Origin of the sequence: Paenibacillus sp. FSL R7-0272 (genome assembly GCF_037969905.1) — a bacterium.
Lineage (GTDB): Bacteria > Bacillota > Bacilli > Paenibacillales > Paenibacillaceae > Paenibacillus > Paenibacillus polysaccharolyticus.
The window spans coordinates 5,015,174-5,130,516 of record NZ_CP150221.1; the positions used below are offsets into that span (position 1 = coordinate 5,015,174).

At 44.7% G+C, this 115,343-nt stretch carries 81 protein-coding genes, 2 tRNA genes, 1 pseudogene and 1 other annotated feature (2 of these 85 running past the window's edge); of the genes and pseudogenes, 16 read left to right on the forward strand and 68 right to left on the reverse strand.

Going from position 1 to position 115,343, the window contains the following annotated elements:
* The 18 genes from MKY23_RS22205 to MKY23_RS22290 all read right to left on the reverse strand — a co-directional run.
* Positions 1–1,102 carry the 5' end (the start) of a valine--tRNA ligase gene (locus MKY23_RS22205; protein WP_339832263.1) on the reverse strand. Its footprint begins 1,562 nt before the window's first position, so the window shows 1,102 of its 2,664 coding nt (coding positions 1–1,102); its start codon is at positions 1,100–1,102; its stop codon lies beyond the left edge, outside the window.
* Between the two features lie 59 nt (positions 1,103–1,161).
* Positions 1,162–1,446, reverse strand: a binding site (T-box leader).
* Positions 1,447–1,612: 166 nt separating this feature from the next.
* Complete coding sequence (locus MKY23_RS22210; RefSeq protein ID WP_339832266.1) at positions 1,613–3,175, reverse strand: LysM peptidoglycan-binding domain-containing protein; 1,563 nt, start codon at positions 3,173–3,175, stop codon at positions 1,613–1,615.
* 377 nt (positions 3,176–3,552) lie between these two features.
* On the reverse strand, positions 3,553–4,473 hold the full coding sequence (locus MKY23_RS22215) for an RluA family pseudouridine synthase (protein ID WP_339832269.1): 921 nt from the start codon (positions 4,471–4,473) through the stop codon (positions 3,553–3,555).
* Complete coding sequence (hemL, locus tag MKY23_RS22220; RefSeq protein WP_339832272.1) at positions 4,470–5,774, reverse strand: glutamate-1-semialdehyde 2,1-aminomutase; 1,305 nt, start codon at positions 5,772–5,774, stop codon at positions 4,470–4,472. The genes MKY23_RS22215 and hemL overlap by 4 nt, the downstream gene beginning before the upstream one ends.
* Before the next feature lie 147 nt (positions 5,775–5,921).
* On the reverse strand, positions 5,922–6,923 hold the full coding sequence (gene hemB, locus MKY23_RS22225; protein WP_090919123.1) for a porphobilinogen synthase: 1,002 nt from the start codon (positions 6,921–6,923) through the stop codon (positions 5,922–5,924).
* 100 nt (positions 6,924–7,023) lie between these two features.
* Complete coding sequence (cobA, locus tag MKY23_RS22230; RefSeq protein WP_090919126.1) at positions 7,024–8,583, reverse strand: uroporphyrinogen-III C-methyltransferase; 1,560 nt, start codon at positions 8,581–8,583, stop codon at positions 7,024–7,026.
* Between the two features lie 4 nt (positions 8,584–8,587).
* Complete coding sequence (hemC, locus tag MKY23_RS22235) at positions 8,588–9,538, reverse strand: hydroxymethylbilane synthase (protein WP_154960637.1); 951 nt, start codon at positions 9,536–9,538, stop codon at positions 8,588–8,590.
* Positions 9,539–9,540: 2 nt separating this feature from the next.
* Positions 9,541–10,191: a bifunctional precorrin-2 dehydrogenase/sirohydrochlorin ferrochelatase gene (locus MKY23_RS22240; RefSeq protein ID WP_154890972.1), complete on the reverse strand. Its 651-nt coding sequence runs from the start codon at positions 10,189–10,191 to the stop codon at positions 9,541–9,543.
* 5 nt (positions 10,192–10,196) lie between these two features.
* Complete coding sequence (gene ccsA, locus MKY23_RS22245) at positions 10,197–10,985, reverse strand: cytochrome c biogenesis protein CcsA (protein WP_090919742.1); 789 nt, start codon at positions 10,983–10,985, stop codon at positions 10,197–10,199.
* A 53-nt stretch (positions 10,986–11,038) separates the two neighbouring features.
* Positions 11,039–12,424, reverse strand: a complete 1,386-nt coding sequence (gene hemA, locus MKY23_RS22250) for a glutamyl-tRNA reductase (protein ID WP_090919132.1) — start codon at positions 12,422–12,424, stop codon at positions 11,039–11,041.
* Positions 12,425–12,765: 341 nt separating this feature from the next.
* Positions 12,766–13,431: a ribosome biogenesis GTP-binding protein YihA/YsxC gene (gene yihA, locus MKY23_RS22255; RefSeq protein WP_222591867.1), complete on the reverse strand. Its 666-nt coding sequence runs from the start codon at positions 13,429–13,431 to the stop codon at positions 12,766–12,768.
* Positions 13,432–13,665: 234 nt separating this feature from the next.
* Positions 13,666–16,005, reverse strand: a complete 2,340-nt coding sequence (gene lon, locus MKY23_RS22260; protein WP_154985514.1) for an endopeptidase La — start codon at positions 16,003–16,005, stop codon at positions 13,666–13,668.
* A gap of 86 nt (positions 16,006–16,091) precedes the next feature.
* Positions 16,092–17,849, reverse strand: a complete 1,758-nt coding sequence (gene lonB / locus MKY23_RS22265) for an ATP-dependent protease LonB (protein ID WP_090919138.1) — start codon at positions 17,847–17,849, stop codon at positions 16,092–16,094.
* Positions 17,850–18,087: 238 nt separating this feature from the next.
* A complete protein-coding gene (gene ispG / locus MKY23_RS22270; protein ID WP_090919140.1) occupies positions 18,088–19,185 on the reverse strand; it encodes a flavodoxin-dependent (E)-4-hydroxy-3-methylbut-2-enyl-diphosphate synthase in 1,098 nt (365 codons plus the stop codon).
* A gap of 120 nt (positions 19,186–19,305) precedes the next feature.
* Positions 19,306–20,559 carry an ATP-dependent protease ATP-binding subunit ClpX gene (gene clpX, locus MKY23_RS22275; protein ID WP_090919142.1) on the reverse strand — a complete coding sequence of 418 codons (1,254 nt, stop codon included), beginning with the start codon at positions 20,557–20,559 and terminating at the stop codon, positions 19,306–19,308.
* 12 nt (positions 20,560–20,571) lie between these two features.
* Positions 20,572–21,162 carry an ATP-dependent Clp endopeptidase proteolytic subunit ClpP gene (gene clpP / locus MKY23_RS22280; RefSeq protein ID WP_090919143.1) on the reverse strand — a complete coding sequence of 197 codons (591 nt, stop codon included), beginning with the start codon at positions 21,160–21,162 and terminating at the stop codon, positions 20,572–20,574.
* A gap of 385 nt (positions 21,163–21,547) precedes the next feature.
* Positions 21,548–22,888 (reverse strand): trigger factor, encoded by a 1,341-nt coding sequence (gene tig, locus MKY23_RS22285; RefSeq protein WP_090919145.1) that lies wholly within the window; start codon positions 22,886–22,888, stop codon positions 21,548–21,550.
* 135 nt (positions 22,889–23,023) lie between these two features.
* Positions 23,024–23,866 carry a hypothetical protein gene (locus tag MKY23_RS22290; RefSeq protein ID WP_244159300.1) on the reverse strand — a complete coding sequence of 281 codons (843 nt, stop codon included), beginning with the start codon at positions 23,864–23,866 and terminating at the stop codon, positions 23,024–23,026.
* Between the two features lie 325 nt (positions 23,867–24,191).
* Between MKY23_RS22290 and MKY23_RS22295 the strand changes: the two genes are divergently transcribed.
* Both MKY23_RS22295 and MKY23_RS22300 read left to right on the forward strand, forming a co-directional pair.
* Positions 24,192–24,265, forward strand: a tRNA-Arg gene (locus MKY23_RS22295).
* Positions 24,266–25,227: 962 nt separating this feature from the next.
* The gene (locus MKY23_RS22300) at positions 25,228–26,463 is read left to right on the forward strand and encodes an MFS transporter (RefSeq protein ID WP_154985513.1); all 1,236 of its coding nucleotides are present in this window, start codon (positions 25,228–25,230) and stop codon (positions 26,461–26,463) included.
* 237 nt (positions 26,464–26,700) lie between these two features.
* Here MKY23_RS22300 and MKY23_RS22305 read toward each other — a convergent pair whose 3' ends face one another.
* From MKY23_RS22305 to MKY23_RS22315, 3 genes are all read right to left on the reverse strand, one after another.
* The gene (locus MKY23_RS22305; RefSeq protein WP_339832291.1) at positions 26,701–30,561 is read right to left on the reverse strand and encodes a S8 family serine peptidase; all 3,861 of its coding nucleotides are present in this window, start codon (positions 30,559–30,561) and stop codon (positions 26,701–26,703) included.
* A 440-nt stretch (positions 30,562–31,001) separates the two neighbouring features.
* Positions 31,002–31,796, reverse strand: a complete 795-nt coding sequence (locus MKY23_RS22310; protein WP_318283481.1) for a methyltransferase domain-containing protein — start codon at positions 31,794–31,796, stop codon at positions 31,002–31,004.
* A 234-nt stretch (positions 31,797–32,030) separates the two neighbouring features.
* Positions 32,031–32,104 (reverse strand) — tRNA-Arg (locus MKY23_RS22315).
* 286 nt (positions 32,105–32,390) lie between these two features.
* On the opposite strand from MKY23_RS22315, the gene MKY23_RS22320 reads away from it, so the two are divergent.
* On the forward strand, positions 32,391–32,684 hold the full coding sequence (locus MKY23_RS22320) for a DUF4870 domain-containing protein (RefSeq protein ID WP_339832294.1): 294 nt from the start codon (positions 32,391–32,393) through the stop codon (positions 32,682–32,684).
* A 219-nt stretch (positions 32,685–32,903) separates the two neighbouring features.
* Here the strand turns inward: MKY23_RS22320 and MKY23_RS22325 are convergent, their stop codons facing one another.
* On the reverse strand, positions 32,904–33,260 hold the full coding sequence (locus tag MKY23_RS22325) for a hypothetical protein (RefSeq protein WP_090919153.1): 357 nt from the start codon (positions 33,258–33,260) through the stop codon (positions 32,904–32,906).
* Between the two features lie 75 nt (positions 33,261–33,335).
* Positions 33,336–33,635, reverse strand: a complete 300-nt coding sequence (locus MKY23_RS22330) for a hypothetical protein (protein WP_090919156.1) — start codon at positions 33,633–33,635, stop codon at positions 33,336–33,338.
* 193 nt (positions 33,636–33,828) lie between these two features.
* Here MKY23_RS22330 and asnB point away from each other — a divergent pair, with 193 nt between their 5' ends.
* Positions 33,829–35,673 carry an asparagine synthase (glutamine-hydrolyzing) gene (gene asnB, locus MKY23_RS22335; protein WP_251509259.1) on the forward strand — a complete coding sequence of 615 codons (1,845 nt, stop codon included), beginning with the start codon at positions 33,829–33,831 and terminating at the stop codon, positions 35,671–35,673.
* A gap of 154 nt (positions 35,674–35,827) precedes the next feature.
* On the opposite strand, the gene MKY23_RS22340 is transcribed toward asnB, so the two are convergent.
* From MKY23_RS22340 to MKY23_RS22380, 9 genes are all read right to left on the reverse strand, one after another.
* Entirely contained in the window at positions 35,828–37,525 is a 1,698-nt protein-coding gene (locus MKY23_RS22340) for a methyl-accepting chemotaxis protein (RefSeq protein WP_339832296.1), read from the reverse strand.
* Between the two features lie 339 nt (positions 37,526–37,864).
* Positions 37,865–38,728, reverse strand: a complete 864-nt coding sequence (locus MKY23_RS22345; RefSeq protein WP_339832298.1) for an STM4011 family radical SAM protein — start codon at positions 38,726–38,728, stop codon at positions 37,865–37,867.
* Entirely contained in the window at positions 38,725–40,110 is a 1,386-nt protein-coding gene (locus MKY23_RS22350) for an STM4012 family radical SAM protein (RefSeq protein WP_154985509.1), read from the reverse strand. Before MKY23_RS22350 ends, MKY23_RS22345 begins: the two co-directional genes overlap by 4 nt.
* Before the next feature lie 13 nt (positions 40,111–40,123).
* Positions 40,124–40,909 carry an STM4013/SEN3800 family hydrolase gene (locus tag MKY23_RS22355; RefSeq protein ID WP_154985508.1) on the reverse strand — a complete coding sequence of 262 codons (786 nt, stop codon included), beginning with the start codon at positions 40,907–40,909 and terminating at the stop codon, positions 40,124–40,126.
* Entirely contained in the window at positions 40,902–42,188 is a 1,287-nt protein-coding gene (locus MKY23_RS22360) for an STM4014 family protein (RefSeq protein ID WP_339832302.1), read from the reverse strand. The genes MKY23_RS22355 and MKY23_RS22360 overlap by 8 nt, the downstream gene beginning before the upstream one ends.
* Complete coding sequence (locus MKY23_RS22365) at positions 42,189–43,031, reverse strand: STM4015 family protein (protein WP_090919173.1); 843 nt, start codon at positions 43,029–43,031, stop codon at positions 42,189–42,191.
* 393 nt (positions 43,032–43,424) lie between these two features.
* Positions 43,425–44,048, reverse strand: a complete 624-nt coding sequence (locus tag MKY23_RS22370; protein ID WP_339832306.1) for an XTP/dITP diphosphatase — start codon at positions 44,046–44,048, stop codon at positions 43,425–43,427.
* 1 nt (position 44,049) lies between these two features.
* The gene (rph, locus tag MKY23_RS22375) at positions 44,050–44,805 is read right to left on the reverse strand and encodes a ribonuclease PH (protein WP_090919178.1); all 756 of its coding nucleotides are present in this window, start codon (positions 44,803–44,805) and stop codon (positions 44,050–44,052) included.
* A 118-nt stretch (positions 44,806–44,923) separates the two neighbouring features.
* Positions 44,924–45,979, reverse strand: a complete 1,056-nt coding sequence (locus MKY23_RS22380; protein ID WP_339832308.1) for a GerMN domain-containing protein — start codon at positions 45,977–45,979, stop codon at positions 44,924–44,926.
* Between the two features lie 395 nt (positions 45,980–46,374).
* Between MKY23_RS22380 and MKY23_RS22385 the strand changes: the two genes are divergently transcribed.
* Complete coding sequence (locus tag MKY23_RS22385; RefSeq protein ID WP_090919184.1) at positions 46,375–46,941, forward strand: phosphatidylglycerophosphatase A; 567 nt, start codon at positions 46,375–46,377, stop codon at positions 46,939–46,941.
* A gap of 90 nt (positions 46,942–47,031) precedes the next feature.
* Here the strand turns inward: MKY23_RS22385 and MKY23_RS22390 are convergent, their stop codons facing one another.
* From MKY23_RS22390 to MKY23_RS22410, 5 genes are all read right to left on the reverse strand, one after another.
* The gene (locus tag MKY23_RS22390) at positions 47,032–47,685 is read right to left on the reverse strand and encodes a ferric reductase (protein ID WP_339832310.1); all 654 of its coding nucleotides are present in this window, start codon (positions 47,683–47,685) and stop codon (positions 47,032–47,034) included.
* A 37-nt stretch (positions 47,686–47,722) separates the two neighbouring features.
* Entirely contained in the window at positions 47,723–48,769 is a 1,047-nt protein-coding gene (locus MKY23_RS22395) for an FAD:protein FMN transferase (RefSeq protein ID WP_339832313.1), read from the reverse strand.
* On the reverse strand, positions 48,766–49,098 hold the full coding sequence (locus MKY23_RS22400; RefSeq protein ID WP_339832315.1) for a hypothetical protein: 333 nt from the start codon (positions 49,096–49,098) through the stop codon (positions 48,766–48,768). Before MKY23_RS22400 ends, MKY23_RS22395 begins: the two co-directional genes overlap by 4 nt.
* Positions 49,099–49,318: 220 nt before the next feature.
* Positions 49,319–50,317, reverse strand: coding sequence for an MBL fold metallo-hydrolase (locus MKY23_RS22405; RefSeq protein WP_221791491.1), 999 nt, complete (start codon positions 50,315–50,317; stop codon positions 49,319–49,321).
* Between the two features lie 24 nt (positions 50,318–50,341).
* Positions 50,342–51,085 carry a methyltransferase domain-containing protein gene (locus MKY23_RS22410; protein WP_339832319.1) on the reverse strand — a complete coding sequence of 248 codons (744 nt, stop codon included), beginning with the start codon at positions 51,083–51,085 and terminating at the stop codon, positions 50,342–50,344.
* Positions 51,086–51,509: 424 nt separating this feature from the next.
* Here MKY23_RS22410 and MKY23_RS22415 point away from each other — a divergent pair, with 424 nt between their 5' ends.
* Positions 51,510–52,385: a DUF72 domain-containing protein gene (locus tag MKY23_RS22415; protein WP_339832322.1), complete on the forward strand. Its 876-nt coding sequence runs from the start codon at positions 51,510–51,512 to the stop codon at positions 52,383–52,385.
* 210 nt (positions 52,386–52,595) lie between these two features.
* On the opposite strand, the gene MKY23_RS22420 is transcribed toward MKY23_RS22415, so the two are convergent.
* On the reverse strand, positions 52,596–54,221 hold the full coding sequence (locus MKY23_RS22420) for a WG repeat-containing protein (RefSeq protein ID WP_339832324.1): 1,626 nt from the start codon (positions 54,219–54,221) through the stop codon (positions 52,596–52,598).
* A gap of 172 nt (positions 54,222–54,393) precedes the next feature.
* Between MKY23_RS22420 and MKY23_RS22425 the strand changes: the two genes are divergently transcribed.
* The 3 genes from MKY23_RS22425 (at position 54,394) to MKY23_RS22435 (ending at position 58,975) form a co-directional block, all read left to right on the forward strand.
* Complete coding sequence (locus MKY23_RS22425) at positions 54,394–55,749, forward strand: dipeptidase (protein ID WP_339832326.1); 1,356 nt, start codon at positions 54,394–54,396, stop codon at positions 55,747–55,749.
* An 818-nt stretch (positions 55,750–56,567) separates the two neighbouring features.
* The gene (locus MKY23_RS22430) at positions 56,568–57,140 is read left to right on the forward strand and encodes a TetR-like C-terminal domain-containing protein (protein ID WP_339832328.1); all 573 of its coding nucleotides are present in this window, start codon (positions 56,568–56,570) and stop codon (positions 57,138–57,140) included.
* 254 nt (positions 57,141–57,394) lie between these two features.
* Complete coding sequence (locus MKY23_RS22435; protein ID WP_339832330.1) at positions 57,395–58,975, forward strand: oleate hydratase; 1,581 nt, start codon at positions 57,395–57,397, stop codon at positions 58,973–58,975.
* Positions 58,976–59,110: 135 nt separating this feature from the next.
* Here the strand turns inward: MKY23_RS22435 and MKY23_RS22440 are convergent, their stop codons facing one another.
* From MKY23_RS22440 to MKY23_RS22505, 14 genes and pseudogenes are all read right to left on the reverse strand, one after another.
* Positions 59,111–59,485, reverse strand: a complete 375-nt coding sequence (locus MKY23_RS22440; RefSeq protein ID WP_154960705.1) for a hypothetical protein — start codon at positions 59,483–59,485, stop codon at positions 59,111–59,113.
* 22 nt (positions 59,486–59,507) lie between these two features.
* Positions 59,508–66,488, reverse strand: a complete 6,981-nt coding sequence (locus tag MKY23_RS22445) for an amino acid adenylation domain-containing protein (RefSeq protein WP_339832332.1) — start codon at positions 66,486–66,488, stop codon at positions 59,508–59,510.
* Positions 66,489–66,550: 62 nt separating this feature from the next.
* Positions 66,551–67,813: an MFS transporter gene (locus MKY23_RS22450; protein ID WP_154960821.1), complete on the reverse strand. Its 1,263-nt coding sequence runs from the start codon at positions 67,811–67,813 to the stop codon at positions 66,551–66,553.
* A 46-nt stretch (positions 67,814–67,859) separates the two neighbouring features.
* Positions 67,860–68,777 (reverse strand): kinase, encoded by a 918-nt coding sequence (locus MKY23_RS22455; protein WP_261764725.1) that lies wholly within the window; start codon positions 68,775–68,777, stop codon positions 67,860–67,862.
* Complete coding sequence (locus MKY23_RS22460) at positions 68,755–75,906, reverse strand: amino acid adenylation domain-containing protein (RefSeq protein WP_339832338.1); 7,152 nt, start codon at positions 75,904–75,906, stop codon at positions 68,755–68,757. Before MKY23_RS22460 ends, MKY23_RS22455 begins: the two co-directional genes overlap by 23 nt.
* Positions 75,907–75,936: 30 nt before the next feature.
* Positions 75,937–84,936 carry an aminotransferase class III-fold pyridoxal phosphate-dependent enzyme gene (locus MKY23_RS22465; protein ID WP_339832340.1) on the reverse strand — a complete coding sequence of 3,000 codons (9,000 nt, stop codon included), beginning with the start codon at positions 84,934–84,936 and terminating at the stop codon, positions 75,937–75,939.
* A gap of 27 nt (positions 84,937–84,963) precedes the next feature.
* On the reverse strand, positions 84,964–86,172 hold the full coding sequence (locus MKY23_RS22470; protein ID WP_339832342.1) for an ACP S-malonyltransferase: 1,209 nt from the start codon (positions 86,170–86,172) through the stop codon (positions 84,964–84,966).
* 38 nt (positions 86,173–86,210) lie between these two features.
* Positions 86,211–87,248, reverse strand: a complete 1,038-nt coding sequence (locus tag MKY23_RS22475; protein WP_154959627.1) for a GntG family PLP-dependent aldolase — start codon at positions 87,246–87,248, stop codon at positions 86,211–86,213.
* Positions 87,249–87,258: 10 nt separating this feature from the next.
* Positions 87,259–88,473, reverse strand: a complete 1,215-nt coding sequence (locus tag MKY23_RS22480) for an ATP-grasp domain-containing protein (protein ID WP_222592236.1) — start codon at positions 88,471–88,473, stop codon at positions 87,259–87,261.
* Positions 88,474–88,536: 63 nt separating this feature from the next.
* Positions 88,537–89,541: pseudogene (locus MKY23_RS22485) on the reverse strand (cysteine synthase family protein); the annotation flags it as partial.
* 37 nt (positions 89,542–89,578) lie between these two features.
* The gene (locus tag MKY23_RS22490) at positions 89,579–91,066 is read right to left on the reverse strand and encodes a lyase family protein (RefSeq protein WP_339832348.1); all 1,488 of its coding nucleotides are present in this window, start codon (positions 91,064–91,066) and stop codon (positions 89,579–89,581) included.
* Positions 91,067–91,634: 568 nt separating this feature from the next.
* Positions 91,635–92,858 carry an N-acetylglucosamine-6-phosphate deacetylase gene (nagA, locus tag MKY23_RS22495; protein ID WP_339832350.1) on the reverse strand — a complete coding sequence of 408 codons (1,224 nt, stop codon included), beginning with the start codon at positions 92,856–92,858 and terminating at the stop codon, positions 91,635–91,637.
* Entirely contained in the window at positions 92,855–93,583 is a 729-nt protein-coding gene (gene nagB, locus MKY23_RS22500) for a glucosamine-6-phosphate deaminase (RefSeq protein WP_221790761.1), read from the reverse strand. The genes nagA and nagB overlap by 4 nt, the downstream gene beginning before the upstream one ends.
* Before the next feature lie 3 nt (positions 93,584–93,586).
* On the reverse strand, positions 93,587–94,450 hold the full coding sequence (locus MKY23_RS22505; RefSeq protein ID WP_221790764.1) for a MurR/RpiR family transcriptional regulator: 864 nt from the start codon (positions 94,448–94,450) through the stop codon (positions 93,587–93,589).
* Positions 94,451–94,736: 286 nt separating this feature from the next.
* On the opposite strand from MKY23_RS22505, the gene MKY23_RS22510 reads away from it, so the two are divergent.
* Genes MKY23_RS22510 through MKY23_RS22520 form a run of 3 tightly spaced genes read left to right on the forward strand, consistent with a single transcriptional unit; the run spans position 94,737 to position 95,774 of the window.
* Complete coding sequence (locus MKY23_RS22510) at positions 94,737–95,090, forward strand: hypothetical protein (RefSeq protein WP_221790766.1); 354 nt, start codon at positions 94,737–94,739, stop codon at positions 95,088–95,090.
* Positions 95,091–95,142: 52 nt separating this feature from the next.
* Entirely contained in the window at positions 95,143–95,445 is a 303-nt protein-coding gene (locus tag MKY23_RS22515) for a hypothetical protein (protein WP_260511110.1), read from the forward strand.
* Positions 95,442–95,774 (forward strand): hypothetical protein, encoded by a 333-nt coding sequence (locus tag MKY23_RS22520; RefSeq protein ID WP_339832357.1) that lies wholly within the window; start codon positions 95,442–95,444, stop codon positions 95,772–95,774. Before MKY23_RS22515 ends, MKY23_RS22520 begins: the two co-directional genes overlap by 4 nt.
* 104 nt (positions 95,775–95,878) lie before the next feature.
* Here MKY23_RS22520 and MKY23_RS22525 read toward each other — a convergent pair whose 3' ends face one another.
* Positions 95,879–96,106: a helix-turn-helix transcriptional regulator gene (locus MKY23_RS22525; RefSeq protein WP_090919235.1), complete on the reverse strand. Its 228-nt coding sequence runs from the start codon at positions 96,104–96,106 to the stop codon at positions 95,879–95,881.
* 330 nt (positions 96,107–96,436) lie between these two features.
* Between MKY23_RS22525 and MKY23_RS22530 the strand changes: the two genes are divergently transcribed.
* Complete coding sequence (locus MKY23_RS22530; RefSeq protein ID WP_336121964.1) at positions 96,437–97,276, forward strand: methyl-accepting chemotaxis protein; 840 nt, start codon at positions 96,437–96,439, stop codon at positions 97,274–97,276.
* Between the two features lie 106 nt (positions 97,277–97,382).
* Here the strand turns inward: MKY23_RS22530 and MKY23_RS22535 are convergent, their stop codons facing one another.
* The 5 genes from MKY23_RS22535 to MKY23_RS22555 form a co-directional block, all read right to left on the reverse strand.
* On the reverse strand, positions 97,383–98,399 hold the full coding sequence (locus MKY23_RS22535) for a YhcN/YlaJ family sporulation lipoprotein (protein WP_339832359.1): 1,017 nt from the start codon (positions 98,397–98,399) through the stop codon (positions 97,383–97,385).
* Positions 98,400–98,608: 209 nt separating this feature from the next.
* Complete coding sequence (locus tag MKY23_RS22540; RefSeq protein WP_186811752.1) at positions 98,609–99,616, reverse strand: DUF4340 domain-containing protein; 1,008 nt, start codon at positions 99,614–99,616, stop codon at positions 98,609–98,611.
* On the reverse strand, positions 99,613–101,007 hold the full coding sequence (locus MKY23_RS22545) for a GldG family protein (protein ID WP_154959637.1): 1,395 nt from the start codon (positions 101,005–101,007) through the stop codon (positions 99,613–99,615). Before MKY23_RS22545 ends, MKY23_RS22540 begins: the two co-directional genes overlap by 4 nt.
* A 4-nt stretch (positions 101,008–101,011) precedes the next feature.
* Positions 101,012–101,728 (reverse strand): ABC transporter permease subunit, encoded by a 717-nt coding sequence (locus tag MKY23_RS22550; RefSeq protein WP_154959638.1) that lies wholly within the window; start codon positions 101,726–101,728, stop codon positions 101,012–101,014.
* A complete protein-coding gene (locus MKY23_RS22555; RefSeq protein WP_339832364.1) occupies positions 101,725–102,873 on the reverse strand; it encodes an ABC transporter ATP-binding protein in 1,149 nt (382 codons plus the stop codon). The genes MKY23_RS22550 and MKY23_RS22555 overlap by 4 nt, the downstream gene beginning before the upstream one ends.
* Positions 102,874–103,111: 238 nt before the next feature.
* Between MKY23_RS22555 and MKY23_RS22560 the strand changes: the two genes are divergently transcribed.
* On the forward strand, positions 103,112–104,185 hold the full coding sequence (locus MKY23_RS22560) for a glycosyltransferase family 4 protein (protein WP_186809768.1): 1,074 nt from the start codon (positions 103,112–103,114) through the stop codon (positions 104,183–104,185).
* Positions 104,186–104,278: 93 nt separating this feature from the next.
* Here MKY23_RS22560 and MKY23_RS22565 read toward each other — a convergent pair whose 3' ends face one another.
* Together MKY23_RS22565 and MKY23_RS22570 are read right to left on the reverse strand one after the other, a co-directional pair.
* Positions 104,279–105,769, reverse strand: coding sequence for a DHA2 family efflux MFS transporter permease subunit (locus tag MKY23_RS22565; RefSeq protein WP_336121960.1), 1,491 nt, complete (start codon positions 105,767–105,769; stop codon positions 104,279–104,281).
* Between the two features lie 241 nt (positions 105,770–106,010).
* Positions 106,011–106,370 (reverse strand): hypothetical protein, encoded by a 360-nt coding sequence (locus tag MKY23_RS22570; RefSeq protein ID WP_221790779.1) that lies wholly within the window; start codon positions 106,368–106,370, stop codon positions 106,011–106,013.
* Positions 106,371–106,563: 193 nt separating this feature from the next.
* On the opposite strand from MKY23_RS22570, the gene MKY23_RS22575 reads away from it, so the two are divergent.
* Together MKY23_RS22575 and MKY23_RS22580 are read left to right on the forward strand one after the other, a co-directional pair.
* A complete protein-coding gene (locus tag MKY23_RS22575; RefSeq protein WP_339832368.1) occupies positions 106,564–107,802 on the forward strand; it encodes a glycosyltransferase family 4 protein in 1,239 nt (412 codons plus the stop codon).
* Positions 107,799–107,969 (forward strand): hypothetical protein, encoded by a 171-nt coding sequence (locus tag MKY23_RS22580; RefSeq protein ID WP_167375712.1) that lies wholly within the window; start codon positions 107,799–107,801, stop codon positions 107,967–107,969. Before MKY23_RS22575 ends, MKY23_RS22580 begins: the two co-directional genes overlap by 4 nt.
* A gap of 121 nt (positions 107,970–108,090) precedes the next feature.
* On the opposite strand, the gene MKY23_RS22585 is transcribed toward MKY23_RS22580, so the two are convergent.
* The 8 genes from MKY23_RS22585 to MKY23_RS22620 all read right to left on the reverse strand — a co-directional run.
* Positions 108,091–108,645 carry a GNAT family N-acetyltransferase gene (locus tag MKY23_RS22585; RefSeq protein WP_221790783.1) on the reverse strand — a complete coding sequence of 185 codons (555 nt, stop codon included), beginning with the start codon at positions 108,643–108,645 and terminating at the stop codon, positions 108,091–108,093.
* A gap of 260 nt (positions 108,646–108,905) precedes the next feature.
* The gene (locus MKY23_RS22590) at positions 108,906–109,622 is read right to left on the reverse strand and encodes a glycosyltransferase (protein ID WP_339832371.1); all 717 of its coding nucleotides are present in this window, start codon (positions 109,620–109,622) and stop codon (positions 108,906–108,908) included.
* A 273-nt stretch (positions 109,623–109,895) separates the two neighbouring features.
* A complete protein-coding gene (locus MKY23_RS22595; protein WP_154959644.1) occupies positions 109,896–110,612 on the reverse strand; it encodes a glycosyltransferase in 717 nt (238 codons plus the stop codon).
* Positions 110,609–111,550, reverse strand: coding sequence for an NAD-dependent epimerase/dehydratase family protein (locus MKY23_RS22600; RefSeq protein WP_154985021.1), 942 nt, complete (start codon positions 111,548–111,550; stop codon positions 110,609–110,611). The genes MKY23_RS22595 and MKY23_RS22600 overlap by 4 nt, the downstream gene beginning before the upstream one ends.
* Positions 111,532–112,359, reverse strand: a complete 828-nt coding sequence (locus tag MKY23_RS22605) for an SDR family oxidoreductase (RefSeq protein WP_339832377.1) — start codon at positions 112,357–112,359, stop codon at positions 111,532–111,534. The genes MKY23_RS22600 and MKY23_RS22605 overlap by 19 nt, the downstream gene beginning before the upstream one ends.
* Positions 112,356–113,342 (reverse strand): polysaccharide biosynthesis protein, encoded by a 987-nt coding sequence (locus MKY23_RS22610; RefSeq protein ID WP_090919276.1) that lies wholly within the window; start codon positions 113,340–113,342, stop codon positions 112,356–112,358. Before MKY23_RS22610 ends, MKY23_RS22605 begins: the two co-directional genes overlap by 4 nt.
* Positions 113,335–114,426: a UDP-N-acetylglucosamine 2-epimerase (non-hydrolyzing) gene (gene wecB, locus MKY23_RS22615; protein ID WP_339832381.1), complete on the reverse strand. Its 1,092-nt coding sequence runs from the start codon at positions 114,424–114,426 to the stop codon at positions 113,335–113,337. The genes MKY23_RS22610 and wecB overlap by 8 nt, the downstream gene beginning before the upstream one ends.
* Before the next feature lie 88 nt (positions 114,427–114,514).
* On the reverse strand, positions 114,515–115,343 hold the 3' portion of the coding sequence (locus tag MKY23_RS22620; RefSeq protein ID WP_339832383.1) for a glycosyltransferase family 4 protein. The gene runs 797 nt beyond the window's last position; 829 of the gene's 1,626 nt are visible here — the last part of the coding sequence; its start codon lies beyond the right edge, outside the window; it ends in the stop codon at positions 114,515–114,517.

The following is a 115,343-nucleotide window of genomic DNA, read 5'->3' on the forward strand; positions in this document are numbered from 1 at the left end:
ACCATTGTGTGGACAAGTAAGGCTCCACTACTGCTCCGGTGCGCTCACTGTGTCCAACCTGGTGCATATGATCTTCAATATTAATCAGGACACCTTGTTCTTTTAGATCAGCCACGATCTGTTTGCGGCATTCGCTACGATCCAGCCCCTGATATTTGCCAGCTTCCGCATTCATTGTTCCACTTTCATCCATAACGGTAATTTGAGGCAAGTCATGACGTAAACCTACTTCAAAGTCATTCGGATCATGCGCAGGTGTGATTTTCACTGCACCGCTACCGAACTCTTTGTCTACGTAGTCATCCGCAATAACTGGAATCTCACGACCGATGATTGGCAATACGAGTGTTTTACCGATCATGTCTGCATAACGTTCATCTTTAGGATGAACGGCAACAGCAGAATCACCCAGCATCGTTTCTGGACGTGTCGTTGCCACAGTAATGTGACCACTCCCGTCTTTGAGCGGATAACGCAGATGATAGAGATGACCCTGAACTTCCTTATATTCAACCTCAATATCCGAGAGCGCCGTACGATTCACCGGATCCCAGTTAATGATACGTTTACCGCGATAAATAAGTCCTTTCTCATATAACTGCACAAATACTTTACGCACCGCTTTGGATAGACCTTCATCCAGCGTAAAACGTTCACGGGAGTAGTCGAGAGACAGACCCATTTTGCCCCATTGCTGACGAATGGTTGTAGCGTACTGGTCTTTCCAATCCCAGACTTTCTCCAGAAACTTCTCACGTCCCAGATCATAACGCGTCAATCCATCTTCACGCAGCTTCTGTTCCACTTTCGTCTGGGTCGCAATCCCTGCGTGGTCGGAACCTGGCAACCAAAGTGCGTCATAACCCTGCATCCGTTTTGTACGAATGAGGATATCCTGCAGGGTAAAGTCAAGTGCATGACCAATGTGAAGCATACCTGTTACGTTCGGTGGTGGAATTACAATGGTATATGGCTCGGCATCCTTGCGTTTACCCGCTTGGAAATACCCGCGCTCCGTCCAGGTGGAGTACCATTTATCTTCTGCCGCCTTCGGATCGTAAGTCGTCGGCATTTCAGTTGTTGCTTTTTTTTGTTCAGACATGTTTCATTCCTCCGTTACGTCATCTTCATCGCTAAAAAAACAAAAAAACCTTTCATCCATCAAAGGACGAAAGGTTAGCTTTCGCGGTACCACCTTTGTTTCACGCTGATAACAGAGATCATGGTTCATGCTCTCAATCGGACGGCGTGACACTTCAAGCAGATAACGGCTGCGACCGGCCTATCCTACCTCCGAGGTTAATGAATGTATTACATCCACCTCCAGTACTCAAACAGGCAACTCCCGGGCGACTTCGATCAGTTGGTTCCTGCGGAATCTCACAGCGCATCGATCCCACTCTCTGAAAGGTCATACTGTCTACTACTCCCGATCCACGTCATTATTCAAAAAATCCTAAACACATCATACCTTGCTCGTGCGTGATAGTCAACCTGACAACAGCGGAACGAGGTTATTAGACAACCAAAATGTTCAAAAACAGGTACAACCCGCAATTCCTATGAGGAATTACGGGCTGTTTTATAGGATACGGTATCCTGAACCTAGTGACTAAGGAATATATAGAATCTGTCCTTCTTCAACAACCTGTTCAGTTAATCGATTATATAACTGAAGCTCCCTGGTGCTAAGCTGATATCTGTCTGCAATGGCATCGAGTGTTTCTTCGCGCTGTACGATGCACAGTTTGACTTTGCGGAATGGCGTCTGATCCACAATCGTACCCAGGAACAGATTTTTCCATTCTACATCTTCTGCCTGACGATCCTCTTCCGAAACAACTCCATCTGAAACCTCCTCACTGCGTTCACCCTCAACTTCACGGACGGCCCGGCCGGATGATAACAAGGAAGAAATGCCCACGCCTTCTTCTTCTCTTCGTGACGATTCTTTCTTGCTACCAAAAGCAACCTTAAGCTCTGGCTTGTCTTCCGCCTCAGCTATTGCCTCAGGGAGGAATTCCTCATTCTGTAACAGCGAGGCTTCCTCTGCCACTTCCAGTGAAGGCCGATCTTCTTCGGGCTGAGCCGGTTCAGATCCAGCAAATACATCTTGCCAGTTCTCGGTCTGCGGCTGTGCCACAGCATTCGAAATGAACTGCTCTCCTTGCGAACCACCTGACCGCGCTTCTTCAAAGTGCCATACCTCAGGCGTAGTTTCTTCAAGAGGTTTCCATGCTGCTTCAGAACGCGCCTGCTCAGAAGCCTCTGAACTCCATAATCCTGAATTTTCGGATACACTATTTACCGAAGGTTCAGACCATGCTGAGGCTTCATCTTCTATCGGAAGCAATGACTCCGCTTCAGGATAAGAAGCTAGTCTGTCAGCCGTTTCAGCCATGAATGACGAGATTGGAGAAGGGACTTCATGCATTTCATGTGATGCCTGTGATGGTACAATCCCCTCATCTGAATCAGGCAATCTATTTTCATCCGATTCATCCGTTGAAGCAACATCAGATGGTAGTGGCTCGACAGATGACTGGTTCCAGTAGGCTTGCGATAGTTCTTCATACCCTGATTGCTGTTCACTTCTTGGTGACAAATCAGCAGATTCCGGAGAACCATATGCAACAAGCTCAGCTGCATTCGCCAGCTCTTGCTCTTCGTTACGCAACCCGGCTTGTTCCGACAGCTCCAACAGCTCGGACTGCTCTGTCTGACTCAATTCGTTCTCTCTGCTGTCAGGCTGAGCCTCGGGTGAATGAACAACCGTGAATTCATCTGCCGACCACACTTGTGGCTCCTCGACCGGGAAACCTTCAATCCCTCGCAGGGACAGTACACCTGTAATGTTCAGACTTCGACTGGATAACAGGTCTACATCAAAATTTTCAATCTCGATTGAAATATCATCAATGGATCTAACCCGGTTCAATGGCACGGTAATTTCGACTGGAATAAAATGCTTTAACTCCTCCGAATCCTCGCTCTCCCCCCGGTATGTTCCTGTAAGTAGCAGATGCCCCCTCAAGGTGGCATGGTCGTCCTGTCCAATCACCTGAATACGCGGATAGAGTTCAATTTCCTCCAATTCCTCAATGGCAGGCACTCCCTCAGACAAATGAACGCGCTCATAAATATCGAACCGCAAACCGTATGGTTGATTCAACAAAGGTGGCGTCCTCCTTTCGGCATATGTTCACCATGATCCTTCTCATGGGACTGATCCATGGTCCAATCCTTCGTTACCCATCTATATGCCTGAACTAGGGTGGGCATGCCACCTTTGTTAAAAAAGCCCGTTCTGTATATGTTGAACTAAGAGTTTACACAGTCCACTCCGATGACAGAAGAACCTTCCAATCGCTGTTATCTCCAATTTTTTGAATTCCTTTTCCAAAGGGAAAAATCCGGCGATAAAGGCGAGCGCTTCGCTTTTCCAGGTTTTTTCTGTCCTCTCCGTTAAAGTGTAAAAATAGCTATCTTATATAGTCACAACACTTTTTAAACACCTTAGAAAGCCAAAAACAAAAAAACAGACCCATTAGATCAGGTCTGTCCTTCTACGCTATGACTCTCCCTCGCTGCCAATTGTTCAAAATCCGCTGGCCAGGGGTCTTGTACTTCAATTAAGGCTCCGGTTAAAGGATGGTTAAAGCTCAGCACTTCGCCATGCAATGCCTGCCTGCCTATGATGTCTGAACGCCCCTCATACAGTTTGTCACCGACAAGAGGGTAGCCAGCATAGCTGAGATGCACGCGAATCTGGTGTGTACGCCCTGTTTCCAGCTTCAGACGTACCAGCGTTGCCCTCTCCCATACATGCACGATGTCCACATGAGTAATTGCATCCTGGCCTCCTTCGGAGACACGTCTGCGTTGCTTGTGGTGCCTGTCCTTACCAATTGGCGCATCAATCTTGCGGAGATCACAGGGTACTTGTCCGCCTGTGATAGCAACATACTGACGATCGATTGCTTTGAGACGCATCGCTTCATCCAGTTTCGCGAGCGCAAAAGCATTTTTGGCATATAAAACAGGACCGGTCGTATCTTCATCCAGACGATGAACATGACGCACACTGGTCTCCATCCCATTGATCTCATAATACGAAGCTACCGCATGATCCAGCGTAACGACCTTTTCTTCACGACCTCCATCCGGATGAAGCTTCATGCCAGCCGGTTTGTGCACGACGAGACAGAAATCATCCTCATACAATACATCCAGATCAGCCCAGCGTGGCTCCACACCCAGCGGTTGCACAGCAAAAAGGGCCAGCCGAAGCCGGTCCCCTGCTAGCTGTACTCCCTGGGTTGCCTTGAGCTGACGCAGAAGCTTCTCCGGGAACATGAGTTCAGACAGGAGCCACTGTTCAGCAGCAGCTTGTCTGTCCTCTTTTCCAGTCACCGCCTTGCCTGGCATCAGCTCAAGCCATTGACCGCGACGTTTCCAGCTTTTTATACTCATAGCGACTGCAAAGCCTTACGGTTGGCCTCAATGGTATCCTCGATATCCTGCTCCGTATGCACACCAGACACGAACATCCCTTCATACTGGGACGGCGCCACGCTAACACCTTGATCAATCATCGCTGCAAAATAACGGCGGAACTGATCCAGGTTGCTTTCTTTGGCAATATCATAATTCGTTACCGGTACAGCACTGAAGAATGGGCACACCATTGAACCGACACGGTTAATTGTTACCGCCACACCTGCTTCTGCTGCATTTTTCTCGAATCCAGCCTGCAAACGTGCAGACAACATCTCCAAACGATCATAAACTTCCGGTGTCAAAAGTTTTAGCGTCGTATAACCTGCAGCCATAGCCAGCGGATTACCACTTAGTGTACCCGCCTGATAGATTGGGCCTGTCGGCGCAATCTGTTCCATCAGATCCCGGCGACCGCCATATGCTCCTACAGGAAGACCGCCGCCGATAACTTTACCCAGACACGTTAAATCCGGTGTAACGCCAAAACGACCTTGTGCACAGTGAAGTCCTACACGGAAACCCGTCATCACCTCATCAAAGATGAGCAGGCTTCCATACTCCGTAGTCACACTACGCAATCCTTCCAGAAAACCGGCAGCTGGAGGTACGACACCCATATTGCCAGCAACTGGCTCCACGATTACACCCGCAATTTCTTCTCCGTATCGTTCAAAGGCAAGACGCACGGACTGCAGATCATTGTAAGGAACCGTGATTGTATTCACTGCCACACCTTCGGGCACTCCAGGACTGTCCGGCAATCCCAGTGTGGCTACCCCTGATCCAGCTTTGATCAGCAAACTGTCGGCATGGCCATGGTAGGAACCTTCAAATTTCAAAATTTTACTACGTCCCGTTGACCCGCGCGCCAATCGAATGGCACTCATCGTTGCTTCCGTACCGGAATTCACCATGCGCACGATATCGATGGAAGGCACACGCTCGCACACCAGCTTTGCCATCTCTGTCTCAAGCAGGGTTGGTGCACCGAAACTTGTGCCCTTAAGAGCTGTCTCCCGGAGTGCTTCCACAACTTCAGGATGAGCATGTCCCATAATCAGCGGGCCCCATGAACCTACGTAATCAATGAACGCATTGCCATCAATATCGTAAATTTTGGAGCCCTCACCGCGTTCGGCATAGATCGGTGTGAGTCCGACAGATTTGAATGCCCGAACCGGACTATTCACTCCTCCAGGTATGTACTGCTTGGCTTCCTCAAATGCGCTGCGTGAGCGCTCATCATTGCGACGATTGCCTTGTTGTGCAGTCAATGAACATCCTCCTTATTGTAAAGGCCTCGCTTGCAGAGGAAAATATGATTTGTTGCCTCTCCCTCTTAAAAAAAGCAAGGCCTATGGGTTTTATTTGTATATTTGTATATAAACTCGGTCTATGGTTGCTTGGTGGTAGTCATTGGTTTACTTTTCAGCCAGCCATCTTGATGCATCTTTGGCGTAATACGTAATAATCATATCTGCCCCGGCACGTTTCATGCTGAGCAAGATTTCCATGGCCACCTTTTTCTCATCAATCCATCCTTGAATTGCGGCCGCCTTCACCATCGCATACTCCCCGCTTACATTATAAGCAACGAGCGGAAGATCAAACTGATCCTTGATGGTACGCATAATATCGAGATAGGAAAGTGATGGTTTCACCATCAGCATGTCCGCTCCCTCCAGCACATCCGTTTCCGCTTCGCGCAACGCTTCTCGAGCATTCGCCGGGTCCATCTGATAGGATTTCCGGTCTCCGAATTGCGGTGTGGAATCTGCTGCTTCACGGAATGGGCCATAAAATGCTGAAGCGTATTTGACGGAATAAGACATAATCGGAATATGATTAAATCCATTCTCATCCAGCCCTGCACGAATAGCCTGTACAAATCCATCCATCATATTTGACGGTGCGATAATATCTGCGCCTGCCTTCGCTTGCGATACGGCCGTTTTCACCAGCAGTTCCAAGGACTCGTCATTCAGAACATCGCCGCAGATATGTCCATCAATCTCCGTAGTGTGCACCATTCCGCAGTGACCATGATCGGTGAATTCACATAGACAAGTGTCTGCAATCACCAGCAATTCGGGGTACCAGGATTTGATCAATCTCGTTGCTTCCTGCACGATGCCATCCTCTGCAAAACCGGATGAACCTACACTGTCTTTTGTTTCCGGAATCCCGAACAGCAGTACAGCCGGAATGCCAAGCTCTGCAATTTCTGTGACTTCTTCCTGCAGACGATCCAGCGAGAAACGGAATACACCCGGCATCGATTTAATCTCAGACTTTACATTTTCACCATATGTGACATAGATCGGTTGAATAAAATCATCCACAGTCAAGTGTGTCTCTCTTACCATGTTGCGAATACCTGCCGATTGACGTAAACGGCGATGACGTACGATTGGAAAACCCATCTATCTTTTACCTCCTAAAATTTCATTTTGTAAAAAGGGAAGCGCGCTGGTTCTTCTCGAATTCAGCACGCTTCATATGTTCAGCCGAAGCTAGTCCAACTTAATTGTTGACAATACCGACACTGCCAGCACGTTTCCACTCACACAAAACATCGATCAAGCTAGTCATTGTCGCTTCTTTCGCCATAAGAGTAACCTCCAGTCCAGCAGCCTCCGCAGTCTTCGCGGTAACCGGACCAATACAAGCAACCTCTACTCCCTTCAGCAACGGCAACGGATCTTCCACACCCATTCGTTTCAGCATCTTCATGAAGTTTTTCACGGTGGATGAGCTTGTAAAGGTCACTGCATGAATACCGCCCTCTTCAAGAAGCTTAAGTAATTCGTCATCATCCTCACCTGCAAGAATGGTGTCATAGATGATCGCCTCGGTAACGTGCAGTCCGCGTGCTGACAATTGCTCCGGCAACCACGACCGTGCGAGATCACCGTGTGGAATCAGCACGTTCTGGCCTGCCTTCAACTCACTTTCAAATGCTTCGAGCATGCCTTCTGCCTGAAAAGGCCCTTTGACAACTTCGGGTGCAATACCGTGCTTGCGCAGTGCTTCTGCCGTAGATGGTCCTACTGCTGCAATTCTCGCCTGATGAAGCGAGCGAATGTCCTTACCTTCGTTTTCCAGATGACGGAAGAAAAACTCCACGCCATTGACACTTGTGAAAAAGACCCAATCAAACGTATTTAACGCATGCAGCGCATCTTTGACACTTTGTTTGGAGGATTCACTAGACGGCATAACCGTCTCAATGACTGGGAACTCATAGGGTTCACCACCGAGTTCTTCAATGCGATTCACCAGTTCACTCGCCTGACTGCGAGCACGGGTAACCAGAATTCGTTTGCCAAACAGCGGCAGCACCTCTGCCCATTTCAATTGCTCCCGCTGGTTGACCACATCTCCAACAACGATGACAGCTGGTGGCTGAAAATTCGCCGCAATGACTTTGGCTTCGATATCTTCCAGCGTACCCGTGATGGTATCCTGTTCTGCCCGAGTTCCCCAACGTACAAGCGCCACAGGTGTGCTGGCCGGACGGCCATGACGAATGAGCTGTTCGCTAATATAGCCGATCTTGGCAACCCCCATCATAAACACCAGTGTGCCCGTAGCGTTGGTTACTTTATCCCATTGAATGCTACGATCCAGCTTGTCCGGGCTTTCATGTCCGGTAATGATCGAGATGGAGGAAGCATAATCCCGGTGCGTCACCGGAATACCCGCATATGCAGGTACGCTGATTGCTGCGGTTACTCCAGGAACGATCTCAAACGGAATGCCGTTTTTGTGCAGCAACTCTGCCTCTTCCCCAACCCGTCCGAATATGGTCGGATCTCCGCCTTTCAAACGCACAACCACTTTGCCTTCAAGCGCCAAATCCACAAGTAGCTGGTTAATCTCTTCCTGTTTCATCGTATGTCGATCCGGTCGTTTCCCCACATAAATTTTGACCGCACCGGGTTTCATCAGTTTCAACAATCGCGGACTCGCGAGTCGATCATAAACCACGGCGTCAGCCTTGCCTATGCTTTCCCAACCTTTTACCGTAATCAGCCTTGCATCCCCAGGACCCGCACCTACCAAAAAGACTTTCCCCGCCATGCCTTCATCCCCTAACTTCTGCCAGTATCTGTTCAGCCCCGCGATCAATTAACTTCCAAGCCACTTCTTCTCCCAGGCGAACCGGATCTTTGCCGCTCAATGTTTCTTTCAAAATCAGCCTGCCATCCGGCATCCCAACCATTCCCGTTAATTGTAACTTGTTTTCACTGTTCAGGGAATCATCTCCTGGCATCCACACCGCATGTGCGCCGATCGGCACCTGACACCCTCCGTTTAACACACTCAGGAAACGACGCTCTGCCATGACCGGCGCAGCTGTTGCTGGATCGTTATAGAGGGTGAGCAAATGTAGTAGCTCCTCGTCATCCTCACGGCACTCAATGCCAAGAGCGCCTTGGCCTACAGCAGGAAGGCAGGCTTCCTCAGACAAATATTCGGTAATTCGATCCTCCCAGCCCATCCGATACAAGCCTGCTGCTGCCAAAATAATGGCGTCCAGGCCTTCGGTTTCGAGCTTCCGCAGACGTGAGTCGATATTGCCACGAATCGATTCCAGCTGAAGATCAGGTCGGTACGCCTTCAACTGACTTGATCTCCGCAGACTGCTTGTTCCAACCCGGGCACCCTCTGGCAGTTGATCCAGCGTAAGCCCGCCGCGAGAGACTAACGCATCCCGAGGATCAGCTCGACGGGGAACGGCACCGTTAACAAGCCCTTCAGGAAGCTCGGAAGGCATGTCCTTCATACTGTGCACGGCCATATCGATGGTGTGATCAAGCATCGCCTGTTCAATCTCTTTAACAAACAAACCTTTACCACCCACTTTGGACAAAGTCACATCCAGAATGAGATCTCCCTTTGTCACGATCTTATGTACCTCAAAGTCAAAAGCTAAACCTTCCCGCTCACAAATATTGCGTAAGTCCTGAATCACATAGCCGGTCTGGGTTAGTGCCAGAGCGCTTTGTCTGCTGCCCACTTTAATTGTCCGCATATCTACATTTCCTCCTGATTACGGGATATCCAGTTCCCGATTTTTTCTTCGCTCCACCACTCAAACTGACCCGTTCGTATCGTATCCAAAATGTCCATTTCCGTTAGACGGCGCAGTAGCGTACTTCTTACAGTTGGAGGCAGCCCGCGAGATTTAATCTCCATTCTCATCTGATGTAAAAAATCAAGATACGTCTCGTATTCATCTCCAAACTGTTGTTCAAGCAAAGCACGAATCTCGGCCGCCGCGGCAGGTCCTGCACCGGCAGTCGAGATGGCAATGCTTAACCGCCCTCGTCTAACCACACTCGGCGTAATAAAACTGCTATTACCGGAAGACATCGCATCGTTCACCAGTATTGCCCCAGCTTCAGCTTCTTGAACTACTGCTTGATTAACATGCGGATCGTCCGTTGCTGCATATACGAGAAAGGCCCCCCGCAAATCTCCATTGCGGTAGGACCGGGCTATCCATTCGATTCGGGATTCCTGATGCAATTGTTCGAGAGTGGGCGTAAGCAGAGGGCTGACGACCGTAATTCGGGCCTCAGTCTGCAACAATCCTCTTACTTTACGCTCAGCAACACGTCCTCCACCGATCACGAGAACAGATTTGTCTGAAGTATTTACATAAATCGGCGTGTAGTGTTCCATATCCTTCACTCTCCCGTCCAGCGATGAAACGCCGAATACGCATTGGATAAAAAGCTCATGATGACAAGCGCATATCCAATCAATGTCCATCTGGACATGATCATCATCGAAAATTGCTTTCTTCTCTTGACCACGAAATAACCAACATAGATGGCAATCGCGAGACCCGTCGCAATCACCTTCAGATCAAGCAACAGATGCCACCGTCGTTCCGCAACGATGGACAATACAGCCAGTACAACGGATACTCCCAGAAGCGGAGTACCAATCAATGTGGCACCATCCATATATTTTCCAATGACCTCCAAGCTGGGTAAACGCCGTACCGTATCATTCCATTTTTTGTTTTTCAACTTATGGTGCAAGAACAGGTACAACAACGCAAAGACCGAAGCAACCGTTAAAGCTGCAAAGCCCAGATTAGCCAGTGTAATGTGCATAATTAACAAACCGTGAACCGTCTGCCAGTTGTGCAACGAGATTTCGCCCGCTGTAAACCACAACCGGTTCAAAACCGTTACCGAGAATCCAACGATATTGAGTAGCAGGATAACAAACTCTGAGCGTTGAACCCGGGTCATAATCAATGACATCAGCACAATGCTGAACGAAAAAATAAACAAAAAATCAAATGTAGTATAGATCGGGAAGTGACCTTCAGCCCACATTCGCATGATAACATGGGTCACTTGCAGTCCCCAAACAACAACAAGAAACCCTGTGCCTGTCCGCTTCGCCCCCGCATTGCGTCGAATGCAGTCCGAGAAATAGAACAGTAGGCTCAGGGCATACATATAAATTAAAGCTTCATAGACTTGTTCAGCAAGGGTCAAGTTGCCCACCTGCCTTATACGCCTGCCGGGACATAAGCCGGCACGGGGTCTTGCCGGTTTTCGTTCAGGTGAATCGCTGGTTTGCCCAGAGCTGTTGCATCACTCTGATTCACTTTTTCTGCAGCCACTTCCACTGCATCCTCCAGCGCGAAAATCTGCGTAAACATGCGCAGTGCTTCATCACCTTGCTTCGTACCTGCCATTTCCTTGATCCGATTAATCGGATCGGTTGTCATTTGGTTGACAATGCTTTTGGTCAAACGACGAATGACTTTACGCTGATGCTCATCCAGCTCCGGAAGCTTGTTGAACAGACTATCCATTGTTTCTTCATGAATGGATACGCCTTTCTCTTGCAAGGCCCGAATAACTGGGCGAACGCCGAGTGTTCTGAGCCACTGGTAATAATCTTCCATCTCCAGTTCAATCATTCTCTCAATCTTCGCAGCTTCGACCTTACGCATCTCCAGATTGCTCTCCACAATGCCTTCCAGATCATCAATATCGTAGAGAAATACGTTAGAGATTTCGCCAATTGCCGGATCAATATCACGTGGTACGGCAATATCAATCAGGAACAGCGGACGTGCTTGCCGGCGCTTCATGCTCTCCCGGACAATACCTGCATCGAGAATATAACGTTCTGCTCCTGTAGAGCTGATGACGATGTCTACTTCACCCAGTCTCGTGAGTGCCTGCTCCATCGTACACGGCGTTCCCCGGAATTTGCTGGCAAGTTCCTCGGCTCTGGCGAGCGTCCGGTTGGCCACGATAACTTCGGATGCACCGTTGGCATACAGATGTTTTACGGTAAGTTCACTCATTTTGCCGGCACCCAAAATAAGTACCTTTTTGTCTGTAAACATACCAAAAATCCGCTTGCCCAGTTCAACCGCAGCATAGCTGACAGAAACGGCGCTCTCCCCGATGGAAGTTTCCGAATGTGCCCGCTTGCCCAAGGTAACCGCCTGTTTAAACAATTGGTTAAACCAAGTTCCGGTAGCTTTCTCTTCCTGTGCTTTGAAAAAAGCCTGTTTCACTTGGCCGAGAATCTGAGTCTCTCCAATGACCATCGAATCCAGTCCGCAAATGACCCGGAACAGATGGCGCATGGCTTGATCATCCTCATATATATATAAGTGTTGCGTAAATTCTTCCCGCGGAACGTTAAACCATTGCTCCATGAATGTTCGAATAAAATAACCGCACATGTGAAGACGGTCGACCACAACGTACAATTCCGTACGATTACAAGTGGCTACGATTACACCTTCCAATACACTCTTGGTCAGCTTGAGCTGCTGCAGCGCTTCAGACAAGTCCTTTTCTGCAAATGTGAATCGTTCTCTGACCTCTACAGGCGCCGTGCGATAATTCAAACCAACAACAACGATGTGCATTGCAAGTTCACCTGCCTAATAAATTTCCAATCAAAGTGCTTACTGTATATCTCTATCCAGTTCAGATTGACATAGTTAATTATATCACACATCAAGTCCATCACTCGCTCATTTTTATGAAATGTTTATGAAATCAACATGATGATTATCATATGCATTGTGATATATTGTAGTGTCTCACGAATGTACACCCTTATTCGTTATATGGAACGAATAGTGAATATTTGAGAAAACGGAGATTTCTGCAAACCTGTTCAAGACTGCTTATAACAAATAGTCATGGAATCATTCCATGACTATCTAGGTGCGGGATACATGATGTGTTTTTCAAATATTATAGGTTAGTAATTGTCATCCCCAGCTGTTTGAACAGTTTCTCCAGCCTCGTGATCCGCCTCTTCTTCAACTGGTGCGTACTTGTCTACGCGGGCGTGGCGGGTAATAATATCCCACAGTTCTTCCTTGCCCAGACCTTCCTCGGATGAAAAAGGGACAAACAAGTCGCCTGATCGAAGACCCAGTGCTTCCTTGATGACTTTAATGTGCTTGGCTCTGCGTGTCTTGGGAATCTTGTCCATTTTCGTAGCCACAACGACCAGCGGCAGACCATGATGGCGTAGCCATTCATTCATCATTTTGTCATCCTTGGATGGCTCATGTCTCATGTCCACCATCTGCATCACAAGCTTCAATTCATCCCGTTGTAGCAAGTACTTTTCCATCATTTTACCCCAGGCAAAACGTTGCTCTTTGGATACTTTGGCGTACCCGTAACCCGGAAAATCGACAAAATACAGATCATGATTGATCTTATAATAGTTCAGTTGCTGGGTTTTACCCGGAGTTGAACTTGTACGCGCCAGATTTTTACGATTGATCAAACGGTTGATCAGGGATGACTTGCCCACATTGGAGCGCCCCGCCAGGGCAATCTCCGGAAGACCGTCATCTGGATATTGTTCAGGCCGAACGGCACTAATTATAAATTCAGATTGATTGACTTTCAAATTGCATCTTTCCTCTCTTGAACTCCTGTCTTGCAAGCATAACATTTCCACATTTTCATCCCGTATTATGCCATCATTCCTTCTATCATATCAAAAAAAACCTCTCCTGTACCCAAAAAAACAACTTTTGTACTCGAAAAACATCAGATTATCACGAAAAAAACCGTTCAAGCGGACGCCGAAGCCCCCGCCGAACGGTCTACTCTCCATTTAATCTTTGCGGATAAGTGTCGGTTACAGATGAATGCCTGCCTGTTCCACAAGAGCATGCTGCAACACCTGATCCATATGAGCTACGGGCACAAATTCCACATCTTCCTTGATGCTATCCGGAATGTCGCGCAGATCTCTTTCGTTATCCTTAGGTAGCAATATTTTTTTGTAACCCGCACGGTGGGCTGCAAGTGACTTTTCTTTCAAGCCGCCAATCGGCAACACCCGTCCGCGTAATGTAATTTCACCTGTCATAGCAATGTCTTTCGACACATGTTTATTCGTCAGAGCTGAGATCAAGGCTGTTGCCATCGTAATACCGGCTGATGGGCCGTCTTTAGGGATGGCACCTTCCGGTACGTGGATGTGAATGTCGTTCTTCTCATGGAAATCAGACGCAATGCCTAGTTGTGCTGCTTTCGAACGTGTATAACTGAAAGCTGCCTGAGCAGATTCTTTCATAACGTCTCCCAACTTACCCGTAAGCGTCAGCTTGCCTGTTCCCGGCACCACGGTTACTTCGATCACAAGCGTGTCTCCGCCCACCTCAGTCCATGCAAGCCCGGTCACCGTACCAATCTGATCTTCCAGCTCAGCCATGCCATAGCGGAATTTGCCCGGACCGAGATAGTCCTTAACATCATCCGGCAAGATCACGATCTGACCCTCTACACCGGATACGATATTTTTAGCCGCCTTCCGGCAAAGTGATGCCATTTGCTGTTCCAGATTTCTCACACCCGATTCACGCGTATACTCACGAATGACTTTTAGCAAGCTATCCTCTGGCACTGCCAGTTGGTCTTCTTCGAGACCGTGATCCTTCTTCTGTTTGGGAAGCAAATAGTTTTTGGATATTTGCAACTTCTCCAGCTCGGTGTAACCCGGAATATTCAGCATTTCCATACGATCCAATAATGGACGCGGAATGTTGTGCACCGTGTTCGCAGTAGTTATGAACATAACGTTAGATAAGTCAAAAGGCAACTCCACAAAGTGATCACTAAACGTATTGTTCTGCTCCGGATCCAACACCTCCAGCAATGCAGACGAAGGGTCTCCACGGAAGTCTGAAGCCATTTTGTCGATCTCATCCAGCAAAAATACAGGGTTAAGTGATCCTGCTGTTTTCATCCCCTGAATAATACGTCCAGGCATCGCACCTACGTAGGTACGGCGGTGTCCACGAATCTCTGCTTCATCCCGCACGCCACCGAGGGAGATACGCACAAATTCCCGACCGAGTGATCTTGCGATTGAACGGGCCAGAGAAGTTTTACCTACCCCTGGAGGGCCAACTAGGCAAAGGATCGGACCTTTGAGTTTTTTGACAAGTTTCTGCACGGCCAGATACTCCAATACACGTTCCTTGGGTTTCTCCAGACCGTAATGGTCGGCGTTTAGCACATCTTCGGCCTTCTGGATATCCAGATCATCATCCGTCACCTGGCTCCAAGGTAACGCAAGTAGCCAATCCACATAGTTGCGGATGACACCACCCTCGGCAGAACTTGCAGGCATTTTCTCCAGTCGATCAATTTCCTTCTCGACCTTCTCCTTCACCTTGTCCGGCAGGCCCAGACTTTCCATCTGATTACGAAGTTCTTCCACTTCGCCCGCACGGCCCTCTTTTTCACCGAGTTCCTTCTGAATCGCCTTCATCTGCTCACGCAAATAGTATTCTTTCTGGGTTTTCTCCATCTGTTTCTTCACACGTTGGCTGATCTTGCGTTCAAGCTCCAGCACTTCACGCTCATTATTCAGGATGTCCAGCAGTTTCTCCAGACGTTCCCGAACGTCGATGGTCTCCAGAATTTCCTGTTTGTCCTTGATTTTCAGAGACAAATGGCTTGTAATAACGTCCGCAAGACGCCCCGGTTCTTCAATGTCTGATACGGCAGCGAGTGTCTCGGGGGTTACTTTTTTGGACAGATTGATATAATTCTCGAACTGGTTCAGAACGGTACGCATGAGGGCATCTGTCTCGGGATGAGCGTTCTCTTCCTCAGGCAGTTCTAGCGCCAGCACCTCGTAGTATTCTTCGTTGTCCGTATATTCAATAATTTCAGCCCGTTCCAAGCCTTCCACAAGTACTCGGATCGTTCCGTTGGGTAGCTTTAACATCTGTCTTACCTTAGCTACGGTTCCAATGCGGAAAATATCCTCTCGTGTAGGTTCCTCAATATTTACCTCGGCTTGGGAACATAGGAGAATCAAATGTTCTTCTACCATCGCTTTTTCTAAAGCCTTGACCGATTTCTCCCGGCCCACATCGAGATGCAGCACCATACTCGGGTAGACGAGAAGTCCTCTTAAAGGCAGTAAAGGAAAACGACGACCTTTCGATTTGCTCGGTCCCATCGCTTTCGCACCTCCAATGGCTCTCAGGTTGTAGTCATTCATTATTCTATCAAATGTTCACATAAAAAACCAATGAAGGGAAGCGCTTAGCAGCTTCCCGAATCTGTAACTCGCCCTGGACGAGGTGACTCTGCCCTTAAAAAGGAGGCGGATGCCGGAGGAAAGATCTCCGGTTTAGGTAATGCCGTCTCTTCTGCAACTACCTGCTGTTCCACTTGTTGCGCTCCCGGTTCCCAACCAAAGACTTCACGGAATACATCCTGAACCGTATCTACTGGGATCACCCGCAAGCCATCCAGATTGTCAAAAATGGACTGCCAATTCTCCGCCGGTATAATGACCGTCTTCGCCCCAGCCTGGAAAGCCGCCTCCACCTTCGCCAGTACACCGCCAATCGGTTTAACGCGGCCATGGATACTAATCTCGCCTGTCATAGCAATCTCGTGGTCTACAGGGCGTCCTTGAATGGCTGAAGCGATTGCTGTAGCCATGGCAATTCCGGCCGATGGACCATCAATCGGCGTACCTCCCGGGAAATTCACATGTAAATCATAATCACTCGTGCGGATGCCCATCGCTTTCAAGACGGTTAACACATTTTCAACCGAACCTTTAGCCATACTTTTCCGCCGAAGTGTACGGGAACCGCCTCCAATCTCTTCCTCATCCACGACGCCTGTGATATTGATGCGGCCCTGGTCTTTCGGTGCAGGAACCGCTGACACCTCAATCTCCAAGATGGTACCCATATTCGGTCCGTAAACAGCGAGCCCATTGACAAACCCGACCTGCGGCTGTGAAGGCACCTTACGATCCGGCCTTGGCTGGATCTGACTGCTCCCGGCAACCCACTCGACATCAGAAGCCTGAAGTGTCTCACGCTTTTCAGTGAGTGCAAGTCCAGCGGCTAGCTGAATGATATTGACCGCTTCACGCCCATTGGTCGCATATCGCTTGACCACATCTACGGCATCCGGACAAGGACTGAACCCGATTTTCTGTACAGCATCTTCCGCAATCCTTCCAATCTCCTCTGGTAACAATGGACGGAAATAGACCTCCATACACCGTGATCGTAAGGCAGGAGGGAGCTCATGCGGGGAACGTGTCGTCGCTCCAACCAGACGAAAATCAGCAGGCAACCCATTCTGAAAAATATCATGGATATAAGCAGGAGTATGCGTGTCTTCGGAGTTATAGTACGCACTTTCCAAAAAGACCTTACGGTCTTCCAGCACTTTGAGCAGTTTATTCATCTGAATGGAATGTAATTCTCCAATTTCATCAATAAAAAGCATACCACCATGTGCCTTGGTCACAGCACCCGGCTTCGGTTGAGGGATTCCCGCCACGCCCATAGCTCCTGCTCCCTGATAGATCGGATCATGAACGGAACCAATGAGTGGGTCCGCAATACCTCGCTCATCAAAACGAGCCGTTGTGGCATCCAGCTCCGTAAATTTAGCATCGGCTTTGAAGGGAGAAGTCGGGTTTTTTTTCGCTTCTTCCAGCACTACCCTTGCGGCTGCCGTTTTCCCTACTCCCGGCGGGCCATATATAATCACATGTTGCGGATTGGCACTACATAAAGCGGCCTTGAGTGCACGTAGTCCGTCTTTTTGCCCAACAATATCGTTAATGGTGGCTGGACGTGTCTTCTCCGCCAGTGGCTTCGTCAGTGATATCGAACGTAGCTTGCGCAGCTTCTCCAGTTCTTTTCGCGATTCACGCTCAACAGCAGTTCGATTCGTTTTCTGGCCTCGTAGCAAGTTCCAGAAGTATAATCCGATCACCACGCCAAAAAATAACTGTATCAACATGAATACCATGCCAAACTCACCCATATCTCAACATCCTCCTGTTCTGTCCTTCTTCTCATCTGTAATCATGCTAATACTTGGTAGTATAGCCTTTTCGACGAGACGTAAACGGAACAAGACGAATTTGTGCTTGATAATTTGTTCATGAGCAAGCAAAAAGCCCGCCACGTATGGCAGGCTTTCACATTACAACTATTTAAACGTATCACTATCGCTTGGATGATAGGAGCCATTTCTTTTTGGGAACACTTGTACAAAAAAATTAGTGCGAACGCCCAGGGATAACCCCTGTTTCTTCATAAGCTTCAACAATTTTGTCGATTTCTTTTTTCAATTCCTCTACCATGATCTCTTCCGGCACTTTACGGATCATTTGTCCATGACGGAATAAAAGACCTTCTCCACGGGCACCGGCAATGCCAATATCCGCTTCTTTGGCTTCTCCTGGGCCGTTTACCGCACAGCCCAGTACAGATACTTTGATCGGCACTTTAAGCTTGGAGATATACTCTTCCACTTCGTTGGCGATGGAGAAGAGATCAATATCCAAACGCCCGCAAGTTGGGCAAGAGATCAGTGTAGCCGCATTGGAGATGAGTCCAAAAGTTTTGAGCAGATCGCGCGCAACTTTAATCTCTTCTACTGGATCGGCACTAAGCGAAATACGCATCGTTGAACCAATTCCCATAGAGAGCAGTGCGCCCATACCCGCGGAACTTTTGATCGTGCCTGAAAACAGAGTTCCTGCCTCGGTAATGCCGAGGTGCAACGGATAAGGAATAATCTGAGCTGCCTTTGTATAAGCTTCAATAGCCATCGGTACATCCGACGCTTTAAGTGAAACGATGATATCGTGGAAATCCAGTTCTTCCAAAATACCAATGTGGAACAGCGCACTTTCGACCATAGCATCCGCAGTAGGATAGCCATACTTTTCAAGCAGATGATTCTCTAGTGAACCCGCGTTTACCCCGATTCGAATCGGAATCCCCTTTTCCTTACACGCCTTGACGACCTCTTCGACTTTAGCACGTTTACCGATGTTACCTGGATTGATCCGAACTTTATCAATGCCATTCTCGATAGCAAGCAAGGCAAGCTTGTAGTTAAAATGAATGTCTGCCACGAGCGGGATGTGAATCCGCTTCTTGATTTCCTTAATCGCTGCCGCAGCTTCCTCATTATTCACCGTTACACGTACCACTTGGCATCCAGCTTCTTCCAATCGCAAAATCTCTGCAACTGTCGCTTCAACGTCTGCTGTTTTGGTCGTACACATACTTTGAATAATAACTTCGTTACTGCCACCAATGGTCAAGTTCCCTACTTTTACGGGACGGGTGTCCTGTCTTAAATACATGAGTGATTTCTCTCCCCACAACGTCAAAGCTCCACTCTGACAAAAGACCATATATACGCCTTCTGCCCAAGTGGAGAACTGACAAGTCTATATTTCAAAGCTCAGCTGAAAGAATGCCAATTAAGCACTCTCTTCCTGCTTATCGTCCTTTGATTGGCCAAGTTCAGGCACAACTTTTTTCTCAACAACTTCTTCAGTAATGACACAGCTGGTCACGTCTTCACGTGAAGGTACTTCATACATGATTTCCAGCATGATGCCTTCAATGATTGCACGCAAACCACGTGCACCCGTGTTACGCTTGATTGCTTCTTTGGCAATCGCCAGCAATGCACCCGGTTCAAACACCAGATTCACATTGTCCAGCTCAAGCAGTTTTTGGTACTGCTTCGTCAGCGCATTTTTCGGTTCGGACAGAATCCGTACCAATGTATCCTCATCCAGCGGCTCCAAAGTAGAGATTACTGGCAGACGACCTACGAATTCCGGAATCAAACCGAATTTCAGCAAATCTTCTGGCAATACCATACCGAGGTATTCACCCGGTTTCAGATCTTTTTGCTCCGTAGCGGCGTTAAAGCCGATGACTTTTTTACCGATCCGGCGTTTGATCATTTGCTCCAGACCATCAAAGGCACCACCGCAGATGAACAAGATGTTGGTTGTATCAATCTGAATGAACTCTTGATGTGGATGCTTGCGACCACCTTGTGGCGGAACCGAAGCAACTGTACCTTCAAGAATTTTCAGCAAAGCTTGCTGAACACCTTCACCGGACACGTCACGAGTAATGGACGGGTTCTCCGATTTACGTGCTACTTTATCAATCTCATCAATATAGATAATGCCGCGTTCTGCTTTTTCTACATCATAGTCAGCCGCTTGGATCAGCTTAAGCAGAATGTTCTCGACATCCTCACCCACGTATCCCGCTTCTGTCAATGAAGTTGCATCCGCAATAGCAAAAGGAACGTTCAGAATTTTCGCCATCGTTTGTGCAAGCAACGTTTTACCGGAACCCGTAGGTCCTAACAGCAAAATGTTACTCTTCGACAGCTCTACATCTTCAATCTTGCTTTGAGTATTAATCCGTTTGTAGTGGTTGTACACAGCTACGGACAAAGATTTTTTTGCTTGTTCCTGACCGATAACATATTGATCAAGAATATCACGGATTTCTTTTGGTTTCGGAATATCTTTCAGGTCCACTTCTTCATCGTGACCGAGTTCTTCCTCTACGATTTCGGTGCAAAGTTCAATACATTCATCACAGATGTATACGCCTGGTCCAGCGACCAGCTTGCGAACTTGCTCCTGAGATTTACCGCAAAAAGAGCATTTCAGCTGCCCTTTCTCATCGTTAAATTTAAACATGAAACCACCCCTTTAGGAATTGATCGGTCTGCTGAGCACCTGGTCAATAATGCCGTACGTTTTTGCTTCTTCCGCACTCATGAAAAAGTCACGGTCTGTATCCCGCTCAATTTTATCAAGGGGCTGACCTGTACGATCAACATATATTTGATTCAGTTTCTGACGAGTTTTAATGATCCATTCTGCGTGAATTTTAATGTCCGCAGCCTGTCCTTGAACGCCGCCAAGCGGCTGGTGAATCATGACTTCACTGTTCGTAAGCGCATATCTTTTGCCTGGAGCGCCTGCGGTCAGCAATAAAGAGCCCATGCTTGCTGCCATGCCTACGCAAATGGTCGATACATCCGGCTTGATAAATTGCATCGTATCGTATATACCCATCCCTGCCGTAACAGAACCACCAGGTGAATTAATATACAAGCTGATATCCTTCTCAGGATCGTCGGCTGCCAAAAACAAAAGCTGAGCTATGACAAGATTGGCTACATCGTCATCAATCGCACTGGTCAGAAAAATAATGCGATCCTTCAGCAAACGTGAATATATATCGTAAGAACGCTCGCCTCGATTGGTTTGTTCAACAACCATTGGCACCAGACTCATGAGACCAACCTCTTTTCTACATGTAATTAGACATAGGCTGACTGTAAAGCAAACCCAAAATCATTTTAACATGTTCCTGTGACAATGTCATTTTTCAGAAAACACGTTATCTTAGGGATATTTACGATTTAGCCTGATCATATTTAACCATGTTTTCTATGTATGTGCAAATTACATCCATCCTATGCCGTCTTGATGTTTTTTTATTTCCGTCCAAGAACAAAGGTTTGAAATCAACGGAAAATGGGCACCTTGCAATAAAATGAATGAGAATCCATATCAACACTCATTTTTCTATAAAATGGATGTCGCAATTTAAAAATAAGGCACGCAATGACTCACGTGCCTTATCGTTTATATAGCTGTCAAAATCACACAGCTTGTCTTATTTTTCGTCAGCTTCTGCAGCAGCTTCTTCGGCTGGAGCTTCAACTGGCTCAACAACTTTGCTGTTCTCAACGAGAACTTCGATTGTTTTGCGCAATTTAACTTCATCACGAAGGCTGTCCAGGGAACCGTTACCTTCGAGGATGCCACGGATCTCTTCAGCAGGACGCTTGTAAGATTCAGCCATTTTCTCGAGTTCTTGGTTCACTTCTTCATCAGAAACTTCGATATTTTCCGCTTTTCCTACTGCTTCAAGCACCAGGTTGTTGCGAACACGTTTCGAAGCATCGTCTTGCATTTGTGCTCTCAAGTCAGCTTGAGTCTGACCAGAGAAGCTCATGAACATTTCAAGGTTCATGCCTTGGCTGCGAAGACGGTTGTCGAAATCGCGCATCATGTTCTGTACTTCGCTGTCAACCATTGCAGCAGGGATGTCCACTTCAGCGTTTTCAGCTACTTTTTCTACAACTGCATTTTCCTGTGCAGCTTTGAACTCATCTGCTTTACGGGAATCCAGTTGTGTTTTGAGGTCAGCTTTGTACTCTTCCAGAGTATCAAATTCACTAACATCTTTAGCAAACTCATCATCCAGTTCTGGAAGTTGTTTGCGTTTGATTTCATGAACTTTCACTTTGAATACTGCTTGTTTGCCAGCCAGCTCTGTTGCATGGTAGCTCTCTGGGAAAGTCACTTCAACGTCTTTGAAGTCACCAGTGGACAGACCCACTACTTGCTCTTCAAATCCTGGAATGAATGTGTTGGAACCCAGTTCCAAGGAATAACGCTCAGCTTGTCCACCTTCGAAAGGTACACCATCAACAGAACCGTCGAAGTCGATTACAGCAACATCGCCGTTCGCTGCAGCACCTTCGTCAACTACAACCAGTTCAGCATGACGCTGTTGCAAACGCTCCAGCTCTTCTGCAACTTCTGCATCCGTTACTTCACCTTTAGCTACAGCAACTTCGATACCTTTGTAGTCACCCAGGGTAACTTCTGGTTTCACAGTTACTTTCGCTTTAAATTTGAAGGATTGTCCTTTACCGAATTGCTCGATGTCCACATCAGGACGATCTACCGGGAAGATATCCGTTTGATCAATCGCTTCTGTGTAAGCTTCTGGAAGCAAGATGTCGATTGCTTCTTGATAAAGGCTTTCCACTCCGAAACGAGCTTCGAAGATTGGACGTGGCACTTTACCTTTACGGAATCCAGGCACGTTTGCTTGTTTTACTACTTTATTAAAAGCTTTGTCGAGTGCTTCTGTTACACGCTCTGCACCGATTTCAACCTCAAGAACCCCAAGGTTCTTCTCTATCTTTTCCCAAGTTGCTTTCATTGTATACTTTCCCCTCCAAAATTCACATGTTCACGTAGGCGATCACGTACAAAATAACCATTTTAGTATAAACAAGTTTACATTCTTTTTCAAGGGGAATCCCTTGATACGGTTTAAGGTAAACGTTTCCGTCTCTTAATGACCGTCCAAACCGGCGGAAACAAACTGTTTCATAGAGCGATATGCCTGCTCTAGTCGAAACCTCATTGCACCTGTCACAGCGTACATCGAGCGCGTATTTTCCTCATCATGCGAGCCACCCAGGCTGTCTGCAACCGTCATATGTAGCGCGGCCGCCCAAATGTCCGCCATATCATCATTTTGCTCGAGCATGGACTGGTAATCCCGGGTTCCATAAACCGCCATAACATATTGTATCCACAGTTCCTGGGCAAAATAAAAGAGCGTAGGTTCATGAACCTCCGTCTGGTCTGCTACTCGTTCCAGAATCTGCACAATCTGAAGTGGGAATTCTTCCGGTTTGAGTGGAACGTTAGCGATATCAACCTCTACTTCTTCGTCACCTCTAGTGAAATGAATGATGTCTTGTACCCCTCGACGACGCAGGGTTTGCATGACTCTGAACTGTAATAGTGGATGAAGCACCTTCGTTTGCAGCCACCTAATCAGTTCTTCATCCACTTTCGGAACGTCCAAAAATGCCAGTTGTTCGAGAGCCAGCATCGTCTGTTCAGATAGCGGGCCTTCCATAACTGTCCCGAGCAACTTATCTGCGTAACCATCGTCCTGAGCAAGTTTCGACTTGGCGTGTTGCCTTGCCATCTCTTCTTCGCTGATGTCTTCTTCCTCTTCTTCTCGAATGGTCTGCATTTCTGATTCTTCATATTGAGGGAAAGCAGCCTGCAACCACTCCAGCAACGCTCTCCACTCGTCATAGTGACGTTCTTCCTGTCCTTGGCATTGCAACAAAAAGCGGAGCAAGTCCATTGCTTCACCGTAACGTTCATTTTCAAGCATAACTGTCAGCTGTATCTGGTAATAGTCCAGCGTTTTTGGAAACAGCACAATTTTGTTGTTTTGCTCGGTTTCCGGGGTTGTGGATTCCTTGATAGGAGCACCTCCTCTTTTCCTGAATCTCCAGCCCATATCGACCGTGAATAGATATATATCAAGGAAATACGGATCTATTTTCTGAGTTCTTCTGATATTCTAACATAACCTTAATTAGAAAGAAAAAAACGTTGCGGCCGCCAAATATCATATATGAAAACAAGCTTAAAATAAAACGTTTGATATATTTTTTTACTTATGATATAATCATTTTTGCTTGAAAAATTTCCATGTCTCAGTAGCTCAGCAGGATAGAGCAACGGCCTTCTAAGCCGTCGGTCGGGGGTTCGAATCCCTCCTGGGACGTCAGAAAAAAAGCTTCCTTCGGGAAGCTTTTTTTGCGTTCTGGGGGTGATAAGCCCGGGCGGTTCGTCAGAGCTTCAACATCGCTAGGCATGCTTGCAATGTATTGGCTTCGCATTCTCTGGCCTCATGACTTTGATTACAGGGAGCAAGCCAACCCTGAAAGCTGATAAGCCGTTTCACAATAAATGGGCACCTCGCCCTCGTGCTAAAAAATTCTAACGATCACCACGAAGCTTATTCGCCCCATTTTCACCGTTTTAATTTTCTAACGATCACCAGAAAGCTTATTCCCTCAATTTCGTTCTTATTCGGTGCTGTTTCCCGTTAAATTGTCTAAATAGCGTTCCTGAGGATCGTTAGATTTCAAAAAGGCTCTTTTTCCTTTAAATAAGGTTTCTCGTGATCGTTAGAATGAAGACTAGGGAGAGCGTATATGAATCTGAGTTCGCAAAAGGTATTTTTGTAAGGAAAATTGAATCTTGGCCATACCATTATTTTTCTATTTTTCAAGTGAATCACGGGATTCTCGAATTGGCTCAATTATAGATACAGTACATCCTCTCCCACATTTCCCCAATACAACTCCCTTTATTTACCTTTCGATGCTTCATTAGAATCGTATCGCATTTTCTTGCTCAACCCTTACGACTTCATTCCAACGCCACCATAATTACTCTAGTCCTGTTAGGGGGCAATTCGCGCAAAGCACTTCACAACAAAGCAATTTACAAAATACTAAAAGTTATCTGCTCCCCACTTAATCCAACCAGTAACATTAATTTAAAGCTATCAGGACAAGAAGGTATCTGTTAAGTTTTGCTTTCCATTGCTCCATATGACACAGAATGTTATGCTTGCTTAATGAATTGTGCCAATTCATACATATCAACTTCCTATAGAAGCTGTACTTCGTCGGTTTAGTAACTGGCTTTAAATATTTATATAGAAACAGGAGATTAATGATGTCCTCACCTACACAACAACAGCATTCCGTCCCTGCCGGGGGAGAACAACAGTCTCAACAACCCCCTCAAAAATTCGGGTTGTTACTCGCTGGAATTATTGTTATTGCCGCTACGATGCGGTCCCCCATCACAGCCACCGGTCCTGTCGTGGAATTAATCCGTTCAGACACCGGTATCGGACATACGATGGCTGGATTACTAACGTCACTGCCTTTGATCGCTTTTGCAGCTGTCTCACCTTTTGCTCCGCGTCTTGCCAAACGTTTTGGGCTGGAGACTGCACTCCTGCTTGCTGTCATTATTGTTACCAGCGGAATCACCTTGCGGCTACTCCCTTCTGTTTTGTCTCTTTATGCGGGAACAGCGCTTCTAGGATGCGGTATCGCCCTTAGCAATGTACTTCTGCCAAGTCTGATCAAACGTGATTTCCCGTTACGGGTCGGCATTGTCACGGGACTGTATTCCGTTTCGATGAATATGTTCGCCTCAATCTCTTCAGGTATTAGTGTACCCGTGGCAGAAGCCTCCTCGCTTGGTTGGCGGGCTTCATTAGGGGTATGGGCCATTCTATCCCTAATGGCTGTCTTTCTATGGCTTCCGCAGGCACAGAGAGGGCGCAAACAGATGCTCTATATCACTTCCCAGAGCGAGAAGGCACCCACACGTCTACGCACTTCTTCTCTTGCTTGGTTCGTGACGTTGTTCATGGGCATTCAGTCGTTAATCTTCTATACAACGATAACTTGGCTTCCCGAGATCCTCGCGGATCAAGGTTTTAGTGCTGCCTCAGCTGGCTGGATGTTGTCTTTGATGCAAATGGTTAGTGTACCTGCTACCTTCATCGTGCCGATTCTGGCTGGAAAAACACGAGATCAACGGCTACTCACCACCTTAACGTGTTTATGTCTCATCGTCGGATATGCGTTACTATTCAGCACTGCACCTGTTCTCGTCACCATCGGGGTTGCGCTAGCCGGGATTGGTGCCGGGGCCTCCTTTGGTCTGGTCACGATGTTCTTTGTCCTTCGCACACGTCATGCTCGAGAGGCAGCAAGTCTTTCGGGAATGGCTCAATCCATTGGATACATGCTTGCTGCAGGAGGCCCTTTACTGTTTGGCTTAATGCATGACTGGACCCATGGATGGTCTCTCCCTCTGCTCGTACAGGTTCTTCTTGCGATCGGACTGCTTATGACAGGACTCCAAGCGAGTAAAGACCGAACTGTTTCTTAGTTTTATAAAAAAAGTTCACCAGGAAATCGGATAGCTATCCTTCCCTGGAAACAACAACAAAAAACGGCCTCCCCCTGTACGCTTAACAGGGAGAGGCCGTTTCTGATCCTATGTCCCGATTACCGGCTTTACGCTGGTCAGAGGGAGGCACTACTTTTCCCAAACTATCTGCTTGAAGTAAAAGCTTTAGCTCACAACCAATACTTCTAGCTCATTACCCATAAATGCGTGCTGCCCTTACTTCACCTTCACCGTAATGGTATTGGTGGTTGTCACCCCTGCAGCGTTAACCAGCTCGGCACGGTACGTATACGTACCAGATGCTTTGCCTTTCACCGCGGTTATAGCAAATTGAGGCAGAGGTGTTGTCGCTTTGAGTGACTGTGTATCGATCAACTCATCATTCTCGTAAAGACGATACTCGGTTGCGTTGGTTCCCCACCACAAGTTCATCATCACTTTGTAATTGCCGTCTACATCCCAGTTATCATGGGAGAGTACTGCTTTACCAGGCAATGCATCGGTTACTCGTACAGTCAGCGTCTGACTGCGCGTCACGCCTTTGTCATTGGCCAGCTCGGCAACATACGTGTAGGTACCATTGGTTTTACCTTTAATTTTCGTTTGAGCGAACTGAGCCCAAGGTGCATTGTAAGTCAATTTTTGCGAATCAACCAACACGCCATCCTCATACAGTTTGTAGCTTGTCGCATTCTCACCCCACCACATGTTCATGGACACCGTGTAGTCGCCCCCTAACAGACCATTCACAAAGCCGTTATTGTGGGACAAACTAGGTGTTCCAGGCGCTTTCGTAGCCGGAGTTTCAGGTTCAGTCTGTGCAGATTCCACTTTAATGGTAGTGCTAGCCGTACCAACAAGACCTTGCTCATCTTTTACCGTTGTTTCCACGGTGTACGTTCCGCCTTCAACACCTTCCAATGGGTATTGGAAGCTACCGTCCGCCTGAACATTAAACGTGCCTTCTTTCAACGTTGAGCCATCTTCTTTTTTCACCACAAAGGATGCTTTAAGTGCTGTCGTCGGATCAAATGTAATGCTCCACCCTTTAGCCAGTGCAGGCGCAACGCGGAAATACAAATCATCCACCGTACCGCCAATAACAATAGCATCCTCCGCTTTGAAGTCCAATGATTGCGGAGCAGTTACTGCTGGAGCTGTCTTTTTAACCAAAAACGGAGGTGTATCTTCTTTGTAGGTCTTGCCATCCGTGCCGATGGTCGTGATATCTACGGTATACAAGCCATCTGCAAGTTCGGTTACTTCTTCCGTTGTGTAATCCGAATACTGACCATCCCAAGCCAGCGTGTATCTGGCATTTGCGTTGAAGTTATAGTAATTACCAAAGATCGAGCCAATGTATCCATCTTGATAATGACCACCTTCAGGATCAAGGCCGTTATAAATTTCAATGAGTGCAAACGTCATTGGATTATGGAATTCCATTGCAACGTTCAACGTATCCAGCGAACCGTCTGCTTTCAACGGATAATAGAACGGATTTTTCGTAGTTCCTTTTACCGTTTCAATATATTTCACACCGCTTGAAGTCACATTAAAGTGAGCCACATATGGCACTGTAAACGTGTTGGTTCCATTCATAATTTCAATGTAGCCCTGTGCCTCGGTTAGTGCAGTGACACCACGAGGAACCGTAACCGTTACAGCGAGTTCTTCTTCTCCATTCAAAGTGAATGAAGTTTTATCAACGGCAACAGATACCCCTGGCACGGTACGAGTCGGATTCACATTCACCGTGTACTCGCCACCGCTTCCGTTCAAGGCCTGAACCTTGATCGTTTTGGTTACTGTTTTTGCATCCGTACTTAAGAAGTTACCGTAGTTAATGCTTCCTGTGATGTTTTCTTTCTCAACAACCGATCCACTCTCGGTATACTGAGTCACATCCATGACTTTGACAAAAGCGGCTGGATCAATGGATTTCACCGCTTGAATGCGGCCTGCACCTTGATCAAACACATCATATTTAGCTGTGTCCATGACTTTAGCGTTATTCATCAAAGCAACTTTGACATCAAAAGGTGTCCAGTCCGGGTGCTTTTCAAGCAACAGCGCAGCTAGACCCGCTACATGCGGTGCAGCCATACTTGTTCCACTTTTGCGATCGTACGATTGAGCATAATCGGCACCCGGCTCATCTTTACCATAAGCAGGGACGGTGGATAGAATGTTGGAGCCCGGTGCAACAACATCCGGTTTGATATCCAACGTTACTTTGGCAGGCCCGCGGGAACTGGAAGAACTCATCTCATCCCCAGGTGTTTGACTTCGCTCAAAATCACTGAAACTTACTTCAACAGGTTGCCCCGCGTCTAGTTGAGCTTTAATGACTTCACCATCTTCCTTCGACATGCTCAGTGTCGGAATCAGGTCGAAGTTATCACCAAGACTTACGCCAATCGGACCAGGAATATTGTTATACACAATAACTGCCACGGCTCCTGCCGCTTTGGCATTGGCAATTTTCTCGACAAAAGCAAGTTCTCCGCGTTGAATCAACGCGACTTTGCCTGTAAAATCTTTACCTTCAAAGTCAGCTGGTTTACCCAAAGCTGCAAATTTAACATCATATCGACCTGTCAAAACCGCTTCAGGATCAGCCGCAAGACTCCATCCCATCACATCCAGACGATATACAGATTCGGTAACAGATAAGGATGTCACTTCGTCCGCTGTTTCATTGTCAGCATTGGCTACTGGAGCTTCAGCCTGATCAGATTCAGGCTGTGCTGATGCAGCATCTTCTACTCCGTTTTCCGATGTAGTCGCTTCCGCTCCACCTTCTGGCGCGATTACTGGTGTAACGGCAGGTCCCTGCGTTTCAGGTGCATTCCCCAATTCCGGAGTTTCCTCACCTTCTTCACCGATCCAGAAATGTGTATTCGCCGTAATGACCTGACTAGGTCCTGTAGAGTTACCTACCGTAATTGCCATAGCCGAAGCCCCCGGTGAACCCAAGGTATAACGATTAGGCCCGCTGTTACCACTGGATACAACCGCAGTTACACCAGACAGCATCGCGTTGTTCAATGCAACCGAAGTGACATAGCTCGGATCATTACCTTCAGCACCAAGCGACAGGTTGATGACATCCATTCCGTCCGCTACTGAGCGGTCAATTCCGCCGAGTACCCAAGACGTCTGTCCACTGCCATAAGGTCCTAAAACGCGGTAAGCATAAATATCCGCTTCAGGAGCAATCCCGATGACCCCATAGTCTCCTGCTTCACGAGCAGCGACCGTACCTGAAACGTGTGTACCATGAGAAGTATAATAAGAGCTTCCTCTTTCATTAAGCTCAGGCTGGCCTGATGCTTTCCATTCCTGATAGGTCGCTTCATATGGATCATCATCGTTATCTACAAAATCCCATCCACCTTTATAAGCATCGCGCAGATTCGGGTGATTGTAGTCAATACCGGTATCAATAACGCCAACTTTCACACCTTTTCCTTTGTACCCCAGATCCCATACTTCAGGAGCTCCGATAAAAGGGGCTGTATCTTTCATGTGCGGATTCACTTCGCCTGTGTCAGGCGCAAGCGTCACTTCATAGTCAGGATATACACTGACTACACCTGGTATTTGAAGCAATTGTCCCAATTGGTTCCCTTTTATTTCAAGGGCTACACCATTAAGAGCATATGCATAATTGTCCAGCACTTCGTGTTTGATTTTTTTCTGAGTGAGGCTATGTACAAATGACTGTTGTTGGTTTTCAACTTGAGTCACAGCCTTTGTTTCCATAGAGGAGGTAAATGATCTTCCTGAGAGGGTTGATTCGCCTTGAGCTACAGCAACAGGTTTGTTAGAAAGCTCAACAATGACTCGTGTGTTCTCTCCGCCGAGACCATTCAGGCTTTTATCCAAAACTGGATCGGCAGCAATTCGAGCTTCCCTATTGGCAAGCACTTCTCTCATTTGCTTTGCTTTGGTGCTGTTTAATGTGTTATCCAGTTGAATTGCGGAGTCCGCAGAAGCAGCTCCAGCTGCAGGCAGGATAAGGGAAAAAACCATAAGGACACTCATTAACATAGATATCAATCGTTTATTCAAGGCTATGCCCTCCTTCTTCGTGTAGATGCCTCACCAATGGGATCTTGCTGCCAGAAGCACTGCAATACTTTCGACCAAGTTCACCGCCAATCTGCAAGATGTTTGACCCCTGGTAAATTATTCTACCAAAATATCACAAATTCCTTCTAATTACTTACATTTTGATATAGAAATTACTTATATGGGTCTTTAGTAGGGTGAATATTCGCATTTGTATATTTTTGTCGTTTGGATATTTAAATTTTAAATTTCCAATATGAAAACAGGAAAAAACCACGCTTTTCTGAACGAAAGAAAGGCATGGTTTTCTATGATTTCCATTGCGGATTTTCAGTTTTGATTGGTTTTATACGATTTTCACCGATGTAAGGAATGGGAGAGAAACGTTGCCAGTTGAGCGATATAAATTCATATAACATTAACTTTAAGTGATTCAATATTTAAACTCCGGGTTTGAATGCCTCAATACGAATACGTTTGTAATCGGCATAAATCGCGTCGTTTTTCCACAGCTTAGGAATCACGATCTCGCTAATCTCCTGACACCATTCCTTCACCTGCTCAGAGCTGAAACCCTCAAAATAGTCATCTCCAAAATGAGCCAACCAGCCTATGATTCCTTCTTTCCCATCTGCTAGTTTGGTAGGACGGTCATAGTGATAGGCCTGACGAACCACAAAGCCTCTGTCTTCCAAAAGAGTGCTATATTGTGCAATCGTCGGAAAATACCATGGATTACGTTCGGAAGCCTTGATCCCTGTATGCCGTTCCAGCACTTCCTCCAGTGCATTAACGATGATCTGCACATTCCCTTTACCGCCAAATTCGGCCACAAATCGTCCTCCAGGCTTCAGTGCATGCCACACACCGTCTACGACATTTCGAGGCTTTCGCATCCAGTGCAACGCAGCGTTAGAAAAGACCGCATCGTACTGTCGCTCTGTTTCAAACTCATGACCATCCGCTTCCCAGAACTCCAATTCCGGAAACTTTTTTTTCGCTTGAGCAATCATGTCTGAGGAAGCATCTATGCCAGTCACTGCTACCCCGTATTGGGAAATCTCATGCGTTAAATCACCGGTTCCACAGCCAAGGTCAAGAATAGATTCTCCTTCTGTCGGACGAAGCCAGGGAATGAGACTTTTTCCATACTCCGATACAAAAGCCAGTTGATTGTCATACTCTTGCGCCTGCCACTGATTAATTGATTTCATCTGCTCCACCGTCGCTTTCACTGTTGATATCCTCATTGTGGCACAGATTTTCTTATTGATAAAATATATATATTCTATTTCACTTATAGGAAAAACCAATTAAACAACAATATTGTAAGCAGAACCAATGCTTAGCTCGATGAAGGAGAAATATGCACATCACATGAATCCTATCGATGCGGATGCTCCGACGAACCCATTGGGGTTCTCATCCCTAGAACGCAAAAAGCTTCCCGAAGGAAGCTTTTCTACTGACGTCCCAGGAGGGATTCGAACCCCCGACCGACGGCTTAGAAGGCCGTTGCTCTATCCTGCTGAGCTACTGAGACAAATATGTACAATAAAATTCGGCACGATCTCTATTATACTCCGATTTCTATTTTTAGCAATAGTTTTATTAAAAATTAATAATGCATCCCAATAACAACCAGTATCGTATGAGTATGTATACTTAGACAAAAAGCCGAATAAGCTAATCTTTTTGAGGTAATATTGAAGTAATAACGAGAACTATCAATCGTAACCGTACCGAGTGTATACTTATTCAGCACCCTTCCATCTGGGTAATCTGTTGCATACATACATTATGACATTCTATTGAAGGAGAGAATATTTATGAGACAACTTTTATCATCACTATCCTATTTCAGCATTTTTTTTGCCCCGTTTCTGTTTCCCATTATCGTATGGATTGTGGCGAGAGATGAATACATTGCAGGACATGCGAAGCGAGCACTTTTCTCCCATGTCTTCCCTTTCCTTGCGGCGATCCCGCTACTGTATTTCTTCATAACAGCCCACAGCTCAGCATCAGCGATCGGATTTGTCGTTCTGTTCTTTGTCATATACGGCTTGAGTTTTGTATACAATGTGGTAAAAGGAATTCAAGTCCTACGTGAATATTACTGATAATACTGAATGTTACTTATACTAGCGCATCGATATTAAAATATGCCCTACCACAAACAACCCGCTATGATGTTACGGCGGGTTGTTTGTCTATCAACACTACTCTTTATTCTGCATACGTTACGCTACGTTGTTTTCTGTTACTCGAAACTTCCTCTACTTCACATCCCATTTCTTCACTACCCTAACACTTATCACTTGTACCATTGTGCTATCTGATTACCCCTGACCAATCAGGTACCGTTGCAGCGTAGGGCCAAGCAATCCAAAAGCAAACAAATTACTTTGAAATTGAGCTTTATCCTCTTCTGCCGTAATGCCCTCGCTATTTTCAAATGCTGTTTCCGTCGCATCTTCAAACGCGGTATGCATGTTGTTGTTATACCAGTCAATGGCTCCATCCGAGTGATTCCGCACAATACGTACCACTTGCAGTTCATTGGCGGGCTGAGTACTAGCTACATATACAAGTAATGATGGATCTCCCGCATTGCCAGGCTGTACTTCAACCTCTGCACAAGATAACCCGTCCACTTCCGTTAATCTGCGTATTTTAGCGTCCTGAATGGCATACATCGTCATCTTCTCCTTTTGTTCTGATCATTTGCAATTGTATTAATTGCTTCGTTTTCATCATGTTGCTCACTCTGTTCATGTCGTTTGTTCAATCTGGTGCTTGGTCTCTGGCGTTCCCAACCGGTAAATTTCCCGGTATACCTGTTGCAAAACAGTTTCATAAGCACGATTAACATCATGTTCTGGCGTGTCCGGCCAAGGAAATACCATTCCTGGAAAAGCTTCTTCTTCCTTTTCCTGCATAAGATATAGCAATCCCAGTAAATGTTCGGCTTCCTGCGGCGTTGCCTGAATCACCCATTCATATGACGTTACAGACGAATCCGGTATGACAGAGCGGCCCATGACGGACACATAATAGTTGGTCCTGTCCATTGCATGCACTCCCCTTCACAGGCGCTTAAAGCTGTTATCCCTACATGTAGTTTCCGAAGAGGACAGACATTTTATGCCTGCATTCGGCATATATTTGTTACGACTTCTGACGAAAAAGACAACATTTGCTAACTGCTTTCGATTTTTGGAAGCATACGGATGAATGACTCGATCAAGAAAGGATGAACAAACCATGTGCGGTATAACCGGCTTCGTACAGTGGAATCGGGATTTGACACAGGAATCGGAGTTGCTCGTTCGGATGACGAATAGCTTATCGAACCGTGGCCCCGACGCTTCGGGTACATGGATTTCCAACCCCTGTGCTTTTGGACATCGCCGCCTCAGCGTAATGGACCCGGAGAACGGGGCACAGCCCATGCATGCGTTACAAGGAGACACCTCCTATACCGTTGTGTATAACGGAGAACTATACAATGCACCCGAATTAAAAAAAGAGTTGCTTCAGCGTGGGCACCATTTCCGTACCCAATGTGACACAGAAGTTCTGCTCGCCTCGTATATCGAATGGGGACCGGTATGTGTTGAAAAGTTTAACGGTATCTTTGCTTTTGCAATATGGGACGGCGCAAGAGAACAGGTCTTCTTAGCCCGTGACCGGCTGGGCGTCAAACCTCTGTTTTACAGTAATGCAAAAGATACACTTGTATTTGGTTCAGAACCCAAAGCGTTGCTCCTTCATCCAGATGTGGAAGCTGCAGTAGGACCCGAAGGACTCGCCGAAGTATTTATTGTAGGACCTGCACGAACACCAGGACATGGTGTATACTCTTCACTTCATGAACTGAAGCCCGCTCACGCCATGATATACAGCCGGAATGGGATCAAGACCTATGCCTATTGGAAGTTAGAATCCGTGCAACACGAACATAATCTGGAAGAGACTGCAGTTGAAGTACGCCGTCTGTTGCAGGATACGCTAGAACGCCAGTTAGCTTCCGATGTTCCTGTATGTTCTCTTTTATCCGGCGGCCTTGACTCAAGTGCTTTATCAGCTTTGGCTGTCGATTATTATAATCGAACAGGGCAAGGTCAAGTGAGTACGTATTCGGTTGATTATGTGGATAATGCGAAACACTTTCAAGCCCATTCCTTTCAGCCTGGGGCAGATGGCCCATGGATTCAGCGGATGGTGGATGAGCTCAAAACCGATCATCACTGGATCGAGATTGAAAATGGTGAACTCGTTCATGCACTGACTCAAGCTATGCTGGTAAGAGATTTGCCGGGTATGGCAGATGTCGATTCATCCTTGTATCTATTCTGTAAAGAGATCAAAAAAGGAGCAACTGTCGCCATCTCCGGCGAAGCTGCTGACGAGGTATTCGGCGGGTACCCGTGGTTCCACCGAGATGAAATGCTGAATTCAGGTACATTCCCTTGGTCCGTTGCACCCGACATGCGAGCAGGGCTGTTATCCCCAGACATTCGGGAGTGGATCAGACCGCTCGACTACCTTGCAGACCGATACTCGGATGCCGTAGCAGAGGTCCCGCTACTGGAAGGAGAAACGGGGAAAACAGCTCAGATGCGTGTTATGTCTTACTTGAATATTACCCGCTTCATGCCTACCCTGCTGGATCGAAAAGACCGGATGAGTATGGGTGCTGGTCTGGAAGTCCGCGTCCCTTATTGCGATCATCGGCTGATCCAATATGTGTTTAACATTCCCTGGGAAATGAAAATTACCGGTGGAAGAGAGAAAGGCATTTTGCGAAAAGCGCTTGAAGGTGTCCTGCCTGACGATGTGCTGTATCGTAAGAAGAGCCCCTATCCCAAAACACATAATCCTCAGTATCTTGCAGCAGTCAAGCAGCAGGTCCTTGAAATACTGGATGATCCAACATCACCAATACTGCCTCTTATCGACAAGGTACAGATTCGAAATCTCGCCTCTTCACCAGATGCTTCATCCAATCTACCGTGGTTTGGTCAATTAATGTCAGGGCCCCAGTTGTTCGCTTATCTGACTCAAATCAATAGCTGGCTGAAAACATATAACGTTGCGATCCGATAATTCAATTCGCCTTCTTTCACGTACAACTTTAAGCACTGCACTTCCCTGTAAGCTATCGTGATAATTAGAGCGTTCATCCACAAAACCACAATAAAAAATGCCCCGTACCATTAACATGGTGCAGGGGCATTTCTCATATTTATCTTTTCTTAAATTAAGAAACTTTAAAACGAGCAACAGACTGCTGTAACATCTCCGCCATAGATGAAAGATCATTCGCAGCCGATGCAATCTCTTGCATTGCAGACAATTGTTCTTCGGTTGTTGCACTTACTTCTTCTGTGCCCGCAGCCGCGTTCTCCGTTACGTCCATGATTGATTTCATAGACGCATTAATCTGCTCTACACCAGCATTCATCTGTTCAATGGAAGCAGACACCTCCTGCGCTTGTCCCGCAACACCACTAACTGAAGTTCGAATGTGGTCAAAAGTAGATCCTGCTTGGTGCACTAATTGAATTCCCTCTTGCACTTCAGAAGATACCACACTCATCGAATGCGCAGCATTTCTCATGCCTGTCTCAATGGAAGAAACAAGTCCGACAATTTCTCCTGCAGACTGAGCAGATTGCTCTGACAATTTTCGAACCTCGGTAGCCACGACCTGGAATCCTCTTCCGTGCTCTCCAGCTCTCGCCGCTTCAATGGCTGCGTTAAGAGATAACAGATTCGTCTGGGCAGATATTTCCGAGATCGCGTCTACCATTTTCACAATATCTGTCGAGTGCTTACTGAGTTCTTCAATAACTCCCGCAAGGCTTGAAACTGTATTCTGAATGGAATTCATCTGACCAACCGCTGTGCGAATGGATTCACTACCCGATATCGTCTGAGCAGAAGCTTCAGCAGCCTTCTCGGAAACAACCGTTGTATTTTCAGCCACTTGCCGGAAACCGGTAGCCAGTTCATTCATCGTCTGGAATCCTTCGCTGACCATACGAACCTGGGCATCCATCCCTGTTGCGATCTCACCCATCGTAGTGGCTACTTGTTCATTAGCTATAGCCGTCTGTTCGGTACTTGCCGTTAATTCTTCCGACGAAGCTGCTACACGTTCTGCACCATCATTCACTTGATGAATCAGAGAACGCAAATTGACGGACATCACATTAAATGCTTCAGCCATCTCCCCGATCTCGTCTTTGTTACGAACCTTCAATGGTTCCCCTGTTAAGTCACCTTCCGCAATACGGCTAGCGGCTTGTGCAACAGCCTGCACCGGTTTGGAGATCATTCGGCCGATGATAATTGCGATCGCTAAGCCAATAAGAATAGAAACGATACCCAGGATAATGATCAATCGAAGAACCGTAGCTGTCTGGACATTGGCCGCGGCGATCCCTTCGTCCATTGCTTTTTGCTGATGATTTTCCATCGACTCGACAATGTTTTCAAATTCAGTTATAAGCGGCGGGACGGTATTCTCCATTAACCCGGATATTTCCTCCACATTCCCTTGCTTAGTCAAAGACATTATATTTTTGGCAATGTCATAATATTTGATCATCAATTCGCTCGAGTCTGCCAGATATTGCTTCATATTGGAACTCGTAACTGTCGCTTTTAAATCTTCGCTCAATTTTATGTAATCTTCATACGCTTGCTGAAATGCGTCCTCATTCTCCTGACCAGGTTTCATGATGTAATTCCTGAGAGCCACTTGTTGTGATTTCAGGTCAATCGTCATATTTTTGATTTTAAGCAGTTTGCTTGTTCTATCATTGATTAAATCGGTGTACGTTTTCTCCAAACTCACAAATTGAAAGTATGAAATAGCTGTAACCGCTATCAGCAACAATAGAACGGATGAAAAACCGATAAGTAACTTTCGACTGATGGATATCCTTTTCACGTTGAGTTCCTCCCGAATTTCGATACAAGTATGTAAAATAATTTATATTTTTTCATATTCACCCCCTATAAATAAGACTAAAGACCCAATAAAATATATAGGATAATATAATAAATATATATACCATCTAATAAACAGGTCTTTATTCCTAATTAATACTAACCCAAAACCACCAAAACTTGAATCAGAAATTATTTTGAATTTTCAATAAAATAAGTCAAGACCTATTTACCAAGGATTTTGGGATCATTCCTTTATTACAGAAATAAAAAAAACACCTTCCAGTACACTTGCAAACAAACCTTAAGGTTTGAGGCAAGCACTTACTGTAAGATGAATTTATTGATGAATAAAGGTCGGATTCCGTTCCAGTAGCCCTGTGCCAAATGTTTCTCTGAACGGGGAATCCTGCATATGAATATAACCGATGTAACAGCCGCATTTTTTCATGCTACAAGGACGATCTTTAGCCAAAGCCTGCAAGCCATCACGATAGAGATGACCGATGATCCGTCGATCCTTATAACATCTTTTTACATGACCCGAGCCTTGAACATAAAACACATCCGTGCCTGCAGCACAGCGCTTGCCCAAACTATCATAGTCCTGCAGATTCCCCTCAAAGAACGGGTCAATGTCCTTGAGAAACTTGATTTCGTCCGGGGTGTAGTAGTTCGGCCGATCTTTGAACGCATTGATCCACATATACACATCGTCAGGTAGGGCATTCCTCATGGATTCTATGGCTGGAAATGCACTGCGTAGTCCAACCGTGCCGACGCTGAAAGACAGCCCCATCTGCCGTAATGTCATACATTGGTTCACAAAGGAAGTCTCTTTGGTCTCGCGAGGGTGATACGTTGCCCAAAAGGCCGCTTTGTCTACATGCAACTCACTTGCCCAATCCAGTTTCACAGAAAGGTTCGTCTGAATCGCTACCTTATCCACATGAGTCATATGTGACAATTCAACCATCGCTTCCCGATACCAGCGCCGCACCAAAGCTTCTCCGTAGGGGTTAAAGAATATCGAAAATCGATGCCCATGAATCTCCTGCTCTCTGACCCAGTTTACAAATTGGCGTAGCTGCTGTTCGTCCACATTTAACGTTTCTTTGGAATCCACTGTTTTGCTGAACGGACAATAGGGACAGTCATAGTTACAAGAGGATAACTTCCCCCGGTAATATAAGGTCGCTCTCATGAGAAAACAAATCCTTCCATCTGCTCCCGAATATCCGCAGAAATAAGCCAGTCTCCAATAGCATCGGAGTATCCAAGTCCATTCTCTGTCAAACGCAGTACTCGCTCATTTTCTTCGACATCGAAGCATGCCATCTCTTCGACCAACAATTCGTTCAACCAAGGGTAGTCAGACATCACATCTGTTCCGAACCTCTCCTGGTAAGCGGACAACATGAGTCCTTCCCGATGTAGCAGCGCTTTTAATATAAATCGGCGTTTCTGCTCTTCGCGGCTTAACACAATGCCATAATCAGCTACATCATAACGCTCGGTGCCTACATAGTCTGCAATAATGCTTTGTGTTGCCTTATAGGTCACACCGTATTTAGATGCATAATGAACCTCGCTCGTATAGGAACGGGCACCACATCCCAGACCGACCATGCCCTCTTCCTGACAACTGTACGGTAAAAGTGCTTTGGCAGAAGACTGCTCCTTCGCAAATCTGCGCATCGAATATTGGGTGTACCCTTTGCTTTTTAAAAGTTCACGTGCAGCTTGGTAAAGTTGCATTCGTATATCGGGTCCTTGACGCTGAATATCCTCTGGCTTTACGATCGTGTTTTCCCGTGTATATAAAGGATAGATGAATACTTCGCCCGGATCATAAGCCAGGACACGTTCAAGGGAATAGATCCATGTCTCCTCGGTTTGACCCGGTAAACCATAGATCAGATCCAGATTCAACAGCGGAAAATCATAACGGACCAGCTTCTCCAGAGCGCGTTCTACCTCTTGTGGTTTTTGCGGACGATAGATGGCGGAAGCCTCTGCTCCAATAAAACTTTGAATCCCCATACTCACCCGATCCACGCGCCGTTCCTTCAAGATGCTCAATTTGCCATCCGTAACGGTGTCAGGCGATGTCTCCACCGATATCGAAGCTTGAGAAGCATCCAGTCCCATCGTATGTTCAGCAATGTCAAACAGACGGCTAAGTTGAGACTCATTCAGCAATGTCGGTGTTCCTCCACCAATTGCAAACCTCGAATACGGTCTACGTGAAGTCACTGGCGCCCACTGCTTTGCTTGACGTTCAAGTGCGTCCACATATTGTTCATGGCTGTCCTGCCGCTTGTCCGGCAGTGTGAACAGATTGCAAAACCCGCAACGAGCAGCACAAAAAGGGATGTGCATGTATAAAAAGTAAGTCTCCGTGTCTTCCTTCTCCCACAGAGATTGTAGCGGAATGGGCGGATTCAGTTCACGATATGCTGTCTTATGCGGGTAAGAGTACAGATAGGAACGATAAGGGAATGTCAGCACATCACGAAGACTTGCTGCTGGATCGGAGCCAGACTGCGTGGCACCTGCTGTAGTTCGCTCTGCATACTCACTCATCGGGCTTCCCTCCTTATAAAATAAATTCACGGTACGGCACCGTCCAAACTACATCATGTGCCAGTCGGTGTCCGTGATACCCATCTTCACCATAGGCGGTACCATGGTCAGAAAAAGCAAGGCAGAACGTTGGCCGTTCGCGCGCTCTCATCGCTTCAAACAAAGGTCCTAACGCCTTGTCCACATATCGCAATGCGGCTCGCTGCGTATCTACCGAGTCCTCCCGGGCTCCCTCAACGAAGTATCGGTTGGGACCATGAATGGCGGAAACGTTCATGAAAAGAAAAAGCTTCTCATCTGGCCCAGTCTGATCAAGCAGCTTTAAGGCATGAGTTACTTGATTTTCTGTTGACCTTGGATTGGTAACCCCAAAATTCATGCGCCAATAACTTTGCTGAAAATAACCAGGCAACACTTTGGCGAGAGGATTCTTTTTCGTAAAAAATATGACGCCACCGATACAGATCGTTCGATACCCTTCAGCGGCAAAGCCGGACACGATATCCGGTGTATCAAACAACCAAGTATGAGGATGGGTTTGAAGTCCGGTATTTCGAGAATGGAACAACCTCACATGCGATGCTTTGTCTGTATTGGCAGGTGTGGGCATAAAACCGCCAAAAAAAGCATGGTGAGCAGCATACGTAAAGCTCCCCGGGGTATGCCGTTTCTCCCACGAACCGGAGCCACACAGATTGGGGCAATGCTGTTCTTCCAGCTTGGCAACATCATATCGTAACGTATCCAGTGTAATCATCAATATATCATGGGAGCCTACAATGGTGTTCATATCAGGCATGTCTAACAGGCTCCTTTCGCAAAAGCTTCATCTCCCATTCATACGGGGTCAACTCTTGATGTCTGACTCGGTATAACAAGTCTCCGAACGGGTTCACGTCCAGCACGTACGCTCGTGGTTCCATGCCACTGGTAAGCATCACATCAATGCCTGCCGACCATGAATTAGGAAAAGCCAGCATCGTATCACGAGCTACTCTCTGGATCATCGACATATGTGGGTCGGGCAGACCAGCTTCCGCCGGTAGCATGCGCTCATTCCGTAAATGAAGATTAGTGATTGGTGTACGGCTAAGACGCATGACTGCATGACCGGCCTGTCCTGCCATCACAAGTTGGCGAATGTCATAAACACGTTGATCTAGCATAGCTTTGGGCATCCACCGTTCTATCTGAGCTCCTTCAGCACAAAGCCAGTCCAGCAGCGTACGAATTTCTTCAGGATGTGTATACTTTTGTAGTGTACCTTCATTGTAAAAGAGCGTTTGACCCTGGCTGGTCTCCATACCTACGGTTGTCACAGCAATCTCTACACCTGTTCGCGGATTCACTTGATATGCAACTACACCAGAAGCAGCCGAGCCACAGGCTAGCTTAACAAAAACGCGATGCATCCGTGATGCATCCATCGCTGCTCGCAACTGTTCCCAGCACTGAATTGGCTCGGAAGAAGGTAATATCGGTGGCACCGAAATTCCTTGACGCATGAGGTGAAGCTGGCATTCTCTTTTATCAAACATCATGCCAATCTCATCAGGATCATTCCAGAATTGCACACCAGGCCATACTTCACGCGCTTCTTGGGCGATTCGGTCAAGACAAACCTTCCAGCCTCTGAACCATTGGGCAGGCGCGTAAATTCTGCCCCATTGTTGCTCTAATGTGAGCGCTGCTTCGGCAGAGAAAGATTCACCTGGTGACCATTTCACCGAAGATATCGCTTCATTTGGCGAGCTAAACTTCCAGCCCTCAAAACTCGGCGATGGAGTGCTCAATACTGTACCGTCAAAGCCTTCGTAGTCGGTTGCCCCGAGATGCAACAGCCCGCGTTCTACCTCCCAATCTTCCCCGGGAGCATCCAGTCGAATCAGCGGACTAGGTGAGATGAATTCCACAAGTTCGGCAAGACCGCCTCCCCGTCTCCAGGTTCGAAGAAGATTCTCATAAGACAACACCGTCGCAGGTTTCATCCCCATTTGTCTTCTGGCTTCTTGTATCCCTGCCGTTCGTCGATTATCTGGATTGCTAATTAATAACAGATCTTTTTCATGCCACATCATTTATTCTGTCAGCATCGGGAAACGCCAGTCATCCTCATCACTTTCCTGTTGGTCACTGACATCTACCGACATGCCTGATTGCTTAAAGCGCTCCATCATTTCGTCCGTCATGAAGTGATAGCTTAGGTTCAAATGTTTTAATTGTTTGATTTGTTCGCTGGCAAGCAGTGCCTCTGCACCTTCATCGGATAATGTGCCTTCGGAGAAATCAAGTATCTGAATCTGTTCCAAGATCGATGCATCTGCAGTAGCCTTGGCAATCTCATCCTGTATTTCGCTGTCCTTCAAACCAAGGTACTCCAGTTTAGGGAAACGTCCTTTTTCAAGCAATGGCAGTACGTCCTCTATTGAACCGTCAAATCCGTAGTCTTCCACACCCAAATACAGTTCGAGCTTGCGCAATTCGGGAAGTTCAGCGGAGGCAATGGAATGTAACACTTTTTTCGGAAGACCACCACAGATAATCACTAACTCTTCCAGCTTGCTGTGCTGAAGAGGCTCTAGTTCAAGTCCGCTACTGCCTTTGATCACAAACGAGGTCAAATTCGGAAAAGCTTGCAGAATTGGCGCAAGATTCGTCTGAACAATCCAGGAAACTTCGCACTCTTCGGACTCCATATCTCCGATAAACAATTGTTTTAGAGCCGGAAAACTTGGTGCAAGCTGAATTAACGTATCTTTGAATTCCTGCGGAGAATTTTCATAAGCTTGTCCCCAATCTCCAATGATCAGACTTTCCAGCGTAGCCGCTTCCGGTTTTGCTGCCAAATCTTGAAGAAGTGTCTCCATTCGAATACCTTCTTCATAGTCATCGTAATTTACAACCAGCTTCACTTCTTGCATGCCAAATCCCTCCCGTATAAGGTGTATCATCTTTCACTAATCTGAATGTTAACCCATACCCGGCATGACTTGCAACTTCTTCCAACCCCAGTCCCAATGCCATTCCCAATCGTGCAAACCACCTACTGTTCGGTATAGGAGAAAGAACACATGTTCCCCATATCTAAAATCCTTAATCAGTCATGATATCTAGGTACATGGAAGGACCACACTTGATTAGCTTAACAACGCATATCAAAAAGACGTTAACAGAGTAACAACCTTATCCTATCCCATAGGAATGAAAGTTGTTTCCATTAACGCCTTGATGAATTCAATGCTCCACTTGCTTCATACAATCAAGAAAGTCAATCGATTCAGCACACTAGCGAAGCATGTAGCCCACCTCGTTTTTTATGCTTGCAAGCGAGAAACCAGTGCTCGCAGTGCATGACCCCGATGACTGATCGCTTGTTTTTGTTCCAACGTAAGTTCTGCCATCGTTTTCTCATACTCCGGCACATAGAAGAGGGGATCATATCCGAAGCCACCCTCGCCTGCAGCATCAGCTGTAATCCAGCCATCAGCCGAACCCTCAGCTTCATACTTATCTCCACTTGCTGGATCGTAAAGCACCAGTGCGCACACAAATTGAGCAGGACTTAACAACGGTTGCTGGGAATCCTCACCTGATTTTAACGCAGCAAGAGCATCCAGTAGCTTGGCATTGTTCTGGACGTCAGTCGCACCTTCACCAGCATATCTTGCGGAATAAACACCCGGTTCTCCGTTCAGCAAATCTACACAAAGTCCTGAATCGTCTGCCAGAACAGGAAGCCCGAGCGCATCACCGACGGCCTTTGCTTTTTTCCACGCATTCTCGGCAAAGGTAACACCATCTTCCACGACATCCGGCAGCTCCGGATAGTCAAACATGCTTTTGACCTCTTTGCCCAGCGGAGCAAAAGCATGCGCGAATTCACGCACTTTTCCTGCATTGCGGGTGGCAACAATGATAACCGGGCTGTCCAGACTCATCTTAAGCCTCACCCAATCCACGTGAACCAATCTTCAGCGCAATCGGTCCAAGAGCTTCTTTTTGCCGCTCGATCATTTCCAAAATTCCTTGTTCGCCAAGTTCCAGCATCGCATTCAATTCACGGCGGTCAAAGGGTGCTTCCTCACCTGTTCCCTGAAGCTCCACGTATTTCCCGCTGCCCGTCATCACCAGATTCATGTCCACTTTGGCTTTGGAATCCTCATCATAATTCAGATCCAGTACCGGCTGTTCTCCGACAACACCTACGCTCACGGAAGCAAGGAAATCCGTGATCGGGAACACCTGCAGTTTATGTTGCTGCGCGATTTTGTTCACAGCGAGCGCCAGCGCCACAAATGAACCGGTAATGGATGTTGTGCGTGTGCCTCCATCTGCCTGAATGACATCACAATCCAGCGTAATGGTGCGCTCCCCAAGTGCCTGCAAGTTCACTACCGAACGAAGAGCACGGCCGATCAGGCGTTGAATCTCCATCGTGCGTCCTGTCAGCTTGCCGCGATTGGCTTCACGCTGGTTTCGAGTATGAGTAGCACGCGGAAGCATAGAGTATTCCGCTGTAACCCAGCCTTTGCCCTGTCCTTTCATAAAAGGCGGAACACGTTCCTCCACCGTTGCCGTACAGATTACCTTTGTATCACCGACTTCAATCAATACAGAGCCCTCGGCGTATTTATTCGTGTTAATTGTTAAATTCATCGGGCGTAGCTGTTCGCTAGTTCGTCCGTTAGATCTCATATTTTCTGCCTCCTACGACTTAAGCATCCTGTAATGTTGAACTTCTTCTCTCTTGCAACCATCCTTTATATTTTACCAAAGAGTTCAGTTAAAAGCACCCTCGGGGCTCTCTTATCTGTTAAATCGGGATTTCGTTAATGTATTCTGGCTTGGACACCGGCGCACTGTAATCCCGGTTATCATCACCTTTGACCGTTTTCTGTCCGTTCCATTCAATCTGCACTTTGGCATCTTTGCTGGCTGTATTCTCCGTGGTTGTCAGGACAACGGACTGTAACAACTCACTAGGTACCATGTCCCCTTCTGTAAACATATCATCCTTCAGCGCAACCGTTACCGTGCCATCCTCAGACGTCTTAACGGACTGTAATTCCGTTCCACCTGTCATCACTTCTTCCAGTTCTCCATCCTTGGCTGGTCCCTTGATCAACTCGTTTAAAGCGGCCTGAACGCGGTCTCCACTTGGAGCCACTAGCCGTGTAACTGGAACATAATATTGCACACCAGCAGGAGAAGCGGCTGAAAAATAAACCGTCACAGGACTGCTGTTCGTTGTGAAGGATTCACCTAAATCCAGATTAATGCCTACCGCGCGATTCAACGGCTCCGGAAGAGGTGTACTATTGACAGGCATTTGACTCAGCTTTTTGCCATCCACCCAAATCTGTACATGGTTTACCTCAGGCGTTCCTGTGAGCGTCCACGTCACGGCTTCCAGCATTTTACGCTCATCTTTGGCATCGTATTTGGCAAAGTTACCCGAGAACTCGACAACAGCAAGCTTGTCATCCGAATGAATGGTTACATTCTGCACTACCGTTCCCTGTGGCAATACACCCTTGAAGCCTTCAGGTAACATTCCAGCATATGCTCCGCCTGTAACCAAAGTATCCAGAGCTGTCTTCGGGCTGCTTACATCGGTTCCGGATGGAAGGGTTAACGAGACTGGAGCGAGCATCCCTTGCTGGTCTTGTAAATACACCGTCGTGAGCGGAAGCGTTGCGAGCTTTCCATTACCTTCAGCGGCCTGAATCATAGCGGCTTCCTGAATACGTGGCGGCGGATCAATCGCTTCTGAAGATTGGGCACCGAACATTCCACAACCAGATAATACGACAGGAATGCCAAGCAAAGCCGCTGCCGATGCCTTACGTAAAGATGGGATTTTTCTCATGATTCACGTTCCCCCTCATCATTTTTACAGTTTGTACTACCATGTATACGGGCCTTCGTTCAAAAAATAACTACTTTTTGCACAAGCTCCTGCTCAATCTGGCAATCTTCATGTGATACCAATATAAAAGCAACGCGATACGGTTAATAACGTATGTAAGTAAGATGTATGCAATCATCGATATATAAGTTGAACGATTCTTTTACACGTTAACGGAGAGGACAGAAAAAACCTGAAGAAGCGAAGCGTTCGCCTTTATCAGCGGATTTTCACCTTTATAAAAGGTAATTTAAAAATCTGCGGATAACAGCGATCGGAAGGTTCTGCTGTCATCGGTGTGTTCCCGTGTAAACCTCTTCGTTCAATTTATATTTACAACAGAGGAGGATTCGCCCATGGAACATCCGGAGCAGGAAAAAATCCCTTACAGTCTGAATAGCCGCAAAGTTGCTGAAGCAACAAGGGAATGGTTACACAAACGGGGCGTCACGATCCCTGAGATCGCAGAACTGGTCATGTTGCTTCAGAAAAAGTATTATCCTGGACTGACGATGGAAGAATGCATAGAGAACGTGGAGATGGTTTTGAAAAAACGTGAGGTTCAGAACGCTGTCCTGACGGGTATCCAGCTTGATCTGCTGGCAGAACAAGGACAACTGATCTCTCCTTTGCAAGAGATGATTGAGAACGATGAAGGACTGTATGGCGTAGATGAAATTCTCGCCTTCTCGATTGTGAATGTATATGGCAGTATCGGATTTACCAATTACGGTTATGTGGACAAGCTGAAACCTGGGGTATTGGAACGTCTCAATGACAAAAGCCTGGGACCTGTGCATACGTTCTTCGACGATATTGTCGGGGCCATCGCTTCAGCCGCGAGTAGCCGGATCGCTCACCGCAAACAATCCGAGATGGAAGAGGCACTCGGAGAAAAGCCAGTCAGCGACGACAAGATTTAGTTTTAGATGGGTAGTCGAAGAAAACGAGTCAAAAAAGCGGCCGGTGCAGGCCGCTTCTTTATTTTATATGGCTAATTCATGTTGCAACACCTATTTGAGTTGCTCTTGCCTCAAAGGCACAGCCAATCCGTAGGTTTCTGCCCATTTTCTATCTTTCATCGATTCTGATTCATTCCGTTTGGGTCCAATCGTGATCTCCGGTCCTTTTCGCTCTCGCATCAGACCACGCAATACCGTAATACCAACAATGCTGATTCCGGTAAATACATACATCAGACGCATGATCACGTGACCCGAATCACTTCCCGTTACCATGCCATGAATCAATAACCCGGCAAATACCGGATATGATAACATGTGGAACATAAACCACCATTTGCGCCCCAGCTTGGTACGTAGATCACTGGACAATAACACGATCAGCAAGCCGTAGAAAGCTAGCGTGCCCAGCCCCGTGCCAATCGGGTGCACCGACGCTGTAAAAGGAATCAACAGTTCTCTCCAGGTAAACGGGCTGTAGTGATCAATAACCAATGTGAGTGCATGAGTGATGCCAAGTCCAAAAGCAAGCCAGGTTGTTCGTGTATGCCACTCAAACATGACAGCTTTTGGTCTCCCCTTGACAATAGGCATCCCCTGAGCAATCCCTAGAAATACACCAGCAAAAAGCAGTACATATGCAGCAATCCCACTAATACGAATGATATTCCACGTTGGCAGATAATCTACAATCCACTGTGCCATAACCGGTTCCCCCAAATCTATGAGACTTGTCCCGTTCCTATTCGATCAAGCTAAAACGATGATCCGGGTCGAAGCCAGGCCAGCGCTCAGCAAGTGTTGATGGATTTCCTCTAAAATAAACGTTTGCCTCTCGAGTGATCCATAGAACATCATGTCGGTCATAATGTCGATTAAGCCAGTTCACTGCTTCCGCACTTCCCAAGATTGATACAGTCTTGGCTATAATTTCGCACTGCGAAGCATGCTGACCAACGACGGTACATTGTAAAATGTCTGTGTCCGCCGGTTTCATCGTCCGTGGATCGATAAGATGATGTGCTGTATAACCCTTGTCGTCTTGCCACTGTCTACGTGTAATCCCTGATGTGGCGACAGCCCCTCGTTGTAGGCGTACCGTCCCCGACACATCTTGCATCTGTGGAAACGGACTGGTTACCTCCAGCGTCCATTGAGGATGGTCTGTCGTACCCCATACCTGAATATCACCGCCTGCATTAATCATTCCCGCAGGAATGTTCATTCTCTTCTGCAGCCAGTCCGCGATACGTTCTACAGCCCAGCCTTTTACAATACCGCCAAGATCCAGCTCCGTTCCCGGGTCGAGATGAACCATCCGGCTCCCTTCCCGCTGAATCCAGCTTGGACGACTGTAGTCATATGGATCTTCCCTCATGCCAGCGGTTTCCGATTTTATTATAGGTAATAGACGCTCCAGCAAAGGCCGCTGGGATGCTCGCTGATGTATCTTTTCAAAGCTTGTATCATATCCCGATGAACGAAGAGCTTTCATGATGCCGGGTTGGAAGATGCCTTCCGTTTGTCCGATATATCCATATGCTAAGCTGAGCACCTCATCCATCGCAGCCGAGACAGAGATCCATCCTTGACTCTCATTCAGACGATTTAATTCACTGTCAGCCACAAAACGGCTAAAACGCTGCTCCTGTGTTTCAAACCAGTTTTTGACGAGGGAGGCGGCGTGTTCCGCCTGTTCTCTATCTGCCAGAAACTGCACTTCCACCTTCGTGTTCATCGCGTGAAAATAAAATCGGAGGGGACGTACAGCCTGCTCTGTGCGGCTCATGATGCACCTGTGCGTGACTGATAATTGCCATGATTGCTTTCAGAGCCCGAGCGTAGCGAATTGGTCTGATCCTGATTTGACCCAACCGAGTACCCGTCTGTACCCCAATTATACTGATCCGTACCGTCTGGAGACCATTCATCCATCACATCGTCACGTGAATCCACCCGTGTGGAGGCTGTTATTCCAGTGTCTGTCCCATTCGCCGCCGCATAAGCGACGTCAAATGCATCCGAGGTTCTTACATATTGAAAGAGTGCAGCCACCGTTAATGTAGCCGCAGCCGAAGCTTGCCATTTCCGCCATTGGTTCCGTTTACGTCTTGTCATCGCTTATCCCTGCTTTCCATAGCGAAGTTCATAGTTGTATGATAGGCTCCCTGGCTTAAAAGAAGCTGAATAAACGGTTAACCGCGCCTAAAGCTTTTTGTTTTTCTCACAAAAAAAGCCCCAAACAGGTAAATCCTGCTTAGGGATAGGGATGAGATCACTATTGAAAAAAAGCTATTAACATCTGTGCCAAAATGTGCTTATATGCAACCTATGACTACTAGCTAGTTAAATGTTGAAAATAAATGATTCCGTCAGCCTGTTGTACCTGTCCCGCCAAACCACGCCGAGTTAATTCCTGCAGATGCGCCAGTGTTTCGCTCATGGCAAAACGTAATTGATGTATTCCAAGCCGATCACCAAACAAATGCAAGCAGATATCATATGCATGAGCAGGGCCTTCCTGCATACGTTCCGTCAGTTTGCCCAGACGCTCTTCATGGTGAGCAAGCAATTCGGTGGTGCGTTCCGTAAAACGGGTAAACGGATTTCGATGACCCGGATATGCACGTTCCACTGTAAAAGTACTCAGACGCCGCAAGCCGTCCATGTAGGATTGCAGCGGTTCTGCATCACTGCCCGGTTGCAAACTGATATTGGGCGAAATTTGGGGTAAAACGGCATCTCCGCACAAAATCTCTCTTGATTCAGGAGCATAGAATGAGAGATGACCCGGGGCATGTCCGCCCGTTTCCACAGCGACCCATGCTTTTCCACCCATATGCACGGTTTCACCATCTGCAACGATGGTTACCTCCGGGAGTGGTGTAATTTGTGAGATAAATGTTTTCATATGTTCCTTAATTTCAACCGTCTTATGCTGCGGCATGCCATGAAGCAGGTAATATTCTGGCAGTCTCTCTTCAATACTGGCCCCAGTTCCCCACATAAAATCTGTTTCCTGGCGGGAGCGTGCTGACATTAACACGGGTGCACCCGACATCTGCTGCATCCAGCCGGACAATCCCAAATGATCCGGATGATGATGGGTCAGTACAATCTGATGAATATGTTGAAAGGTCAAGCCGAGTCCGGCCAACGCTTCATGCCACTCCTGCTCCGTCTCCGCTGTACGCGGTCCTGGATCGATAATGCTCACCTTGCCATCCGGTTCGGTTATAATATAACTGTTTACCCATCGAAGTGGAAAAGACATCGTGATTTGAATACGGTGCATTCCCTCTGGCATAGGTAACGATTCGGTTCTAGTACGTTTCATGGTCTTTCCCCTCTCTCGAGTCAATTAGTCAGTAGGACGATGTCCTACAAAGATCATGCGCGGCGAAGTCTGCTCGTCATACTTCTCTTCATCGTATCCCCCGTGAACCTGATCAACCTGAAGATCTGCATCCTCCAGCATTTCACTCAGTTGCTCTCGCGAGTAAAGCTTGACACTTTCCTTGTAGATTCGCGGTTCAGTCCCGGCAGAGATGTCCGTGATATGTATTTCCTTTTGTACAAACCCGTCTCGTATCCTCCGATATTCCTCAATCCGTTGCCCTTCATCTTCACGAACAGAGTGCTGTACCAGATGTTTTTGCACATAAGCTGTATTGATAAAATCAAGAATGAAACTGCCTTCAGGCTTCAACATTCGATGGATGGCACGCAGAACCTTCAATTGTTCAATATCATCGGGGAAGTATCCAAACGAAGTGAACAAGTTAACTACAGCATCGAATCCACCGCCAAGAGGGATTTTGCGCATGTCGGCATGACACCATCTAACCCGATGATCGGCATCCAGTTCTCTGGCTTCACGCAGAAGCACATCGGATAAGTCTACTCCCGTCACTTGGAAGCCAGCGTCCGCAAGCGCAAGAGAATGCCTGCCCATCCCGCAGCAGAGATCGAGCACTTCTGCACGAGGGCGAAGCTTCAGCCAGTTAATCATCTTATGTACTTCCTCATAAGCACCATGCACATCCCGGTGTTTGTATACGAGCAGATAATCTTCGCCAAAACTCTTTTCGTACCATGCCGTCATGTCAATCTTCGCCCTCCGTATCATAAGTTATCCTTATCCTTATCCTTATCCGCATTGAGCAGATTTTGCTGGCTAGAACACCCCACGCTAAGCTAAAACTGGTGTCTGTTTTGAATCATTTCAAATTATTGTAACGCTTTAGGGCGTGTCTGAAAACTCCGAAGGGAGCAGATTTTGCCGGATTTTCGTTCCAAGCCAGGAAGTTCTCCGCAGGCGTGCCGGAGCACGTCAAGGGGAAGTGACGCAGCAGGGGGCGAAAAGACGATAAAAGATGCACTTCAGCGAGTTTTAAGACACGGCCTAGAACCCAAACTCAAAATGATCGTCTGCCACCCTCATTGAACGCCTCTACAACGCAAGATATAATGTTAGACATATCATGCTCCTACGAATCGGTTAAATACATACAACAGGAGGTGTTCTTATGATTCGTATCGGACTTACGGGATGGGGCGATCAGGAAGACCTCTATCCAAACCGTACCCAAGCGAAGGACAAGCTTCGTCTGTACGGACAATATTTCTCCACGGTGGAGGTAGACAGTTCCTTCTACGCCGTGCAACCTCGCGACCGGATGGCCCGCTGGGCTTCGGAGACTCCTGAATCATTCTCATTTATCGTGAAAGCCTATCAGGGAATGACGGGACATCTACGGGGCAAACCGTATTTTGCCAGCACGTCCGAGATGTACAAAGCTTTTCGTGAATCGCTTGAACCTGTGATCGAAGCAGGCAAGATGCAGGCTGCCTTGTTTCAATATCCGCCTTGGTTTGAGTGCAACCGGGACAACGTCAATGAACTACGGGAAGTAAAGCTCCGTATGGAGGGCATTCCATGCGTAATCGAATTTCGTCACCAGAGCTGGTATGCGGACAGCATGCGTGAGCGCACGCTTCATTTTCTAAAAGAACAGGGATGGATTCATAGCGTCTGTGACGAACCACAGGCAGGGCCAGGCTCTATTCCCATTGTGCCCGTCGCAACCGATCCTCGGATGACACTCGTCCGTATGCATGGACGCAACGTATCCGGCTGGCAACAAAACGGCGCTTCAAACTGGCGTGAGACACGTTATCTGTATCGCTACAACGAACAGGAGTTGTCGGAATGGAAAGTTTATTTGGAACAGCTGCAGGAGCAGAGTGAAGATGTGTTTGTTATTTTTAACAATAACTCTGCCGGAGATGCAGCAACCAACGCCCAGATGATGATGGAACTGCTAGGTCAGCCTATCAAGCCATTCCCCGACCGCACCGAGCCGGAGAAGGAAGAAGGCCCTGAGCAACTGGAGTTGTTTTAAACAGAAAAGAAAGACAGTACATTGGGACTCACCTATAGTTAAATCAGTTAGTGTTCATATCTGAACTCAAATATTTAAAATAAACAACCTAAAAAGGTGCCTCTGTTGAGACACCTTTCCCTGGCTCCCATACAACGAATCGTATGAACGCCAATGACATGGTAACTATACTATGGCTCATTATCCCAAACACTGATGTACCGAAAGGATCTAACCTTCAAAACCTGAGCGGAATACTTCTTTTCCTTTTGCATTGAAAATAACATAATGACTCTTCTTCCCTACAGGCACCCCGCTGTACATTCCGTCACCAAGGTAGTTTACCATGGAATAGGCTGGGAATATCCGTTTACCCGTTTTAATATTGATTGACGCCGAGATTGAACCATCCTTGGCTTTTAATGCATATTGAACTGTTGCGATCGGATCAATGTCGTGATAATAGTCGGTGCGATCAAGATCCATAATCTCGTATTTCACATCCATCACGATGTTCCCTCGACTATCCACAATCCCATAGCTTTTATTTAACTTTACTCGGTATAGTGGATTTTTTGTTGTCAATTTCTCAATCTGGTTATTCATGTAATTCGTTCGCTCAATAAGTGGAATCATTTCATCGTATTTCGCAGCTAGTATGGACTCACCACGAGTTCCGATCAATCCATATTTACCATTCTTACGAATGACAGCACTTCCCGCTTGAAAAAGATTGGCCTCTTCGTACTGAGCGGGTATTTTAATGTCTCCATTCTTCGAAACATATCCCCATTTTTGATTAACTTTCACAGCCGCCAGATCCTCTGAAAAAGCCTGCATGTCTGTATAACTGGACTCAAATAGTAGGGTTTGATCCTTTTTATAAAAAGTCCACCCGGAACTTTCATCTTTCATATCTCTTACCGCGTAACTTCCATCTCCTGAAAGAATAACCTTTTGTTCACTTTGAGGTTCTACAATCATACGCCCGGATACATCCACGATGCCTTCGCCATTTTGCTTTATTTTCCAAAGTCCACTCTGTGGCTCGCTTAACTTGGAATAATATTCATTGAACGAAACAATTAAGCCATCTTGCCTAACAATAGCGCTATGGTTATCGCGACGGAGCCCCCAATCTAACGTATTACCTGTAAATTCAAGTTTGTTTTTGAACTCTGCAGGTACCACGAGCTGCCCCTTATAATTCATACTTCCCCACAACCCATCGATCTTTACAGGAAATACCCCGGATTTACGATAATCTATTCTATAATCCATCTCTTCGATGTTAAATGTCGTTAGTAATTTCCCTTTGGTATTGATTAATGCCCACTTACCATTCTTTTTGACCATTGCGACTTGATTGTAAAAGCTTGTTCCCTCTTCATATGTAGGAGAAATAACAAATTTGCCTTTCGTATTCATGTAACCAATCTTCCCATTTTTCTTAGCGATTGCGAGCCCATAATCAAACCAACCAATATATTCAATGCTTTTGTCCTGAAATATCACTTTACCTTTATTATTTATTAACTGATTTCTATTTACGACTGCTACACCCTGGTTGAACGCATCTCTTGCTAATTGAAACTGTGGCTTAATAACAAATTTCCCTTCGTAATTGATGAATCCCCACTTCCAGTTTTGACGAACCGGGATGACTCCATTAGCAGCTCGATCGGTAAACCACAGATGGCTCAATCCCACATGTTCCTGCGCCTTGTCCCACTCATGATAAACTGGCTCGTTTGCTGCTAGCGCAACCCTCGGTATCATAAGTACTGACGCAATGAGTACCAAGAATGAAATGCCCAGAATTGTAGTGAATCTCTGATATGCTGGTCTTTTCTTCAACACTATTCCTCCATATAAAAGTAATGTTCTTACTCTTTCATTAATACATAAGTAAAAAGAACTATCAATATGGGAATCCAGCATTAGGAAGCATTTTTTTAACCAATGTTTTATTAACATGGCAAAATGGATTACAATAGATTGAAAGCAGATTTGAAGGAGGCCTTTTTCAATGAACGAACAAGCATATTTTGAGCAAAACCGGGACAAACATCTGGCAGAACTGAACGAGTGGTTATCCATTCCGAGTATTTCCGCCATTTCTGAGCATAAAGAAGACATTCAACGTGCGGCACAATGGGCAGCGGATGCACTTACACGTGCGGGTATGGAAAATGTCGAGATTATCCAAACAGCTGGTCATCCCATTGTTTATGCAGACCACCTGCACGCACCGGGCAAACCAACAGCCCTGATCTATGGACACTATGATGTACAACCTGTTGATCCGCTAAATCTGTGGGAGACACCACCTTTCGAACCCACGATTCGTGGCGGGAAGCTGTATGCTCGGGGTGCAACGGATGATAAAGGACAAATTTTTATACATATCAAAGCCGTTGAAGCACTGATTGCCGAAAATAAAGAGTTGCCGATCAACATCAAATTCTGCATCGAAGGCGAAGAGGAAATCTCCAGCCCGAACCTGCCAATCTATCTCAACGATAATACGGACAAACTGAGAGCAGACATGGTGTTAATCTCGGATACATCTCTTTTGGAAAAAGGAAAACCTGCCATCTCCACGGGCCTGCGCGGCCTGTGCTCGATGCATGTGGATCTGTTCACCGCCAATACCGACCTGCACTCCGGTTCCTTCGGTGGCGGTGTACCGAATGCGCTTCATGCCCTCGTCTCCCTGCTGGCATCTTTGCACGATGAGCAAGGCCGCGTGAGCGTGGATGGATTCTATGACGGCGTTCTACCGTTGTCTCCTGAGATGAGAGAAGAATTCGTGAAGCAAGGCTTCAATGAAGAACAGCTTCGTCAAGATCTCGGACTGGAGCAATTGTATGGTGAGGAAGGGTATTCCTTTGTAGAACGTGTCGGCGCGCGCCCAACACTCGAATTGAATGGTGTATGGGGCGGTTTCCAGGGCGAAGGCAGCAAAACGGTCATTCCAAAGGAAGCTCACGCTAAAATCACTTGTCGTCTTGTCGCTGACCAAGATCCGCAACATGTGCTTGATTCGATTGAAGCTCACCTGCGTGCTCATGTACAACCAGGGGCGACATTGCAGATCAAACAGATTGAGAAGGCTTTTGCGTTCAATACCGATCCGACCGATCCTATCCTGCAAAAAGCCGCTGACGCTTACGAAAAAGTATATGGCGTGCGTGCTCTCTTCACCAAAGATGGCGGCTCCATTCCAATCGTTGAGAAGCTTTCCCGCGTGCTTGGCGTGCCTGCCGTGATGATGGGCTTTGGTCTGCCAGACGAAAATCTGCATGCACCAAACGAGCACTTTAACCTGGAGAACTTTGATAAAGGGTTGCTGACGGTCGTGGAGTTTATTAAAAGCTTATAATCGTTAAAAAACACGCTTACACGGAGGTCACTTCGCAGGGAGAATAAGCTTTCGATCGCTGTTATTCCCAGATTTCTTTGATCCCTTTTCTAAAGGGAGAAATCCGGGAATAAAGGCGAGCGCTTCGCTTCTACAGCTTTTTTCTCCCCACTCCGTTTAACGTGTAAATTTTTATTTAACCCCTATAGAGGATAATCTATAAGAGAGGTGGTTCGCTTCTTCAGAATCGATTTCGCCCCCTCCACTACGTTATGCGCGTTCCTATAAGTCGTTTTAAAAACGTAATCTAGCTTTTTCGGGGATGAGCACAATAACATAGGGCGCGCTTGTGGAGGCGCTCCGGTGGCGAATCGTTCTTTCGATCGCTGTTATTCCCAGATTTCTTTATTTCCCTTTCCGAAGGGAGAAATCCGGCAATAAGCGTATGCTTCCGATGTAGCTTTCTTGCAGAAAGCTTTTAGGCGAGCGCTTCGCTTCTTCAGAATCGATTTCGCCCCCTCCACTACGTTATGCGCGTTCCTATAAGTCATTTTAAAAACGTAATCTAGCTTTTTCGGGGATGCGCAAAATAACACAGGGCGCGCTTGTGGAGACGTTCCGGTGGCGAACCGTTCTTTCGATAGCTGTTATTCTCGCTTCAATAATGTAATAACGTAAAAACGATGGCCTAAACGGTCATCGTTTTTTTATTTTCTGTATTTTGCAGTGATCATTGCAATACCATATTTAGGTAAAATGTGGTAGCCTTCTTATGTACGTTTTCATTAGTACACTCGTGTCGTATGATGACCACAATCTGAATGATGAGGTGAACGGTAATGTCTGCTTCCCATTTGACCAAAACCGCGCTGGCTCATTCGCTTAAATGCCTGATGGAACACACGCCGCTCAATAAAATTACAGTGAAACATCTGGTAGATGGCTGCGGTGTAAACCGGCAAACGTTTTATTATCATTTTCAGGATATCTACGCCCTGCTTGGGTGGATTTACGAAACGGAAGCGGTGGAAAGTATCCATGAATACCGTAGTTATGATACGTGGACAGAAGGGTTCTACAAAATTTTCTGTTACATCGAAAATAATAAAGCCTTTTGCTGCAATACCCTTGAATCCCTTGGACGTTCTCATCTGGATGGTTATCTCTATCAAGTGACGCATGATCTGATTATGGGTGTCATTGATGAGCTCGCTTGCGGAGTCAAGGTTCGCGGTGAGGATAAAGAGTTTATTGCTAATTTCTATACACTGGCTTTCACGGGTCTCATTATCCAATGGATGCGGAATGACATGAAAGAACCACCCAAACACTTCATCGACAAGTTGAGTGAACTGATTGAAGGAAATGTAGTCAGAGCACTACATAAGTATGAGCATAAGTATCAGCACTGATTAAAGGATAAAGAACTAATAGGAGTGTAGATAAGGCACGTAACAAGCGGCCATCCCGTTAAGGATGTGCGGCTTGTTTTTCTATGATCGTAGTTCGAATCAAGCCATCGCTCGATATTCAAACCTAAAACTAGACATTTTTCCAAAAGTGACTAAAAAACAGACAGCTATCTTCTTTTGATCATACCTTCTTTCCCGGTGCAGGTTTACATTGGAAATGTGAAGAATACACCATCTTTTGGAGGCGATTGATCGTGAAAAAAGAACATGGCTCTAAACAGGTTTATTTTGTCGGCGGCGGTATTGCTTCTCTCGCGGGAGCAGCCTATTTAGTCAGAGACTGTGATTTCCCCGGCGAAAACATTCACATCATTGAGGAGATGCCGATTCTCGGGGGCAGCAATGACGGTGCAGGTAATCCGGAACAAGGTTACGTCATTCGCGGTGGACGGATGCTCAACGATGAGGCATATGAAAATCTATGGGAACTTTTGGCGACCATCCCTTCTATCGAACGTCCGGATATGTCGGTCAGAGAAGAAATTACGGCCTTTGATAACGCTAACCCCACACATTCCAATGCACGGTTAATTAACCGTGATGGTCAGGTTGAAGACGTGTTGTCCATGGGATTCGATATGGTCGATCGGCTGGCGATGGGCAAACTCATCATTACTCCTGAAGACACGCTGGGTAAATTGCGGATCAACGACTGGTTTGCACCCCACTTTTTCCAAACGAACTTCTGGTACATGTGGGCAACGACGTTTGCCTTTCAGCCTTGGCACAGTGCGGTGGAGTTCAAACGATATATGCTTCGCTTTTTTCATGAATTTCCACGAATTCAAACGCTCGAAGGGGTTACACGTACCCCCTACAACCAATATGACTCCATTATTCTGCCGTTGCATCGATATTTGGAGCCGTACGGCGTAGATTTCACGCTAAAATGCACCGTTACGGATTTGGACTTCAAAGAGGGCAACGGAATCACGGTCACAGGTATGCATGTGCGGCGGAATGGTATCGAGGAAATGATCGACATTCATGAGGATGACCTGGTCATTGTTACGAACGGCTCGATGACGGAAGGTGCTGACCTTGGTTCGATGACTTCCGCTCCCAAACTGAATGGCAAGGGTAGCTCTTGGAAGCTGTGGGAGAACATTGCGGCGAAAAAACCGATGCTAGGCAACCCTTCTTCGTTCGATGATCACGTCGATGAGTCCAAATGGGAATCATTTACCGTCACTTTCCAGGATTCCGTTTTCTTTGATCTGATGGAAAAATTCACACGCAACCGCGCGGGTACTGGAGCCCTTGTTACATTCAAAGATTCGAGCTGGTTCATGTCAGTCGTGTTGGCCTTCCAGCCGCATTTCCGGAATCAGCCTGACCATGTCAAAGTCTTCTGGGGCTATGGGTTATACCCTGATAACGTAGGGGATTTTGTGAAAAAAAGAATGTGTGATTGTACCGGTGAAGAGATTATGCAAGAATTGATCGGCCATCTTCATTTTCAGGAGCACCAAGAAGAGATCATGGCTACAGCCAACTGTATCCCTTGTATGATGCCGTATATCACCGCACAATTCATGCCAAGGCTGAACAGTGACCGCCCTCAAGTCGTGCCGGAAGGTTCAACGAATCTGGCATTTATCAGTCAATTTTGCGAGATTCCTGATGATGTCGTGTTCACGGAGGAATATTCGGTACGCGCGGCACGCATCGCCGTCTACACCTTACTTGGCATCAACCGTCCGGTTGAGCCGATCCATCAATATCAATACGACGTGCGGACGCTGTTCAGCAGTTTCGTGACTTCGTTTCGATAAGAACAATAAAAAATGTTAAGTAAGATGAAGTTCAACTCCTATAAAATAATTATACACAATAAAGCAGTCGGTCCAAATTGGATCGACTGCTTTAGATGGGTACTACATTTTACTTATCTAATATGCCTAGTGTATTTAGGTTCGAAATGTCGCAAATTGTAGTAAATGCACAAGCCGCATCAATTGTGTGATTTCTTGCTGTGTCTCCGGCTTATTAATTCCACTCATCGCTTGATTAGCCTTAAGTGTTCGTCGAGTATTCAGCATTCCATTAATGAGCTTAATCACTGTGTTTCGCCCACGATAATCTACAATTAGATACTTTTTGCTCGAATCCACCTCAACCCACATGACATTCTGGAAAATCGGAAACAATTGTTTGCGATACCGCTCCATATCATGCTCACTATAATGCTCGCCATAGAAAGCCTTATATCCATGCACATGTAGATTCTCTGCCAGTTCGGCAATAAATGGATCGTCTCCGAACCTAGCGTTCCAATCCATCATCCCACACCCTTCAATGCGTGTACTAGTTCCATAAATCATCCAGTTCTTCTGTTGAAATTGTATTCACGGTACTACTGTATTGTTTTAACCTTTGATTAGGATTCGCCATAATTGATTCCATAATCCGAATATATTTATCAGAGAACAAACAGATCGTTTCTTTATCGTACAAATCAGTATTATACTCTAATGCTATAAGCATGCTGTTAGATTGTTCAATTATATTAATACTCAGATCAAACTTGGACGTACCTGCATCTAAATGCTGAGGTGTGCATTCCAAGTGAGGGAGATTTAGCATTAATTCTTTACTTGTTTCAAACATCATCTGAAAGAAAGGAGAGTAGGCTGTATCTCTTTTTTCTAATAACATTTCGGTTAATTGTTCAAATGAAACATCCGCATAATCATACGCTTCTAATGTTCTTCCTTGAATACGTCTAAGGAGTTGCATAAAAGATGGATTCGAAGATAGCTCCATTTTAATGACAATTGTATTGACGAAAAATCCCACAATCCCCTCAACTTCTTTATCCGTCCGGTTAGCTATAGGAGTACCTATACAAATCTCTTCTTGCTCTGTGATTGTATACATCAACACACCAAAGGCAGATAAAGTCGTTGTAAATAAACTGACACCTTGTGATCGGCTGAAATGAATGAGTTCATTGTACAATTGGTTCGAAACTGAAATATAATACGTAGCTCCCTGGGTGGATAACTTATCCGGTCTCGCATGATCTGTAGGTAATGTCACATTAGCGTTACTGCCCTCTAATGTATCTTTCCAATATCTCAGTTGTTCTTTGGCATATTGGTTATTTAACTTATACTGCTCTAACTTTACAAATTCCTCGTATTGAGGAGGTTCCAGGAGACACTCCCGTTGTTCACCATTAAACTGCTCGCCATAATAATACTCAATTTCTTTAAAAATGATACGGAGTGACCAGGCATCCACAGCAATATGATGAAAGTTTAACATAAACAGAAATTCAGAATCTTGGGTCTGAATCATGTAGGCACGAACTAAAGAATCTTCTTTCAAATGAAATGGAACTTTGGCTTCATTTTTCAAGTAATCTAAACCACACTGTATACTATTTGTTCTGTTGCGCATATCCAATACAATGATCGATAAATCGATGTCTTCTTGCACAGTTTGCACAGGTTCGCCATGCACTTCTTCATACCTTGTACGTAAAATTTCATGACGTTTCACAATTTTCTTTAGACTTCTTGCCATAATATCCATCTGAAAATTGCCTTCGATCCGAATTACCTTAGGGACATTGTACAATGCTGTGTTGCCTTCCAATTGATCCAGAAACCATAGTCTTTGTTGAGCAGAGGATAGTTTTCCATTTGTCTGAACTTTCTCAAGTTGCTCTTGAGATGCAGAAATGGTAGGTGCCTCCGTACTCACAACCTTCTTCGTCAAATCAAATATAGTAGCATATTCAAAAATAAAAGACAGTGGAATATTTTTTCTCCACTCCTTCCTAATGCTTGATATGACTTGTGTAGCTAACAGAGAATGTCCACCCAACACAAAAAAGTTGTCATAGAGTCCGATTTCAGCAGGCTGTAATTGAAGAATTTCAGCCCATATTTTTCTGATTTTTTGTTCATCTTCTGTGAACTTATCCTTCTGTCTCTGTGGCTTAAGCTCTTTGATACCTGGAGCCTTAGCTAGAGCAAATGTATCTATCTTGCCATTCATGTTGAGAGGAATAGCATCCAAAACATAAAATTTAGCAGGCACCATGTAATTAGGCAGATGCAGCAATCCATAATCCCTTAATTCAACCAATTGCAAAAATTTAGGATGGTCAGAGACAACGTAAGCAACTAATTCATGGGTCTGATGGTTCTCGATCTGTACAACAATTGAACGGACATGTTGATGCTTTTTATAAACCGATACAATTTCAGGTATTTCAATGCGATAGCCTCTAATTTTCACCTGATCATCCTGTCGTCCTAAATACTCCACTGAAGAATCCGGGAGCTGCCTGATCCAATCTCCTGTACGGTATAACCTCTTACTATTATGAAGATGATGCTGGAATGTCACATAACTCTTAGCTGTCATTTCATCTTGATTTCTATATCCGCGAGACAGAGAAGGTCCTCCTACGTATAGTTCGCCCCTAACGCCTCTCGGCACAGGTTGAAACGCTTCGTCTAATATATAGAATTCAGTGTTAGCTATGGGATAACCCAAAGGAACGGCAGAAGAGTATCTAGGCATATTTTTCTTCAATGTATGCGTAGCCACCCCAATTGTCGTTTCTGTTGGACCATAATGGTTAATGACCTCACATTCCGGTTGTAAGCTCCATATGATGTCCACTTGCTCCCATAATAATGCTTCTCCCCCTAAGACGATGCGCCGCTTAGGCAGAATATCTTTGGGTTCAGTAGCGGACAATAGAAAATTCAAATGTGAAGGAACGATTTTCAAACAATCTACTGGATTGTTACGAAAATAGGTGGCGAATTGCTCAGGGTCTGACACTCTTTCTTTGCTTATGACATGTAGCACACCCCCACTAATTAAAGAATGAAAAATCATCGTATTCCCTAAATCAGCAGCAAGAGTAGATACTGTGGCATAACTAGAACCCACCTCTAAACGAATGGATTTTTGCGTACCGGATAAGTAATTCATAAGATTTCGATGTTCCACCATAACTCCTTTAGGGTACCCTGTGGAGCCTGAAGTATATATCAAATAAACTAGATCTGTCCCCTCAACATGACACGCTGGATTTATTGTAGGCTGACGACCCAATTGAGATTGAGTCCGCTCGCTCTCCAAATCTATTGTTCGGATAGTGTCGTTTATCGAGAGAAATGCATCTGAGAATCCACTAGTAAACACAAATTCGACTTCCGAGTCTTGAAGTTGATATTGCAATCTTTGCTTAGGAATCGCCGGATCCAGCGGCAGATAAGCTACCCCTGCCTTTAAAACTCCTAGCAATACAGTAATCATATCGATCGATCTTTCTATACAAATACCTACAATGTCTATCTTTTTGCTTGCCTGTTCCTCTATTAAAAAGTGTGCGATTTGATTGGCACGTTGGTTTAATTGTTCATACGTTATCTCTTCCAATTCATAAGTTACTGCGATATGTTGAGGGGTTTCACGAACCTGTTTTTCAAATAGATCTATAACATGCGCTCCTGCCAAGTGCGCACCTTCAACATTAGCTTGAATGGCGATTGTTTTTAACTCATCAGGATCAAGAAGTTGTAGCTGACTAATCTGAATCTCAGGGTTTTCAACGGCATTTACGATTAATTTCTGAAAATGTTTGCTGAATTGGCCTATCCACTCTTTGCTAAATAAGTCTGTCCGATAATTGATTTGTCCATATAAACTTTCATGACTGATCTTCATATTTAAACTAATATCAAACTTGGAGGTACTTATCCCGACTGATTTTTCTTGAATGTCTATCCCTTCCATGGATAGCCTAATTTCTGGGGCAACTTGAAACATGGCTTGGATTAAAGAATGATCCCCTCTGGAATGATCTTGTTTCAGAACTTCCACTAACTTATCCAATGGAACTTGATGTTCAAAAGCTTCCAATACCGTTTGACGTACATCCTGTAGAAGCCGCTTAAATGTCAGATCTCCCCCTACATCAGCAGAAATAATAACCGTATTCACAAAAAAACCTATAACATGTTCGGTTTCAATTCGATTTCGGTTACTAACAGGTGATCCAATTAGAAACTTAGATTGACCAGAATATTTATAGCACAAAATTTGAAATAACGTGAGTAAAACCATGTACATTGTGCTGTTATTTTCTTCGCCAAGGTTCAGGAGTCTTGCTGTTATATTTTTAGGTATAACAAAGTTAAATACATCTCCCTTATGTGATGCTTTCTTAACAAGCTTACGATCAGAAGGTAAAGCAAGAGCTGACCAATCCCGATTCAGCTTTTTCTTCCAATACTCCAAATGCTCATTCATTTGTTTAGATTGCATCGGCAACTGTTCCCAGAGTGCATAATCTCCGTATTGAATAGTAAGTGGAGTCATTTCATTCTTCCTATTAAACACTTTATTTTCATAAAACATGGAGAATTCTTTCATAAATAACTCAATAGACCAGTCGTCACTAATGATATGATGGAACACAAGGCCCATTATATATTTATTTCTGTCTAGACGAATTAATGAAACATGAAACAAAGGCGGATGATCCAATATAAACTCCATACAGATCAGCTCTTGAAAAAGAGTATCGGTTTGAGTAACCTTTTGCTGCTCTGAAAGCCTAATAAAATCATGGTACTTATACGAAATTTCAGCTTCAAGAACTTGAACCTCCGAGAATCCTCCATTATAACTAAAAGCGGAACGGAGAACTTCATGTCTTTTCACAATTTCAAGTATGCTTTCTTCAAAAATAAGCGGATTCAGCTCACCCCTCAGCTCCATAAAAAAAGGCACATTATAAACGTATCTCTCTTCAAGTAGTTGATCCAAAAAGAGCACCCTATCTTGTGCAAAGGACGGCTTTGTTCTTTCTCCCTTTGAAGTTGTCTCAATTGCAGGTTCGACCAATGGTTTCATACCTAAAGTATGGATAAAATGAGCAAGCTCATCGATGGTTGGCCCATTGAAGATTACACTCAAGGACAAATCACCTTGAATGATTCTATTGATACGCACCATCATTTTAGTTGCCGCTAAAGAGTGACCCCCTAGTTCAAAAAAATTATCATACACTCCGACGGATTGAAGATTGAGAGTTTCTTTCCAGATATCTGCCAGCATTTGTTCAACGGTATTTCTAGGCATTATTTTATTATCTGAATCTTCTATCTGAACTTCTTGTAACATTAGCAATTTTCGATCTATCTTCCCGTTAGGTGTTAACGGTAATTTCTCGATTTCCCTATACAATACAGGCACCATGTATTCAGGAAGTGTTTGTTGCAGATATTGCCGTATTGCCTGATGGCCAGGCCAAGATATGTCCGGCTGGAGTACAAGGTACGCAGCTAGTTGCGCTTCTTCACCAACTTGCACCGAGACCACAACCGCATTTTCAATGGCTTCATGTTGCAGCAGTTGGTGTTCAATTTCAGATAATTCAATTCGGTAACCTCTAATTTTTACTTGCTGATCTATCCGCCCCAAACATTCCAAAATACCTTCCGTATTGTACCTGGCCAAGTCGCCCGTTCCATACATCTTGCCCTTTCCCGTAAACACATTGTCTACAAATTTCTCTTCCGTTAGTTCTTCCCGGTTCCAGTATCCATTCGCTACACCTTCTCCGCCGATATAGAGCTCACCCGCTACACCAATCGGCACCGGTTCCCTAAAACGATCCAGTACATACATCTGGGTATTGGCAATCGGGCGCCCAATAGGAATCATTCCTTCCTGTTCTCGGACATGGTGAATTGCCGACCAAATGGTTGTCTCGGTAGGCCCGTACATATTCCAAAGCTCCTTGCTTCGGGCCTGTAATTGACCAGCCAACTCTCTCGACCAGCTCTCCCCGCCGCACAGAATCTTTAATTCCGGGCTTCCTTCCCATCCAGATGCAAGTAACAACTGCCATGTGGACGGCGTAGCCTGCATCATCGTGGGTTCTTTTTCTTGGATCAGACGTGATAACGAGATGCCATCCGTTGCCGTCTCTCGGTCAACCAAGAGGACTCTCGCACCTGTCGTGAGAGGAAGAAACAGCTCCAATATACTGATGTCAAACGAAATCGATGTTACGGACAGTAACCGATCTTCCTTACTCATCCCCGGCTCTTCGGACATACTTGTTAAAAAATTGCTCAATGCTTGATGTGAAATCTCCACACCCTTAGGTTTCCCTGTCGAACCTGATGTGTACAAAATATAGGCTAATCCTTCTGGCTCAGATCGATCCACGACGGCACTCTCTTCGGTCGTAGCGAATGATGCCAACCGGGTCTGTACATTCAAGGTTGAAATGCCATGGGATTCCCACGTTGCGGATGTTGTATTATCAACAAGTAACAACTGGGCGTCTGAATCGGCCAACATATACGCTAAACGCTCTTGCGGGAAATATGGATCTAGAGGCACATAGGCAGCGCCGGTTTTCCAGATAGCCAGAAGGGACACAACCAGATTAGCAGAATTCCGCATACTGACAGCTACCTTTGACCCTCGGTTCATACCTTTGGCACACAGAGCAGATGCACACTGATCGACTTTTTGGGCAAGTTCCTGATAACTAAACTGCTCCTGATGATGCTCTACCGCAATGCGGCTTGGATATTGCTCAACCATCTCTTCAAAACGCCGGATTGCCGTATATCTGCCTGAATTTTTTCTCTCAGTTTGATTCCACTCGATCAACTGTCGATTGCATTCGTTCTCATCTAATATACTGACTCTCCCAAAAGGCTTATGTATATTACCAATCAGGTTTATTAATAATCTCTCAAAATGAGATAACATCTGGTTAATAAAATCCAAGCTCTGTTTCGTTTGTTTACCACACAAAAGAGAGCAGTTTAGATTCATCCCCTGAAATCTGTAAATCATCACCATATCATAAGAGATCCTGGGGGCCAAAAACCACTCCATATTCTCCTCAAATTCTCTCTCCTCAAATAAGAAATTGTTATGGTTCTGTATATTTAATTGTGAAAATTCTACTGTTTGTCGATATACATTTCCATCTAAAAACCCTTTTATGATGTCAATGAAAGAATCACTGTCAGCATAATCAATACATACTGACTCCAGTTTCCTTCCACTCAAAGTATAGACTGGGTTTTCTCGATTAAAATTGTATTTTTGCAATAAGAAATAAAAGGTTAATTTCAAGATATCATGTTGCGTCACTTGTCCCTGTTGACAAATCAGACTTAATTCATCCAGTTCCTTGCTTGTTAAAACAATATGTCGGTTACTCGTAATAAAATTCTCATATTCATTGGCTTGATTTTCAAGTAAAGAAGTTTTGGAAGTATCCATATTTGCACCTCTCCATTCAATCACCCTCAAGTTTGATGAAATCTAAAACAGGTGTCTAGTAATTAATAATTTTCCTGTTTCTGCTCTATATTGGAGGAATCTCTAGATTTATTGGTGAGTACAGTCATTGTCGAGATTCCCCCAAGAAGCACGAGACCAACTCCAGCTCCTAAAAATACAAAGTTAGTCGAGAATGCAGCTGCCAATGATGCACCCAGTAATGGCGCGAGAAACGTAGATACATTCTGAAGTGCATTAGAACTCCCGGTAACCCGCCCAATTAAATGGGAAGGTGTTTCTGTCTGTAATATATATCCGAACGGTACAGTCGTGAATGCGGCACATACACCGGCACAAAATGCCATGGCACTCCAAACAAGAGTTGGAAGCTGAAAAGACAGCATACCGCCAATTCCAAGTATAGTAACTAGAATTCCTGAAATGAAGACAGCACTACTTATACTAGATAAGGGACTCTTCTTCCATCCCTCCCAACTCCCCCCGCCCAAAACACCTACGAGGCTCCCAAGACCAATTGCGCTGATAAGCATGCCATAAGCCTGCTCTGACAGATTTTGTTCCTTGGCCCACAATACAAACAGACCTTCAAAAAGAAATATCAAGAACAAGGAAACCGATACTAGAATCACTGCCATTAGAAGTGTAGATGTCGTTTTTAAATGTTTGATCCCACCTGTTAGTTCCTTCCAAAACTTCGGCTTATCAACAGATTGTGTTTGGTTCAAATCATTTGGAATAAACGAAAGTAACACTGAAGAGATGAGAAAGAGTACACCTTCAATTAAAAATATAAATGATGAGGAGGTCTGAGCAGCAATAACCCCACCAACAATAGGAGCAATAATTTTCATTAAATAAACAGAAGTTTGACTGAGTGAAATGGCTTGAGAAAGTTCTTGATGAGGGATAACACTTTTAATTGTTTTCATCCTTGCAGGTTCAAAAGCTGTAGCAACTGAATTCTTTAGAAAAACAAGCATTAACAATAACCAAAGCGAGGTCGTAAAAAATAAACAAAATACAATGATTGCCCGAAGTATATCTGATACAACAAGAGTTACTTTAGTAGGCAAACGATCTACCCATACACTAATCAACGGCCCAAGAAATATCCAGGGGACACCTGCGGCAATAACTTGAGCAGCCACCGCATCAGGACCAAGTTGCCATGTATACACTAGTAACGTGTATATGGCGATATAGTCAAGCCAATTGCCACAGTCAGATAACAATTGCCCTGAAAACAATAAAGAAAATCGCTTGTTTTTTAAAGGCTGTAAAAACTTAATTGTCCCCAAATTCATCGTCCTTTCCTAGCTCAGAACTGTTACACCTTCTAGGTGAGAACTTTTAATTGTCCATCACATTACTAATCGTAGAAACGGAATGAAATATTTTAACCTCTCCATAGACGTTTTTTAGATCTACATGGATTGCTTCTAATTTATCTTTATAATCAGTCTCATCATCGGAGAGTAAAATACCAATATACGTACCACTGTGGGCTATGATAACACCCAATGCGTTATAGTTATCCGATATTTCAAGCAAGTGTGAGATACTTTGCTTTGCTAGCCTCTCTTGATTTAAAAGGGCACTTTTCGTTGCAACTTGACCGATCGAATGCACATCTTGATTACAAAAAGCAAACTTTAACTGCATCATTAAAGCTGTGTATTGGGTACGCTCTTCGATCGTAAATTCTCTTTTATTCCGATTATATTGGATCGTATCAATCTCCCCACCTTCGTCTATGGCGAGTACCGTAAGTTTTGGAAGAACACCTAATTTTTCAAATAGTTCGACCTCCCTATGATAGAAAGCTACGACCTCCGGGTACATCACTCCATCACTCGGTTCAATTTCTTTCATCACCTTCTGCAGTAACTGTAAGGGAATCGTTATACCATAATAGGATTCAATCGACCTCGCAGTAGCTACCAGATCTGCAGATGAACTTGCTAATCCTTTTCCCACGGGTAAGTCACTTTCAATACAAATCGTTCCACCTGGCGGCAGCTTGAATATGTTTAAAATTTCGGTTGCTAGTCTGGCTGATTTTTGTTTGAACTCCGGTATGACTTTTAATCGTGGGGTCGAATCAGAACAAAACACGACTTTAGTGAAATTTTGGATAGGGAAAGTAACCAGAAAATCCTGGTCACTCTCCACTGTCATTCCTTGTAATAACTCTCCAAAAGTACCATAAGCCATCCCAATTCCAATCTTTTCTTTGGATACTACATTATTTTTGAGATCCGATATCAATCTTCTCCCTCCCACCTTCTGCAGAGTATTCATTCCAATAAGTCATGATCATCTGAGCCAGTTCGTCTACGTGAGGTGGTAACGCCATGGTATTATGATCCCCAGGCACAAGGAATGTGCTTAACTTGCCCTTGGTTCGATGTTTCCAGTGGCTTGGATTAATTAGTTTATGAAGATGTTTAGATACCTCTTGTACATAAAATAACTGAAGATCAGAATTAATTGGATTGCCATATCTGTATTTCCTCATCGCTTCTCCCGCAGCTACCAACACATTCATTTTTTGTTTTAATTGCTTGGAACTCATTCCTACTGGCCAATCCTCACGTTTCCTTGCTTCATCCAGTAGTAGATTTAGCGCGTTCTCGCTATCTATTCCGTCAAATTGGAGGGGATCTAGATCGAATAATGTAGCAAAATACATAATTGCATCTTGCTCTGTAAATTCATCATAAATATTCATAGATTGGTCGAGAGGCTGAACATCAAATAAACCAATAAATTCAATCTTCTCACCCATCTTTTCAAACAATCGTGCCATCTCGTACGCAACCATTCCACCGAAAGACCAGCCAATCAATTTATATGGACCAGCAGGAATCTTTCTTTTGATCTCTGTAACATAGAGTTCTGCCATTTCTTCTATGCTATTTAATGGTTCTTCATCCGATTCATAACCAGGGGCTTGAATTCCGTAAATACACTCTGACGTTCCCAGTGAATTAACCAAATGGAAATAGTGAAGAATGCCCCCCCCTTGCGGATGGATCAGAATTAGTGGACTTGTTGAACGATCCTCACCTTCTTGAAGTTGAATAAGATAAGAAGAAGCCAAATTTTGTTTTTCCCCATTTAAAAGTGCACAGATACTTGCAATTGTTGGCTCTTTCAAAAGGCTAGCAAGAAGTAATTCCGTGCAAAATTCCGCGTTAATTTCATGTAATAATTGAATAGCTTTTAAGGAATGTCCACCAATCGAGAAAAAGTTACTGGTGACACTGATTGGGTGAACTTTCAAAACTTTCTCCCAGATTTTTGTCATTTTTAACTCCTGTAAATCACGAGGAGGTACATACGATTTATCATGATGAAAGTCTATGATCATCGGTAATGATTTTCGATCAATCTTTCCGTTAGGTGTTAACGGTAATTTCTCGATTTCCCTATACAATACAGGCACCATGTATTCAGGAAGTGTTTGTTGCAGATGTTGCCGTATTGCCTGATGGCCAGGCCAAGATATGTCCGGCTGGAGTACAAGGTACGCAGCTAGTTGCGCTTCTTCACCAACTTGCACCGAGACCACAACCGCATTTTCAATGGCTTCATGTTGCAGCAGTTGGTGTTCAATTTCAGATAATTCAATTCGGTAACCTCTAATTTTTACTTGCTGATCTATCCGCCCCAAACATTCCAAAATACCTTCCGTATTGTACCTGGCCAAGTCGCCCGTTCCATACATCTTGCCCTTTCCCGTAAACACATTGTCTACAAATTTCTCTTCCGTTAGTTCTTCCCGGTTCCAGTATCCATTCGCTACACCTTCTCCGCCGATATAGAGCTCACCCGCTACACCAATCGGCACCGGTTCCCTAAAGCGATCCAGTACATACATCTGGGTATTGGCAATCGGGCGCCCAATAGGAATCATTCCTTCCTGTTCTTGGACATGGTGAATTGCCGACCAAATGGTTGTCTCGGTAGGCCCGTACATGTTCCAAAGCTCCTTGCTTCGGGCCTGTAATTGACCAGCCAACTCTCTCGACCAGCTCTCCCCGCCGCACAGAATCTTTAATTCCGGGCTTCCTTCCCATCCAGATGCAAGTAACAACTGCCATGTGGACGGCGTAGCCTGCATCATCGTGGGTTCTTTTTCTTGGATTAGACGTGATAACGAGATGCCATCCGTTGCCGTCTCTCGGTCAACCAAGAGGACTCTCGCACCTGTCGTGAGAGGAAGAAACAGCTCCAATATACTGATGTCAAACGAAATCGATGTTACGGACAGTAACCGATCTTCCTTACTCATCCCCGGCTCTTCGGACATACTTGTTAAAAAATTGCTCAATGCTTGATGTGAAATCTCCACACCCTTAGGTTTCCCTGTCGAACCTGATGTGTACAAAATATAGGCTAATCCTTCTGGCTCAGAACGATCCACGACGGTACTCTCTTCGGTCGTAGCGGATGATGCCAACCGGGTCTGTACATTCAAGGTTGAAATGCCGTGGGATTCCCACGTTGCGGATGTTGTATTATCAACAAGTAACAACTGGGCGTCTGAATCGGCCAACATATACGCTAAACGCTCTTGCGGGAAATACGGATCTAGAGGCACATAGGCAGCGCCGGTTTTCCAGATAGCCAGAAGGGACACAACCAGATTAGCGGAATTCCGCATACTGACAGCTACCTTTGATCCTCGATTCATACCTTTGGCACACAAAGCAGATGCACACTGATCGACTTTTTGGGCAAGTTCCTGATAACTAAACTGCTCCTGATGATGCTCTACCGCAATACGGCTTGGATATTGCTCAACCATCTCTTCAAAACGCCGGATTGCCGTATATCTGCCTGAATTTTTTCTCTCAGTTTGATTCCATTGATGAAGCTGTAGATTACGTTCTTCACCAGTAACTATAGGAATATGATCAATTTTAGTCGTTGGAGTTGTCAAAACAGATTCAACGATATGTGTAAAATAATTCATCCATCGACTTACCGTGGCTTCCTTAAAAATATCCGTTCTATACTGCAACTCTAGTTTGAGTCCCTCTTTGACCTCAGTTGCCAATAAAGAGAGATCTACATCCATGTAATAATTTTTAGTCGAACGTAATTGGATTTTCATTTGATCCGTCAGAAGACCATCTTCTAATGGGATAAGTTGAAATTGACTATTGTATAATGTAGGTCGATTAAAATTCCGCTCTAATTTCAGATCTTCAACCAATAAATTAAAAGGATATTCACTGTTTGAATATGCCTCTAGTGTCATATCTCTATTTTTCTTTAATACATCCAAAAATGACGGATCACCTTCAAAGTTCATTCGAAGGATTAAATTATTTACGAAAAATCCCACAACGTCTTCAAATTGCATTTGATGTCTTCCGGCCTCTGGTGTGCCAATAATCAAATCCTTCTGTTGGCTAAGCCTAGTTAGTAACACACCATATAGAGATAAAAGGGTCACAAATAAACTAGTGTTATGTTCTAATGACATTTTTTTCAGTTTCTCTAGTTGAGCAATAGGGATAAAGCCGTCTACCTGACTAGCGCTAAAATTGGACGTAACCGAACTTGTATAGTCAATAGGCATATTTAAAGTAGGTAGTTCCCCTGACAATTGATTAAGCCAGTAGGTTCTCATACCTTGCAATTCTCCATTTTCAAATCGCTTATTCTGCCAATTCGCATATTCTTTATAATGGTACACAGTTGCATTCTTTACAGAAGGGAACTTATTATTTATTTTATAAGACTCATACAACTCCATTAAGTCCTTAACGATAATCTGCCAAGACCAATAATCACTTATGATATGGTGCATACTCATCCAAATAATAAAATGGTTAACGGACACTTCGGTGACTTGTACTTTGAATAAAGGTCCCTGTTCTAAATCAAATGAAAAGCTCTTCTCTTCGTGTTCAATTTGATCAATCTTCTTCATCTGAGAAGTCTGATCTAGTGCTGAGATATCTTCGAATTTCACCTCTATGCTGGCTTTGGCATTAATCCGTTGAGCCGGCACCCCATCGTTGAGCACAAAGGTTGTGCGAAGCGATTCGTGTTTATCTACCAAAGCTACAACTGCTTTTTGGAAAATAGCTTGGTTCATTTCCCTTTTAAAATCTAAAGAAACTAACATATTATATGAATGATTGTTCGGTTCTAACAAATTTAAAAAGTAGAGCCGATGTTGTGCGTTTGACATCGCATAGGATGTAGCTGGCTCTAGTTTCTCTATGCTTTGTTGCTCATGACCCTCTGGGGTGGAAGTTTGATTAAGGAAGATAGCTAGCTTCCGGATCGTCTGATGTTCAAAAAGAGACTTAATTGAAACATCAATCCCTAAATGTTGTTTAATACGCGAGCGAACTTGAATCGTTTTTAGTGAGTTTCCACCCAATGAGAAGAAGGGTGTCTCAACGCTGATTCTTTCTAGACCCAATACATCTAACCATATTTGTGTAACCGTATTTTCCCAATATCCCTCTGGAGCAACATAATGTTCTTCCGAAATTGAGTTAAACCCAATAAGGGGTAAGGCTTTTCTATCAATTTTCCCATTTTGGTTTAGAGGCATTTCCTCCAGTATCATCATTCGTTGCGGTATCATATAGACGGGTAATAATCCTCCCATGTAGTCCCTTAATTCTTCTTCACTAATATTGGAGTTTAAAACAAGATACGCTGCAATCTCATGTTCCCCGTGGTCCCTTGCTTCGGCAACCACAATGACTTGTCTTACCTCATCATGTTTCAGTAACACCGACTCAATCTCACCTAATTCAATGCGCAAACCTCTAATTTTGACTTGAAAATCACTTCTTGAAATAAACATAAGCCTGCCTTCTGGCGTATACCTTCCCAAGTCTCCCGTTTTATAAAATTTTTGCATATCCTCTCCGTGCAGATCATAACTAAAAAAGGCAGCATCTGTACGTTCGATGTCATTTAAATATCCTCTACCTACTCCGATTCCGCTGATATATATTTCGCCGTTACATCCGATAGGAACCATCCGTTTCCATGAATCCAACACGTAATGCTTCATATTGGGAATCGGCTTGCCTAATTCAACATAATGGTCATTATGGTGGTAATTCTTATCAATAACGATATGGGACGTATCATCTGAACATTCAGTAGCCCCATATGTATTAACAATTTTCACATCAGGGTAGCTATTCTGCCAGCGTTGCAATAATGGAACTGAAAGGCCTTCTCCTGTTGAAATCATATAATGCAGATGTTCAAGCTTGAATCGGTTCTCTGTTGCACTTTGAAGAAATAATTCACTAATTGCAGGCACCATCTCAAGTACATTAACTTGGTCTGTGCATACCGACTCCAACAATCGGAGAGGATCCATTGCAACCTCATTTGGATATATAATAACCTGTCCCCCAACCATAAGAGGGGCTAAAAATTGCCACACAGAGATATCAAAGCAGTGGGAAGCATTCTGCGCAACAATACTCTTTTCATTCAAACCCAGCAAGTTTATTTTGGCATATAAGTGGTTAAGCATGCCCTCATGTTCTATCATGGCTCCTTTAGGCTGACCTGTAGAACCCGATGTAAAAAACACATTTGCTAGATTGTTGTTGGTATGAATGACATTTAAATTATCCGTTGGGAAACGATAAAGGGTATGATCCCCCTCTATGGTTTCAACCGCTGCTTGAATGGGAAAAAACTTTGGTCGTTTGCTCGAATCCTGAAAAACTTCAAAATATCGGCTTTTCACTTGATGATCAATAAGCATAATAGAAATATTTCCATTATCCACAATATGCTGCAAACGCTTATCAGGATACGAGATATCTAGTGGTACATACGCTCCTCCTGCCTTCATCACAGCAACTATACTTGTAAGCATTTCTATACTTCGATCAGCCCATATGCCTACTAGATCATCTGACTTGAGATGTTGATCTCGAAGCCAACCTGCCAATCGGTTTGCTCTATCGTTTATCTCCTGATATGTTAGTGACTTCTCATTACATATGACCGCAATTTTATCTGGATATTTTCTTACCTGCTCTTCAATAATCTCATTAAGCGTACGGCTAACTGAAAACGGAGGAATATTACTTTGATTAAAGTCATGTACTAAGCGTTTACGTTCAGTCTCTGGCAGTAAAGTTAACGTATCAAGACTATGATTCATTCCTACAACCACACTTCTCAGGATGGTTTGAAAATGAAGCATGATATGTTCTAGTTGTTCCAGCGATGCTCCGCTTGAATTATGAAATTCAATATTCCATTTCGTTCCCATGGTAATGAAGATTTCCAAAAAGGACTGGCTCTTCTTAAACAAAACACCATGTGATTTCTCTATAGATCGGTCATGATTAATCGTTACATTTGTATCAAATAACAATCTGTCCTGTGGAGAAGAAGTATTATTTTTGACCATCGTTACTGTTGTACTACCGAAAGTTCTTATAGACTTCAATTGGTATTCCACATCTTGAATTACATCGATACACTTCTGACTGGAGTCCAATCTGAATTGTATAGGTAAAGAATGACTAAATGACCCTATCATCTCATCGGTGGCGGGGAATGTTTCGAAATCTGCTGTCAGAGTAGAGCCGCAAGCGACGTTTACGTCTCCTGTATACACATGTAATGAGAGCAACCAGGCAGAGTACACTATGCTATTCACAGAAGTGTTATGTTGACGGCTACACTCTTTAATCAAATCAACCAGATCTTCCGGAAGGTCCGCATTCAGTTTTTTATATATACTTTGGCTTTCAGAACTTGATTGAGTCTCAGGCACTTGGAGAGCTGAAAAGGAGTATTCTTCCATCTTATCGGACCAATAATCCTGAGCAGGCTTCCCATCTTGCTCTGCTTCCCATTGAAGATAACTTTTTATATCCCCGTAACGTAAGTCCTTATCTTGAATTGCCTTCGCTTGTACCATCCATTTGTCAAATAAAAGCTCACAACTATGCATATCTATGCTCAGAACATTAAATGTCCATATTAAAACAGTTCTCTCTTGTCCAAATGTAAGGATAGCTACTCTATGCAAAGGTTCTTCGCTTATAAGAAACTCGCCTCTGTACTCTTTGGCAACAAGTTCAATCTCAACCTGTTGATCTGCCAAAGATACAGCCTCTCTATCCATCCAATGCAATTCAATTGGTATCGATTTGAGTACAACTTGTACCGTTCTATTTTTTAAAGAACGAAAAATGGTTCGTAGTGCAGGAGAATCTTCAACCAATGTATCCCATGTCCTTTGGATTTGGTTTCTGTCTATATTCAAGGGGAGTTCAAATACAAGCTGGTTTACAACCTGTTGTTGTAAATACTCTTTTTGAATGTGAGATAATTCCAGAACTTCTGAAACGTTCTCTTTCGATAGATAGTTCATGAAATAGATACACCCTCTGCCGGTAAATTTTTAGTTGAACAGTTCCTGCAACAACGTATCATCATTTAACTTAACTTGTGATAACCTCATGCTCGGGGAATTCACCATTTGATCGAGAACTTGCTCAATCTGCTCAAAAAAATTCTGGATTGTATCTGTACAAAATTTATTGTGGTTATAATAGATTTCAAACAAGAGTTGATCATCATTATCGAACAAATAAATCAACAAATCTAATTTTGTTTTTTCATTCTGATCCATTTCATAACTACCAACCGTGATATCCATTCCCTTGGTTTGAAACTCATCCAAGTTGCAGAATCGAACATCAATCTCATTGTTCTGAAGTTTCGTCGTATGGGCATTTTGCCCGATAAGACATACGGAATATAACGACTTAATCTGGTCATGCATACCATACTGATCCTGCATAACCATATCAAAAGGATACTCTTGATTCGCGTATGCTCCAACACATGTATCTGCGACTCTTTGTAGAATATCTTGCATTGTTGGATTTCCAGATAACTCAGTACGCATAGCAACTGGATTAATGCATAAACCGATCATGCTTTCCAAGTCTGGATGTGTACGGCCAGAAAGAGTCGAACCTATCGTTATCAGAGTTTCATCCGTTACATGAGCCAGCCAGATTTTCAAAGCAGCGAGGACTGTAATAAAATTGGTAGTTCTCCCACTTAAAACGTTTAAATCATATATTTTTTTAGTCAATTCTGGTGTAAGAGTGTATCTGCACATCTCTGAGATCGTTTCCTGTTCTTTTATCTTCTCCTCAGAATCGCCTGGCAATTGAAGAACAGGGGCAGATCTGTGCAACTTCTCTTTCCAATATTCCCTCTGTTTCTCAACTCGTTTAGTTGTAATTTGCTTGTGCTGCCATAACGAAAAATCTGCATATTGACGAGGTTGAGCTATTTTATAGGGATCTTCTCCTCGGATTAAAGAGGAATATATTTTGAACAAGTCATTCAAAAAGGCATAATGGGACCAGCCATCATGGCCAATATGATGTACTGATAGCAAAAATATAAATTGTTGATCAGCTAAACGATATAATTTCAAACGGTAAAAGGATTCCAAGGTTAAATCAAATTCTGTAATTTTCTGTATCTGTGTATCTTCAGCAACACGCTCACGCTGTTCCTCATCTGAATAATGAGCCAGATCCACATACTCAAAGGGAAGCTTCAAAAGATGGTGAACTTTTTGATAGAATACTCCATCTACCTCGGTAATTGTGGTTCTCATGATTTCATGCCGCTCAATTAAGATGTTTACAGCCTGCTGAAAGTTCTCGATATGCAATTCATTTTTAAATTCATACAGATATACGTCGCCGTATGCATGCCCAGTAAACTGTGCCCTAAACCACACTCTCTCTTGAGCATTCGATAGAGGATAACAATGGGGTTCAAGTAATTTATTTTCATTTTCCGCCAAAAGTATATCTCTACTAGGAATAGGTGTATATTCTGTTTGATCGGAGCCTTCGCAATTTTCAATATATCTACTCATTGCACGAATGGTTGTAGAAACAAACAATTCACTTAAAGGGATAGATATATTAAATTCTTTATGAATTCTAGAGAAAATCGTTGTGGCTTGTAATGAATTCCCCCCGAGTTCAAAAAAACTATCGTGTACCCCAATCTTTCCAATGGATAAAATCTCTTTCCAAATTGCAGTTAATTTTTTTTCAGTAATCGACATATTTTCCGAATTTGAATCAACTGCTTGAAGGGAATCATCCTGTTTTGATATGGAGCTATCTAACGTATGCTCCTTAGAAACTAATGCCTTCATCCTGTGCTCTAACTCGTGTTCAATGATAATGTTTTCTAAATGCAGCTCTTCGTTTTCCGTGATACGGGAAACAAGTTCGTTAAAATAACTCACCCACAGATCTATCTCATTCTCCTGAACAAGCTGTGTATTGACATCTAATTCAAACCAAAGCTCTCCGTTTACGTCCATCACATTCATGAAGAGATCATATTTGGAGTATTGAATTGGAGTTGGAATGAGTTTAACATCCAGATCATGCAATTTTGTTTTTAAAATTGGCCTGTCCATGTTAAATAAAACATTTAATTCGGGTACATGATTAAAGTTTAATGAGTCAATGAACATAGAGAATGGAAACTTCTTCACGTCTTCTAGTTCCTTCATCACTTCTTTCAGGGACGCTAAATAATCCCTAAAAGAGCCTCCCTTGTTTACTTTACTGACCACCGGTAGAACGCTTGCGCAATTCCCAATCAAATTGTAATTTTGCATTTGTGCCTGACCAGACACAGGAATACCTATAGCAAGTTTTGAATAGCCTGTTAAACGATGTACAAAGACTTTATATACAGCAAATAAAGTAACAAAAAGACTATTTTGAGAGTGAATACTCAATTTTCTGAGTTTGTCAGTTACTGATTTTTCCAATTTAAGATGAATCCTTTTACCTTGATATTCTCTCTTTAACATGCCTTCAGTAATCGACGGAATGACAATACCTTTAACCGGTTCTACAAAGATTGATTTCCAATACTGCACTGCCTTGATATGTTCCAAAGTATTAACCTGCTTCTCACGCCAATCTAGATATTCTCTAAATTGACCCGGCGCAGGTAATTCAATGAGATCATGTTCATGGCTAGAGTACGCGCTATACAACTTATGAAGTTCGTCCACAACGACAGAAATAGACCAGCCATCCGCAATAATATGATGAAAAGACATAACAAAAATATGATGATCTTTTTCCATTTTAAGCAAATGGTACTTCGTCAGCGTAGAATCCGGACTAAGTTCCATCTGGTTCTCACTCTCTGTAACCATCCATTCCTTAAATACGAGATCTTTCGCTGTTCTTTGATCTGCTGTAAGATCTGTGGTTTGAATCTCTACATTTTTATATTTTAGGACCGTTTGTTGCTCTCCACTGTGGTCTATGACGGTTCGAAGGGCTTCATGTCTACTCGTTATGGTCTGGATCGCCTTCGTTAAGTTCTCCAGATCTATAGAACCCTTTAATTCCAGAGCTACTCTTTCAGTAAATGCAGCAGACTGATGCTGCCTGGCTTTGGAAGCAAACCATAATTGTTTTTGTTCACTTGTAACGGGGTAAACTTCGCTTTTTTTTTCAGCTTCCCTTAGTGGACTGTCTAGGCTAGGCTCGTGTTGAAAAAAAGTATTTCTTTTTAGCTCAAATATACTCATATAAACAGCGCGCACAATTTTATTTATGTCCTCTTCAGTATGTGCTGTTGATAAAAAACAGTTACGCCCCTCCCAAATGTATACACCGTTTTTGATCATCAGATAATAGAACAGTTCAATATCCACAAACGATACAAACCTGAAGAGTGATCCACAGTTGACCATATGAATAGGAATGTTTTCTTGTTTAAAGAACTCATTCAAAGTAAGCATTAGTTTATTAGTGCGTTCGTTTAATTCCCTCTGCAGACCCGGCCCTCTATCCTTTAAGTACTCTAACGTTTTTAATGCCGCCTTCATTGTTATCGGATGAGTACAGAATGTTCCGCCTACAAATGTTTTGATATTAGCATGTGGTGGATAGGAGTCATCTCCGAATTCCCAATATCCTCCATCAACTACATCCAAATATTTAGATTTTCCCGCAACGACACCGATCGGCATTCCACCGCCAACAACTTTTCCATAGACAGCGATATCAGCTTCGATGTCATACCATCCTTGGGAACCCCTCATATCAATCCGAAAACCCGTGATAACTTCATCAAAAATCAATGCTATATCAGACTGCTCTGTCAGGGTTCTGATCTCTTGGATAAAGGCCTTAGGTTGCAGATCGGGTCTGCGGCTCTGGATTGGTTCTACTACCACTGCAGCAATTTCATTTTTATATCGCTCTAAAACTTCTAATGCATGTGGGCTGTTATAATTCAGGATGAGAACATCCTTCAAGTAACTTTCAGGGATACCCGGGGCCATCGGCAATGCTTCTCCATCATCTGCATTCATATTGGCAACGCCCAGAACTCCGTCAAAGGTTCCATGATATGATCCAGAAAAGAGCGCTATTTTGGAACGTCCACTCTGTGCTCTAGCCAATCGGATAGCCACCATAATTGCTTCAGTTCCAGAATTATAAAAAGCAACCCTCTCACAGCCAGTTATCTCTCGTATTAACTCGGATACCTGACCTGCTATATTAGACATAGGCCCAAGAGGAGCGGGTTGACTGCTAATTTCATTTTTCAACTCATCTGTTATAAATGAGGGATTATGACCAAACAAATTCACGCCAAATCCCATCGTAAGATCAATGTATTCATTACCATCCAGATCCCATAGTCTCGAACCCATTGATTTTTCTGCAATCACGGGGTATACCATTTCTTTCATATATGAACGAAAACCTGAGGCATTTCGATTATTAGCATGTACTTTTCTATAAGTTTGTGTGTATTCTTTAGACTGCTTTGTTTTCTTTGTATATTCTTCGATGAAAGAATCCATAAAGTGCTGTTGCTCTTTAGACAGACCACTTTCGGAATTAATAACAATAGGTTGGAAAGGTACAAACACCTTTTGTTCGGGTTGCGGATCAGCATGAAGCGCAATATCCATATGCTCCTTATTATGTTCAATGCTTAATTCTCCGCGATCACTGTCGTTGTTCCTCGAAACAGATGGGGAAACATGTTCTACAGCACTGCCCTGTTCCATTCTCATTAGCTCTAGTTGTTGATTGAAAATCTCATTTAAATTTTTCTGGTGATTATTTAACAGATTAATTTGTTGTTCCATAATGCTTAAGAAGCTTGAATCAGTTGAGCGATTTGCCGATGCTGATCTAATACCATTTTTGGAGGTTAGGATTCGAGATGCTTCATTTGAGTCTTGAACATCATCTGATTCCAGCACTGGAGCATGTTCCGTAATATATTTATTTAACTTGTTCAAACTAGTAACGGATTCAAATAACAAATTTACGGGAATATCTACTGAGAATTGTTTCATGATACTGATTTTGACTTGATTCAACATAATAGAGTCTATACCCATCTCTAAAAAATGGGAGTCTGTGTCGATCTCATCCTTGGAGAATCCAGTTATTTTTTGAAATATTTCTTTAAGAAGGTCTCTATGATCCGCAGTATTTTTTAATGTTTTTTTCACACTTCGATCCTCCTCCACCATGCCCTCATTACGAACCGCTTCCTCTCTTGAAGTTTCAGTTCGTTCTATCCAGCATCTCTTTTTCATGAACGGATACACAGGTAGAGGCACTTTGTTTAGTTTGGAATCGCCTTTATACAAGTCGAAATTTGCACCTTGGACATAGCACTCACATAAAATTTCTATGTCTTTTTTGCTTATTGGAGTCTGAGTGTCATATTTGCCTAAGATCTCGTTTGCTTGTTGAGAAAAATCCTGAATACGTGATTGCTCATCCACATGCTCTTTTGGGATGAGTCCTCCTGAACTTAGAACTTCTGTTAGTTTCGATCTCAACTCTTCAAACGTGTGCGCAACGATACCGATCCGCAGTGGGAAATGAGTTCTACCTATATTAGCCGTATAACAAATTTCTTTTAGTGTGTAATTAACATTACATGAAAAAAATTCTGTGTATCTTCTTACCAATTCGTACAATGAATCATGAGTCTTGGCTGACAAGGTAAATAATTGATAGTCATCTTTTTCAGTGGGAATAGGTTGCTCCATCCGGTTGTATTCTTCAAGAACAACATGACAATTCGTACCACTAAACCCAAACGAACTTACACCACTGCGTCTAGGTACGTTGTTGGTTTGCCAATTTGTCAAAGTTGTCGGAACGTACAATGGAGTACTCAAGAAATGAATGTTACGGTTAGGTTTTTTAAAATGGGTTAATGGTGGTATTTCTTTATGCTGTAAACAAAGGATGGTTTTTATTAGACTAGCAATACCTGCTGCTTCATAAAGATGTCCAATGTTGGCCTTGACTGATCCAATTCCACAGAACTGTTTGTTGGAAGTATGTTTCTGGAACGCATGACTTATCGCGTTAATCTCTATTGGATCACCTAAAGGAGTCCCTGTGCCATGTGTTTCAATATAAGAAACGGTTTCTGGTTCAATCTCAGCGTTTTGCCATGCTTTTAAAATAAGATTCGTCTGAGATTCTGTATTAGGAGCAGTCATACCTACGGTTGCTCCATCTTGATTAATCGCACTTCCTTTGATCACTGCGTGGATATAATCCCCATCCTCAATCGCTTGCTCTAACGACTTTAATAAAATAGAGGCTACTCCTTCTCCAGTTCCTGTACCATCAGAATCATCATCGAAGCTTCTAGCTCGATCGTCTGAAGACTCCATACCAATTCCTGCTTTGATTGGAAGGAGAAGTGTCCTTACACCTCCAGCAATGGCCAGTTCACTCTCGCCTCGTATAATGCTTTCACATGCCATATGCACGGCTACTAGTGAAGAAGAGCAGGCCGTATCGATTGTTATTGCTGGCCCTTTAAAATTAAGTAAATATGAAATTCGACCTGATATGACGGATGAAAGGTTACCAACAGCATATTGTGCTACGGAGACGTTATCACTTTCCATTAATAATTGTTCATAGGTTTGGCCGATCTTTGACGCCCCTACAAATACACCAACTTGACGTCCAGATAGCTGCCCTCCTCCATATCCAGCATTTTCAAGGGTGTGCCAAGCCGTTTGTAAAAATAACCGTTGATTAGGATCCATAAGTTCCGCTTCTTTAGGTGTCATTCCAAAAAATGAATAATCAAATTTATCGATCTCTTCAAGAAACCCGCCCTCAACAAAAGTAAATTCGTCGTTCTTTCTATTTATAAATAGACGCGCATCCTTAGCTCTTTCATCACTTAAAGGGCTGATCGCATCTTGCCCTGTAGCAACTAATCTCCAATATTCATCTAAATCAGCCGCTCCAGCAAATTCACCTGACATTCCAATGATCGCAATGTCATTTTTCTTAAAGTGTGAGAGGTCATTAACTTCTTTTTGTCGTTTTGTTTTCGACTTAACGTCTATTTCCTGACTTTCAGTATCTAAGAGGTAATTCGCTAACTGATTAATTGTTGGATACGAGAAAAAGTCAGATGTCGGAATAACAATGTTTAATTCATCTTCTAATTGAGTAGCAATCTCCGTTAATTGTATAGAAGTTGCTCCTATTTCGAAGAAACGATCATGTTTGTTTACATCTTGGATCGACAATACATCTTTAAATATCTTTACAAGTTTCTTTTCCAATTCTTCAACATGTTCTTTGGGCCTTTGATTGGCTACTCGACTTTCCCCATCGACTGCTTCATTACTGGGTACAGATCGAGAATTGTACATGCCACTGGAATATTCGTCTGCTAACTTGTATCGCTGCACTTTCCCACTCGTCGTTTTAGGTAACTGTCGAACAGGCACCACATCTGAAATTTTCCATCCTGTCTGTTCATTGATATAACCCTTTAATTGAGTAGCATATGCTGAGAAATCTTTGGAAGAATCTTTATGCACCACAAAAAGAATGATTTGATCTTCATTTGTCGTTGTGTCGTAAACACCACATGCAGCCACTTTCCCGAGCTCAATATTTTCAAATCCTTCAGCGACTCTTTCTATATCATGTGGGTATACATTTTGACCATTAACAAAAATAATATCTTTATATCTTCCAATCACATACAATTTTCTATCTACAAAAAAACCTAAATCTCCTGTTCTAGTCCAGCCATCTAACGTTTTAAGTTTGAGGGTAGCTTCCTCATTACGATAGTAACCTTGGGTTACATTTTTCCCTTTTATTTGAATATGTCCATAAAACCGATCGGGGACTACAACATCATTATCATCTGTGATCCGCAAATCGCAGTTCTCAAAAACAGTACCTACATCAACAACTGATAAGCCTTCTTCTTGATCGTCAGTTACATGTATTGCGTTACCGATCGTTAGTGATTTTCTATGAAGTAACAGCGGCTCTGACGTTAATTTCCCTGCTGCAACCCCCACCGATGCTTCAGCTAGTCCATATGCTGCGAACATTGCGTCTGCTCTCAACTGATATGGGGCTAAACATTGCATAAAATTCATACTAACTTGATGCGCTATCGGCTCCGCTCCATTTAGAATAACTTTCAAACTCGATAGATCCCAATGCTCTGCATTTTCTTTTTTAAATTTGGAAAATAAATACTTAAGGCCAAAATTAGGAGAGCCAGTAAAGGTGATTTTATAATCGCTGATTTTTTTCATCCATAACATAGGACGGCGAATAAATGTTGAAGTAGCAATCAGATGTTGATTCAGGCCACTAACTAAAGGCAAGAGATGGTATACAATTAATCCCATATCATGTGTTAATGGCATCCATGATAACGTGGAATCTTTTGCTGTAATACCTAATTGAGTCGTAATATCTTTGATGTTATACATTAAATTCTGATGGGTTAAAACGACACCTTTAGGAGTCCCTGTTGATCCGGAAGAGAATTGGATAAATGCAATTTCTTCGCTTGTTCTAGATACACCAGAATGATGTTGATCATAAGCTTTTGAATCCTTGTCCTCATAAAACAACACCCTCTCATGCATACTCAGAGAATACGGATCAATTACCGATTTGGACAATAATCTATTCCATATCGATTGATCTGTGATTATGTATGGATTTTTGAGAGTTGCCCAAACTTCAAATAATTTTTTCCTATGCTCATTATTACCTCCTGTAGCCAAGGGAACAGGAATGATACCTCCGAGAATACATGCCCAGTAGGAGGTTACAAATCTGTTCATGTCCTTCTCTTCGAAATAAAGAACCAATTCATCCTCAACGCTTACCCCTCTGCTATTGAGGTATTCCAACGTATGAAGTGCCTCGAAGTACAGTTGTTTATAAGAAATGAATGTTGTATCGCTGTCTCCATTGATGAAGTTAATACCGCGATCTTCGATCTCACTAACTCTTTTCAAAGCCTCTATTAAAGAAGTAGGAAAATCCATTTCAACAACTCCCACTGTGATTTTATTTTATGCATTCTCTCTCAGCCATTTCGTTTTGAAGCTCTCTTGTTCTTCCGATGGAGTATGTTTTAAAGCAAATACCTCCAATATATATTGGATGATTTGTCTATCACGATTTGAATTGAGGGGATCATTGTTCTTCAAATCATTTATCTTTTGATAAACTTTTTGAATTTCAGCATAATTCGCATCAGTAGGGTTATAATTTTTCATCACCATACTGTGATTTAGTAATTGATTAATAGAAGAAAAAGAAAAATCATTTCTAGTCGTCACTGAATGATCCTTCTGTTTTTCCATTATCATTTTCACCTGATCAACGTCTTTACTTGTACAAAAGGATACATATGGGAAATGTTTCTTATCATCATCTATCATATTTCCTAACACTTTCCTCGGTCCGATTTCGACAAATGATGTTGCACCATATTTTACTATATTATCCATCGTATTTTTCCATCGGACTGGTTTAGTAATTTGTAGCACAAGCATTTTTCTCAACGTATTCACCGTGTGAGGAAGAGCATCTATATTTGATAGAACTGGGAAATCACCTTTGTTCACCTTTATATTATTTAATATATCAAACATGTTATTCGCCGCATCTTGCATCGTGTCGTTATGAAATGCACCTGAGTTATTAATCACTTTATAGTGGATATTTTTATCTTTAAGATAGTCTATAAACATCTCTGTAGCTTCGATCGTTCCTGAAAAAACCTTATTTGATTTTGAATTATGACATGCAAGGGTTAAATTTCTCCAACGTTTCCTTATACGATCATAAATTCCTTCTACGTCTGAATCATTGGAATGCATCACCGCAATCATTCGTCCAGGAAATTGTTCCGCAGCTGCTTGCATTAATTCGCCTCGTACTTTTACAATGTTTAAAGCTTCTTTGAAAGAGATGCATCCACTGCTGACCAGTGCGGCATATTCTCCTAAACTGTGACCAGCAGCTACAGAGGGACTCCATCCAATTTCTTGATGAAAAACTCGAAATGCTGCAATGCTGACAGCAAGAATCATAGGTTGTGCATCCCGAGTATTATCCAGATTAAAATCCGGTCTCCAGCACTTTGTTATATCCATCTTGATGATTTCACTTGCCTCATTAATAGTCTCGTTTGCTAGGGAAAATGATGAGCACAGTTCCTTTCCCATACCTATATATTGAGAGCCTTGACCTGGGAAAATTAAAGCTAATGACATCGTATCCTCCCTCTTTTCTTGAAAATCATTTCTACGTCTTATCCTGTTAATATAGAATGTATGATTTTAAGTGCATTTTTGATATCCGTAGAGTTAATCCCTGAATGCGTAACCATTCTTATTCTGTTCGTGCCTAGTTCTGCTAGATTTAATCCCCTTTTTGTTGCTTCTTCGATAAAAATCTCTGTTGTGAGTATGGATGCTTCAACACGAAAGAAGACAATATTTGTATCAACGTTATTCGTTTCTAAGATCACACCAGGTATACTAGCCAAGCCTTCGGCCAACATCCTTGCATGTTCATGATCCGCAGTTAATCTGTCCATGTATTCCTCTAAGGCAATTAACGCAGGAGCTGCTATAATTCCTGCTTGTCTCATACCTCCTCCCAACATTTTTCGAATTCGATAAACTTTATTGATAAACTCTTTTGAACCGGCAACCATAGAACCGATCGGAGAAGATAATCCTTTAGATAAACAAATTTGTACTGTGTCTGCGAATTTTGTAATTTCTCTCGGCGCTAACCCTAATGAAATTGCTGCGTTAAATAGTCTTGCTCCATCCATATGAACTGGTATCTTTTTCTTGATTGAAAAAGCACTCAACTCCTCGAGATACGATAGCGGCAAAACCTTTCCACCCATTCGATTATGCGAGTTTTCAATACAAATTAGTGATGGGAGCGCGAATTGAGGATCGTCTACATCCTTAGGAAATGCTTCCTCCAAGTCTTGGATACGCAGTGTCCCATCAGACATAGTGGGAATTTTTTCGTACATAATGCCTCCACATACGGATGCCCCTGCAGCTTCATAGATGTAGATATCACTTTCATCCCCCACGAGTATTTTTGATCCCCTAGCACAATGTGCCATAATCGATGACAAATTTGCCATAGTACCACTAGGCATCAATATAGAAGCTTCTTTTCCTAAGATTAAAGCCGTCTTCTCCTCCAGTTCTTTGACTGTAGGATCTTCACCGTACACATCGTCTCCAAGAGTTGCACTTTGTATAGCTTGCATCATCCTTGATGTAGGAAGGGTAAAGGTATCACTTCTAAATTCAATCATATTCTGCTCCTTATCCATTCGAGATTAATGTTCTTTGGCCAACGGGCAGTGGATCGACGGAATACGTTATCAACTGTTCAATTTGCTTTAACAATTGATTTACTTCCTCATAAGAATTGCCGGCAACAATAACGTGTCCAATTCTGTGCGAGAAATTTTCAGGTACCTGTACAGCATCCCCTTCATTTACATAGACAGAAATACTTTTCACCTCGGCCATCTCTTGAATTGGCTTCAGGTTATTAATGCTCCGCAAGACACCAGATTCCTTCACCGTTAGAAAATAGATTCCCGAAACTCCCAGATTCTCGTTCTTAAATTCCGGTTTTATACCCACAGAACAGAGAATCTGGCTATTCAACAAATCTATACCAGTAGCGTTTCTGACAAGCTCAGGTATCATACCCCCAGGCAATCGAGCATTCGTTTCGATAATATATGCCCCTCTATCGGTTAGTTTAATTTCAGTATGTGAGGCACCATATGTGAATTTAACGGCTTGAAGTGTGGAAGTGACCATATCTATAATGCGATGTTCCATTTCTTTAGATATTTTTGCCGGGAATATATGCGCATGTTCGACAAAGTAAGGGCTTCCAGTTACAGCTTTCTCCGTAATCCCAATGCACTCAGCGACACCATCCCATGAAAACATCTCAACACTAAATTCAGGCCCTTCGATGTACTCTTCTACGAGTACGGTTTGCACCGTTCTTTGACCACGTCCATTGAACTCCATTTTCAAAATTTTCAGAGCATGTTTCTCTAATTCTTCCCATGAAGAACACAGAAGTACATTATTGGACCCACTGTCATCTGCAACTTTACATACACAGGGAAATTCGATTTTTGATCGAAGTGAATATAACTCCGATTCTGATGTTATGATGTCGTATTCAGGTTGTTTTACATTGCACTTATTGAGTTTCTCTCGAAATAGAGCTTTATTCCGGCAAATATGTATTGAATCACGACTATTACCCTTAAGTTCAAAATATCCAGCAATTTCAGCAGCCGTTTCTAAGTAAAAATCACTTGTTGTCATAATTCCTGCTATGGATGGGATATTCTCTTTCATCAGAGCCTGATACAAACTCGCTTTATCATTTGTCTCAGCCGTTATAACAACACAAAGATCATGATTTAGATTACGATAAATATCTGGATTTCTAGCCATTAGTATAGGTTCATAATTTAAATCCCTTGCCTTTTGCAATGCCTGCATTCCCGTCCCTGTTGTATTTGATTCAATAAAAACAAGACATTTACTAAGCTGCTGATTCTTTCGAAGAGAAGTATATGACCATGAATCAGCGACCGTATTTAACTCGATATATTTAGGCTCCGTTTGTGTTCTACCTATAAATAAGTTGTTTTTTTCATAGTATTCTTGGTTATAGATACTGTTGGCATATCGGTCGCCCCGATCGGGAAAAATCGCAACGACATTACAGGATTCCTCTGCTTGTGATGCTAACCACTTGGCGACATGATAAGCAGAGCCAGAGCTGTTTCCTGCGAAAATTTGCTCTTGGTAAGCAAGTTGCAGGGTTGCATTAAAAGCTTCCTCATCAGTTAGCCAGTGGACTTCATCAATGATATTAAAATTGACATTTGGAGCTATTAAGCTGTTCCCTAATCCGCCCTGCAGCCGTCCTGGTTGATCCGGTTGACCGAAAATCACACTGCCAACCGCATCGACAGCAACTACCTTCAGATTCGGATTATATTTTTTTAACGTTTGAGCTGCTCCGGACAATGAACCCCCACTTCCTACAGAACCTACGAGAATATCTACTTTACCAATATCATTTACGATCTCCATCGCCATATCTTCATAAGCGTTAGGATTCTCCGGGTTTTCATATTGCCGTGGCCAAAAAGCATCAGGGTATTGCAATAGTAAAGAATTTAACATCTCCAGACGTGCTGATTGCCAACCTCCCTCTACCCCCATTTTCGATACAATATGAATCTTGCATCCCAAAGATTCTAACTTCGCATGGGTTACCCTATCTATACGAGGGTCTGTAACAATATGTACAGGATGTCCCATACAACGTCCGACCAGTGCAAGTCCACAAGCCATTGTTCCTGAAGAACTCTCGATAATAGGGGCACCTTCTTTTAACACGCCTGATTTCTTAGCACACTCAATGACTCTTTTGGCAACGCGATCTTTCATGCCAAATGGATTCATCAGTTCTAATTTTGCAAAACATTTTCCTGGATGCACTGGGGAGGCGTTCACTTTCAATTGAATCAGAGGTGTATTACCAATCATACCTACCATATTCTCAATCATAATTATCCCCCTGCTATTTTGTTTTTTACAAAAAACGTGCTAATTGTTTTTCCCGTTCTATTTGGGAGCTTAGGAGACTCGCTACTCTAGATTCCAAGTTATTTTTACATTGCGTCGTCTCTTCCAATTGATGCTCAATTCTTGTTTTCACCATGGATGGATTAGTAGATCCGTATGATGTTTTTAAATTCAGATTATTTTCCACATCAAAAGACAAAGAAAGTATTTCCGCTGGATTTTGAATACTAAATCCCTCTTCAGCGCATTTTTGTTCAAGAATATGCACATTGTAATCTTGGGGTGAAAGATTTAACCGCATGGCTTCCATAATATAGCGACCAGCTATAACTTGAGACTTTCTATAAGGAATGTTATCTCTAATCGTCAAAAAGTTAGCTAAACTGAATCCACCAAAATAATCCTTTTTACAAATGGATAACATTCTATCTTCTTTAAAATTCAGGTGTTGAATAACGAGTGTTAAGAGAGTGAGTATAGATTGGCTTGTGTGGGAGAGGTCTATGAAGTAAGTGCTACTTTCTTTTGAGGTTTCGACCAAATTAGAATATGGAGTATTTTTCTGTCCTAAAATAAAGTTGTTATGAAAAGCGGCTAAATGAGAACACTTTCCTCTGATTCGTTCCAAAATAGGGAAATTCTTTTTCTGAGGCATGGCAGAGGAAATACCTGATAGACTTCCAGGTAAGTCAATAAACTGAAATTCGCTGCTCCCCCATAACATAAGATCCGTAAGAAATCTTGAAATCAAAACGGAAAACACGGATAACTCAGCAGATATTTGTAGAACCCATTGTCTCGAGGCCACGGATCGTAAAGCATTGTTGTTTGTATCACTGAAGCCGAGTAAGCGAGCAAGTGCATCACGATCCCAGTTCAATTCCACCCCAGCCATTGCACCAGCTGCCAGCGGAGATTTATTGACATTGTCATACGTTTGTATCCAATTTTTATGTATTTGTATCAGTTCATCCAACATAGCGGAAAGGTAAAAACCTGGAGTAATAATCTGTGCGGATTGAAAATGAGTATATCCTGGCATCGGAGTGTCTGTATACTGCTTCGCTAAATTCAGTATTTCATCTATTAGGAAGCCCAGTTTTGTGATCAATTGTAGCAATTCCTGCCTAGCAAACATCAGTTGAGCGCATGCCTGAACGTCATTTCGACTCCTATCGGCATGCCAATAAGGAACTGGATCACTCAAAGAGCTTTCAACATTTTTTTCAATAGCAAACAGAATATCAGACATATTATTTTCAGGACTAGCAACTAATAGATCCTTGGTAATTGACGTTAAAATATTGTTGATTTCAGCACCCTGATTTTTACTAACACATTGCATTTTCACGTATTCTAACAACATAACTTGTTCAATTTGAATGTAGTACTGCAAAAGATGTTCTACTTCATAATTGAATTGTGGCTCTAAAATTTCATCATGCAATATTTCTTTAGGAAAATTGTCAATTCTACCCGTAAATGCATTGGACATCTCAAGCACCCCTTTGAATTTCTAGTTTCTATCCATTTTGGGACGTATATTAAATTCACAATTCGATCTAATATGCAAATGAACATTCAAAAATAGTAGGGATGTAGATCTATAGAACAGAGGCAGTTTCACAGTTCTGAGTGGGAGACAGATTCAATTATCTTAATATATATCAATAGATACTAATCATTCAAATAAAACTAATAATTTTATAATATAGATTAAATATACATTATTGATAGTTAGTTTTCAATAATAAACACCAAATTATTCTATTTAGTAACAATTAATTCCTTAATATTACTCGTGTTACCTGTATTGCATATGATATCGAAACTGAAGCGTCATCCTATACCAATAAATTATATATCATAATATTACATATAAGTAAAATAATCATAAAAATGAAAAATATATATAACCATAAACACCTCTTCCTAGATACTCCGTTGAATTATGATGTGCACATAGGAAATAGCCGCTTATCTACTCTTATAGATAGCGGCTATTTCCTGATATTATATGTTATTTTATAATTAGGCCATATGGATGGAAATCTTCACTAGTATCATTCTCTAGCATAATCAATCCTTCTTCCCTTCACCCACACCGTATCAATCTCCAAATCCTCATGCAGCAAAACGATATCTGCCTGTTTCCCCTTCGTCAGGGAACCCGTTCGATGGTCGATACCTAGCAAACGTGCTGGCGTCAAGCTGGCTGCTCTAGAAGCAGCGATCAGACTCAGCCCTACTTCCTGCACAAGATAACGGAATCCACGAACCATAGTCAACGTGCTTCCTGCCAGAGCGCCGCCTTCTTTCAAACGAGCTTCGCCGTTCTTCACAATAACGGGCAGATCACCGATCTTGTATTCGCCATCTTCCAGCCCTGCCGCTGACATCGCATCGGTAATCAGCACCAGCTGATCGTTGCCTTGTTTCAATTGAGCAAGGATCGAAATCGCGGCAGGATGCACATGAATACCATCGGCAATGACTTCGGCGCTAATACGCGGGTCACTCAGCACGGCTCCTGCTGTTCCCGGCTCACGGTGGTGTAGCGGTGTCATCGCGTTAAACGTATGCACGGCATGATGCAATCCGGCCTCCACTGCGCGTTGTACGTCATCGTAAGTTGCATCTGTGTGACCGAGCGCAGCCGTGATCCGCTGTTCCCGTAGCCAGGAGATGACCTCCAGTGCACCTTCACGTTCTGGTGCCAACGTCACCTGACGGATGAGACCGGGATATTGCTTTTCCCACCCTTGTAGCCAGCTAACGTCAGGAAGCACGATATGATCCGGATTTTGTGCCCCAGGCCACTTTGGACTAAAAAAAGGTCCCTCCAAATGCACGCCTTCCAGCTGAGCGTACGGCATTTCATCCGAACGGTAGCGATTTACTTCAGCCAAAACATGATCCAGACGTTCCTTCGGAGCCGTCATCGATGTCGCCAGCATCGCGGTCGTCCCCTGTGAACTATGAAATGAAGTGATCTTGTCCAATACGTCAGGACTGGCATCCATGAAATCTTCCCCGTTACCACCATGGACATGGATATCGATAAAACCAGGCACAATTAAGCCTTTCCCTTTGGCAGGAATCGCTCCCGCTTCTTGCCGAAGGGATTCAGGCAGACCTTCCGGTATGCCGGCATATACGATTTTCCCAGCGCGCCAGGCAATCAAACCGTCTTCCAGCAGCTCATCGGCAAGCAATAGTCTGCCGCGGAGCAAGGTTATGCTTTTCTCACCTTCAGCCTCACTGACTTTAGGATTAGATTCGGTCATCTAACCAGCCTCCCTGCCGCTCGATCCAGTAATACAACCACGTTCGGATGACATTGCAGCAGAGATGCAGGACAGGATGTGGTAATCGGACCCATGAACGCTTCGCGAATAATCTCCGCCTTCTCTTCTCCACGGGCAATGAGCAGGATCTGTTTTGCTTTTAAAATCGAACCGACCCCCATCGTAATCGCTTGCGCCGGAACTTCCTCGATGCTGTCAAAAAAGCGGGCGTTCGCCTTTCTGGTCTCTTCCTTCAGACCCACCACATGGGTGCGCCCCGTCAATTCCGTTCCAGGTTCATTAAAACCGATATGGCCGTTATGTCCGATCCCGAGCAGTTGCAGATCCACAGGCCCACGATCCTCCAAACGTAGCTCGTAATTCACACATTCTTCCTCCAAATCTATTGCCTCGCCATTCGGCACATTCGTGCGGGATAGATCGATGTCGATATGATTAAACAGCTGCTCATTCATAAAACTGCGGTAACTTTCACGATGCTCTGTAGGCAACCCTACGTATTCATCCAAGTTAAACGAAGAGGCCTGCGCAAAGCTCACCAAACCTTTTTGATAGAGCGTAATTAACTGTTTATAAATACCTACAGGTGAACTACCTGTTGCAAGTCCGAGTACGGCACGAGGTTTCGTTTGCAGCAAGCTGGCGATCAAGCCTGCACCTGTTGCGTTCAAATCTTCTTCATTTTCAAAAATACGAATATTCATCTGTCAAGCACCTCCGGTGTGATGGAAACGATAGGACTGCACATTGTGATACGACTGCTCAAGTTTAGGTATAAATTGATCAAAATCTGCACTGACCATGCCTGTGAACAAAATATCAATCACATGTAGCAACGCAATGCGTGAAGCCATGTCCCCGCGCCGCATTCCTTCTTCGAGAGAAGATGTAAAAAGCGGGATATCCGATACGGCAGCGAGTGAGTTACTGCCATATGACGTCAGCGAGATGGTGGAAGCTCCAGCCTCTTTGGCACAGGTCAAGGCATCGATCGTCTCTGGTGTTTCACCTGAATACGATACGGCCAGCGCCACATCTCCTTGCCCAAGCGAGGAAGCGGATGTAATCTGCATATGGGAATCGGAAAAGGCAGTACAGCTTTTGCCGATCCGCACCAGCTTTTGGTAAAAATCCTGTGTAACAATGGACGAAGTCGCCACACCGTACAGGTCAATACGCCGGGCCTGGCACAACAGCTGCACCACTTGTTCCAGCCTGCCCAAATCCAGCAACCGTGTGGTATCCGCAATAGATGCGAGATGATTCGCTTCAATCGCCTCGACGATTTTGGATAACGGGTTGCCCGCAACAATATCCTGATAAGCTGTTTCATTCGGTGCGTGCGACAGCTCGGCGGCGAGTTTCATTTTGAGATCGGGAAAACCTTTGAAATGAAATGATTTGCAAAAACGAGTCACGGTCGCCGCGCTTGTCCCGCTCTGTTCAGCCAACTGGTTAATGGTCATCCCCGGCACGTCCGATGGCGATTGAATAATCACCTCAGCGATTCGTCTCTCCTGAGAGGGCAAATTGTGCAATTCTTGCTTCAATGCATGTAAGATGGCTGCCATAAGCACCTCTTTAATATGAAAATTATTTTTATTATTTTATAGTTTAAAAAGAAAATAATTTTTATATTCTTATTTTAAGCAAGGCGCTCTGGCAAAGCAAGAGGATTTTCGCTGGAGTTGATATAAGTCCATTATGTTAATCAATCAGGCTTAGTCACATCTTCAGTTCATTTGAAGTTTTCACACAGTCTGCTAAAGTTAATCGTATGTAATTTAACAACAACAGAACAAATGGATGAGTCTATATGTGTTGATACTTTCAAGGATATAAAAAGGGGAACTGCTCATGAATCGTAGACAGCGTAATAAAATCGTCCCAAACGTCTGGATCATTGCCGCCAAGCGTAGTGACACCGCCCACAATTACTTAGCTCTCTATGCCATTGACTGGAAACGAGGAGCCCGCTTGAGCTGGGAAGGTTGGACACGTTACGAAGATTTTTTGCAATTTCGTGTGCCGCTCAAACGAAAAGTGGCGGGACGCGCCAACTCATCACAGCCTGCCGCTAAAATCGTCAAAAAGGCATTGTTTTTGCATTTAAATGAGGCACAGTATAAGGAGTTAGAGCAGTTATTTTATCAGCCGTTTTCGAGGAAAAGATGGAAGGTTTTTTTCAGAAGCATAAGCAGGCTCCACTAAAGTGATCAAGAGGTGGATTGGGATTGTAGCTTCCTTTTAACATTGGAGGATTATGTTATACATAGATCATCAGTTTCATAGCGAGGTGAAGCCAGTGAAATGGGAGGACATTACTGAATTGCATCCAGGTCGTTTTGTGCTAGTTGAGGCAATTAAGGCGAGTTCCAATAATCAGCTACGTCAGTTGGAGGACATGTCAGTTATTCAAGACTATGATGACCCTCAAAAGGCATGGAGTGGGTATAAAGAGATGCATAAACTTCACCCCTCACGCGAGTTGTATGTTTTTCATACAAGTAGAAGCGATGTGGAAGTTGTTGAGGAGTTTTTCTCAGGAGTAAGGCAACGAACATGAAGCTAAAACTTATTAATGGCTTACCTATCATTTCCTTGACTGTAACTCATAATGAACGATCCATTGTTTTGAATAATATACTTTTCGATACAGGCTGTGCGGCAACTGTTTTTGATACCGATGCTTTAGAAACAATTGGCAGTGAAATTTTCTATGAGCAACAGGTTCCTGACTTTTTCATTGGACATATTGAATTAGCTGATTTCCCTCTTCAACTTGGTTCAATTCGAGAGCCCTATGGCTTTGACGGAATTATTGGTATTGATTTCATGATGAGAGCCAAATGTAAAGTTGATTTTGAATCCATGAGTATAGCGTTTGAAAAGTAGCTGTATTCGTTAAAAAACAAACATAAAAGCCTTTCCCCATGCTTCATACTGAAGGATAGAGAAAGGCTTTTGTGTTACCCTCATTTTTAACTGTAATTCGCAGGCTAAATCTTAAGTTCTCCGAGCTTGATTAGCTCTACAACTGCCTGCGAACGACCCTTAACATTGAGTTTCTGCATCACATTGGAGATATGGTTACGCACCGTTTTCTCGCTGATGAATAACTGCCCTGCGATGTCACGCGTTGTTTTGTCCTGAACCAGCAATTCGAATACTTCGCGTTCACGGTGGGTTAACAAAAATTTGCTTTTATGATGATCGATACCCTTCAATGTTCACCCCTCCTTGCTCGGGTTGTGTTGGTGTAACAAGGTTAAGGGGATACAGTCAACTCATCTTATGTCAGATCAAGGGCGTTGGTTCAGTTTTATAAGAAAAATGGGCAGGTGGATGGGCAGTTCAGGTGGGTCAGCACATAACAATCCATTTAAGCAATCATTGCTTGCTCCATTTTCATTGTGAAAGAACAAGTGAATTCTGTATGCTTGCAGTATTTCAAATTCGTGCTTACTCTTTTATTCATTTTCTTCACTAGAGAACCGATATACCTAAAACAACTTGTATTACAATTGATAGCGTTCAATAAAAGGAGCCACACATTAATGGACATTATCCAAGCACTAATTGAAAGCATGCCTTATTTTCGGTTAGCCATCCGACAAGATGTGACCTTATCCTTAATTGATCGAGAGAAATATCTGTACTTCTCTTCAGGAGAATCGCTGAAGGAACTGAAATTTAAGACGGGAGATCCACTCCCTGAAGCTAATCGGAATTTTGCAGATCTGCAAAACGGCACAACAACGACATACAGTCACTTTCCGAAGGAGGTATTTGGCATCCCCTTTGATGTTGCTTTCATCCCTGTCAAAAACGTCGCTAACGAGATTGTCGCAGTATTTACCCTCGTATATAGCATGGAAGACCAGGATAAGCTACAGCAGCTAATGAACATCGTTGAAGGACTAACCAGCCAACTGGTGGACAGTGTGCAGCATGTTGCAGCTCATTCGGAAGAGCTGAGCGCTACCTCCGAAGAGATGTTAGGCAATACGAAAAAAGCTGTTCAGACTTCTGGCGGTGTAACTCAGGTTGCCGGATTTATTCGTGAGATCTCCGAGCAAACGAACTTACTGGGCCTTAATGCGGCCATTGAAGCCGCACGTGTCGGGGATGCAGGAGCCGGTTTTGGGGTAGTTGCCAAGGAAATTCGCAAACTGTCTGTTGATACTAAAAACGCCACTAACGAAATTGAGAAGTCCTTACTGACAGTGAGACAGTCCATCCAATTGTTAGATAACGACCTTGGCGAAATTACGGCAAGTTCACAGGAACAGGCTGAGCTCGTCAGCGAATTTATGGAAACGATTAACCACTTGAACGCAACGACCAAAGAGTTAAAGAAATTCATGCATAAATTAATTAGCATTCATGAATCTTAATAGATATTTAGTGTTTTTGGCCAAGTAATGTACTTATGTAGAAACAAATGTGCCTTTGCAGTGGATAGACATCTTCTGCAAAGGCACATTTGTTCATTTCACTGTTTTACCGAGTCACACGGTTCATCATGCCGCCATCATTATGGTTACGATTCATTAGACCATCGTGATTACGATTCATAACGCCATCACCCAGGATACCGTCACGGTTATGGGTATCACCTGCGTTCGTTGGGAAAATGCGCTCCACCATCGACTGGAACGTATCAATCATACCGCTGACTGGCTTACCATTGCGCAGATCAGTTGCATAGTTCTCCACCTGGCCTACGAAATCGGGGTTAGCAGACACATATACGTTCTCCACGTTTGGTGCAAACTGCTTGATTTTGGCTGAAATTTTACCTTTGATTTCCTCAGGTGTGTTGTCATCCGAACTGTCCATCATACGTGGACGCTCGCTTCTTGTGCCATACTGACTTTCGTTCATTGGGCGGGCTTTGCCACTATCCGTCAAACCGCGCATCATACCGATTGTTCCCGTGCCCATCGTGCCATAGATGCCGCGATCATTGCCCATATGGCTACGGTCAGTTGCTGTACCCGTATTAAGTCCCGGAGCGATTCCGCTTGTACTGTATGGGGAATTTGTGCCCGAACCGCCATGAACGCGCATACCGCCCATATCCTCATTCATCAAGCCACCACGCATCGTATCGCTGGCATGGTTACGCATGGTGCCATTCAGACGACTGCCCGGTTGACCAATCGATTTGCTACCCAGCTTGCCTGCATGCCCATGAGCCAGACGCACAGCAACATAAGCATTACGGTCCGTTAACATGACGTGAGCTGACTCGACTTCCTTCATTTCAGTAATGCGCTTTGCCAGTTCATCGCTGGATCTCAGGTCTGTGACATTGTGCATCCGGTAACTTCTTGCACGGATGCCGTCCATGCCGTTGGTTTCAACGCCGTAACGATTGATACCATGGGCTTGTTCACGAACACTTTGGGTATTCATGTTATTATCGCGATTTCCACAACCCGTCAAGCCGGCCATTACAAAAATTGCAGTAGATAATGATAACGTAATCGCTTTTGCCTTTTTGACTGTTGGCATGTAATGTTCATCCTCCAATGTGGTTGGTTTGGTTCACATAGATAGGATGCTCGTATGAAGTTACCGATATGCTGAAAGGATATGGCACTTTAACCTGCCAAGCTGACTCATTTTTATAGGTTTATGTATTTAACTCTGTACTTTTCCCCATGCAAAATAAAAAACAGCAGTGTTGCATATATAGCAACACTGCTCTGTTCTAACTTACCTCACTTCTTCGAAGATGTCTGGGACGTTGCAGGCTCCGAAGACACTGTGGAAGTTTTGAGTTTTTCCGCAACCTTCTCCATTTCTTTCAAACTAGCCGCATCCATCGTATAGGCCCACCCTTCATCCGGAGTGATCACCCAGATGGTATCTGGCTCGGAAGAGGTCGTCAGCAACCGATATACCGTAGTCGTCTCTTTCCCGTTTACCTGTTGCTGGGCTGACAAAGTGGATCGAGGAATCGCATCTTTTAATTCGGACGCCTTACGAACGTCATCGGCGGTAGTCAAATTTTTAATTTGACCGATCAGCGATATCGCATCTTCTGCCTTAATGGATTTTCCATTGATGGTCCACGTATGTTCAGACGCCGTATCCCCTTCTGCTGATGCCTTCAACATCCAGCTCGATTCTTCGCCTTCCCATTCCAGCGTACGCACATTAGATTCATCCATATTAAATGGAGTTGTATCCAGCAGTTGGCGGCGTGTGAGAGCAATGTTGGTCACCGCATCATTTTTCACAGCAACCACCGCTCCCGAATTCACCCGAACGTAATGTGCATCCCCCGCAGGTAACTGGCTACCAATAGCAAGTTTGAATTCACGCCCGTCTTTCACTTTGATATCCAGACGTGTAGCCGCAGTGCCCAAGCCGTACTTCTCAACATCCTTTGGCGACTCTTCGACAACCATCTCCTGGTCAGCACTACTCATCGCATCGAGCCAACTACCAACACTGTACTCATTAAGAGGATAGTTCTTCGGCTCAGTCATATGCCAGATGCCGTCCTTTAGTTCTAACGTTGACACAGCATCTGAATCTGTACCTGTTCCGGACTTATCTTCAGTCCCCTCATGCAGTGTAATCGCCTGAATATCTGCTGATGATATACCAAGAAGTTTGGCCTGCACGGTCTCTTCTTCTCGAAAATAATTCTGATTGGCCGCATACACCCAGCCTGCAATCAATATAACAACGACCACCAACGTTGGTATTAATTTTTTCATACCCGTTTGCGCCTCCACCATAAGAGTACACCGATGATCACAAAGATAAGCGGGAATGCCACAATCGCTACAAAAAAGATCGTTCTGGCCTGCTGACCATTCAGATACGCTATCTCATAACCAGCCTGTACGCGTGGACGAATCGTCAGACCGTCTTGTTTTTCACTCAAATAATTCACGGTATTCAAAATGAAATCCCGATTGCCGCCACTCGCAATTTCCGAATCCTGCATGAAAATGGACGACCCCAGAATGACGGCTTTGGGTTTGCCATCCAACGTATCCGCGGCATAACCGAGTTCGACAGGGCCCTGGATGTCCACCTCCTTGTCATTGTTCGTTTCATTTTGCAGCAAACCGCTAATATTGGTCTCTCCGTAACTTTCATTGGAGGAATGCATTAACGGAGACAGCTTGTATTTGTCCTGCTCCTTGCTGGTTAGTGCAATCGACAGAGACAGCATCGGGTACAGTTTGTTCTGAGCAAGCTTGTCTGTGATCGCATGACTTCCGTACTCAGGGGACACCCACAGCGGGCCCATTGTACTGGCTTGATTGTTATCCACCATAACTGCATGCTCATCAACTACACCGTAGTCAGCGATCAATGCATCGATATTTTTCCAACTGGACTTCATATCTTCTGCAAAACCGAGGGATAATAACAGCTTACCTCCACTGCTCATATATGTCCGTACGGCCTTAAGCTCAGCATCACTCAGATCACGCTGTGGCCCAATAATAGCGAGTACATCGGCATCCTCAGGTACTTTGCCAGCCTGATTCAGTTGCAACTCCTCTGTTGTGACATTATTCTGTTCCAGTGAAGAGCGTAAAGTGCCCATCTGATCCAGACTTAGTTCTTCATGTCCGGTCAGGAATACCATTTTTTTCGTCTCCGTAGAGGAAAGGTTCATCAGTGCCTGTGTTAATTTCTCCTCACCCGTAAACTGGTAAGACCCGTCGCTACCGTCCCCGTTTGCAGTGAACAAGCTGGCAATATCGATGACCTTATGCCGGTCTCCCTGCTCCAGCACAATCGAGCTGCCCGTGATCCCGTATTTGGAGGCAAGCGCTGGTTCCTGCGTCAAGTTATACTGTTTCATTTTCAGCTTACTGCTGCGTTTAGTATATTCTTCAACCATATCCGCCACTTCGCGGTTCAGGACGGTATTGTTTGCATTTTCAACCGTTAACACGAGAATGTTGACATCATCTTTGACATTTTTGATCGCCGTTAGGGACTGGTCGGATAGTGTATATTGTTTATTCGAGGTCAGGTCGAGCTGGAAGCCGCCAAGCGAATTCAGGAACAGGGTTAGCAAAATAAAGATGCCAATCACCGCGACGGACAAGACGGTACTGTTGGTATGACTTAACCATTTTTTCATCTTCTCACCTCCACCGCTTCCGTTCCACGATTTGAATACTTAACAATAAAAACACACCCGTAAGTGTGACATAGTATAGAACATCCGGTCCGCTCAGCACACCTTTGGTAAAGTTGTCAAAGTGCTTTGTCAGCGCAAACGGATCAAGCCATTTCTGTAAAATGGACCCCGTATTACCTGCGAATGAATCAAGCATCCACAAAACGAGCAACATAATAAAACCCGCCACCGCAGACACCATCTGATGCTGAGACAACGTGGAAGCAAACACTCCAATCGCCATCATGCTGGCGCCGAGGAAGAACAAACCAAGTGCAGACAACCAGACGGATGTCAGATCCAGCTTCCCGTAGAAAGACATGATGAATGGATACACTAGACTGCACAGAATGAGCACGAGCAAAATGGCCAGTGAAGCCAAATATTTTCCGAAAATAATCTCGGTCACTCGTGTCGGTGAAGTCAACAGTAGCTCGTCTGTTCCCTGCCTGAACTCCTCTGCAACGAGTCGCATCGTTAACAATGGCACGACAAAAAGTAGCATGGACAATGTATCACCCAAGACCAGGCGATAGTCTACAATGCTCGGCTGAACATATACAAAGCTGGAGTAAAACAACAGACTCGTCATCAGCACGTATACGGCAAAAACAAAATAAGAGGTTGGTGACAGGAAATACGCCTGTAGCTCCTTGTTACAGATTGCCAGCATTCTTCTCATTGGCTTCCCTCCTCTGAACCCGTATTTGAGACCTTGGGATCAGATACGTCCTGCGCGTCTGCAGCATCGTAGTTTTCTGGTTCGGACGTTGTTAACTTCAGGAATATTTGCTCCAAGCTCAGGTTTTCACGTTTCATCTCCAGAATTGGCAAACCTGCACCCGATAACAGATAAAACAGCTCTTCCCGGAAATCCTCGGACGTTTCCCCGGTGAGCCTTACGTGAACAGTAGAAGCTAGATGAGATGCTGTTTCTACTGTATCTGGTGTACCGGTTGTCTCTGCTACTGAAGCCGCTGTATGATCTTCCCCTGCTAGTTCACTTGCTGTTGCTTCTGTGTTACCTTTAGAGGATGAAGACAACGAAGACGTTGATGATAATGGAATAACTTCACTTTTTGCCTTCTCCCAAGGATTCAGCACCTGTAGCAGTTCTTGCTCCGTTGCTTTGACTTCAAGGGACACTTTGAAACGCTCTCCCACTGCAGACCCAAGTTCCTGCGGAGATCCATCGAGCACAAGCCTCCCTTGATTAATAATCAGCATTCGGTTACATAGTGTGCTTACCTCAGGCAAAATATGCGTGCTAAGTAATACGGTATGATTTTCACCCAGTTCCCGAATCAAATCTCTAATCTCGATAATTTGGTTCGGATCAAGTCCAGAGGTAGGTTCATCCAGCACCAGCAGGTCTGGCTTATGTATGATCGCTCCTGCTAATCCCAGCCGCTGTTTATAACCTTTGGATAATCCGCGCACCAGTTGTTTTTCCCTGCCCTGCAATCCCAGCCTGCTGACCATCTCACTAATCCGAAGTTTGACCTCACGCGCCGGAACATCCCTCAGATTAGCGACAAATTTAAGATATGACTGCACCGTCATATCCGGATAAAGCGGCGGCGTTTCTGGAAGATACCCAATCTTCGAGCGAACACTACGCCCCTGATCATGGACCGATACACCATCGACCAGAACTGAACCTTCTGTTGGATGCAGATATCCTGTAATCATTCGCATCGTCGTCGTTTTGCCAGCACCATTGGGTCCCAGAAATCCAACGATCTCGCCTCGCTCCATGGTGAAGTCCAATTGGTGCACACCGCGTTGGCCCTCGTACACTTTGCTCACCTGTCTCACTTCGAGCACGTCCTTCATCCTTTCCCGTTAAAAATACCCATGTAGCGCGATTAAACACAACATGGGAAGTTATTTGTATGATATGGGATGTACGCTAGCCGCAGCTTAAGATCACTTAAAATAAAGCTTAATTTTTTTTGTCTAAATTGTGAACTTTCAACATTGTACCCACACCCCGCCCTTGGGTCATACGTAACATACAGTACAGGAGAATGAGCTCCTGACCAAAAGTCAGAGGGTGAATCGTGTGAAAGTATTGTTCACGTTCTATGTTCCCAGCGGCGGTGTGGATACGCTTAACCGACTGCGAACCGCTGTATTGAAACGTCATGGCATAGAGGCACATCTATTGTATTTGAATACAGGCTCAGGCTTGCAGAATAACAGTGATACTCGTATTTTCACCGCATCCAGTGACCAGGATATTCATCATCTAATCCACAGTCAGCACTATGATGCCATTATTACCACTTCGGATATTGCCATGCCTGGTCGTTTGAGAGGACTGGGTTACAAAGGTCGGATCATTTTTGAAGCACAAGGTCTGGGCACGCGAGAACAAGCACTGGAAACCATTGAAATGGCTGTCCCCTACCTTCAAGCTCATTGCGATGCTGCTGTAATACCCCCAACCGATCATCTGCTGGATATGTTCATCCATATTTGCCCTTGGCTTCATCGTTTTGTCATCCCCAACATGCTGGATACGGATGCTTTTGCCCCGATCACTGTGGACACTCCGCCTTACCCGGTTCTTGCGTGGGTCGGACGTCTGGAGCACAACAAAAACTGGCGTGAGTTCCTCGAAATTTCCCATGCGATTATTAAAAAGAAACCAAAAGCCAGGCTGTGGCTCTTCCACGATCCCACCTTGGCTAATCCGGAAGATGAGGTCATGTTTCGGCATCTGCTCGCCGAGTATGGATTAGAAGATCGCATCGGGATCTTTGTGAACGTTCCCCACTCGGAAATGCCAACCTTCTATTCCATGGTTGCTGCTTCAGGAGGGATTATGTTATCCACTTCTTTACTCGAAGGTTTCGGTTATGCCGTAGCCGAAGCCATTAGCTGTGGTTGCCCTGTACTCAGTACAGATTCGGATGGCGTTCGTTCATTTATTACTCACAACAAAACGGGTAAATTCTATCCGATTGGCGATGTGCATGCCGCAGTAAACGAGGCAATGGATCTAATGAACAACAAGAAACTTCGGGAATATATTCGTATCCAGGGAAGACAGCATCTGAGTATATCCTTTTCACCCGACCGATACGCAGCCTCTTTCCGCGAAATGATGACGGCTTTGAGAATTTTTCATTGAGCACGATGGGTATGCAAAAAGGCAGTCCAGAGAGCATATGCTTCTGGACTGCCTTCAATTTATTGCATACTGCCTTTGTCAGGCAGATACCTATTAATGTCCCATCATCATTGCAGGGTCAGGACTATCTCCTGTCTGCAATTCCGGTTCCGATTCAGCTACACGCTTTGGTTTACGCAGAATCAGACTAAGCACACAACCGAACAGCGCAATGCACGCTGCGAGGAAAAACGTATCATTGAATCCGCTCACCAGTCCGTTTACGATATCCGCTTTCTCCGTACCCATGGTGTGACTTGTCACACGAGAGGTAAGAAACCCGGTAAGACCTGCTACCGCAAAGGATACCACGACCTGCTGCGCAGCAGCTGTCAGAGGTGTCACACGTGCCACCAGTTTGCGCGGTGCCGCATTCAATACGTGTGTGTTCAGTGGCATCATGGACAAGCCCATACCAAATCCCATCATAAGCAAGGCTGTAATAATAAGACCCAGCCCTGTCGTAGCTGTAATCGAGGACAAAATAAACAACGCTCCTGAAATAATACCCAGACCTACAAAGGCCAGTGGTCTTGCTCCAATCTTGTCAAACAATCGGCCACCCAGTGGCATGGAAATCCCGGAAGCCAGCGCTTGAGGCAGCAGGATTAGTCCTGTCTCGAGTGCCGTGTATCCTTTGATCTGCTGCAAGTAGAGCGGGATCAGAATCATCGAGCCGAACAAAGCCACTTGGGCTACCCAAGCTAGGACAATACCTCTGGAGAAGTCGGAAGAGGTAAACACCCGAAGCTCAAGCAACGGATTTTTTTGACGAAGCTCTACGATAATAAACAGGATAAGCGCTACTCCGCCAACAATAACGCCCGTAAGTGTTGTCGCAGACGTCCAGCTCGTGCCGCCTTCACTTACACCATACGCCAGCATGGAGAAAGCAATTGGTGCAAGAATCATTCCCAGCAAATCCAGAGCAGGTGTAAGGCCACGGTCGGTATCCGGTAAGAATCGAACACAGAGAATGAAAGCCGCAATACCAATCGGCAGGTTAATCAGGAAAATCCAGTGCCAGCTGACCGATTCAATAAACCAGCCGGACAATACCGGACCGAGCGCAGGAGCAAGCAGCATCGGAATACCGAGCATCCCCATAATGGAACCTCTGCGTTCTGGCGGAGCCAGACGAAACACCATGGCCATCCCGATTGGAGCAACCATACCTCCGCCAAGTCCTTGAATGACACGAAATAGAATCAACTGCTCTGGTGATTGAGCAATCGAACACAATACAGAGCCAAGGGTAAACATGGCAATCGTAAATAAAAATACTCTTTTGGCCCCGAAACGGTCGGTCAGCCATCCTGCTAGTGGAATTACAGCGGACAAGGCGAGTGTATACCCTGTAACTGTCCATTGAATGGTTTTCAGGTCTGTCTCGAAGTACTGTACCAGATTTGGAATAGCTACGTTAACGACCGTGCTGTCCAGAATGACCATAATCATGCCGACGATAATCGATAGAAGCGGCAGAATAATCGTCCTGATTGAAAATTCTTCTGTCTCCTGTGGTACTGATGTTTGTTGTTTCACGCACTCACTCTCTTTTCCGGCGTCGCAATGGCATCAGGGTGACCCGGCCTGCGCACTGCCTATAATGACGATTGTTTCAAACCATCGTTTTAAATCATTGTTTTAAACTTTCGTTTTATACTGGTTTAATTTTAATGAAAATACCTTTGCTGTCAAGCTATTTTTCAAGGCACTGTTTTATATAAAAAAACGACAAAAAAAGAAGCAGGCCTCTCGCCTGCTCCGTATCGTTGTGTACACATTAATCAGCAAGTTTGATCATCTGATGCTCCGACAATACGCCGATGAGCTGTCCATCCCCGCTGCGACAGTAGATTCGAATCAACAGATGGTTTGGTACTGAACTATTACTTATGATTTTCAACTCACAGATTTCGCCGGACACATTCAGATTATGAATGACATAGCTATTTGCTGCCGTTCCGGAGCCTGGGTTTACATGAAATAAGTTTCGGTACATTTCTCCGTAAATTCCGCCTACTCCAACGTATACATCTGTTCCTTCCCCATCTCCAACATAAGCAACTTCCACATCCATATATTTCACAGGAATAAACGTTTGAAGCAAATTCTCATGCATCTGGATGATATATACGGCCATCTTGTATCCCTCCTGCGGAGCCTGAATTCTTCGCAATTCTCCCTGTAGACAGAATATGTTTCTTCTCGTCCATTGGCATGTACAGTCACCTAATTTTAAGGATTGCAACGGATGCCCGACCTGAACTCCCGTTTATTTCATAGAATAACAGGATAGGAGTTCGGCCTGTGCAGGCCGCGACAAGGAGGTCATTATGAGAGTTCTGCTCGTTACGTATTGGGAACTTACACATATGGGAGGCATCTGGACATATATTAAACAACTCGCCGACAGACTCGGTGCCCTCGGTGTTGAAGTGGATATCATGGGCACAAACAGCGCCAAAAATGAAGTATATGTTCGTAATCTCAATCGTTCTTTCTCGAAAGATCTGGTATGGCCCATGTTGCAAGCCAAGCTTAACCCAACCGACCTTCCACAATTCACAGCTGACTCACTGCTGGCTTATTACGAATTGAACAGATATGCTTTTGAGATGGCTGCTTCCTATCTTGGCGTGGAACAGTATGACGTTATTCATGCTCAAGACCCTGTTGCAGCTGTAGCGATCAAACGGATTATGAAGCGAAACATACCGCTCGTTACAAGTTACCATGGAGCTCTTGCTCGCGAAGCGTTCTACGATGAGCAAAATTCCAATCCACAGTTAACACTATCTGCCTATTTGCAATCCAAACGCGGACGTTATTTCCTCTCACTGGAGCAACGCAGCGCGGCGCAATCTGAATTGATTCTGGTGTCGAGTCACTGGATTAAAAGCACGGTGACTGAACTCGGCGTGCCGGAGTCCAAATTCAGACAAATTCCGTATGCTGTCGATCTGCCGAATTATCGTAAAGCTGCCGCTGCCAGGTTCCCTCATCGCGCACCTGCGGGCAAGAAGGTTATTGCTTTTACCGGAAGACTTGAATATATCAAAGGGGTTCATGTGCTGATCAAGGCGCTCGCCAGCCTGAAGACCAAACGTTCGGATTGGGTGTGCTGGATTGCAGGAGAAGGCAATCTGCTGGATGAGTTACGTGGTCAGGCTTCTAACGCTGGTATTGCCGAAGATATCATATTCTGGGGCAAGCTGGACAACATCCCTTCTTTTCTCAAACAAGCGGACATTTATGTGCAGCCAAGCCTTCAGGACACACAGCCTTTTTCTGTTACCGAAGCACAGCTTGCAGGCGTTCCCGTCATCGTCAGCGGCACAGCGGGCATGCCCGAAATGGTTGAACCGGGGCACACCGGGTGGGTCGTTCCCACGCAAGATGCCGATTCACTCAGCGAGCTGCTGCATGCGCTGCTTGAGGATGATGCAACTCGCAAAAAGGTAGGAGCCGCCGCCAAATCATGGGCTGAACAGCATCGCTCCTTGGAAGAAATGGGATTACGTACACTGGATGTATATCAAGAAGCGATCTATAGAGGAGGACTCCGGGCATGACCTTGCTTGTTCCAAGTGATCTGTATAATCGCTGGTTTTCCGTTCCCGTCTCCACGCCCCACATTGAGGTGGATTACGAGACGATGAACGCACTTATGCAAAAGCTTCCGAAAGGATATGTGTTTCCCGATCCGGTATCCATGGTTATTTTGAATGAAAAGGACTAAAAAATTACTCTCCGAGTAGCCTCTTCAAGGCTAATGTGCAAGCATTACAAAAAGAAGCCACAGATCTAAATCTGTAGCTTCTTTTTTTCATAATCTACTCATACCTCAACACTTTTTCTATTTAGTCGGATGCCAACTTTGAATACATATACAGATCATTAAACGTATCCATCGAACCTGGTTCTGATCCACTTCCTGCTCTCTCGTAACCTCTCAGCGTTCCTTCCCGCGTGAAATCTAGCTTCTCCAGCAGTTTAATAGAGCTCACGTTACGGGGATCAACTTTTGCTTCAATCCGATTGAGTTTCAAAGAAGAGAAGCCGTGAGTTAATAGAACAGATACAGCCTCCATTGCATACCCTCTACCCCAGTAAGCTTTGGCCAGATCGTACCCGATCTCGGCTCTAGCTTGTTCATTATCAAGATAGTTATAACCGCAGGAGCCCATGATCACACCCGATTCCTTTTCAATAATGGAGAAGCGGATAGCCTTCTTTTCCTCAGCCAGATCAGCGAGCAACTGAATCATCTCCAGCGCTTGTTTTTCATCCGAGAACGGGGAAATATTCATAAACATGGCGACCTCTGGGTCAGACCATACCTGAAAGAGCTCAGTCGAGTCGGAAGCTTTCATTTGACTTAAATGTAGTCTTGTCGTGTGTAATTCGGTAATCAATACGTTAACCTCCATTATTAGTAGTTAATAGTCCGGTTATCCAATATTGATATCTGCGCATCATTCAGTCCCTTCTATGTACAAGTCACCGTTCATTATACAGGAATTTCGCTATCTCATCCTTTTCAAAAAAAGAGCGAATACCTGAGTAGCATCTTCCACTGCTGCTCAGGTATTCGCTCCTCATACTCCGTATTTTAGCTAATCATCCTGCTGATCCATGTTGCTCTGCTAGATAGACCTACAATTGCAATCGTCCATCATTTCCAATACCCGCCAACGTGCAACAAGTTAAGCAGGATTGGACGGTGTTTCTCCTGAACACGTTCCATCTCCGCGACCAGTTCCTTGAAATGACGTTTCGTGCCCATCGACTCGTGCAGCCGGTAACACATCAGTGGTTCATTAAAGTAGAACAGTTCATACAGCGGGAACAGCCTTAGCCACATCTCATAATCATGCGTATACCGAAAATCCGTGTCGAACACCCCAAAGCGCTCAAACGCCTCCATTTCCACCATTACGGTGCAGCCATTAATCGGGCAACCTTCCATCAGTACCTGTAACATCTCCAGACGGCTTCCCACCTCAGGCTGCACCGTATCCAGCCATTCACCATGTTCATTGATGTAATGATACGCCCCATGACAGAACGACGCTTTGACATCAAGCATAAACTTCAGCTGTTTTTCCACCCGGTTCAGCAGCATCACATCATCCGAGCTGAGCCAAACAAAATAGTCTCCTGTTGCATGTTTGATGCCTTCGTTAAGTGCGGTCGCTGTGCCGCCATTCTCTTTGCGAATATAATGAATCTCTTCCATAAACGGCTGTAGCCGCTCCACATGTTTGGTCGAACCATCATCCACCACGATCACCTCAATATGCGGATACGTCTGGTGAAGGGCGCTATGAACGGCCTGCTCGATATATGGACAATTATAAAAAGGAATCACGATCGAAACCTTCGGCTCCATCCGGGCATCCCCTTCCTCCTCAAATCTGTGCAAAGCAAACTCTTGCGTCTCCTCCAGTATATGAAGGTTTCAACCCGCAGTATCGGGCATTCACAGCAGGGTGAACGTACATTTTGCAGCGTATTGCAGAACCGTCACAGCCTTCGGCATCCTCATGCATATAGAGCTCATGATTATGCGTACGTCCCATATCCTAACCTCTCTCTTACCAAAAGGCTGCGCCAAAGAAGCCGCTAATCAGCACGCTACGCGGCTTCATAACGGCCCCTTACACTACCCGCCGAGTGCAGCAATACGCTGCAACAACGGTTCGCGATACCTCGACCAGACCATGGACGCTTCTCTGCCGATCACGTCCGCATGACGCACCGATCCCATCCCCCCATGCCAGCGATACGCCGTTAGCGGCTCATTCAGGTACGGGAAGCGATGACCATTAAGCAGCATTCGCAGCCATAGATCCAGGTCATGGGTATAAGGCAACAGTTCATCAAACAGCCCTACGCCGCTGAATAGATCCTTACGAATCATGACCGTGCATCCGTTGACCGGATTACCGCCATTAAAACGGCGTAGACAATCCAGTTCAGACATCGGCTCAGGCCCGCCATGCATTTTGGTCACCGCCGAATGTTCATTGATATAGTGAAAATTCGTATGGGAGACCAGAACATTTTCACGTTGCATGAATTCAAGCTGGTAACGAATTTTATCAGGATAAAAGAAATCATCCGAGCTCAGCCAAGCCACATAATCCCCCGAAGCATGCCGAATGCCGTGGTTCAGTGCAGAGGCGGTGCCGCCGTTGCTTTTGCCCAGTACATTAATCCGGGGCAGATAAGGCTGGAGTAGCTCCGCATGTCTTGTTGAGCCGTCGTTAACAACGATAATCTCGACCTCGGGATAGGTTTGATCCAGCGCACTCTGAATCGCCATCGGCACGTAAGGGCAATTGTAGAACGGAATCACGATGGATACACGCGGATTCATCCTGTTGTCCTCCCTTGCTGGGTACGAACATCACTCAAAATATCGCGTAGTGATGCCTCAAATGAGATCTGCGGTTGCCAGCCCAATTTGCGCAGTTCCGACATTTCCTCTTGTTTCCCTGCTCCATCCGGCCCAGATGAAGTACCATCCCAGCGGATCGGTACTTTGGCTTCTGTCATCGACATCAACAGATCAGCGATCTCGCCAAGGCTCCGTTCCACCCCGGACACCACCGGATATACGGTTCCGCTGGTGCCATGCACCAGTAAGGTAGCATACGCGCGAACCGCATCCCGTACATCCAGAAAATCACGTGTATTATCTCGCCCGGATAGACGAAACGCTTCTGTTTTGCCCGTCTGCTCACAAGCAACCACATGGCGGGCAAGCAGAGAGCAGATGCCCGTAGAGGGCCCGGCACCAATCAGATTACCCGGTTCTGCCAGCATGATCTGCTGACCGAACAGGGACTTCCAAGACAGTGACACCATCTCTTCCAGCGCTTTGCTCAAGCTGTAAGGATGTGGTGGCTGGGGTATGCGCCCAGGTTCCGGTGTGTACTTGAGTCTGGACCCTACAATTACCGTCCTGGCCTTCGGACAGATGCGTAGAGCATCCAGCAGGTATAACACCGCCATTACGTTCGTTTCGAGCACTAACAGTGGATCAGCCCAGGAATCTGGTACCGAGTTTTTGCCAGCGAGATGAAGCACATAATCCGGCTCGATCTCCTGAATCAGTTCACGAACTTGTTCCTTATTATTGAGATCACAGACATATACGTCCACGTTTTTACCAAACGAATATACATCCGGCCGCCTAACAACGGCTACAACATCCGCACCGGCACCTTGAAAATAGGTTACAGCGTGTCGTCCTGTAAAACCGGAGGCGCCTGTAATCAGTACTTTTTTGCCCGTCAGCTCTGCTCCATCCATAATGCCAGCTCCTTCAGCATAGTTGAATAGTCCGGCAGGTTTGTCTTCACATCCTCACGGGTGGATACCAGCGTGCGATCCTGAACCATGCTATCATCCGGTATAATCTTCACATTCTGTTTGTTCCAGACCTGCTGGAACAATACAAGCAGATCATGTTTGCTGACTGGTGCAGGATGAGCAAGATGGATCAGGCCACTGACTGGAGAATCCAGATAATGGTCTACCCATTTGGCAAGTTCAAGTGTGGTTACGCCATTCCAGAAGACACGTGTGTACCCGCCGACCTCACCCGTACTGGACATAAACCACTGCATCAGACCGATACCACCCTGCCGGATTTCAGGTCCAATAATGGACGTCCGTATCGTCAGATGCCCTTCATCCTGTACTTCACCGAGTGCTTTCGTAATCGCATAGGAGGACGTACCGTCCGTCACATCGTCCTCCCGATATGCTCCGCGATCACCGCTGAATACACAGTCTGTGCTGATATGGATTAGACGTGCACCAATGGAATCGGCCATCCGCCGCAGGCGATGCGGCAGAAAACCGTTGATATGATAGGCGCCAATTTTATCTTCATCCGCGAAGCTGTTCAGCACACCAACCGCGTTAATGATGACGTCCGGGTGCACCGCTTCTACAAGCCTGTCGACCATGAAGCTGTCATTCACATCCAGGATCAACCCATTCGGATCAGTCACGTCCCGCGTGGTGTAGAAGACGCTATGCACACCTTGACGGCGGAAATAGTCGACCAGAATATGGCCGGCCATTCCGTTTCCCCCAAGAATCAGCAGCTTCATGATAGAAACCCTCCGCGCTTCAGAATTTCACGAATCTCTTCTTTGGTCATAAGTTGGTGCTCGGAACTAAAGCTGCTGTATGGCACCGGTGGGCAGTTGGTGTAATGTTCACGTAATCCTGGAATGCCGAGCGTAGGCAAAATCACCAGATACTGTTCGTCATAGACAACCGTCGTCATGCTCTCGAATTCACTCATCAGAATTTCATGGATTTTCTCACCCGGACGAACGCCGCGTTCTACAATCGCTACGTTTTCCACACCAGAATCTTCAATGAGAACCTCGGCAAGATCGACAATCTTGCATGTTGGCATCGTCATAACAAAGATTTCGCCGCCAACACTTTCTACCGAGGCTTTGAACAGAAGTTTGATCGCGTCCTTAAGTGTAAGGAAGAACCGGGTCATGCCCATATCCGTAATGGATACCTGGCCTTTTTGGCGAATCTGGTTTTTGAACAGATGCACTACACTGCCATTGGTGCCGAGCACATTGCCGCCCCGTACCGTGACAAACTTCGTATCACTATGAAGCAGGTTCGCATAAACAATCAATTTCTCACCGATCGCCTTGGTCATTCCATAGAAGTTCGAAGGATTGGCCGCTTTGTCGGTCGAAATATAGATGACTTTTTTCACTTTATTTTCAATCGCCGCTTCAATGACATTCTGTGTGCCGATCACATTTGTTTTGAGTGCTTCATACGGCTGGTCTTCACATACCGGTACATGCTTGAGTGCAGCCAGATGGAAAACATAGTCCACATGCTGGCAGGCCGCCGTCAAGGCATCCTTGTCACGAATATCACCAATGCGGAAATGAAGGCGCGGGTCTTCAAAATCACGACTCATCGCTACCTGACTGGACTCGTTGCGAGAGTACACAATAATTTCTTTTGGCTGCTGGGGCAACAGTTGAGCGACAAGCTCATACCCCCATGATCCCGTACCGCCAGTCACGAGTATACGCTTATTTTCAAACATGCATTTTCCCTCCAAGCAGAAATTTGACCACTTTACTGGACACATCTGTTGCCTTGTAACCTTGCGGACAATCCCAGTCATTGGGCAGTTTGGTCATCACGTTCACACAATCCGCAATGCGCGCGGCATCTAGGCCGGAGACCACATTGCTGCCACAGTCTACCGTTTCCGGACGTTCTGTCGTGCGACGCATCGTTACGGTAGGCACCCCCATGATGCAACATTCCTCCTGAACCGTTCCGCTGTCTGTGAGCGCACAGCGTGCATGTCGCTCCAGCATGACAAAGTCGAAAAATCCAAACGGCTCATGGAATTCCACCAGCGGATGCATCTCCAGCTGCAGATGTTCGGCAATGCGAATCGCTGTTCGCGGATGAATGCTGCATATCACGCGTTGCCCATGTTCCTCCGCGACTTGATTTAGCCCTTTCATAATCTCCAGCAGATGAGGAGGGTGATCGACATTTTCAGCTCGGTGAGCGGTAACGAGAAAATATTGTCCGGGCTTCAGCTTGAGTTTTTTCAAAATTTTGCTGGCATTGACCTGTGAACCGTAATGTTCCATCACCTCGTAGATCGGATTGCCCGTAAGCACAATGCGGCGGCTAGGCACACCTTCACTGACAAGATGTTTCTTACTTTGTTCGGTGTATGGCATGTTAATGGTCGAGATCGCATCAATCACGCGGCGGTTTTTCTCCTCTGGTACATCCAGATCGAAGCAGCGATTGCCAGCCTCCATATGAATTACCGGAATGCCCATACGTTCAGCAAGTACCGCACACAAAGCGCTGTTGGTGTCTCCAAGCAGGAGCAATTTGTCAGGCTTCTCCTGCTGAATTAAATCTTCCATTTGAGTAAACATGGAGGACAGCTGTCTCCCCAATGAGGCAGCCTCATCCTGAAGAACGTAATCCGGGGCACGCAGACCCATTTCCTTGAAAAAAAGACCGCTGAGACTTTCTGTGAAGTTCTGTCCCGTGTGCACCAGAATATGTTTGGACGCATACTGGTCCAGCTTGGAAATGATCAGGCTGAGTCGAATAATCTCAGGTCTCGTACCCAGCACCGTCATGATCTTCATCGTCATCCCTGCCTTCTGTCGTGTGTTAGAAACCCCTTTTCTTGTATTAAAGTCCCTCTCTTTTAACGTGAGTTATGAACCTTGTCTATTACCGTGACTTGGAACCTTTGCGTGCCGTCCGGCTACGTCGTCTGTTCCTGGAAGAGCGTCTGCGAGTGGACAAATTCGAGGCAGATGTGTGCCGCCTTTTGACTTTACGAGTACGAGCCGAACGGCTCTTCTTCCCGGTTTGAATCGTTCGTTTCAACTCTTTGAGCTTGCGGCGAGAAGTGGGAACCTGTTTTTTACGATGGCGTTTACCTACAAGAATTTCTGGCTCAGTCCGTTGATCTTCTTCGCGGGGTTTCCCTGCCCCCTCTCCCTGCTGTGTTACGGTTATCGGAGGCAACGAAGAACGAGGAAGAAGCTGTACAATACTCTCTGGAAGCAACAACGTTCGAATAAGGGCCGGATCGGGATTCATCACTGTACGTAGTCCGCCTTCTCCCCACGCCAGCACAGGACCACTCGGTGGCTGGATATATGTGAACCATCCGGGAAAACGCAATAACCACTGTGTGACCATCGTATGCAACTTCACCCGGTAGGTTTCGATTCCGTACAGCTTTTCCGCTTCTGTCCGGTTACGCCATCCGGTATCGGAAGCAAGCTCGGAATCATTCAGTAATGTCGTAGCCAGCGTAACGAGTGCATCACTATCCCCAGGCGGAGCCAGAAATGCACTGCTGCCTACGGATTCCATCAATTCACTGAGGCCACCCTGGGCAAAAGCGATGACTGGTTTGGCAAAATAAAGCCCCTCCAGCGCAGTCATACCGAAGCCTTCTTTTACCATGCTGGGAATGACCACAATATCCATTGCGGAGTAGGCCAACGATACATTTTCCTCAAACGTGGTAAACGTAAAGCGCCTTGCA

What these genes read in the sequence shown, in the direction of transcription:
- MKY23_RS22215 (WP_339832269.1), bottom strand. Translation starts at nt 4,473, where the DNA reads ATGAGTATAAAAAGCTGGAAACGTCGCGGTCAATGGCTTGAGCTGATG.
- hemB (WP_090919123.1), bottom strand. Translation starts at nt 6,923, where the DNA reads ATGGGTTTTCCAATCGTACGTCATCGCCGTTTACGTCAATCGGCAGGT.
- cobA (WP_090919126.1), bottom strand. Translation starts at nt 8,583, where the DNA reads ATGGCGGGGAAAGTCTTTTTGGTAGGTGCGGGTCCTGGGGATGCAAGG.
- hemC (WP_154960637.1), bottom strand. Translation starts at nt 9,538, where the DNA reads ATGCGGACAATTAAAGTGGGCAGCAGACAAAGCGCTCTGGCACTAACC.
- MKY23_RS22240 (WP_154890972.1), bottom strand. Translation starts at nt 10,191, where the DNA reads ATGGAACACTACACGCCGATTTATGTAAATACTTCAGACAAATCTGTT.
- ccsA (WP_090919742.1), bottom strand. Translation starts at nt 10,985, where the DNA reads ATGTATGCCCTGAGCCTACTGTTCTATTTCTCGGACTGCATTCGACGC.
- hemA (WP_090919132.1), bottom strand. Translation starts at nt 12,424, where the DNA reads ATGCACATCGTTGTTGTTGGTTTGAATTATCGCACGGCGCCTGTAGAG.
- lon (WP_154985514.1), bottom strand. Translation starts at nt 16,005, where the DNA reads ATGGGACCGAGCAAATCGAAAGGTCGTCGTTTTCCTTTACTGCCTTTA.
- lonB (WP_090919138.1), bottom strand. Translation starts at nt 17,849, where the DNA reads ATGGGTGAGTTTGGCATGGTATTCATGTTGATACAGTTATTTTTTGGC.
- ispG (WP_090919140.1), bottom strand. Translation starts at nt 19,185, where the DNA reads ATGTATTTAAGACAGGACACCCGTCCCGTAAAAGTAGGGAACTTGACC.
- clpX (WP_090919142.1), bottom strand. Translation starts at nt 20,559, where the DNA reads ATGTTTAAATTTAACGATGAGAAAGGGCAGCTGAAATGCTCTTTTTGC.
- clpP (WP_090919143.1), bottom strand. Translation starts at nt 21,162, where the DNA reads ATGAGTCTGGTGCCAATGGTTGTTGAACAAACCAATCGAGGCGAGCGT.
- tig (WP_090919145.1), bottom strand. Translation starts at nt 22,888, where the DNA reads ATGAAAGCAACTTGGGAAAAGATAGAGAAGAACCTTGGGGTTCTTGAG.
- MKY23_RS22290 (WP_244159300.1), bottom strand. Translation starts at nt 23,866, where the DNA reads ATGCTTGAAAATGAACGTTACGGTGAAGCAATGGACTTGCTCCGCTTT.
- MKY23_RS22300 (WP_154985513.1), top strand. Translation starts at nt 25,228, where the DNA reads ATGTCCTCACCTACACAACAACAGCATTCCGTCCCTGCCGGGGGAGAA.
- MKY23_RS22320 (WP_339832294.1), top strand. Translation starts at nt 32,391, where the DNA reads ATGAGACAACTTTTATCATCACTATCCTATTTCAGCATTTTTTTTGCC.
- MKY23_RS22325 (WP_090919153.1), bottom strand. Translation starts at nt 33,260, where the DNA reads ATGTATGCCATTCAGGACGCTAAAATACGCAGATTAACGGAAGTGGAC.
- MKY23_RS22330 (WP_090919156.1), bottom strand. Translation starts at nt 33,635, where the DNA reads ATGGACAGGACCAACTATTATGTGTCCGTCATGGGCCGCTCTGTCATA.
- asnB (WP_251509259.1), top strand. Translation starts at nt 33,829, where the DNA reads ATGTGCGGTATAACCGGCTTCGTACAGTGGAATCGGGATTTGACACAG.
- MKY23_RS22345 (WP_339832298.1), bottom strand. Translation starts at nt 38,728, where the DNA reads ATGAGAGCGACCTTATATTACCGGGGGAAGTTATCCTCTTGTAACTAT.
- MKY23_RS22350 (WP_154985509.1), bottom strand. Translation starts at nt 40,110, where the DNA reads ATGAGTGAGTATGCAGAGCGAACTACAGCAGGTGCCACGCAGTCTGGC.
- MKY23_RS22355 (WP_154985508.1), bottom strand. Translation starts at nt 40,909, where the DNA reads ATGCCTGATATGAACACCATTGTAGGCTCCCATGATATATTGATGATT.
- MKY23_RS22360 (WP_339832302.1), bottom strand. Translation starts at nt 42,188, where the DNA reads ATGATGTGGCATGAAAAAGATCTGTTATTAATTAGCAATCCAGATAAT.
- MKY23_RS22365 (WP_090919173.1), bottom strand. Translation starts at nt 43,031, where the DNA reads ATGCAAGAAGTGAAGCTGGTTGTAAATTACGATGACTATGAAGAAGGT.
- MKY23_RS22370 (WP_339832306.1), bottom strand. Translation starts at nt 44,048, where the DNA reads ATGAGTCTGGACAGCCCGGTTATCATTGTTGCCACCCGCAATGCAGGA.
- rph (WP_090919178.1), bottom strand. Translation starts at nt 44,805, where the DNA reads ATGAGATCTAACGGACGAACTAGCGAACAGCTACGCCCGATGAATTTA.
- MKY23_RS22380 (WP_339832308.1), bottom strand. Translation starts at nt 45,979, where the DNA reads ATGAGAAAAATCCCATCTTTACGTAAGGCATCGGCAGCGGCTTTGCTT.
- MKY23_RS22385 (WP_090919184.1), top strand. Translation starts at nt 46,375, where the DNA reads ATGGAACATCCGGAGCAGGAAAAAATCCCTTACAGTCTGAATAGCCGC.
- MKY23_RS22390 (WP_339832310.1), bottom strand. Translation starts at nt 47,685, where the DNA reads ATGGCACAGTGGATTGTAGATTATCTGCCAACGTGGAATATCATTCGT.
- MKY23_RS22395 (WP_339832313.1), bottom strand. Translation starts at nt 48,769, where the DNA reads ATGAGCCGCACAGAGCAGGCTGTACGTCCCCTCCGATTTTATTTTCAC.
- MKY23_RS22400 (WP_339832315.1), bottom strand. Translation starts at nt 49,098, where the DNA reads ATGACAAGACGTAAACGGAACCAATGGCGGAAATGGCAAGCTTCGGCT.
- MKY23_RS22405 (WP_221791491.1), bottom strand. Translation starts at nt 50,317, where the DNA reads ATGAAACGTACTAGAACCGAATCGTTACCTATGCCAGAGGGAATGCAC.
- MKY23_RS22410 (WP_339832319.1), bottom strand. Translation starts at nt 51,085, where the DNA reads ATGACGGCATGGTACGAAAAGAGTTTTGGCGAAGATTATCTGCTCGTA.
- MKY23_RS22415 (WP_339832322.1), top strand. Translation starts at nt 51,510, where the DNA reads ATGATTCGTATCGGACTTACGGGATGGGGCGATCAGGAAGACCTCTAT.
- MKY23_RS22425 (WP_339832326.1), top strand. Translation starts at nt 54,394, where the DNA reads ATGAACGAACAAGCATATTTTGAGCAAAACCGGGACAAACATCTGGCA.
- MKY23_RS22430 (WP_339832328.1), top strand. Translation starts at nt 56,568, where the DNA reads ATGTCTGCTTCCCATTTGACCAAAACCGCGCTGGCTCATTCGCTTAAA.
- MKY23_RS22440 (WP_154960705.1), bottom strand. Translation starts at nt 59,485, where the DNA reads ATGATGGATTGGAACGCTAGGTTCGGAGACGATCCATTTATTGCCGAA.
- MKY23_RS22445 (WP_339832332.1), bottom strand. Translation starts at nt 66,488, where the DNA reads ATGGATACTTCCAAAACTTCTTTACTTGAAAATCAAGCCAATGAATAT.
- MKY23_RS22450 (WP_154960821.1), bottom strand. Translation starts at nt 67,813, where the DNA reads ATGAATTTGGGGACAATTAAGTTTTTACAGCCTTTAAAAAACAAGCGA.
- MKY23_RS22460 (WP_339832338.1), bottom strand. Translation starts at nt 75,906, where the DNA reads ATGAACTATCTATCGAAAGAGAACGTTTCAGAAGTTCTGGAATTATCT.
- MKY23_RS22465 (WP_339832340.1), bottom strand. Translation starts at nt 84,936, where the DNA reads ATGGATTTTCCTACTTCTTTAATAGAGGCTTTGAAAAGAGTTAGTGAG.
- MKY23_RS22470 (WP_339832342.1), bottom strand. Translation starts at nt 86,172, where the DNA reads ATGTCATTAGCTTTAATTTTCCCAGGTCAAGGCTCTCAATATATAGGT.
- MKY23_RS22475 (WP_154959627.1), bottom strand. Translation starts at nt 87,248, where the DNA reads ATGATTGAATTTAGAAGTGATACCTTTACCCTTCCTACATCAAGGATG.
- MKY23_RS22480 (WP_222592236.1), bottom strand. Translation starts at nt 88,473, where the DNA reads ATGCAGGCATTGCAAAAGGCAAGGGATTTAAATTATGAACCTATACTA.
- MKY23_RS22490 (WP_339832348.1), bottom strand. Translation starts at nt 91,066, where the DNA reads ATGTCCAATGCATTTACGGGTAGAATTGACAATTTTCCTAAAGAAATA.
- nagA (WP_339832350.1), bottom strand. Translation starts at nt 92,858, where the DNA reads ATGACCGAATCTAATCCTAAAGTCAGTGAGGCTGAAGGTGAGAAAAGC.
- nagB (WP_221790761.1), bottom strand. Translation starts at nt 93,583, where the DNA reads ATGAATATTCGTATTTTTGAAAATGAAGAAGATTTGAACGCAACAGGT.
- MKY23_RS22505 (WP_221790764.1), bottom strand. Translation starts at nt 94,450, where the DNA reads ATGGCAGCCATCTTACATGCATTGAAGCAAGAATTGCACAATTTGCCC.
- MKY23_RS22510 (WP_221790766.1), top strand. Translation starts at nt 94,737, where the DNA reads ATGAATCGTAGACAGCGTAATAAAATCGTCCCAAACGTCTGGATCATT.
- MKY23_RS22515 (WP_260511110.1), top strand. Translation starts at nt 95,143, where the DNA reads ATGTTATACATAGATCATCAGTTTCATAGCGAGGTGAAGCCAGTGAAA.
- MKY23_RS22520 (WP_339832357.1), top strand. Translation starts at nt 95,442, where the DNA reads ATGAAGCTAAAACTTATTAATGGCTTACCTATCATTTCCTTGACTGTA.
- MKY23_RS22530 (WP_336121964.1), top strand. Translation starts at nt 96,437, where the DNA reads ATGGACATTATCCAAGCACTAATTGAAAGCATGCCTTATTTTCGGTTA.
- MKY23_RS22535 (WP_339832359.1), bottom strand. Translation starts at nt 98,399, where the DNA reads ATGCCAACAGTCAAAAAGGCAAAAGCGATTACGTTATCATTATCTACT.
- MKY23_RS22540 (WP_186811752.1), bottom strand. Translation starts at nt 99,616, where the DNA reads ATGAAAAAATTAATACCAACGTTGGTGGTCGTTGTTATATTGATTGCA.
- MKY23_RS22545 (WP_154959637.1), bottom strand. Translation starts at nt 101,007, where the DNA reads ATGAAAAAATGGTTAAGTCATACCAACAGTACCGTCTTGTCCGTCGCG.
- MKY23_RS22550 (WP_154959638.1), bottom strand. Translation starts at nt 101,728, where the DNA reads ATGAGAAGAATGCTGGCAATCTGTAACAAGGAGCTACAGGCGTATTTC.
- MKY23_RS22570 (WP_221790779.1), bottom strand. Translation starts at nt 106,370, where the DNA reads ATGGCCGTATATATCATCCAGATGCATGAGAATTTGCTTCAAACGTTT.
- MKY23_RS22575 (WP_339832368.1), top strand. Translation starts at nt 106,564, where the DNA reads ATGAGAGTTCTGCTCGTTACGTATTGGGAACTTACACATATGGGAGGC.
- MKY23_RS22580 (WP_167375712.1), top strand. Translation starts at nt 107,799, where the DNA reads ATGACCTTGCTTGTTCCAAGTGATCTGTATAATCGCTGGTTTTCCGTT.
- MKY23_RS22590 (WP_339832371.1), bottom strand. Translation starts at nt 109,622, where the DNA reads ATGGAGCCGAAGGTTTCGATCGTGATTCCTTTTTATAATTGTCCATAT.
- MKY23_RS22595 (WP_154959644.1), bottom strand. Translation starts at nt 110,612, where the DNA reads ATGAATCCGCGTGTATCCATCGTGATTCCGTTCTACAATTGCCCTTAC.
- MKY23_RS22600 (WP_154985021.1), bottom strand. Translation starts at nt 111,550, where the DNA reads ATGGATGGAGCAGAGCTGACGGGCAAAAAAGTACTGATTACAGGCGCC.
- MKY23_RS22605 (WP_339832377.1), bottom strand. Translation starts at nt 112,359, where the DNA reads ATGAAGCTGCTGATTCTTGGGGGAAACGGAATGGCCGGCCATATTCTG.
- MKY23_RS22610 (WP_090919276.1), bottom strand. Translation starts at nt 113,342, where the DNA reads ATGTTTGAAAATAAGCGTATACTCGTGACTGGCGGTACGGGATCATGG.
- wecB (WP_339832381.1), bottom strand. Translation starts at nt 114,426, where the DNA reads ATGAAGATCATGACGGTGCTGGGTACGAGACCTGAGATTATTCGACTC.